The following is a 110,261-nucleotide window of genomic DNA, read 5'->3' as shown; positions in this document are numbered from 1 at the left end:
CGCTGGCGCGCTACGGCCGAGGCACCCTGGCCGCCTACCGGCGCTGCGGCGGCACCGGCATCGCCGTGGCGCTGCTCTTCAGCCTGACCACCTGCGGCTTCGTGCTGGGCAACCAGTACACCAAGGCGGGCAACGTCCTGCTGATCCTGGCGGGGGCGCCGTTAATCGCGGCCCTGCTGTCCCGCGCGATTCTCGCCGAGCGACTGCCGCGACGCACCTGGCTGGCGATCGGGCTCTGCATGCTGGGCATCGGGATGATCGTGATCGACGACACCGGGGCCGGCTCCTGGGTGGGCAATGCCTTCGCCCTCATGGCCGCCACCACCCTGGCGCTCAACTTCACGCTCTGTCGTCGGCGCCCCGGCGTGGACATGAGCCCGATGCTGGTGTTCAACGGCCTGATCGTGGGCGGTGGCGCCGCCCTGGTGCTGCTGCTGGGCGATGGCGGGATCGTCATGCCGCCCATCGATCGCTGGCTGCTGGTGGTCCTGCTGTGCCTGCTCATCGTGCCGACCGGGGTGACCCTGCTGCAGCGTGGGCCTCTCTACCTGCCCGCCGCCGAGGTCGGCCTGCTGCTGCTTCTGGAGGTGGTGGTCGGCACCCTCTGGGCCTGGTGGCTGCTGGGCGAGACTCCGGCACCGATCGCGCTGGTCGGGGGTGGGCTGGTGCTGGGTACCCTGGTGGCCAAGGGGCTCTATGAGCGGCGCCTGGAACTTCGCCTGCGCGCGGCAATGACCTCCCGCTGACACGAGCCGGCTACCCCCGGAAGTGGGTGTCCAGCTGATGGTGGAAGCGGGCAAAGGCCTCGCGGGCGCCCGCCACGGCGGCGTCACTCTCCCCGGGCAGGCAGAGCGCCTCGAGCTCGTCCAGGCGCCGCGACCACTCCCCGGGGACCATGGGCAGGGAGAAGAAGGCGTGCGGTACCCCGGGACCCAGGGTCCGGCGCAGTCGGTCGGCAATCACCCGCCCGCCCAGGCGTGAGCCCTCCAGCACGTAGAGCTCTCCGGCCAGGCTGGCGGGGGAGGCCGGGAGCTGTGCGGTGTCGGAGTCGATCGCCTCCGCGGGCAGGCCGAGGCTGCCGAGGTCGTCGGCGAGGCGCGGCAGCCGCCGCGGCACCCGAAGGTGGAGGCCGAGCCGCGCGATCTCCCGGCAGACGCGGTTCTCCAGCGCCGCATGGGCGGGATACAGGGCCAGCAGCGAGGCGGCATAGGCCTCCCGGGTCAGGGCGGCATCGAGCAGGCACTGCAGGGCCGGGTGGTGGTCCAGGGCGTGGTGGGCGTCGCGGGTGGCATCGCGCAGCCGACGGGCCAGTGGTGGGGGGGAGGTGCTCATCGGGGCTCCGGAACGTGACCTGGGTCGCATGGGCCGCGAATACCCCTTCCCGAAGCGGAGTCGGCCCGTTACGCTGCCTGCCACGATACCATCCCGATCCGGAGGAGTGCCCGTGGCCATTTCCTGTTATGCCGACCTGCTGGACGAGGCGCGTGCCCAGCCAGAGCCGCAGCGCCTGCTGTTCGTCTTCACCCTTGCCGAGCTGCCGGACCATCCCAGCGAGGAGCAGCGGCGCCGCTTCGAGCAGGGTGAGGGCGGCGTGCTGACCCCGGTGGTCTGCGTCGACAAGGCCCCCGAGGAGCTCTCCGACATGGCGGCGCTGGTGGCCCAATCCCGGGAGACCGGGGCCGACTGGGACATCGTCTTCGTGGCGGCCCTGGCCGGCCAGGACGCCCAGGCCCAGGCCGAACAGCACCTCAACCGCATGGTGGAGTCGCTGAAGATGGGCAACATCGCGCAGTTCCTGGCCTTCGACCGCCAGGGCGAGGCGGTGAGCATCGGCTGACGCCCGCCCTCGTGGACCATAGGGTTGAATTATCAGCTCCATGACGCCATTCAATTTACGCTATCAGGAGATACGGGCTAACATGCGTCCCGTATCGCCGTCACCTATTCAACGAAAGTCGAAAGGAGCACTACCGAATGTCGCTGCTGAACACCGAAGTCAAGCCGTTCAAGGCCACTGCCTACCATAATGGCGAGTTCGTCGACGTCACCGAGGAGAGCCTGAAGGGCCAGTGGAACATCTTCTTCTTCTATCCGGCCGACTTCACCTTCGTCTGCCCCACCGAGCTGGGTGACCTGGCAGACAACTACGTAGAGTTCAAGAAGCTGGGCGTCGAGATCTACAGCGTCTCCACCGACACCCACTTCACCCACAAGGCCTGGCACGACAGCTCCGAGACCATCAACAAGCTGCAGTACCCGATGCTGGCCGACCCGACCCATGCCATCTCGCGCAACTTCGAGGTGCTGATCGAGGAAGACGGCATCGCCGAGCGTGGCACCTTCGTGGTCGACCCCGACGGCAAGATCCAGATCATCGAGCTGAATGCCGGCAACATCGGTCGCAACGCCGAGGAGCTGCTGCGCAAGGTCAAGGCCGCCCAGTACGTGCGCGCCAACCCGAACGAAGTCTGCCCGGCCAAGTGGGAAGAAGGCGACGAGACCCTCTCTCCGTCCCTGGACCTGGTCGGCAAGATCTAAGCGATCTGCCCCTGCCGGCGAGGCCCGTCCCGGCCTCGCCTGCCCCCGCCCGGGTATCCCCTGCCCGGGCCCTGATTTCGGAAGCATGAGCGAACTGGGCCTCCCTGCGCGGGAAGTCGCGGCTTCCTCATGCCTCCACCCCGAACCCCGAACATGAAGGAATGCCGCTGTCATGTTGGACGACAATCTGAAAAACCAGCTCAAGGCCTACCTGGCCAAGGTCACCCAGCCCTTCGAGATCGTCGCGTCCCTCGATGACGGCGCCAAGTCGAAGGAACTTCATGGTCTGCTGACCGATATCGTCGGCCTGACCGACAAGATTACCCTGAAGCTCGATGGCCATGACCCGCGCCGCCCCTCCTTCGCGCTCAATCGCCCCGGCGAGGAGACCGGCGTGGTCTTCGCCGGCCTGCCCATGGGCCACGAGTTCACCTCCCTGGTGCTGGCGCTGCTGCAGGTCGGCGGCCATCCGCCCAAGGCGTCTGATGACGTGGTCGAGCAGATCAAGGGGCTCGAGGGCGAGCTCTACTTCGAGACCTACTTCTCGCTCTCCTGCCAGAACTGCCCGGACGTGGTTCAGGCACTGAACCTGATGGCGATCCTCAACCCGAATGTGCATCACGTGGCCATCGACGGCGCGCTGTTCAAGGACGAGGTGGACGAGCGCGAGATCATGTCGGTGCCCAGCATCTACCTCAACGGTGAGCCCTTCGATCAGGGGCGCATGAGCCTGGAGCAGATCCTGGCCAAGGTGGACACCGGCGCCGCCGAGCGTGAGGCCGCCAAGCTCAGCGAGAAGCCGACCTTCGATACCCTGATGGTCGGCGGCGGTCCGGCCGGTGCCGCGGCGGCGGTCTATGCCGCGCGCAAGGGCATCCGCACCGGCGTGGCCGCCGAGCGTTTCGGTGGCCAGGTGCTCGACACCATGGGCATCGAGAACCTCATCTCCGTGCCCCACACCGAGGGCCCCAAGCTGGCCGCGGCGCTGGAGGAGCACGTCAAGGAGTACGAGGTCGACATCATGAACCTGCAGCGGGCGGTCAAGCTGATGCCCGGTCAGCCGGGGGGCGAGCACGAGGTGCAGTTCGAATCCGGTGCCAGCCTGAAGAGCAAGACTCTGGTGCTGGCCACCGGCGCCCGCTGGCGCGAGATGGGCGTGCCCGGCGAGGCCGAGTACCGCAACAGGGGCGTGGCCTACTGCCCCCACTGCGACGGCCCGCTGTTCAAGGGCAAGCGCGTGGCGGTGATCGGTGGCGGCAACTCCGGCGTCGAGGCGGCCATCGACCTGGCCGGCATCGTCGGTCACGTCACCCTGATCGAGTTCATGGAAGAGATGCGCGCCGATGCGGTGCTGCAGAAGAAGCTGCGCAGCCTGCCCAATGTGGAGATCATCCTCGGCGCCCGCACCACCGAGGTGAACGGCGACGACACCCGGGTCAACGGCCTCACCTATGAGGAGCGCGCCAGCGGCGAGATCCGCCAGGTCGAGCTGGAGGGCGTGTTCGTGCAGATCGGCCTGGTGCCCAACACCGAGTGGCTGAAGGATTCGCCCATCGAGCTCTCCGAGCGCGGCGAGATCGTGGTCGACGCCCACGGCATGACCTCGGTGCCCGGGATCTTCGCCGCCGGTGACGTGACCACCGTGCCCTACAAGCAGATCGTCATCGCCATGGGCGAGGGCTCCAAGGCGGCACTCGGCGCCTTCGACTACCTCATTCGCCAGTGATCCGCATTCACCGGTGACCCACTGCCCCGGGCGTCGTCGACGCCCGGGGTGCTGCCAATTCCATGCCCCCGCCGGTAGATCCGGCGGGGGCATGGCCGTTCATGGCCGGCGCCTCATGCCTGGGCGGCACTCCCCGCTGCCTGCTCCACGCGGTTGCGCCCGTTCTCCTTGGCCCGGTACATCGCCTCGTCGGCCCGCGCGACCAGCCGCTTGCGGGTGTCGCCGGGGTGCCAGCTGGCCACGCCGATACTGATGGTTACCCGGCCCAGCTCGGCCAGGTCGATGTCCTCTACGCATCGGCGCAGGCGTTCCGCCAGGTGGACCGCCCCCTGGCCCTCGCAGTGGCTGGCCAGCACCAGGAACTCCTCACCGCCCCAGCGCCCCAGGGTGTCAGTGTCGCGCAGGGTGGCCTGCAGGGCCCGGGTGATCTCGACCAGCACCCGGTCTCCGGCCTCATGGCCATGGGTGTCGTTGAACTGCTTGAAGTGGTCCACGTCGAACAGCAGCACCGCACAGGGGTGGCCGTGGCGCTCGGCGGCACTCAGGGCCGCGTCGATGGCCTGCTCCATGCGATAGCGGTTCCAGCTGCCGGTCAGGCTGTCGCTGTAGGCCAGGCTCTTGAGCTTGCGATTGGCATGATGAAGCTTCTCATTGAGCTGGGCGATCTCATGGCTGGAGGTCAGGACGGCCAAGTTCTTGGTGAGGTCTCCGGCGGCACGGCACTCGATGTCGCGCCAGGCGTGGCTCTGCCCCTTGACCTCATCCTGCCACTGGGCGAAGGAACGGCGTGGGGTCATGACCAGCTGCCCGTCCCGGATCATGGGGGTATCCTCTGGCTTGCCGGCCCAGCGCCGGCTGTGTCGCTGCTCGCGGCGAAAGAGCATCAGCCAGTGGCTCGGCTCGGTGGGTAGAGCCACGGCGAGCAGGCCGCAGAGGTCGCCCTCCTGCCAGGGCGCGAGGGGTGTCATTGCCAGTGACTGGGTGTGCCAGGGGGTGTCGTGACGCTGGTGGCGGCTCAGCCAGTCGGCCATGGCGACCAGATTCTCCTCGTCCGGCAGGGCCCCCATACCACTGATCTCTTTCCCGGTGACGAGGGCGATGCCATTGGCATCCAGCAGCTCGAGCCATTGTGCGCCGTGACGCTGGACCAGGCCATCCGGACCGAGAAGGCGCCCCCTCTCATCTGAGAGAATCTCGTTGCTGTCGTGGATGTCGTGAAGGAGGCGGGTGTCGGTACGCGTGCGCAGCAGCATCATACGCGGCATGGCGATCTGAGCCAGGGCGCACAGAGCATCACGCAGGTCGGCCTCCAGTGGCATGGGGCCCAGGCCATGACAGGCCAGCAGGCCCCACAGCCGTCCCTCGTCATGCATGGCGATGGAGAGGGAGGCGCCCACCCCCATGTTGCGCAGGTACTCCTGATGGATGGGGGAGACGGCGCGCAGCGCGCCCCGGGAGAGGTCCAGCGGGGCGGAATCATGCGGGTCAGTGGCGGGCACCAGGGGGACCGGCTCCGCGGCGGCATCGGGGATGCTGCGCACCCGGTTGATGTCGTAGAGCCGGCGGACCTGGGCAGGAATGTCACTGGCCGGGAAGTGGTGATCGAGGAAGCTCTCCGCCATGGGCTGACGGGTCTCGGCGACCACGCGGCCGTTCCACTGCTCGTCGAAACGGTAGACCATCACGCGCTCGTGGCCGGTGAGTTCTTGGACCCGCCGCGTCAGGGCATCGAAAAGGGTATCGATGTCGTCGATTTGCCTCGCCTCGACCAGCCAATCGTTCACCTTTTCCAGCAGGCGATGTCCATCCGGGCACATCAGGTATTCCAGTTCCACGACGATAGAGTCGCCACTGTGATAGGCCACCACGTGGAAGCGTCGTCGTTCGCCCTGCACATCGCGCCGGGCGGTGAGAACGCAGGTCGGTTGGTCCTGCCTCACCAGTGCAGTGTCCAGGAGATCCATCAATTCGGTGCCCAGCACCCCCTTGGGCTCGCCGGCCAGGGCATCTGCCACGCTGATACCCAGGAAGGCCTCGATATTGGCACTGACCTGCCGGACCTGGCGCAGGGCGCCATCGAGGCTGATCAGGCACCCCGCCGGCTGGATGGCCCCCGGAATGTGCACCGGCTCCCGTGCGCAGGCCTCCAGGGCGGCGGCGATCTGGGCATCGCTGTAGCGTGTCGAGGCGTTCAAGGGCTGGCGTTCCTCGTGGGGTCTGGCGATGACCCTACACGCTTGCCGGCGGCGGGTGAACTGCCCGGTGCCAACGGGCCGGAGATTGCGTCGTCGCCTCGTGCTTGGGATAGTGGCGCCGTCGGCGCCGGCTATCGCCCAGACCGACGCTTGCCTGGCTTCGGCTGCCGGGGAGGAGACCGACAAGCACTGACAAGGAGTCGCCGATGTCGAGCTGTGCGCGAGTCGCGGGGTACTGCGGCCGCTGCGAGGGGGAATTGCCCTTCGACTTCACCATGGCCTTCCAGCCGATCGTCGACGTGGACGCGGCGCGGATCACCACCTACGAGGCGCTGGTGCGGGGGCCGGCCGGTGAGTCGGCCTGGAGTGTCCTCTCCCAGGTCACCGACGACCTGCTCTACCGCTTCGATCAGGCGTGCCGGGTGCGGGCCATCGAGATGGCCAGTGCGCTGGACATGCGCGAGAACCTGTCGATCAACTTCCTGCCCAATGCGGTCTATGAGCCCGAGGCCTGCATCCAGGCGACCCTGGACGTCTCGGCACGGGTCGGCTTTCCCACCGATCGCATCGTCTTCGAGATCACCGAGACCGAACGGGTCCGGGACCGCCAGCACCTGCGCAGCATCATCGAGGCCTACCGCGCCATGGGCTTCGCCACGGCGCTGGACGACTTCGGCAACGGCTACGCCAATCTGGATCTGCTCACCGACCTCACGCCCGATCGCCTCAAGGTCGACCGCGAACTGATCATGGGCTGCGACGGCGACCGTCGCCGCCAGGTCCTGCTGCAGGCCGTGAAGCGACTGGCCGACGAGCTCGACATCCTGCTGATCGCCGAGGGCGTGGAGACCCGGGAGGAGGCACTATGGCTGGCACGCGCCGGCATCACCCGCCAGCAGGGCTACTTCCATGCGCGGCCGGCGGTGGCCGCACTGGCCGAGGATCTGGGGCCCGCGCTGGAGGCACTGCGCGACGAGAGCCGCCGGCCGAGCGCCTGAGGCGGCGTCAGCCGGCCAGCCACAGGAAGGGCAGCAGCGAGAGGGCAAGCACGGCGGCGGCGAGCAGGGCGAGCAACAGCGTGCGGATTGGCTGGCGCGCCAGGCGCCGCCACAGGGTGGGGGTCTCGCCGCGCTCGGCGAGGGCGTCATGCTCGCGTCGCACCCGCTCGCCGAGCGCGTGCTGGTAGGCATCGATCAGCCCACGGGCCCGGGCAAGCTCGCGCTCGTTGCGCAGCCAGATCGCGGCCACCCCGAGCCCCCAGAAGCCCGCCCGGGTCTCGAAGGTGTCCAGGCCGTCGGCGTCGAGCAGCCGGCGCACCTCCTCGGCCTCCTCCTCGGGCACGTTGCGCAGGTGGAACAGCAGCACGGCCACGCCTTCTCCCCCTCTCGATTCCCGTGGACCCGCTGCGGGTCCTCTCAGCGTTCGCTCGCGTCGCACAGGCGGTGCAGGCGGTCGATCGCCTCGCCGGCGCCCGCCAGGCCGAAGACCATGAACCAGGGGTCGTCCTCGCCGCGCATCATGCGCAGGCGCAGCAGCTCGCCCTCGGCCATCTCCTCGAGCAGCAGCGCCAGGTGGGGTACTGCGAAGCGCACGTAGAAGCCATCGTCGCCGCGTTCGGTGACGAAGGCGGCGCTGCCGCTGTGGATGGTTGCCTGGTCGACGCGCAGGTCGGCGGGCACGCGGTTCACCGTGGCGCTCTCGGCCTGGTTCTCGTCCAGCGCCACGCGCAGCTCCAGCCAGGGGACGTCGCAGGCCCCGGAGCTGGCGTTGACGCTGAAGATGGCGTCGCTATAGCTCTGCTGGTCGATGGCGCGAAAGTGGCGCTCCTCGCCCAGCGACAGCACCAGGGAGTGCCAGCCGCCATGGGCCTGGACGTCGCCGGTGTTGTAGTCGGTGGCCGACGCCGCCCCGGCCAGGGCCAGGCAGAGCGGCAGCAGCAGGTACTGGGCGAGACGGGAGATGCAGAGCATGGCGTGACGCTTCCTCGGCCGACGATGCGCCGAGGCTAGCACGCTGGAAGGGGCCGGCCTATCCCCGGTACCCCGCGCCTGGGTTATTCGTGGCCGTGCATATCGCCCATGCCCGCGTCGCTATCGCCGCCCAGCTCGCCGCGGCCCAGGCGGCCCAGCAGGTCGAGGTCGATCTCATCGAAGCTCACCAGCTCGCCGCCGTGGACCTCGAGGAACGCCTCGGCGTCGGCCCGCTCGGCAAACGATGCCAGGGTATGGCCCATGGCGCCGCGCCGGTCGTGGCCCACCACGTAGAGCGCCTCGCTGGCCAGCACGAAGGCCTCGTCGGAAGGCTGGCCCCAGGGCGTCACCCCGATGTCGTGGACATAGGCGTGGGAGAGGCGAGTCTCGTTCTCGGGCTGCCTGAGGAAGGCGAACAGGTCCATGGTGGAGCAGAACTTCAGCGCCTCGCCCTGCGGGTCGAGGAAGGCCTCGCCCTTGGGGCCGGGGTGCTCGCTGATCAGCATGCCGCAGACATGGCAGCTGTCGCCGGCCTCGATGGGCACGGCGGCGGCCAGCGCCTCGGGCTCGGACTCGCTGCAGCCGGAGAGCAGCAGGCTGGCGAGCAGGGCGATCAACAGGGCGAGTCGTTTCATGGCGTGGGTCTCATGCGGCAAATCGGTTCATGTCGCCGGCGACAGGATCAGGCGGGGCGGCGCCGGAAGCGCAGCAGCGCCAGGCCCAGGGGCACCAGCACCCAGGCCACCAGGATGGCGGTGACCGCGGCGGGGCGGAAGACACTGCCCTCGGCGATGGAGGTCAGCCCCGTATAGCTGCGAGCGGCCTCGAAGCCGGCCAGGTTGATCAGCCGGAAGCACTCGGTGGGGTTGAGCAGCAGCAGCCAGGGCAGCAAGTCGCCGCCCTGCTTGACGCTGACCAGCAGCGCCAGCAGCCCCAGGTCGAAGACCAGCACGAACAGGAACCACACCACCAGCGCCAGGCCGGCGGCGCGGGCCTTTTCGGATACCCACACGCTGATCAGGTAGGCGAAGGCGATGAACACCCAGCCCAGCAGGATGCTGCTGGCGATCAGCAGGCCCATGCCGGCGGCCAGCTCGCTGAGTGCCACGCCCTCGGCGCCGAATGCGATCACCGCCCCGGCGACGGAGAAGCCCAGTGCCGTGGCGGCGCCGAGGATCAGGCCGTGGCCGAGGAACTTGCCGAGCAGCAGCTGGGTGCGGCTGATCGGGTAGGTGAGCAGCAGCAGCAGGGTGCCCGCCTCCTGTTCGCCCACCACGGCGTCATAGGCCAGCAGCAGGGCGATCAGCGGGATCAGGAACACCGCGAGCGTCGCCAGGCTGACCAGGGTGGTGGCCAGCGACGTGAAGCCCAGGCCGCCACTGGCAGCGGCGCCGAACCAGGCGATGCCCACGGCGAGGAAGGCCAGCACCAGGGCGATGGCCAGCACCCAGCGGTTGCGCAGCCCGTCGCGGAACTCCTTGCCGGCGATGGTCAGGATGGCGTTCATTCGGCGTCTCCTCGTTGCTCGGGCGTGAGGCCGGCGGAGAAGTGGGTGTAGAGGTGCTCCAGGGTGGGGGGCAGCAGCTCGATGTCCTCGATGCCGGCGGTGTCAATCAGCCGGCGCAGCACGGCGAGCTTGGCGTCCGCTGGCACGCTGAGCGCCACCTCGTGGCCGTTGACGGCGGTGGCCTCGATGCGCGGGTCGTCCCACCGGGCCAGCTCGTCTGCCAGGCGGGTCTCGACGCCGCGGCCGCGGGCGCGCACGGTCAGCGGCAGGGCGGCCTGCCCGCGCAGCTCATCCAGGCTGCCCAGCGCCAGGCGCTTGCCACCGCCGAGGATCAGCGCGCGGTCGATGTAGGGCTCCACCCCGGGCAGCACATGGGAGGAGAGCAGCACCGTGCAGCCGCGCTCGCGCAGGCCGCGCACCGTGTCGTAGAAGTCGCTGGTGGCCGCGGGGTCGAGGCCGGTGGTCGGCTCGTCGAGCAGCAGCAGTCGCGGCTCGCCGAGCAGCGCCTGGGCCAGACCGAGGCGCTGACGCATGCCCTTGGAGTAGGTCTTCACGCGCCGATGGGCGGCGTTGCCCAGGCCCACCTGGTCCAGCAACTCGCCCACCTGGCGGCGGTCGACCCGCTTGAGCCGCGCGAAGTAGTCGAGCACCTCGCGGCCGCTCAACTGTTCGTAGAAGCTGACGTTCTCCGGCAGGTAGCCCAGGCGGCGGCGCAGGGTCTCGGCGTGGGCGCCGTCGGGGGCGCCGCCGAGCACCGAGACCCGCCCGGCACTCGGCGAGAGCAGCCCGAGGATCAGGTGCATGGTGGTGGTCTTGCCGGCGCCGTTGTGGCCCAGCAGGGCCAGTACCTCGCCCTCGCTCACCTCGAGGTCGAGGGCGTCGAGGCGCACCAGGCCACCGTCGCGCCGGGTCACGCCCTGGAAATCGATCACCGCGGTCATGCGTCGGCGTCTCCCCATTCGGGTTTATGGAAGGCGGATTCATTGAAGGCGGGTTCGTTCATCAGCGGGTGGCTGTCCTTGACCCCCTGGGGGCGGAACACCGGGAACTGTCGCTGCACCCAGCGTAGGGCCAGTACCGCGGGGCTGTGCATCAGCAGCCGCGCCACCGGGTAGCGCCAGAGCAGGCGGTCCATGGCGTCGTTGGGCTCGTAGGAGGTGTCGCCGATGCCGTCGCCGGCCAGGTCCCAGCCGAGGTAGTCGCTCCAGTAGTTGCCGCGGCCACCTTCGGACCACTCCTGGGCGCGGGTGGCCACATACATCACCTGCTGGCGATTCTCGACGAAGGCGTTGCCCACCAGTTCGTTGTCCTCGGAGCCGGCGGTCAGATGGATGCCGATATCGCTGGCCGCGAAGCGGTTGTCCTCGAAGCGGTTGTACTGGGCGTTATAGACGAACAGCGCCTTACCCTCGCCACCGCTGACCAGGCCCTGTCCCTGGGCGTCCCGGCGCTGGTTGACACCGGTGACGCGGTTGTCGCGCAGCGTCGAGTGGGTGATGTTGTTCATCAGGATGCCGTAGTGGCGGTCGTCATCCGAGCGGTTGCCGATTACCTCGAGTCGCTTGGACTGCATCAGCGCGTAGCCGGTGCGGGTATTGCGGGTGGTGTTACCCTCAAGGCGATTGTCGTGGGCGTACATGTAGTGCACCCCGTAGCGCAGCGCCTGCATGTGATTGTCGCGCAGCAGGCTGTCGCGGCTGGTGTCGATGTAGATGCCGTCGCGGGTGTGGCGGATGTCGTTGCCCGCCACCGTGACGTCGCGAACGTTGAACAGGTGGATACCGTTGCCACGATCCTGGGAGCGCAGCGAGGCGTCGCCGCGGATCACGTTGTCGCGCACCTGCACCTCGGCCACGGCGTCGAGCCAGATGCCGAAGCCGGGGCCCGTGAGGCGCGAGTCGCGGATCACACTGCCGGTGGCGTTGCGTGCCACGAAGATGCCGGCATCCATGGCGGTGAGGTCGGCACCCCAGTTCTCCACCGCGATGTCCTCCAGCACGATGTTCGGTGCCTCCAGCACCACGGCGTGGCCGTCGCCGCCGCCGTCAATCACCGCGCCCGGCTCGCCCGAGAGGGTGAGGCTGCGGTCGATGACCAGCGGCCCGGGGTAGCGGCCCTCGGGCAGGATTAGGCGGTCGCCGCTCGCGGCCCGCTCGATCAGCGGCTGCAGCGGCTCGCCGGGGCTGGCCGTCCAGTCGGCGGCCAGCAGCTCGCCGGGCAGCCACGCGAGCCACCCGGCGACAAGAATCGGTGTCAGGACGACGCGAAGCAGTCGTCGGGTCATGCGTCTCTCCACAAAAAAAAGCGGGGCCGGGCGGCGGCCCGGCCCCGGTAAGGGCGTATCAGGCCTTCTCGACCAGCATGCGGCCCGTCATTTCCATGTGCATGGCATGGCAGAACCAGGAGCAGTAGTACCAGTACACCCCGGGGCGGTCGGCGGTGAAGGTGACGCTGGCCGTCTGCTGCGGGCCGATCTCCATGGAGGCGCCATGATTGACCATGACGAAGCCGTGGGTCAGGTCCTCCACCTGGTCGAGGTTGGTGACCACCACGGTGACCTCGTCGCCCTGCTTGACCTTGAACTCGGTCAGGCCGAACTGCGGGGCGATGGAGGTCATGTAGACCCGCACCTGGTTGCCGTCGCGGATCACCGTGTTGTCGCTTTCGAGAGTCACCCCGTCCGCCTCGGCCATGGCCACGGTCTCGGCGAAGTAGGGGTCGTCACGCGTCCAGGTCCGCGAGGGGTTGAGCTGGTCGGCGCGCAGCAGGATGCAGTCGTGGGGTTCGGCGAAGGTGGGGCCGTCGTGGACCAGCCTCATCTCCTCGCCTGAGATATCGATCAGCTGGTCGTTCTCCGGGTGCAGCGGACCCACCGGCAGGAAGCGGTCCTTGGAGAACTTGGAGAGCACCACCAGCCACTTGCCGTCGGCATCCCGGGACTCGGTGAGGCTGGCGTGGTTGTGGCCCGGCTGGTAGTGGACATCCAGCTTCTGGCGCAGGTAGTTGACCTCCTCGCCGTTGTAGGCGCGGATGGCGTCCTCGATGTTCCACTTGGCCACCTGGCTGTCGATGAACAGGGTGGTGTAGGCGTTGCCGCGGCCATCGTAGGTGGTGTGCAGTGGCCCCAGGCCCAGCTCCGGTTCGCCGACCACGGTGTCGCGGGGCTCGATGGCGTCATCGAACAGCTCGGGCAGCTTGTCGATGGCGATGATCGAGCAGGTCGGCGAGAGCTTGCCGTTGGCGATGAAGTACTTGCCGTCCGGCGAGGTGTTGATGCCGTGGGGGTTCTTGGGCACCGGGATGTAGCGGGTCAGCTTGGAGCCCTTGCGGCCGTCGAGCACCGGCACCTCGCTGTCGCCCAGGGTCTCGTGGTCACCGGCCTCCACGGCGGCCTCGATGGCCTCGATGTCGAACACCACCACCCAGTCGCGATCGGCGCGCATGGTGTCGGCCAGCGTCATGCCCTTCTCGGAGTTGTAGCAGGTGGAGGCGGCGAAGCGGCCGGTGTAGTCGGCGTCGGTGTTGTCGAGGTTGCCGTCGACGATCACCTGCCAGGCCACCTCCATGCTCTCGGCATCGATGGCGTTGAACATGGTGAAGTAGTTGTCCGGCGTCTCCAGGTCGCGGCCATCGTTGACCTGGGGAATCGGCAGCTCGGCGTTGGCGAACACGTACTTGGTGTGCGGCACCTTCTGCAGGCGCAGGCCATGGATCGCCTGGACGTTGGGAATGGTGGTGATCTTGTCCGTCTTCATGATGTCGAGACGGATACGTGCCACCCGGGTGTTGGCCTTGTCGTTGATGAACAGGTACTTGCCGTCGTAGCGTCCGTCGGTCATGGAAATGTGGGGGTGGTGGCAGTCGCCGTTGAGGAAGCGCGCCGAGTCGCCCAGGATGCGTTTCGACTCGTTGGTGATCCCCCAGCCGGTGGCGCTGTCGATGTTGAACACCGGGATGCGCATCAGCTCGCGCATGGAGGGGATGCCCAGCACCCGCACCTCGCCCTGGTGACCGCCGCTCCAGAAGCCGTAGTACTCGTCGAGTTCGCCGGGTGCGACCTCGATGCCGTTCTCGGCGGCGCGGGCCTCGTGGCTGCTCATCAGCGCCCCGGCGCCGAAGCCGCCGGCCAGGCCGGCACCGGCGACGCCGGTCACGGCGCTGTTGCGCAGGAAGTGGCGGCGGCCGAGGTTCTCGATCGCTTTCTTCTTGTCACTCATGGTCAATCCTCCTGGTAGGTCGGGATTCGCTGCAGCTTGGAGTTTCCGGCACTGCCGGGGTCATGGGTCTCGACGCCGCCCTGTCCCGCGGCCATGCGGGCTGCCTTCTCGTAGCGTTTGCGGCGCTTGATCACCGGCGGACAGCGCTGATCGTCGTGGTAGGTGATCTGGCAGTCGAGACAGTAGTGGCACTCGTTGGCATTGATGCGGCCATCGGGATGGATGGCGGCCACTTCGCATTCGTTGGCGCAGATCTGGCACGGGGTGCCGCAGCTGCCGCGGTGCCGCTTGAGCCAGTCGAACAGGCGCAGGCGGGCGGGAATCGCCAGGCCGGCGCCCAGCGGGCAGACGTAGCGGCAGTAGAACTTGTGGTTGAAGGCCGAGATCGCCACCAGGCCCAGGGCATAGAGCAGGAACCCCCACTCGCGCTGGAAGCGCAGGGTGATGGCGGTCTTGAAGGGCTCCACCTCGGCGTAGCGTTCGGCGGTGCCCAGGGAGTGCAGCGAGAGGGCGAACAGCCCCAGCAGGAGGATGTACTTGATGGCCCAGAGGCGCTCGTGGAGGCCGAAGGGCACCTCGATCTGCTTTACGCCGAGCCTGCGCGCGGCCTTGTTGACCAGGTCCTGGAGGGCGCCGAAGGGGCAAAGCCAGCCGCAGAACACCCCGCGTCCCCATAGCAGCAGGGTGACGGCCACGAAGGACCAGAGGATGAACATCATCGGGTCGATCAGGAACGAGCCCCAGCTGAAGCCACTGATCAGCGAGTTGGTGAAGGTCAGGATATTGACCACCGAGAGCTGGGCCAGGGAGTACCAGCCGATGAACACCAGGGTGTAGACCAGGAAGCCCAGGCGCAGCGGACGCAGGATCCTCGGGTGACGCGCCAGCACGTCCTGGAACAGCATGATCACCGTCAGCACCAGCAGGCCGGCCACCAGCACGCCGATCTGGAAGGCATTGTCGCGCCATACCTGCACCCAGATCGGCTCCTCCACCGGCGGCTCGGGGCGCTCAATGTAGGCCTCGGGGACGCTGTAGTCGGCGCTGAAGCGGCTGAACTCGGTATCCAGCGGGCCCGAGGCACGGCGTACCAGCAGCTCCAGCTGCCAGGGCTGGCCGGGGTCGAAGGCGGCCTCCTCGCGAACGATGAAGATGTCGCGCTCGTCGAACGTCGGCGCTCCCTCGATGCCCAGGCCGCCGAGGCGGATATGGTCGCGGTCGTGGAAACTGACGGTGGTGTTGCCCTGAGAGAGCTCGAGGCGGTCGAAGATGCCGCCGCGCACGTAGCCTGAGCCCTTGAAGGAGTAGTCGCCGCGGCCCATCACGGCGATGGCGTGCTCGCCCTCGTCGAGCTCGGCCATCAGCTGCTCGTAGCCGGTGTCGCCCAGCAGGTTGCGCCCTGCGGTGGGCGGGTTCAGGTAGGTGTAGAAGAGCTCGATGAAGGTGCGCTCCGCCGGCTGGGGCGTGTGCAGGTAGTCCTCGGCGGGGGTGCCCTCGAAGGAGGCGTCCACCTCGCCGTGGGTGAGGTGCAGGCGGCGCAGGGTGCCGTCACCGCTGAGCGTTTCCCAGTCGGCGGGCTCGAAGACATCCTGGCGCACCGTCGCCGCTGGGCCGATCGAGGGATCCTCGATGATCCCCTGCTCGGCGGCTACCTGGCGGGCGGCGCGCATAATGGTGTCGCTGACCACGATGACGGTGACGGTGGCGCCGGAGATGGCGTCCAGGTTGTCACCGACCTTCATGCGGTCGTTGACGTGGGCGGGGACGTGGTCGTCGGCGAAGCCTTCGAGCCTCGCCTCGGGGATGCCCACCAGCATGATGGGCTCCTCGTGGCCGAGGACGTCGGCCTGAACGATCCTTCCTTCCAGGTCGAAGGCCACCAGCATGTTGACCGGCTTGCCCGAGTAGGCCGGGATCGGTGCAACGTCGATGCTCTCGAAGGCATAGCCGAGGAGTTCGTCACCGGCGCGGACCGCGCTTACCGGCCATTGGGACTCGGCCGCCTCGAGGCGGTCGGCGCCGGGGAAGCCCTCGCGGACCTGCTCCAGTTCCAGGGCGTGGAGTGCCGGGGTGATCAGCAGCAGGAACAGGCCGAGCAGCAGGCCGACGATGCCGGCTGGCCGGGAGTGTGGTGCGGGCATGGCGAGGTCCTTGCGGGCGTTAGCCGCGGCGGCGCGGCATCCCGGCCGCCACCCATCAATAAGGCAAGGCCGGCCCTAGGGCCGGCCGGGGATCAGGGTTCTAGGTTGGCGTAGTAGGCGGAGATGTCGGCGATGTCTTCGTCGGAGAGGCCCTGGGCCTGGGGATTCATCAGGGCAGCCATGCCGCCACTGCGCTGGCCGTCGCGATAGGCCTTCATGGCGCTCTCCAGGTAGGTGGCAGACTGGCCGGCCAGGTTCGGATAGATCGGCGCAGTGCCCATGCCGTCGGTGCCGTGGCAGGCAGCGCAGGCGGCGATCTTGCCTTCTCCCGCTTCCGGGTCACCGGCGGCCTGGGCGTCCAGGGCCAGGAAGGCGCCGCCCAGCAGGGTGGCTACGAGCAGTGACTTCATAACATACCTCCGAAATGCATCTTTAAGTGCTTGAAAAAGCCCGGTTCGGGCAACGGCCGCGCCGGGCGATTGAGATCATGATGCCAGTCGTCGCCCCGGCGAGGCTTGACGTGCGTCATGTTCAGCCTAGTCCGGGAGTCGCAAAAGGTAAAAGAGGATGCTAATGCAGAGGTGCCGGGGAGACTCAGGCCTCGGGATAAGTGTCGTCGAGCTGCAACAGCCCGATCAGCCTGGGACGCTGTGGGCCGAGCAGGTCGGCCAGGGTGTAGTGGTCGAGCACGGCCAGGAAGGCGGCAAGTGCCTCGGCCAGGATCGGCTTGAGCCGGCAGGCGGGGGTGATGATGCACTCGTTGTCGTCGCTGAAGCACTCCACCAGGGCCAGGTCACGCTCAGTGTCGCGGACCAGTTCGCCCAGCGGGATCGTCTCGGGGGCGCGCTTGAGCAGCAGGCCGCCGTTCTTGCCACGGATGGAGGTGATATAGCCACGATGATTGAGGTCCTGCACCACCTTCATCAGGTGGTTGCGGGAGATCTCGAAGCGCTCGGCGATCTCGGTGATGGTCGAGCGCTGTTCGCCCTTGACGGCCAGGTAGATCAGCACTCGTAGCGAATAGTCGGTGAATCGGGTCAGATGCATGGGAGTCCCGGCGCGTCGGACGCCTCACAGGGCGTGGTGAGAAAACGGGTGATTCTAACATCATGCCTGTTAGGTTTGATTCGTGGCTGCGGCATTCGGCCGCGTGGTGGCCGCTGGCGCGTGATTGGCATGGCAATCACTAAGATGTAATTTAAATGCATGTTAAGGTTCGTTGCCAGTGACCCAGGTCAAGCCGGTGGCGCCCGTCGGGCCGAACGGCGCCCCGCCTGGTCGCTGTTCTTTCCCCTTGCCGCCCTGCATGCGGCCCTGGCGGTGCCGCTATCGCTGGTGGCGATGCGGGGTGGCTTGCCGTTGCTGGCAACGCCGGCGGCCCATGGCCGCGAGTTGCTGTTCGGCTTTGCCCTGGCGGTGATCGCGGGCTACCTGCTGGGTCCGCTGCCATCCCTGCGGCTGTCCCTCCTGGCGGGGCTGTGGCTGGTCGGGCGTCTCGCTGGGCTGGCGGGCTACCCGGCCTGGCCGGCCCTGCTGGCCGATGCCGCCTTCGCCCTGCTGCTGGCCGCCTGGGTGGTGCCGCGCTTCCTGGCGGCCAAGAAGTGGCGCAATCGCCTGCTCTCGCCGCTGCTCGGCCTGCTCTGCCTGCTGGCGGTGGCCAGTCTGGCGGCGCACGCGGCCTTCCCTGGCCTGCTCGCGCCCCTGCTGCATCAGGGGGTGCTCTGGCTGCTGCTGTTGATGGCCTTCATGGGCGGGCGGGTGATTGCCCCGGCAGTGAATGGTCACCTGATGGCGCGCGACCGGGTGGCTGGAGCCGGTGTCCAGCCACGGATCGAGGCGGCCTTGATCGGCCTGCTGGGGGCTGCCGGGCTCCTGGCGATCTGGCCCAGGCTGTGGCCGGCTGCCGCTGGGCTGCTGGCGCTGGCCGGGGTAGTGGTCCTGGTGCGGCTCTGGCGCTGGTCGCCCTGGAGGCTACGCGATCGGCCTGACCTGCTCGGGCTACTGCTCGGCTATGCCTGGTTGGGCGTGGGAGCCCTGCTGGTGGCGGGGGATCTCCTGACAGGGCACTCGCCGGCGGGCCGGCTGCATGCGATCACCGTGGGAGGGCTCGGCACCCTGGCCAGCGGCATCATGCTGCGCCAGGCGATCCTGAGGGCCAAGGGGCGCCCCGGGGAGGAGGCATGGCTGCCGCGCCTGGCGCTGCTCTTTACCCTGGCGGCGGGGCTGCGGCTCGCGCTGCCCTCGGCCGGGATCCCGGCGCTGTGGGGGGCGGCCGGGGCCTGGAGCCTGGCCTGGCTGCTGGTGGCGTGGCGGCTGGTGCACTGGCGCCGACGGGGAGCCGCAACCGCTGCAGCGCGTGCCGCGGGGTCGCCTACCTCGTCTTGATCTGGGTCAGCTACCCCTTGAAGGGTACCGACGTCCTCGCTCGGGGCTGGCATAATTCGTCCATGCGGTGGTGGCCATGGCCGCCGCCTTACGGTTCCAGAGGCTCGATTCGATCATGCAAGACACCCTGCCGTTCATCCGTCCCCTGGTCGAGAAGTACGACCGTCCGGGGCCACGCTACACCTCCTATCCCACGGCGCCGCAGTTCCAGGCGGCCTTCGCCGAGGACGACTATCGTGCCGCTGCCGAGCGCAGCAACCGGGCCGCGACGCCCAAGCCGCTGTCGGCCTACGTGCACATCCCGTTCTGCGAGAGCCTCTGTTACTACTGTGCCTGCAACAAGATCATCACCCACAACCGTGAGCGCGCCGCGGAGTACCTCGCCTGGCTCAAGCGGGAGATCGCGCTCCAGGGCACGCTGTTCGACGACTCGCGACGCATGACCCAGCTGCACCTGGGCGGAGGCACCCCCACCTACCTGAGCAACGACCAGCTCGGCGAGCTGATGGCCGCGCTGGACGGTGCCTTCCACTTCGCCGAGCCTGAGGCGCGGGAGTTCTCCCTGGAGGTGGACCCCCGCACCGTGACCCCCGAGCAGATCCACGAACTCCATGCCCTGGGGTTCAACCGCCTGAGCTTCGGCGTGCAGGACTTCGACGCTAGGGTCCAGGAGGCGGTCAACCGCATCCAGAGCGAGGCACAAGTCATCGAGCTGGTGGCGGCGGCCCGCGAAGCTGGCTTCCAGTCGGTGAGCGTCGATCTGATCTACGGCCTGCCGCTGCAGACGGTGGCGAGCTTCGACGAGACCCTTACCAAGATCATCGCCCTTCGCCCGGATCGCATCGCGGCCTATAGCTATGCCCACCTGCCGGAGCTGTTCAAGGCCCAGCGGCTGATCCGTCCCGAGGACATGCCGCCACCGGAGCGCAAGATCGAGCTGCTGGAGCTGACCATCCGCCGCCTCACCGAGGCCGGTTATGTCTATATCGGCATGGATCATTTCGCCCTGCCCGAGGACGAGCTCTCGCTGGCGAAGGAGAACGGCACCCTGCAGCGCAACTTCCAGGGCTACTCGACGCATGCCGACTGCGACCTGATCGGCCTGGGCAATACCGCCATCGGCAAGGTGGGTGACAGCTACAGCCAGAACGTCAAGGAGACGGCCCAGTACCAGGCGCGTCTCGAGGCGGGCCGGCTGCCGGTGATGCGCGGCTATCGCCTCAACGCCGACGACCTGCTGCGCCGCGACGTGATCAACGCCCTGATGTGCCACGGGCGTATCGATTTCGCCGCGATCGAGGCGGCCCACGATATCGACTTCCGCGACACCTTCGCCGACGCCCTCGCCGAGCTCGAGGAGATGGCGGACGACGGCTTGCTGACGATCGGTGACGGGGCCATCGAGGTACTGCCGGCCGGGCGGCTGATGATGCGCAACGCCGCCATGGCCTTCGATGCCTACCTGAGCCACGGCCCGGGACGCTACTCGCGCACCGTTTGAGCGAACCCCCGTCACAATGGATAGTGATGCCTATCAGGAAGCGGCGCCCCGGTTCACGAGGGGGCGCCGCTTCTGCTTGTGGCCGCACCGCTCTGCGGCGCCGCGGCTGTCAAATGAAAAGGGGTCATGATGTTCTCACGGTTACACTATATGTGGCGCTTGCCTGCGAGGTTTAGTCTATATATGGTAGGCGGGCCGCAGATGGTCGTGGGCTGACTGCCGACATGATGCATGTCAGTGCAGCCCCGGGAGGACCGGCCTAGGATGAGCGATTTGGCGGCCAAGCCGCGTCGACGTCATCAGGAGTAACGTCATGTCTCTACCCCTACCGTCACTATCGCTTCCGCGCCCGCCCGTCCCGAGCCGTCTGATCCGCACCCTGGATCCCTGCGTGCCGCTGGCCGTCAAGCGTCGCCTGGTGGAACCGCTGCTCAACCGCACCTTCGCCGAGCCGCTGGAAGAGGGCGAGTTCGATGCCCTGGAGGGGCGACGAATCAGCCTGGCCATCGAGGATCTCGGCGTGATGCTGACACTGAGCCTCGAGGCGCAGCGCCTGGTGCTTTGCCACGAGCCGGGCGAGGCCACCATCCGCGGCGGCTGGCGCGAGTTCCTCTGCCTGGCCACCCGCCGCGAGGATCCCGACAGCCTGTTCTTCCAGCGTCGCCTGCTGATCGAGGGCGACACCGAACTGGGCCTGATGGTCAAGAACCTCCTCGACGGACGCGAGGAGGGCCTGGCCCAGGGACCCCTGGGAGCGCTGCTGGTCCGCCTGGAGAGGCTAGCACGACGCACGAGCTGACCTTTTTTTCGTTCAATGATTTTTTCCCGGAGCCTTCCGCATGAGCACTTCCACCAAGGCAGTGAAGTCATCCAACGAGGTGCCCCTGCAGGTACCGTCCCGCGATATCTGGGATGCCAAGTACCGCCTCAAGGACCGTCACGGCCACCCCGTGGACAAGGACGTCACCGCCACCTGGGATCGCGTGGCACGGGCCCTGGCGGCCGTGGAGGGCGACCAGGCCGAGGAGTGGCTGCCGAAGTTCCGCTGGGCGCTGGAGAACGGGGCCATTCCGGCCGGGCGGATCATGTCCAATGCCGGCGCCGAGGCCTACAAGCCGGCGGTGAGCCTGATCAACTGCACCGTCTCGCGCACCATCCGCGACTCCATGCACGACATCCTCGACTCGGTGGTGGATGCCGGCATGACCCTCAAGGCGGGCTGCGGCATCGGCTATGAGTTCTCCACCCTGCGCCACAAGGGGGCCTTCGTGTTCGGCGCCGGTGCCGGCACCAACGGCCCGCTGGCGTTCATGGATATCTACGACAAGATGTGCTTCACGGTGGCCTCGGCGGGCGGGCGCCGCGGCGCGCAGATGGGCACCTTCGACGTCGGCCATCCCGACGTGAAGAGCTTCATCGAGGCCAAGCGCGAGGCGGGCCGCCTGCGCCAGTTCAACCTGAGCCTGCTGATCACCGACGAGTTCATGGAGGCGGTGAAGAACGACACTGACTGGCCGCTGGCCTTCCCGCTCCACGAGGGCGAGCGGGACGACGTCGAGGAGAGCGAGCTGATCTACCGCGACTGGCCGGTAGTCGAGGAGGGCTACACCGTCGATGACGAGGGCCGCGTGGCCTGCCGCATCGTCGAGGTAATCAAGGCCCGCGAGCTGTGGGACACCATCATGGCCTCGACCTACGACTTCGCCGAGCCGGGCTTCATCCTGATCGACCAGGTCAACCGCATGAACAACAACTGGTTCTGCGAGGAGATCCGTGCCACCAACCCCTGCGGCGAACAGCCATTGCCGCCGGAGGGCGCCTGCCTGCTCGGCTCGGTGAACCTGACCCGCTTCGTCATCGACCCCTTCGGCAGGAAGCCGCGCTTCGACTGGGAGCGCTACCGCCAGGTGGTGGCGATCTTCACGCGCATGCTCGACAACGTGGTGGAGATCAGCGGCCTGCCGCTGGAGGGCCAGCGCAAGGAGATCGAGGCCAAGCGCCGCCACGGCATGGGCTTCCTGGGCCTGGGTTCCACCCTGACCATGCTCAAGATCCCCTATGGCTCCCCCGAGTCGCTGGCCTTCACCGAGGAGGTCAGCCGCAACCTGGCGCTGGAGGGCTGGAAGCAGGCGCTCGAGCTCTCCCGCGAGAAGGGCGTGGCGCCGGCCCTGGCCGAGGATTATGAGATCACCCCACGGATGATGCGCGAGCGCCCCGAGCTCAAGCAGGACGGCTACGAGGTGGGCGACAAGGTGCCCGGGCGCATCCTGCACGCCCGCTACAGCCGCTACATGCAGAAGGTCGCCGAGGTGGAGCCGGCGCTGGTGGCGCAACTCGCCGAGCATGGCGCGCGCTTCACCCATCACAGCTCGATCGCGCCCACCGGGACCATCTCGCTGTCGCTGGGCAACAACGCCTCCAACGGCATCGAGCCGTCCTTCTCGCACCGTTACTTCCGCAACGTCATCCAGTCGGGCAAGAAGACCAAGGAGCAGGTCGAGGTGGTCTCCTTCGAGCTGGCCGCCTATCGCCACTTCATCGCCGCCGATGCCGTGGAGAGCGACCTGCCCGACTACTTCATCACCGCCGATGCGGTGAGCCCCAAGCAGCACGTGGCGGTGCAGGCGGCGGCCCAGGTGTGGGTCGACTCGGCCATCTCCAAGACGGTGAACGTGCCCACCGAGTTTCCCTTCGAGGAGTTCAAGGACCTCTACCTCGACGCCTACGCCAGCAAGCTCAAGGGCTGCACCACCTTCCGCTTCAACCCGGAGGCCTTCCAGGGCGTGCTGGTACGCGAGGACGACCTCAAGAACACCACCTACGTCTTCGAGCTGGAGAACGGCGAGACCGTGGAGCTGGCCGGCGACGAGAAGGTCATCTACGACGGCGAGGAGCACAACGCGGCGAACCTCTATGACGCGCTGAAGGAAGGCACCTATGGAAAGTGGTAAGCCAGTATTCTCGCGCTTGCCTTCAGCGAGGGGCGCCGGGGATGAGCCGAAGAGGAGGTCCTACGCCATGGATGGCGTCGGTAGCGCCCAGGGAAGGGTTTACAGCGCCTCCTCGCAGGCTCTTCGCCGGATCAGTCCCGAGCGATGGACGCCCAGTGCCACCCAACAACTTTCCGGAGGAGCCTCCTGATGGCCGTCGAGATCAATTCCAAGATCGTGTCCTACAGCGTCAAGAAGGCGGTGGAGGAGCCGCCGCTCGCCGAGGAGAACCCGCTCACGGTGCGCATTCCCTCGCGCCCCGAGGGCACCCTGGAGGCCGTGTCGGAGAAGATCTCCTACGTCGGGGCCGAGGGGCGCAAGAAGGTCTACCTGCTGGTGTCGTTCATGCCGGTGGAGGGCGTGCTCAACGGCAAGCGCGTGGTGATCGAGCGCCCGGTGGAGTTCTTCTTCCCCTCCGGCCAGCTCTCCAGCGAGCACCAGTGGATCACCGCCACCATGCGCAGCCTGTCGCTGGCCGCCCGCGGCGGCTATGTCACCCAGGCGGTGGCCGACCTGCGCAAGGTGGCCTGGGACAAGGGCCTGGTGCGCTGCGGCATGAACCGCTGGGGCAAGCCGATGTTCCATGACTCCGAGGTCGCGGCCATCGCCTGGTCGATCCAGCAGATCCTCTACCGCCGCGGCTTCCTCGACCAGGACGGCAACCAGGTGCCGGTGGAGGAACTGGTCAGCCGCTATGCCCAGCGCCTGGCCAGCGGCCATCCCTGGCAGCCGCCCACCCCGGAGGAGATCGAGCAGGCCGAGCGCAAGGCGCAGGAGGCCTCACATGCCAAGGGCGACGGTCCCACCGTGGTCGGCCACTGCCCCGAGTGCAACGGCGAGCTGATCATGATGGACGGTTGCCCCACCTGCTACTCCGGCTGCGGCTGGTCCAAGTGCGGGTAAGCTAAAGAAAAGACACAAAAAAGGGCGCTCATTGAGAGCGCCCCTTCTTGGGAGGACTAGAGAGCAGAATCAAGGGCATTGTCTGCCTGCCCTTGGTCTGGGCCCCATAACCTACCTACTTTCTTGGTCGAATGTATTGTAGGTGCTGGTGGTCTAGCTCGTCAACGGCAGAAGCTCATTCCGGAGATTGGCCAATGAGTAAGTTGAAGCGTGCTATCACCATCACAATTTCCATCACCATTAAGGATAATAAATGTTTGTGGCCTTTGGTGATGTTGAACGTAATCCAGTACTTACCCACGCAGTTCGAAGTGATCGAAATGGCGGTTTAGCCGACGCACCAAGGTCTCCAGCGCCTCCCGGGGCGGGGCGCCCGCCACCGGCAGGCAGTAGTCGGGGTCGCGGCAGCGCTCCATCCGCGCCACCTGCAGGGCATAGCGACGCACGCCGCAGTCGGCAAGCGTCATGGCCAGGCGCTCCAGGTCGTCCAGGGCGAAGTCTCGCCAGTGCACCGTGGTGCGGCACTCGAAGGGGATATCGCCCTCCAGCAGCAGCGAGAGGCTACGGGCATGCCGCTGCCAGATGCCAGGCCGACCGCAGACCCGGTCGAACTCCCGCCCGCGTCCCTTGACGTCCAGGGCCACCCAATCCAGCTGCGGCAGCAGGGTGGCCAGGCGCTCCGGGTAGGGGCCGGCGGTATGCAGCCCCACGGCCAGCCCCATCTCGCGCGCCTGCTCGAGGGCGCGTGGCAGGTCGGCGTGCAGGGTGGGCTCGCCGCCGCTGAACACCACGGCGTCGAGCCCATCGGGTCGGGCCTTAAGGAAAGCGCGCATCGCCTCCCACTCACCGGGCTCGCCGCGGCGGGCGCTGGCCATCTCGCCCACCTCACAGTAGCCGCACTGCAGGGGGCAGCCCTGGAGATGGATCACGGCGGCGCGCCGGCCGGGGAAGTCCGCCGTGCTCGACGCGGTCAGGCTCGCCACCGGCAGGCGGATGTCGGAGGCCTCGTCGGGCTCCAGGCGCAGGAGTGGCCCGATCATGGCGTGGCCACCCCGCGGGTGTTGTCCATGCCGGGCCGGCTGTGCCAGTAGCCGTCGCAGATCTCGGCGTCCACCAACGCCAGCGGGTCGGGGGCGGGAAGCGCGCCGCGCCGGGCCGCATCGAAGGCCGCCACCACTTCGGCCATGCCCTCGGGGCGCGGGCTCAGGCGTGCCACGCCCACGCCCATCTCGGCCATGTCGGGTAGCTCATGGCGCAGGTCCTGGCAGGCGCCGGAGAGCGTCTGGATGCCGTTGAGGGTGAAGACCTGGTCCGCCTCCTGGGTACGCAGGGCGAGGCCCTCCGGGTGCTTCTGGCAGACGAACTGGCAGCGATCCTTGGGCTTCTGGTAGCGCCGCGCGGTGAAGCAGCGCGACGACCAGGCCAGCGGCAGGTGACCGTAGGCGAACACCTCGCAAGGGGCGTCGAGCCCCTGCTCGCGGCAGTCGGCCAGCAGCCTCGCCAGGTCGTCCCGGGACATCTCCACTGGCGCCTCCCAACGCTGCATGCCGATGCGGGAGAGCACTGCCAGCGTCGCAGGGTTGTAGAGATTGAGTGCGGCACCGGCCACGAAGGGCTGCCCTGCCGCCGAGAGGCGCTGAAGGGCGCTCTGGTCGTTGGCTTCGACAAGGAATTCACCGTTGTCGCAGAGCTTGCGCAGGTCGCGCAGGTCGGCCTCCGACTCGATCAGGGTCTGGCTGGCCAGCACCACCTGCTTACCGCTCTGGATCAGCTCGCGGCCGATGCCCAACCAGTCGTCGAGCTTCATGTCGCGGCGCCGCGAGCATACCGACTCGCCGAGATGGATGATGTCCACCGGCCAGTCGGCGGCCTCGCGATAGAAATCGGCGTAGCGCTCGCGGGTCCAGTAGAAGAGCACCGGGCCGAGCGACAGCTGGAGCCTGGGGGTGGCAGACATGGGCTCTCTCCTATTTCCAGCGGCGCTCGTAGGCGCCCAGTGTGGTGGTGCTGCCTTCTGAGACCTCGCCGAGGCCGGCCATCCAGGCGGGCTCGACGTTGAAGTGGCCGGGGGCGCGCTCAAGGCGGTCCAGGGCCTGGCGCCAGATGCCGGCGACCTTCGATACGTAGGCCGGGCTGCGCTGGCGGCCCTCGATCTTCACTGCACTGATGCCCAGTTCCTGAAGCTCAGGCAGCAGCTCCAGGGTGTTGAGGCTGGTGGGCTCCTCGATGGCGTGGTAGGTCTCGCCGCCCACCTCGAAGCGCCCCTTGCACAGGGTGGGGTAGCCGGCGTTCTCACCCGCGGTGTAGCGGTCGATCAGCACGCCGTTGAGCCGAGATTCCAGGCCCTCCGGGGTATCTTCCCAGCGCACATGGGCCGCCGGGGAGCAGACGCCGCGAGTGTTGGGGGACTCGCCGGTGAGATATGAAGACAGGTAGCAGCGTCCTTCCGCCATGATGCACAGGCTGCCGAAGGCGAAGACTTCCAACTCCACCGGGCTCTGCTTCGCCAGGTCGCGCACCTGGGTGATGGAGAGCACGCGGGGCAGCACGGCGCGCCGGATGCCGAACTGCTCGTGGTAGAAGCGCAGCGCCTCATGGCTGGTGGCCGAGCCCTGCACCGAGAGATGGCGGGGAAGGGTAGGGTGGCGGCGGGCGGCGTAGTCGAGCAGCCCCATGTCGGCCATGATCAGGGCATCGACGCCGAGGTCGGCGGCCTGGTCCACGGCACGGGTCCACATCGCCCAGCCGTCCGGCTGAGGGTAGGTATTGATAGCGCAGAAGACCCGCTTACCGCGGGCATGGGCATACTCGATGCCTTCCCGAGCGCGCTTGTCGGTGAAATTGAGACCGGCGAACTGGCGGGCGTTGGTGGTGTTCTGGAAGCCGAAATAGACGGCATCGGCGCCCTCGTCCACGGCACGCTTCAGGGCGGGCAGGTTGCCGGCGGGGCAGACGAGCTCCATGGCGAGACTCCTCTCGATGAAAACCCGACCATGCTAGTCGACCATCCCTGCCCGGCCCTTGACTGGCGTCATGGCGAAGGGGCATTCGCATGCGTGATGCAGGTCATGCCGAGGCCATCAAGAGGGCCTCCGGCGAGGCCCTGCCCGGGGGTCTGGCCTAGTCTTGGTAGAGGCATGCTCACCAGGCGGGGCGGTCATGGACATTGAACGCCTGTTCGATGCGAGTTACGTGCGGGTGCTGAGCCGGGAGGTCGAGGGACAGGCGTTCTTCGAGGCCTTCTATGAGCGCTTCATCGCGGCCTCCCCGGAGGTCTCGGCGAAGTTTCGCCACACCGACATGGCACGCCAGAGGGCCATGCTCAAGAAGGCCTTCTATCACCTGCTGGCGTTCTACGCGTCGAGCCATGCCGACTACTACCTGCAGCAGGTGGCGATCAGCCACGGTCGCGCCCACCTCGATATCGCCCCGGCCCTCTATGACCTCTGGCTCGAGACCCTGATCGACACGGTTCGCGCCTTCGATGAGCGGTTCGATGACGAGGTCGAGCTGGCCTGGCGGCTGGTGATGACGCCGGGCATCGTCTTCATGACCTTCCATTACGATCGGGGTGTCGGCGCCGGTTAGACCGGTGCAGCGCGCCCGCCATGGGCGATGCCCATGGAGGCCGATGCCGTGAACCTAGTTGCTTGCCGGGAAAAGACGAGGCGGCCGGCCTGGCGTCGCAGAACGGGCAGAAGTCGGCCTTTCGCCGTGGCCCCCTGGCGCGCCGCCGGCAGGGCGACGCGTCACTGTTGGGCGCGCCTGGGGTTCAGCCGGCGCGTTCGAACAGCAGGTTGTTCTCTAGGTGGATGTGCTGCATCAGGTCGGCACGGAACTCACGCAGCCCGGTATAGAGTGCGCGCCAGGTGGTGCAGGCACCCTTGGGTGGGGTGATGTCGTCGGTCAGCGCCAGCACCTGTTCGAGGTGCTCGCCGTGATCGTCGTGCTCGTGGCGCATCACCGCGATGGGCCCCCGAGCCTGGGCGCCCAGGCCCCGGCGCAGCATCGGAAAGAGGATCTGCTCCTCCTTCTGCATATGGCTCTCCATCTCCTGGTAGATCGTGGTGAGCAGGTCGGCCAGGCCGTTGGGGCAGGTGTCGCGCTCGCCGTGGACCTGCTCGACGCGACGCGCCATGCGGACCAGTTCGGGCAGCTGCTGGCGGTGGACGTCGTGGTAGCGGGTCAGGATATGCTCGATCAGCTCATCGTTGCTGGCCGACTGCCAGTCGCGCTCGTCGCTGGACCCGGCCGGCAGTGCCTCGAGCGCGTCCACCAGCGCCTCGGGGGCCAGGCCGACGCGCTCGGCGGCCTCGCGCAGGCTGATGCGGCCGCCACAGCAGAAGTCGATATTATGGTCGCGGAACACTCGGGTGGCGCCGGGCAGGGTCAGGGCGGCGCGGCCGACGGTCTGTTCGATCAGGCTCATGGCAGGAGCTCCTTGGTCAGATAGGTGATGGCTTACATAGAGCAAGCGGCGTGCCAGTTTCCGACAGCCTGTTTTCAAGGCCCTGAGCCGGGGCGCGCGGCGCGGCGAGATCATCACCCTGGAGCCGGCCTGGCTCGACCTGCCCGTCCCTGGAATGGAAGGCAGTCGCGCACCGCAAGCGTCGGAGCATGCCGATGAGGCCGCGGCATCGAGCCTGCGCTAGCAGGTGAAGCAGGCCCAGCGCCAAGCGATCCTCGAGGCGCTGGCGGCCTGCGACGGCCGCTGGGCGTCGGCGGCTCGGCGCCTGGAACTGGACCCCAGCAACCTGCACAAGCTGGCCCGGCGGCTGGGGCTGAAGTAGGCCTCAGGCCGACGGCGTCTTGGCGGCCCAATCTTGACGGTGGGAGGGCATTGGCTACCTTTTAAAGATGTATAAATTATGCATCTTATGGACCCAGGAGGTTGCCATGTTGCCCATTTTTCAGGCCCCCGCTTCGGGCAAGGCTGGTGGTGTACTGCTGCTGACCATTTCGCTGCTGCTGGGCAGTGCCGCCATGGCGGAGGACCATGAAGCGAAGGAGTCCGGCGATACCTGGCTGCCGAGCCTGATCACCGAGACGCCCCAGGAGGGCTTCGCCCTGGCGGTGACGCTTTCCCAGAAGGGGGTGGGGACGACCCAGCCGGATGCCGAGGTGCGCAAGGCGCAGCGTCCCGAGTATGCCGAGGACCCTGACAGCCTGATCGCGGCCTCCCACGTCATCGCCACGCATTTCCAGACCGTTGCCGCGGCCAACGACTACTGGCGCGAGTGAGGCGGATGACGGGGTCACAGGGCCTGCAGCTGCTGGCCCGCCAGGCGGCATGGCGCGCGGAGGAGGGCGGTGATGATCAAGGTACGGCTCTATCGCTACCATCCCGAGCAGGATGACCGGCCACGCCTCGAGACGCTGGAGGTGGAGGAGCGTTTCCGCAAGACGATGGTCCTCGATCTCCTTGAGCACCTGAAGCAGCAGGATGCCACCCTGGCCTATCGGCGCTCCTGCCGGGAGGGGGTGTGCGGCTCAGACGGCATGAACATCAACGGCAAGAACGGCCTGGCCTGCATCACCCCGGTGGATGAGGTGCTGGCAAGCGGTGATACCCTGACCCTGCGGCCGCTGCCGGGCATGCCGGTGATACGCGATCTGGTGGTGGACCAGACGCTGTTCTTCCGCCAGTTCGAGAAGATTCGCCCCTGGCTGATCAACGACCAACCGCCCACCTCCATCGAGCGTCGGCAGAGCCCGGAAGACCGCGAGAAGCTCGACGGCCTCTACGAGTGCATCCTGTGCGCCTGCTGCAGCTCGGCCTGTCCCTCCTGGTGGTGGAACCCCGACAAGTACATCGGCCCGGCCGGGCTGATCCAGGCCTATCGGTTCCTGATCGACAGCCGCGATACCGCCACCGATGAGCGTCTGGCCGAGCTCGACGACCCCTTCAGCGTGTTCCGCTGCCGGCAGATCGCCAACTGCACCTGGGTGTGCCCCAAGGGACTTAATCCGATGCGTGCCATCGGCCAGATCAAGGCGATGTTGTTGGCACGCGGCAGCTGATACCCATCGCGAGTGCCGCGAGCACGACGACGCCCCGGGCTGGCCGGAGCGTCGTCGCGTCATGGGTGGGGTGGGTCTCAGGCGGCATCGAGGGGACGCGAGGGGCCGAAGTGCTCGTAGTGGCGACGGTCCTTGGGCACGCCGAGATCGGCCAGCGCTCGGTCCACGGCGTTCATGAACCCCTGGGGACCCACGAAGTAGCAGCGGGCATCCTCGGGCAGCAGGCGGGCCAGCAGCTCGCGGTCGATCCGGCCGGTATGCTCGGCCTCAGTGCCGCGCTCGTGCACGCTCACCGCCCGGAGCCGCTGCGGATGCTCGGCGGCCAGGGCCGCGACCTCATCGCGGAAGGCGTGATGCTCGGCGTCCAGGGCGGCGTGCAGATAGACCACCCGGCGCCCCTGGGCCAGGGCATGGCGGGCCATGGGCAGCATCGGGGTCTGGCCGACGCCGCCGCTGGCCAGCAGCAGGGGCTCGTCGCCGTCGGCCAGGGTCATGTCGCCGGCCGGCGGCAGCAGCTCCAGGGTGTCGCCGACGCCCATGGCATCGTGCAGGTGACGGCTGGCGCGCCCCTCCGGCTCGCGCTTCACCGAGATCCGGTAGTGGCGGCCGTTCGGTACATCCGAGAGGCTGTAGTGCCGATAGACCTGCTCGCCGTCGATGGTCAGCCTTACGCCGATGAACTGGCCCGGCTGGTGGTCGGCCACCGGGCCGCCGTCATCGGGCTCCAGCACGAAGGAGCGGATCACCGCGCTCTCCTGGCGGGTGTCGGCGATGCGGAAGCGGCGCGTGCCGCGCCAGCCGCCAGGGCGCCGCTCAAACTCCCGGTAGCGGTGGTCCTCAAGCTCGATAAGCAGGCCGGCGAGCTCCTCGTAGAGGCCGCTCCAGGCCGCGGCGACCTCCGGGGTCACCGCCTCGCCCAGCACCTCGCCGATGGCGGCCATCAGGCACTCGCCGACGATGGGATACTGGTCGGGTTGGATGCCCAGGGAGACGTGCTTGCTGACCACGGTGGCCAGCACGCCGCGTGCCTGCTGGGGGTCCTGGCGCAGCCCCACATAGGCCAGCACGGCGCCGGCCAGGGCCCGCGGTTGGCCGCCATCCTGCTGGTGGGCCTGGTTGAAGAGCGGCTTCACCTGCGGATAGCGCTCGAACATCAGCGGGTAGAAGTGCTGGGTAATGGCATCGAGATGCTCGGCCACCACGGGGGCGGTGGCCGCGATCAACTGCTCCTGCTCTATCGTCAGCATGGCAGGTCTCCGGTCAGGGGGTGTCTTTTAAGGTGTATGTAAAATACATCTTTAATGTCACCACCGTCACCCCGCGGGGCTGACGCAAAATGTCGCAGGGTTGGCGGCGGGGTGACGTCGACCGCCCTGACGCGCTCCTATAGTCCTATACGGTGCGCCCGGTCGGTAAAGAAGATGCCGCTGGGCGATTCGCTCGAAAGCCGAGCGACCTCCTCCAGGGTGCGGGTGTCGTAGACCACCACCCGGTCGCTGTCGCGGGCCGAGATCCACACCTGCTCGCCCCGGGGCGTGAACTCCATGTGCAGCACCGCCTCGCCCGGTTCCAGGGTGGCGACGATCTCGCGGCGCTCGGTGTCGATCACCTGCACCACGTCGTTGTCGGGATGGGCGAAGTTGACCCACACCTGGCGCTGGTCCGGTCGAGACATCACGAAGATCGGCTGGCCATGGACGGCAATGCGCTCCTCCAGCGACCAGTCGTCGGTATCGGCGACCAGCACCTCGTGGCGACCCACTGCCGGTAGCCAGGCCGCGCCGCCGGCCATCGCCCAGCCCTCCAGGTGGGGCATCTTGTAGACCGGCAGGCGCTCCTCGCCGCGTCCGTAGTCGGGCAGGATGCGCTGCACCCCCGCCTCCGGGTGCCAGAGGTCGAGCAGCGCCAGGCCGTCCTCGCCGAACAGCCCGGCGATGTAGTAGCGCCCGTCGGGGCCGATCAGGGCATCGTAGGGCGCCTCGCCGACATCGGTGAAGCGCGTCACCTCGGGGGTGTCGCCGTTCATGTCGACCAGGTGGATCTCGCCGGCCTCGAACAGGCTGTAGACGAAGCGGTTGCCGGGGGCATCCACCAGGCCCACCACCTTGGAGCGCTGCGCCTCGCCCTTCTCGTTCCGGTAGGTGGCGGGGATCTCTGCTACCTCCGCCAGGGTTGCGCTGTCGAAGATCTTCACGCCACCCGGTTCGTAGTTGGCCACCGCCACCCGCGAGCCGTCCTGGGAGATGGCGCCGCCGATGCTGTTGCCCGACTGCATCACCCGGTGGGTGATCTCCCCGGTGAGCAGGTCGACGCGGCTCAGCCCGCCGTCGCGGCCGAAGACGAAGGCGTAGCGGGCGTCGCGCGAGAACTTCACCGAGGCGTGGGACAGGTCACCCAGCCCCTCCACCCGCTCGAGGATCCGGTGGTGGCTGGTATCCACCACCGCCAGGCTGCCGGTGGCACGCTCCACCACCACACCCAGGTCGCCGGTGCCGCGCAATTCGGCAGGTGGGGTGGCCTGGCAGCCGGCCAGCAGGGCGAGCAACGAGACGGCGGCGAGGGGCGTGCGAAGGGCTGGGGGAATCATGGCCATGGGCGATCTACTCATCCAGGGGGTTGTCGTTCTGAAGGTGGTCGGCGAGCCAGCGGGCCTCCTCCTCGGTCAGCAGGCCGGCCCAGCCGGGCATGGCGGTGCCGGCAACGCCGTTGAGGATCAGCGCGGCCAGGCCGTCGCGGCTGTAGGCGTTCATGCGTGACTCGGGCAGCGCCGGGCCGAGGCCGCCGCGCAGCGTCATGCCGTGGCAGGAACCGCAGTCCTGGTAGAGCAGGGTCTCGAGCTCCTGCTCCCGTTCGGCGGAGAGCGAGCCATCGGCCAGGGCGGCCACCGGTAACCAGCAGAGCGCCAGCAGCAAGTGGCGGGGGGCGGGCAGGGGCATGGCATCTCCTCGGGGCAGGCAGGGCCCGGTGTCGTGGCTGGTGGCAGTGTCACCGCTGGCGGCCGGGCGTGCCTTGACGGGTGTCAAAGCATCGCCCTGCAGGGCCCATGAAGCATGATCCCTCGGGGCTCGCAATGTCTCTTTGGAGGTAGGCCGGAGTCCCTTTGACACAGGTCAACCTTGGCGGGGAAAGCGGCGCGGGACCCGTTAAAGATGCATGAATTATACGCGTTTATGGGCCAATCTCTGGCGCAGGAAGGTCATCGGCCGTACAGCTTCGGGTGGCCATCCGGCGAACGACAACAATGACTCGCCCATGACCTGGCGACAGCGCATTCAAGGATCATGACAGAGGTGGAACGATGATGAAAAAAGACTGGTATCTCAAGCCCCTGGCGGTGGCGGTGACCACCGTCGCCCTGGGGATCAGTGCGGCCCAGGCGCAGGATGGCCACAAGGACGTCGACGAGTCCCAGAGCGCCTACCAGGGCGCGGCGTCGGCCGTGGATCCGGCTTCTGCCAAGGCGGTGCGCACCCCCGGGGCGCCGGACCTGGCCGAGGCCGAGTTCGAGAAGGCCAAGGAGATCTACTTCCAGCGCTGCGCCGGTTGCCACGGCGTGCTGCGCAAGGGGGCCACCGGCAAGCCGCTGACCACCGACATCACCCAGGAGCGCGGCCTGGAGTACCTCAAGGCGTTCATTACCTACGGCTCCGCGGCCGGCATGCCCAACTGGGGCACCTCGGGCGACCTCACCGACGACGAAGTCGAGCTGATGGCCAAGTACATCATGCACGAGCCGCCGACGCCGCCCGAGTTCGGCATGCCCGAGATGATGGACACCTGGGAGGTGAAGGTCGCCCCCGAGGATCGCCCCACCGAACAGATGAACGACCTGGAGATCGAGAACCTGTTCTCGGTCACCCTGCGTGACGCCGGCCAGATCGCCCTGATCGACGGCGGCACCAAGGAGATCGTCAAGATCCTCGACACCGGCTATGCGGTGCACATCTCGCGCATGTCCGCCTCGGGCCGCTACCTGTTCGTCATCGGCCGCGACGCCAAGGTGGACATGATCGACCTGTGGATGGAGGAGCCGCAGATCGTCGCCACCATCAAGATCGGCATGGAGGCACGCTCCGTCGAGACCTCCAAGTTCGAGGGCTACGAGGATGACCTGGCGATCGCCGGCGCCTACTGGCCGCCCCAGTACGTGATCATGGACGGCGAGACCCTGGAGCCGAAGAAGATCGTCAGCACCCGCGGCATGACCGTGGACACCCAGGAGTACCACCCGGAGCCCCGCGTGGCGGCCATCGTGGCCTCCCACCAGCACCCGGAGTTCATCGTCAACGTCAAGGAGACCGGCAAGGTCCAGCTGGTCAACTACGAGAACCTGGACGCTCTCTCCACCGTCGAGATCGACACCTCACGCTTCCTGCACGATGGCGGCTGGGACGCCTCGGGCCGCTACTTCCTCACCGCGGCCAACGAGTCCAACCAGATCGTGGTCATCGATGCCCAGGAGCGTGAGCTCGAGGCCATCGTCGACGTGGGCAAGATTCCCCACCCGGGGCGCGGTGCCAACTTCGTCGATCCCGAGCATGGCCCGGTGTGGGCCACCAGCCACCTGGGCGACGCCTCCATCCAGCTGATCGGCACCGATCCGGAAGGCCACCCCGACAACGCCTGGCAGGTGGTGCGCACCCTGGATGGCCAGGGCGGCGGCTCGCTGTTCATCAAGACCCACCCGGAGTCCGACAACCTCTATGTCGACACCGCCCTCAACCCCAGTGAGGGACCCAGCCAGAGCGTGGCGGTCTTCGATGTCAACGACCTGGAGGCGGGCTACGAGGTGCTGCCGATCGCCGAGTGGGCCGACGTGGGCGAGGGCGTCAAGCGCGTCGTGCAGCCGGAGTACAACAAGGCCGGCGACGAGGTGTGGTTCTCCGTCTGGAACACCATGGACGAGACCTCCGCGTTGGTGATCGTGGATGACAAGACACGCGAGCTGAAGCACGTGATCAAGGACGAGCGTCTGGTCACCCCGACCGGCAAGTTCAACGTGATCAACACCCAGAAAGACATCTACTGATCGGGAGCCGGCGGCGGGCGCAAGCCCGCCGCCACCCGCTGCAAGTGAGCTGTGCCGATGCATTGCCAAGCCCCGTACTGCCAAGTTCAAGAGCTCGATACCCTGGATCGTCGCCTGGTCGATAGCTACCAGCGCGGCCTGCCGGTCTGTACCCGCCCCTTCCACACCGTGGCCGAGCGCCTGGGCACCTCCGAGGCCGAGGTGATCGCGCGGCTGGAGCGGCTGCAGGCGCTGGGCGTGCTCAGCCGCGTGGGGCCGGTATTCGACCATGCAAGGGCCGGCGCCAGTCTGCTCGCCGCCGTGGCCGTGCCCGAGGCCGAGCGCGATGCCTTGGCAGAGCTCATCAACGCCGCCCCCGGCGTCAACCACAACTACGCTCGGGAACATGACTATAACCTCTGGTTCGTGATGACCGCGCCGGACGAGCCCGAGCTCGAGGCGCGGCTCGACGCCCTGGAGACGCGCCTGGGCGTGCCGATCCTGCGCCTGCCGATGCTGGAGGGCTTCCATATCGACCTCTCCTTCCCCATTCCCTGGGCCGAACTGGAGCGCACATGAGCACCGCGACCCCGCTGTCCCTCGACACCGCCCGCGTGCCCGGCGAGCCGGATGCCCATCGCCGCCTGCGCGCCCTGCTGGAACAGGGGCTGCCGCTCACCCCGCGCCCCTGGCGCACCCTGGCCGAGCAGGCCGGCCTCGCCGAGGATGAGGTGATGGCCTGCGTACGCCGCTGGCAGGCCGAGGGGCTGATCAAGCGCCTCGGGCTGGTGGTGCGCCATCGCCGCCTGGGGATCCAGGCCAATGCCATGGTGGTGTGGGACGTGCCGGACGAGCGGGTCGCCCTGGTGGGCCGTCGCCTCGCCCGGGAGACCGCGGTGACGCTCTGCTACCGCCGTCCGCGGCAACTCCCCGACTGGCCCTACAACCTCTTCTGCATGATCCACGGCGCCCGTCGCGAGCGGGTGCTGGCAGAGCTTGCCGCCATCGTCGAACGCTTGGGCCTGGGCGAGCTGGAGCACCGGGTGCTGTTCAGCACCCACGCCTATCGCCAGTGTGGCGGCCGCTACGTGAGGGAGGGGGAGGCATGACCCTCGACGACCTGGACGCCGTCGATCGTCGCCTGATCAACCGCCTGCAGGACGGCCTGCCGCTGGTGGCACGCCCCTATGCAGCGGTGGCCGGGGAGTTGGGCATCGCCGAGGGTGACCTGCTCTATCGCCTCGAGCGCCTGCGCGAGGGCGGTGTGCTGAGCCGCTTCGGTCCCATGTACCACGCCGAGCGGCTGGGCGGTGGCCTGACCCTGGCAGCGCTGGCGGTGCCCGAGGCCGACTATGAGCGGGTCACTGATACGGTCAACGCCTTCCCCGAGGTGGCCCACAACTATCGCCGCGAGCACGCCCTCAACATGTGGTTCGTGCTGGCCACCGAGACCCCCGAGGCCATCGCCGAGACCATCGCCGGCATCGAGGCGGCCACCGGCCTGCCGGTCTACAACATGCCCAAGGAGGAGGAGTTCCATGTCCGTCTCCACCTGCCCGTCTAGGCCGGACCCGGATGGCGATGTACCCGAGCGCGATGCCCGGGGCCTCGACGCCGCCGACCGCGCCATCGTGCTGGCCACCCAGGCCGGCCTGCCGCTGGTCCCCGACCCCTGGGGGGCGGTGGGCCGCGAGGTGGGCATGAGCGGCGAGGCGGTGCTCGAGCGCATGCGGGCGATGCAGGAGCGCGGGGTGATCCGCCGGGTCGCCGCGGTGCCCAACCACTACCGGCTCGGCTACGTGGCCAACGGCATGACGGTGTGGGACGTCGACGACGCCCAGATCGACCGCCTGGGCCGCGAGGTGGCCGCCATCGAGGGCGTCAGCCACTGCTACCGCCGCCCGCGTCACCTCCCCCACTGGCCCTACAACCTGTTCGCCATGCTCCACGGCTGCAGCCGGGAGGAGGTCGAGCGCCAGGCGGCGGTGCTGCGCGAGCGCCTGGGCGAGGCGTGTCGTGACCACCGCATCCTCTACAGCTCGCGCATCCTCAAGAAGACCGGTCTGCGCCTGGCGCGCCGCGTCCCGCAAGAGTAACGAAGGCAGGAGAACGCCATGTTCCGCGTCACCCGCTATATCAAGACATTGATGGAGCCGGGTCCCATCCCTCCGGCGCGCAAGCCCCCCGGCCCGGTGGTGATCTGGAACCTGATCCGTCGCTGCAACCTGACCTGCAAGCACTGCTACACCACCTCCGCGGACATCGACTTCGCCGGTGAGCTCTCCACCGCCGAGGCCCATGCGGTGCTCGACGACCTCGCCGCCTTCCGGGTGCCGGCGCTGATCCTCTCCGGAGGCGAGCCGCTGATGCGCCCGGATATCTTCGAGCTGTCGCGGCGCTCCCGTGCGCTGGGGATCTACACCGGGCTCTCCACCAACGGCACCCTGATCACCGAGGAGAACATCGACGAGATCGCCGATGTGGGCTACGACTACGTGGGCATCAGCATCGACGGTCTGGAGGAGACCCACGACGTCATCCGCCAGCGCAAGGGCGCCTTCCGTGAGTCCATGCATGCGGTGAAGCTGTGCAAGGCGCGCGGCATCAAGGTGGGGCTGCGCTTCACCCTGACCCGCGAGAACTACGAGCAGCTCGGCGATATCCTGGCCCTGCTTGACGAGCACGACGTCGACAAGTTCTACCTCTCGCACCTCAACTACGGTGGCCGCGGCCGGCGCCACAGCAAGCAGGACGCCTGGCACCAGATGACCCGCGACGCCATGACCCGGCTATTCGACCACTGCCGAGCGGAGCTCGAGCGCGGCGTGGAGCGCGAGTACGTCACCGGCAACAATGATGCTGACGGCCCCTTCCTGCTGATGTGGGCCCGCGAGCACTTCCCCGACCAGGTCGAGGCCCTGGAGCGGCGGCTGCTCAACTGGGGCGGCAACGCCTCCGGCGAACATATCGCCAACATCGACAACCTGGGCCACGTCCACCCCGACACCTTCTGGTGGGACCACGACCTGGGCAGCGTCCGCGAGCGGCCCTTCTCCTCGATCTGGCGCGACACCCGGGACCCGCTGATGGTCGGCTTCCGCCAGCGCCCGCGGCCGCTCAAGGGGCGCTGCGGCGAGTGCCATTTCCTGCCGATCTGCAACGGCAACACCCGGGTGCGGGCCTGGAAGGTCTCCGGTGACCCCTGGGAAGAGGATCCCGGCTGCTACCTGACCAACCGCGAGATCGGCGTCGCCGACGCGGGCGAGCGCCGTATCTCCGCTCCCTATGAGGCCATCCAGGCCGTCGAAATCCAGTAAGGCTTGCGAGGAATTCCGCCATGCCGTCACGTCGCGTTTCCTATGATCTCGCCGAGTCGCCCTTGGCCCCAGGCGAGGTGGCCATCGTTGGTGCCGGGCCCGGCGACCCGGGGCTCTTGACCCTGCGGGCCCTGTCGCTGCTCGAGCAGGCCGATTGCCTGGTCTTCGACCGCCTGGTCTCCAGGGAGGTGCTGGCCCTGGCGAGCCCCAGGGCCCGGCGCTTCTACGTGGGCAAGGCCTCGCGCTGCCATGCCCTGACCCAGGACGAGACCAATGCCCTGCTGGTGCGCCTGGCCGGGGAGGGCAAGCGGGTCGTACGGCTCAAGGGTGGCGATCCCTACATCTTCGGTCGCGGCGGCGAGGAGGCCGAGGTGCTGGTCGAGCATGGCATCCATTTCCGGGTGGTGCCGGGGATCACCTCCGCCCAGGGCTGTGCCGCCTACGGCGGCTTCCCGTTGACCCATCGCGACCATGCCCAGAGCGTCACTTTCGTCACCGGCCACTGCAAGGGCGACGGCGACCTGGCCCTGGACTGGACCTCCCTGGCGGTGCCCCATCACACGGCGGTCTTCTACATGGGGCTGGCCAATGCCGAACTCATCAGCCGCAAGCTTCAGGACCACGGCCTGCCCGCGGACCATCCGGTGGCCTTGGTGGAGCGGGGCACCACCCCCGAGCAGCGCCAGGTGATCACCTGTCTGGGCGAGCTGGTCGAGACCATCGCGCGCGAGGGGCTCAGGCCGCCCACCCTGATCGTGGTGGGCGAGGTGGTGCGCCTGGCCGACACCCTGGCCCAGCCGGCCCCCAAGGAGGCGATCTTCGCCGAGGGCGAGACCCTGGAACTGGTGCGCGAGCGGATTGCCCTGTGAAACGCGTCCTTCCCCTCCGGATGTTCCTGCAGGCCCTTGCGGCGACGCTGCTGGTCACGGTCATGGTGCCGGCCGGTGCCGACGACATCCGCACCCTCTATCAGTCGCAGTGCGCCTCCTGTCATGGCGAGGAGCGCCTGGGCGGCATCGGCCCGGCGCTGCTGCCGGGCAACCTCTCGCGGCTCAAGCCGCAGGCCGCCGAGGCGGTGATCCGCGACGGTCGACCGGCCAGCCAGATGCCGGCGTTCGGCGAGCAGCTCGACGAGGGCCAGATCGCCTCCCTGGCCGAGTGGCTCTACCGCGCGCCCGAAGTGGAGCCCACCTGGGGGCGCGACGAGATCCTCGACAGCCACCAGGTCATTCATCCCGATGGATCGCTGCCGGATGAGCCGCTTTTCGACGCCGACCCGCTCAACCTGTTCATCGTGGTGGAGACAGGCGACCACCACGCCAGCCTGCTCGACGGCGACACCTTCGAGCCGATCCACCGCTTCGAGACCCGCTATGCCCTGCACGGCGGGCCCAAGTACACCCCCGACGGACGCTACGTCTTCTTCGGCTCCCGGGATGGCTGGATCACCAAGTACGACATCTACAATATGGAGGTGGTGGCCGAGGTCCGCGCCGGCATCAACATGCGCAACATCGCCGTCTCCGCCGATGGCCGCTACGTGATGGCCGCCAACTACCTGCCCCACAGCCTGGTGCTGTTCGATGCCCACAACCTCGACCTGATGAAGGTCTATCCGGTGGTGGGCGAGGAGGGCGAAAGCTCCCGGGTCAGCGCCGTCTATGCCGCGCCGCCGCGGGGCAGCTTCATCGCCGCCCTCAAGGATATCGAGGAGGTGTGGGAGATCCCCTGGCCGCTGCCCACCGAGCCGGTGGTCTCCACCGGCCATATGGCCACCCCGCTCGAGCAGCGCCGCGGGCATGACACGCCCAACTTCCAGGTGCGGCGCATTCCGGTGCCCGACTACCTGGACGACTTCTTCTTCGACCTCGACTATACGCATGTCATCGGCGCCTCCCGAGGCGGCCAGGGCGATGGCCAGGGCGGCATGGTGGTCAACCTGGACAGCGGCGAGAAGGTCGCCGACCTGCCGCTGGAAGGCATGCCCCACCTCGGCTCGGGGATCACCTGGGAGCACGAGGGGCGCCGCGTCATGGCCACGCCCCATCTCACCCGGGCGGCGGTGTCGATCATCGACATGACCACCTGGGAGGTGATCAAGACCCTGGAGACCGATGGTCCCGGCTTCTTCATGCGCAGTCATGCCAACTCCCCCTATGTCTGGGTGGACGTCTTCTTCGGCCCCCACCGTGACCGCGTCCACGTGATCGACAAGGCGAGCCTCGAGATCGTCGAGACGCTGACTCCCGAGCCCGGCAAGACCGCCGCCCACGTGGAGTTCGACCGCCATGGCGAGAAGCTGCTGTTGAGCCTCTGGGAAGAGGACGGCGCGGTGATCGTCTATGACGGCGACACCCTGGAGGAGGAGAAGCGCATTCCCATGAGCAAGCCCTCCGGCAAGTACAACGTCTGGAACAAGACGCGGTACGAAGAGGGCACCAGCCATTAATCTCCATAAGAAGTATTATTGATACCTGTCATGGAAGGCGTGCCGGGAGTGGGGCACAATGGCCATAACCAAGCGTTTCAGTCGGGTATGGTGCCATGCAATCGACCTCCTCCTCTTCCCTCCGCTCCTCCACGCTGTCGCGCCTGCCGGTGGCGCGCCTCGCCTTCCGCCCCTTCTTCCTGCTGGCCGCGCTGTTCAGCGTGCTCTCCATGGGGGTGTGGTTCGCCTTCTGGCACGGCGACGTCCTGCTGCGTCCCTTCGGTGGCCTGGTGTTCTGGCACCAGCACGAGATGCTGTTCGGCTTCGCCGCCTCCGTGGTGGCGGGTTTCCTGCTTACCGCGGTACAGAACTGGACCGGCCTGCCCAGCCTCAAGGGGGGGGCGCTGCTGGTCCTGGTCGGGGTGTGGCTGGCCGGGCGGCTACTGATGGCCGTTCCCCTGGGCCTGCCGGCCTGGCTGCCGGTGCTGGTCGACATGGCGTTCCTGCCGGTTGTGGCGGGAGTGATGGCCCGGCTGGTCATCGCCGCGAAGCGCTGGCGCAACCTGGTCTTCCTGCCGGCCCTGGGGCTGCTGACGCTGGCCAACCTGGCCATGCACCTGGGGGTATTGACCGGCGACGCCGAGCTGATCCGTCAGGCCGCCTACCTGGCGGTGCTGCTGTTCACCCTGCTGATGGTGGTGGTGGGCGGCCGGGTGATCGCCATGTTCACCGCCAACCGCCTGGGGCTGACCCGCAGGCCGCCGATCCCGGCGCTGGAGACCCTGAGCCTCGGCAGCGTGATGGCGGTGGTGGTGGGCCAGCTGCTGGTGATGCTCGGCGTGGCGGTCCCCGACGCCCTGCTGGCGACCCTGATGGGTCTGGCCGCCCTGGCCAACGCCGTGCGGCTGTCGCGCTGGGGAGGGCTCCACAGCTGGCGCGAGCCGCTGCTCTGGGGGCTGCACCTGAGCTACGCCTTCATCCCCGTGGGCCTGGCCATGTGGGCCCTGGCGCTGCTCGCCGGCAACCGCGCCGACGCCGCGCTGCACGCCCTGACCATCGGCGGCATGGGCACCATGATGCTGGCGATGATGTCGCGGGTCTCGCTGGGCCACACGGCGCGTCCCATCCGCACCCTGCCGGGCATCGGGGTGGCCCTGGGGCTGATGGTGGCCGCGGCCCTGCTGCGCTCGCCGGTACTGGCGCTCTTTCCGCAGATCACCCACTGGACCTACAACCTGGGCATCATCTTCTGGTGCCTGGCCTACGTCATCTTCCTGTTCCACTATACGGGGCCGCTGCTGTCGGCCCGGGCCGACGGCAAGGACGGCTAGTCAAGGGCTGGGGAGCGCGACATGATCGAACACTATGTGCTGATCAAGCACCTGCACGTCACCGCCGCCAGCCTGAGCATCCTCTTCTTCATGCTGAGGGCCTGGTGGTCGGTGCGCGAGGCAGCGGTGCTGCAGACGCGCTGGGTGAGGGTGGCGCCACACCTCATCGACACCACCCTGCTGGTGCTGGGCGTGGTGCTGATGGTGATGCTCTCGCTGTGGCCCCACCAGCACCCCTGGCTGGCTGCCAAGCTGATCGCCCTGCTGGCCTATATCGGCCTGGGCACGGTGGCGATCAAGCGCGGCAGGACGCCGCGGACGAGAGCCGTCACCGCCCTGGCCGCGGTGGCCACCTTCGCCTACATGCTGGGCGCGGCGATCCGCCACAGCCCGCTCTCCTGGCTGGCGTGACGCAGGGGGCGGCCGTGCTGGCCTATACTGTCCCGGCCACTCTTTTCAGAAGGATGATCTCATGTCGAAACAGGAACTTCCCGCCGGCGCCGGCCAGGTGGCCGAGCACTACCCCGAGATCTGGGAGGCCTACGCCGAGCTGGGCCGGGCCTGTGCCGAGTCCGGCCCGCTGGACGCGCGCACGCGCCGGCTGGTCAAGCTGGCGCTGGCCGTGGGCGCACGCTCCGAGGGCGCCGTGCACTCCCACGTGCGTCGCGGCCTGGAGGAGGGCGAATCCGCCGAGTCCCTCAAGCAGGTGGCCATGCTGGCCATCCCCACACTGGGCCTGCCCAGCGGTGTCGCGGCCCTGACCTGGATCGAGGACATCACCGAATCCTGACCCCCGGCGGCCCTAGGGCTACTGGGACAAGCGTTTAATCGCCGGCTGGCGACGAGACTCCGGGGTCTGCTAGTTTCGAGGCTGCTGCATCAGCAATACTCGACATAACAGAACCTGGAGTCCTTTCATGCGGTACAACAACAAGACACTGCTCTCTCTTTCTGCTGCTGCCCTCTGTGTCGGCATGGTCTCGTCCGCCTCGGCGGCCACCCTGGACGAGGTGAAGGAGCGCGGCGAGCTGCGCTGTGGCGTCAACGTGGGCCTCTCCGGCTTCTCCTCGCCCGACGAGAACGGCACCTGGCAGGGACTGGACGTGGAGACCTGCCGTGGCATCGCCGCCGCCATCTTCGATGATCCTGAGGCGGTCTCCTTCACGCCGCTGACCGCCAAGGAGCGCTTCACCGCCCTGCAGTCCGGCGAGATCGACGTCCTCTCGCGCAACACCACCTGGACCGCGACCCGCGACAATTCGCTGGGCATGAACTTCACCGCCACCACCTTCTACGATGGCCAGGGCTTCATGGTGGCCAAGGACCTGGGTATCGAGGGGCCCGAGCAGTTCGACGGTGCCTCGATCTGCATCCAGTCCGGCACCACCCACGAGCTCAACCTGGCCGACTACTTCCCGTCGCGCAATATCGAGATCCAGACCGTCACCTTCGACACCCCCGACCAGACCGCCCAGGGCTTCGCCAGTGGCCGCTGTGACATTTTGACCTCCGATACCTCTCAGCTCAGCGCCCTGCGCCTGCAACTGCCGGAACCGGACAGCGTCGAGATCCTCGAGACGCTGATCTCCAAGGAGCCGCTCGGCCCCGTGGTGCGCCAGGGCGACGACCAGTGGTTCGATATCGTCAAGTGGTCGATCTTCGCCATGGTCAATGCCGAGGAGCTCGAGGTGAACAGCGACAACGTCGACGACATGAAGGCCGACCCGCCCAACCCCAAGGTGGCCCGCCTGCTGGGCGTCGAGGGTAACTACGGTGAGGATATGGGCATCGGCAAGGACTGGGCCTACAACATCATCAAGCACGTAGGCAACTACGGCGAGGTGTTCGCCAGCACCGTGGGCGAGGACTCCCCCATGCAGATCAGCCGCGGCGTTAACGCGCTGTGGAACGAGGGCGGCATCCTCTACGCACCGCCGGTCCGCTGACCCACCCTGAACGTCCAATGACCGGGCACCACGCATGGCGACATGCGTGGTGCCGTTTCGGGTACGTCTGCGAGGCTCGATATGCTGCGTTCTTCCTCACGGGAGCGGGGGCCGCTATGGCGTGACCCCAGCTTTCGCGCCCTGCTGGTGCAGGGCATCCTGCTGCTGGCGCTGGGGGCGTTCATTGCCATGGTGGTGTCGAATACCCTGGCCAACCTCGAGGCCCGGGGGATCACCACCGGCTTCGGCTTCCTCCAGGACCGGGCCGGCTTCTCCATCCCCCAGACCCTGATCGAATACTCCGGCGACAGCACCTATGCCCGCACCTTCGTGGTGGGGCTGCTCAATACCCTGCTGGTCTCGGCCATGGGCATCGTGGCGGCGACCCTGATCGGCTTCGCCGTGGGCATCGCCCGGCTGTCGCCCAACTGGCTGCTGGCCCGACTGGCCACCGCCTACGTGGAGATCTTCCGTAACATCCCGCTGCTGGTTCAGATCCTGTTCTGGTACTTCGCCGTGCTGCAGGCCCTGCCCAGTCCGCGCAATAGCCATTCGCTGCTCGAGGTGGCTTTTCTCAACGTGCGCGGCGTGGTGCTGCCCGACCCTCAGCCGCTGGCCGGCTTCGCCGCTACCCCTTGGGCGCTGCTGGTGGCGGTGATCGCCACCGGTCTCCTGGTGCGCTTCGCAAGGCGCCGCCAGGCGCAGACCGGCAAGGCGTTGCCGGTGTTCAAGCTGGGCGCCCTGCTGCTGATCGGCCTGCCGCTTGCTACCTTCCTGGTCACCGGCATGCCGCTGGAGTGGTCCATTCCCGAGCTCAAGGGCTTCAACTTCCAGGGCGGCGTGACGGTGCTTCCCGAGCTGATGGCCCTGTGGCTGGCGCTCTCGATCTACACCGCCTCCTTCATTGCCGAGATCGTGCGCTCGGGCATCCAGTCGGTGCCCCAGGGGCAGGTGGAGGCGGCCAAGGCGCTGAGCCTGCCGGCTGGCATCATTCTGCGCAAGGTGGTGATTCCCCAGGCGATGCGGGTGATCGTGCCGCAGCTGACCAGCCAGCACCTCAACCTGATCAAGAACTCCTCGCTGGCCACGGCGATCGGCTACCCGGACCTGGTGGCGGTGTTCTCCGGCACGGCGCTCAACCAGACCGGGCAGGCCATCGAGATCGTCGCCATGACCATGGCCGTTTACCTGCTGATTAACCTGGTGGTGTCCGCGCTGATGAACCTCTACAACGCGCGCACCCTGCTCAAGGAGCGGTGACATGGAAACGACCACGAACGTGACCGAGATGGTCGCCGAGCGCCGGCCCCCCGACCTGCGCCGTGGCCTGCTCGGCTGGCTGCATGCCAACCTCTTCAATACGCCGCTCAACGGCGCGGTGACCGTGGTGACGCTGACGCTGCTGGCCTGGCTGCTGTGGCCGGCGCTGCAGTGGGCGGTATTCCAGGCCGACTGGCTCGGCGACTCCCGGGAGGCGTGCAGCGGCGAGGGGGCCTGCTGGGTGTTCATCAGCGCCCGCTTCGAGTCGATCGTCTATGGCTTCTATCCCCCGGCCGAGCGCTGGCGGGTGGACCTGGTCTTCGTCCTTCTGGCGGTGCTGATTGCCTGGCTGGCGATCCCGCGCCTGCCCGCCAAGCGCTGGGTGGGGTTTTTCGCCCTGGTGGGCTTTCCGGTGGTGGCCTTCTTCCTGCTGGTGGGCGGCAGCTTCGGCCTCGAACACGTGCCGACCCGCAACTGGGGCGGCGTGATGCTGACCCTGACCATTGCCATCGTGGGGATCGTCGGCTCGCTGCCCATCGGCGTGGTGCTGGCGCTGGGGCGGCGCTCGCAGATGCCGCTGGTGCGTGGCTTCAGCGTGGTATTCATCGAGTTCTGGCGCGGTGTGCCGCTGATCACCGTGCTCTTCATGGCCTCGGTGATGCTGCCGTTGTTCGTGCCGACCCAGGTGGAGTTCGACAAGCTGCTGCGCGCCCTGGTCGGCATCATGCTCTTCTGGAGTGCCTACATGGCCGAGGTGGTGCGCGGCGGGCTGCAGGCGATACCCCGGGGGCAGGAGGAAGCCGCCAAGGCGCTGGGCATGGGCTACTGGCATCGCATGGCGCTGATCGTCTTGCCCCAGGCGCTCAAGCTGGTCATTCCCGGGATCGTCAATACCTTCATCGCACTGTTCAAGGATACCTCGCTGGTGCTGATCATCGGGCTCTTCGACCTGCTGGCGATCATCCGTGCGGGCCTGACCGACAGCAACTGGCTGGGGTTCGCCACCGAGGGCTATGTCTTCGCCGCCCTGGTGTTCTGGGTGTTCTGCTTCAGCATGTCGCGCTACAGCCAGTATATCGAACGGCGCCTGCATACCGGCCACCGGAACTGACAACAACGAACGGGACCCTCTCATGAACCAGGCAACTGCCGCCCGGGCCGACTCGCCCATGATCGAGATCACCGGGCTCAACAAGTGGTATGGCGACTTCCACGTGCTGCGCGACATCGACCTGACGGTCGCCCAGGGCGAGCGCATCGTCATCTGTGGCCCCTCGGGCTCGGGAAAGTCGACGCTGATCCGCTGCATCAACCACCTCGAGGAACATCAGGAGGGGCGGATCGTGGTCAATGGCCTGACCATGACCCGGGATGTGAAGCGCATCGAGCAGATCCGCCGCAACGTCGGCATGGTGTTCCAGCACTTCAACCTCTTTCCCCACCTGAGCGTGCTGGACAACTGCTGCATCTCCCAGACCTGGGTGCAGAAGAAGCCACGCGCCGAGGCCGAGCGCACGGCGATGGAGATCCTCGAGCGGGTGCAGATCGCTGACCAGGCCCTCAAGTACCCGGGTCAGCTCTCCGGCGGCCAGCAGCAGCGGGTGGCCATTGCCCGGGCACTGTGCATGCAGCCGGAGGTGATGCTCTTCGACGAGCCGACCTCGGCGCTGGACCCGGAGATGATCAAGGAGGTGCTCGACGTCATGGTCGAGCTGGCCCGCGAGGGCATGACCATGCTCTGCGTGACCCACGAGATGGGGTTCGCCAAGACCGTGGCCGACCGGGTCATCTTCATGGATCAGGGGCAGATCATCGAGCAGGCGCCCCCCGAGACCTTCTTCAACCACCCCAAGTCCGAGCGCACCCAGCTGTTCCTCAGCCAGATCCTCGGCCACTGAGCCCCTGCCGGGCGACAGCCAGCCGGCCGTCGCCCGCCTTCCTTTCCCGGAAATTGACCGGCGTCAAAGCCTCACCCCATGCTCTGCTGCTACGCTTAACATGTATCTTCGATACATCTTAAAAGGGACGCAGGGCTGCATGCCGTGAGGGGCGGCGGCACTGCCACACGAGCAAGGGGGTATGGTCCATGGCCGACGGTCTCACCAAGTCGGCGGCCCGCAACATCTTCTACGGCGGGTCGCTGTTCTTCTTTCTGCTGTTTGCCGCGCTGACGGCTCACAGCCACTGGTACATGGTCAACACGTCCACCGACAGCGAGGGGCTCACCGAGTCCGTCAAGCACGGCAAGGAAGTGTGGGAAAAGAACATGTGCATCAACTGCCACAGCATCATGGGCGAGGGCGCCTACTTCGCGCCGGAGCTGGGCAATGTCTGGGAGCGCTACGGAGGACACCAGAATCCGGAAGCGGCCCGGGCGGGTCTCGCTGCCTGGATCCGCGCCCAGCCGCTGGGGGGCGAGGGACGCCGCCAGATGCCGGCCTACGACTTCAGCGAGGAGGAAATGCAGGCGCTGATCGACTTCCTGGAGTGGACCGACGGTATCGACGACCAGGACTGGCCGCCGCACCCCGCCGGCTGACCCGCCGGACCGCCGGATCGCCGGATCGCGGATCAATCAAGGAGAACGACACCGATGAAATACGAAACCCAGAAGGTGGCCTTGCCATTCTTCATGGTGGCCATGGCGCTCTTCGCGCTGCAGATCGTCTTCGGGCTGCTGGCCGCCTCTGTCTATGTCTGGCCGAACTTCATGGCCGAGATCATGCCTTTCAACATCATGCGCGTCAGCCACACCAACCTGCTGATCGTGTGGCTGCTGATCGGCTTCATGGGCGCCACCTACTACCTGATGCCGGAAGAGGCCGAACGTGAGACACACAGCCCCACCATCGCCTATATCCAGCTGGCGATCTTCGCCTTCGCCGGCGCCGCGGCGCTGGTCGGCTACCAGTTCGGGATCCACGAGGGGCGTGAGTTCCTGGAGCAGCCGTTCTGGGTCAAGGTGCTGATCACCATCTCCTTCCTGATGTTCCTGTTCAACACCAGCATGACCCTGCTCAAGGGCCGCCGGACCGCCATCAACCTGGTGCTGATGCTGGGCCTCTGGCTGGCCGCGGTGTTCTGGCTGTTCGCCTTCTACAACCCCACCAACCTCGCCGTGGACAAGCTCTACTGGTGGTGGGTGGTGCACCTCTGGGTCGAGGGCGTATGGGAGCTGATCATGGCGGCGCTGCTGGGCTACCTGCTGATCAAGATGACGGGTGTCGACCGTGAGGTGATCGAGAAGTGGCTCTATATCATCGTCGGCCTATCGTTGTTCTCGGGCCTGCTGGGTACCGGCCACCACTACTACTGGATCGGTGCGCCGAGCTACTGGCAGCCCATCGGCAGCATCTTCTCCACCCTGGAGGTGATTCCCTTCTTCGCCATGGTGGTGTTCGCCTTCACCATGTTCTGGAAGGGCAGCCGCAACCACCCCAACAAGGCCGCCATGCTGTGGGCCTTGGGTTGCCCGACCGTGGCCTTCTTCGGCGCCGGCGTGTGGGGCTTCATGCACACCCTGCACTGGGTCAACTACTACAGCCACGGCACCCAGGTCACCGCCGCCCATGGCCACCTGGCCTTCTACGGGGCCTATGTGATGTTGATGCTCGGCATCATCACCTTCGCCATGCCGCATCTGCGTCGCATCCAGCCCTACAACCAGGTGATGAACATGTGGGGCTTCTGGATCGTGACCGGGGCCATGTGCTTCATGACCTTCACGTTGACCTTCGCCGGCGTCGTCCAGACCCACCTGCAGCGCGTGCTGGGCATGAACTACATGGAGGTGCAGGATCAGCTGTTGCTGTTCTACGGCATGCGCCTGGGCGCCGGTATCGCCGTGGCCATCGGTAGCTGCCTGCTGCTCTACGCCTTCTTCGGCCCGGCCCGCGAGCAGGTCCCCGCAGGCGGCACCCAGTTGACCGCAGGCCCCGAGCGCGCCTGACCCCCGAGGGCCCCGCACGGGGCCCTCTTCGATTGACCCTGACGGGAGACTCACCATGTCCCTCTCCACCGCGGCGGCACAGCCCGCTGACCAGGAGATTCCCTACTACGAGAGCGTGGGCAACGAGTGCGCCATGTTCGAACATGCCTTCGAGCAGCGTCTGCCGCTGCTGCTCAAGGGGCCCACCGGCTGTGGCAAGACCCGCTTCGTCAGCCATATGGCGGCCCGGCTCGGCAAGCCACTGTTTACCGTTTCCTGCCACGACGACCTCACCGCCGCCGACCTCACCGGTCGCTACCTGTTGCAGGGCGGCGAGACCCGCTGGGTCGACGGTCCGCTGACCCGTGCCGTGCGCGAGGGCGGCATCTGCTACCTCGACGAGGTGGTCGAGGCGCGCAAGGACGTCACCGTGGTGCTGCACCCGCTCACCGACGACCGCCGCCTGCTGCCGCTGGAGCGCACCGGTGAGCTGCTCGAGGCGCCGGACGACTTCATGCTGGTGGTCTCCTACAACCCCGGCTACCAGCACATCCTCAAGTCCCTGAAGCCGAGCACCCGCCAGCGCTTCGTGGCGATGTCCTTCGATTTCCCGCCGCCGAAGGTAGAGCGCGATATCGTGGCCCGCGAGAGCGGCCTCGAGCCCGAGCGCTGCAGCGCGCTCGTCAACCTGGCGGCCAGCTTGCGTGCCATGAAGGGCCAGGACCTCGAGGAAGGCGTCTCCACCCGATTGCTGGTCTACTGCGCCACCCTGATCCAGGCCGGCATGCCGATTCGCGAGGCGGCGCGCGCCACCTTGGTGGAGCCGCTATCCGACGATGCCGACGTCCAGGAGGGCCTCATGGAAGCCATCCAGGCCACTTTCGGTTGAGGGCTGATCATGCTGGACTTTCTTGAGGTAGAGGAGACCTTCGGCCGCTACTGGCACCGCTGGGCCTCCGGGGCGGCGAGCTATCCCGACCACCCCGAGGCGGCGGTCAGCCTCGAGAGCCTGCGGCCCATGCTCGGCGTCTTCTTCCGCGCCGGCGGTGGCGAGCCGGGCATCGAGGTGGCCGCCATCGCCCGGCGCGCCTCGGCCCACCGGCTGAGCCTGCGCCAGCGCCTGGGCCTCGACGAGGAGGCCCTCGACCAGGCCCGTCGCGACGAGGAGAACCTGCTGCTGCCGCCGCGCCTGGCGCTGTTCCCCGAGGCCTCCCTCAACCGCGACCTCTACCTGTGGCTGACCGCCTACCTGGCCGAGGCGCGGTCGCTGACCCTGCCCGCCGACCCGCTGCAGGCCGACCTGGCGCGGCTGCGCGAGGCGCGGCGCACCGCCCGCGCCGCCCTGGCACGCTTTCCGGGGCTGACCGAGCGCTACGTGCGGCTATGCGGCGAGCTGCTCGTCATTCGCCCGGGGCGCAAGCGACTGCCGCCCATGGAAACGGCCCTGGAGGCGGCGCTATGCGCCGAGCTGGGTGCCCCCGATCCCGAGGAGGCCTGGGCCGCGGCCATGCAGCGCGCCATTCGCGAGTCCGACTTCCCGCTGGAGGAGTTTCGTGCCCCGCGGGGCTATCGCCCACCGCTGCCGGTGCCGCTGTGGGGACAGGCGGTCATCCTGGGCACCCGCGATGGCGCCCGCGAGGAGAGCGTGGACGACGACGAGGAGCTGGTCAGCGCCGGCGCCTCGCCCGATGATGACCATGGCAAGCGCCAGGCCGACCGTCGCGAGCAGGACCAGGCCGACCGCGACGACCCGTTGATGCTCAACAACATGGAGAAGATGCTCTCCTGGGCGGAGATGGTGAACCTCAACCGCCATGTGGACGACGACGAGGAGGAGGATGCGCGTCAGGCGGCCGACCAGATGGACGAGATCGTGCTCAGCTCCAACCGCAAGAAGGCCGCCTCCAGGCTTAAGCTGGACCTCGACCTGGCGCCCGACGAGGCCGGCGGCGGTCGTCTCAAGGGGCGCCATCCCTACCCCGAGTGGAACCACCGCAAGCAGGCCTACCTGCCCGACCACTGCCTGGTGGTGAGCGATGTGCAGAGCGAGGAGGGCGAGGACTGGGCGCCCGACGAGGCGACCCGCCGGCGCGTCCGCCGGGTGCGCCGCGAGTTCGAGGCGCTGCGCCCGCGGCGCGAGATCCTGCGTGGCCAGCTGGATGGCAGCGAGCTCGACATGGATGCGGTGATCCGCTCGCGCTGCGACCTTGCCGCCACCGGCGAGGCCAGCGACCGGCTCTACATGGCCAGCCGCACCCAGGCCCGCGACCTGGCAGTATCGATCCTGGTGGATGTCTCGCTCTCCACCGAGGCGTGGCTGCAGGATCGTCGCGTGCTGGACGTGGCCAAGGAGGCGCTGCTGGTGCTGGGCCATGGCCTGGCCGGCTGCGGCGACGACTATTCGATCCACAGCTTCACCTCCCAGCGCCGCCACAAGGTGTGGGTCAATACCCTCAAGACGTTCGACGAACCCATGGGCGACCGAGTCTCGCGGCGCATCGCGGCGCTCAGGCCGGGCAGCTATACCCGCATGGGCCCGGCCATTCGCCACCTCACCAAGCAGCTGAGCGAGCGTCCCAACCGCCACCGGCTGCTGCTGCTGCTCACCGACGGCAAGCCCAACGACAACGACTACTACGAGGGGCGCTACGGCATCGAGGACACCCGCAAGGCGGTGCTCGAGGCGCGGCGCCAGGAGGTGCGGGTGTTCGGGGTGACCATCGATCGCGAGGCGGGGCAGTATATCCCCCACCTGTTCGGCCGTGGCGGCTACGCCATCGTCCAGCGCCCCGAGCACCTGTCGCTGGCGCTGCCCGGCATCTACCGCCAGATCATCGCCAGTTGAACCTGTTGTCCGTCGAACCACCGCCGAGGAAACGCGCCATGACCCTTCGAAGCCGACTGATCCTCGCCGTCGCGGCCTGGTGCCTGATCGCCGTGGCGCTGGTGCTGCCGCTGGTATGGCTGATCAACAACCGCGACTGGGGCATCGGCCTGATGCTCGTGGTGCCCTTCGTCGTCTACGGCCTGATGCGCCTGGGCCGTGCCCTGGAGAGCTGGGCGCGGGCGACGCCGCCGCCGAGTCATGAGGGCACTCGGGACTGAGCGCCCGCGGCGCTACGGCGAGCCGTCCCTGGCATAGACTCGCTTCCCGGACACGAAGGTCTGTTGCGGCTGGAGGTCGCTGTCGAGCAGGGTCACGTCGGCATCGAAACCTGTGGCCAGGCGGCCCTTGCGCTCATGCAGCCCCAGCACCCGGGCCACATGGCCCGAGATCAGCCCCAGGGCCTGGTCGAGTGGCAGCACCTCCTCGCGCACCAGGCGCTGCCAGTCCGCCATCAGGGTGGTATTGCGCGCCACCCGCATGCCGATGTAGTTACCCTGGGTATCGAACTCGGGCAGACTGCCGTTGCAGTCGGAACTCATGGTGATGCGCTCGACCGGCACGCCGCGCTTCAGCAGGAACGACACCGCACCGAAGCCGCTCAGATCCTCCTCGTCGGCGTCATCGAAGGCGGTCACATCCACGCTGGCATTGAAAGCCAGCGCATAGTCGGCGGCCTCCTCGAGCAGCGCGCGGTGGCGGTTCACGTGGGTGGGGATCACCTGCTCGGCGGGAATCTCGGTCTCCGCGAGCAGCCGGCGTAGCGGCTCCAGGCCGCGCTTGCCGTCGCCGACATGGAAGTGGCAGATGCCGCGCTTGCCGGCCAGCATGGCACCGACGCGCACCTCGCTGACCAGCCGCGCGATCTCATCCTGGCGGGGCTGGCTGGAGCGGTGGTCCGAGATCGCCAGCTCGCCCAGGCCGATGACCTCGGGGATCCAGGCCAGGTCGCGCTGCACGTCGCCGGTGAGGGTCGGTGGTGGCACGCGATACGACCCCGTGTACATGTAGGCCGCGATGCCCTCGGCCCTGAGCCCACGGACCTTGGCCAGCAGGTCCGCGGGCGAGCGGCTGATGCCGTCGGTACCCAGCACCCCCACCACGGTGCCGATGCCCATGGCGGCGATCTCCTGGGCGGTGATCTCCGGGCAGCGGGTGCCGCAGCCACCCTCGCCACCGCCGCCGGTGACATGCACATGCTGGTCGATAAAGGCGGGCACAGCGGTAAGCTCCGGGGCCTCTATGAGCCTGACGGGCCATCCTTCTGGGATCACGAGATCGCGACCGAGCGCCGCGATCCGCCCGTCGGCGATCAGTAGGTCGGTGGCCTCGAGCGGCTCCGGCGCGAAGAGGCGTCCGACGCGCAGCAGGGTCAGCAAGGGGGCGTCACGATCCTCGGGGGGCATCATGGCGACGCATCCGTGGGGGCATTCGCCGCCGGCGGCGAGAAACGGCGGCCTTTCAGTCGCTCGATGGCGCCCTCGACATCGTCGATCAGCAGCACCAGCAGGTCGCCTTCACCTGCCTCATCGAAGGCCCGATCGACTGCCTGAGACTCTTCCAGGATGATCTCCACTCGGCAGGCACCCGGTACCGATTCGGCACCGTCGCGCAACAGGCGAGCGGCGTCACCGGGGGCGCGTCCGCGGGCATCGGTCTCGTAGATGAAGACGACGTCGTGCATCCGGGCGAGCAGAATGCCCAGCGTGAACAGGTCCTCGTCGCGGCGATTGCCCGGGGCGCTGGCCACGCTGATGCGTCGCCGGGCCGGAATGCAGCCGACCAGTTCGCTCAGGGCCTCGAGGGCGGGGACATTGTGCCCGTAGTCGATCAGCACCTTCATGCCGTTGGCGTCGATGAGGTTGGTGCGGCCGGGGTTCTGCCCGGGGGTGGGGTGGAAGGTCTGCAGGCCCCGCTGGATATCGGCGATGGAAAGGCCCAGGGCGTAGGCGGCCGCGCTGGCGGCCAGGGCATTGGCGACATTGAAGCGGGCATGGCCCTCGAAGGTGATCGGCACGTCCACCACCGGGATCACCTCGGCCTCGACATGGCCCTGGCGCATCACGATGCGTTCATTGTGGACGGTAAAGGCGACCCCCTGGTCGCGGACATGCCGACGGACGGGGCGCGAGTCGGGGTCCAGCGTGAAGAAGATGATATCGCCACGGGCCCACTCCTGGCCGGCCAGCACCCTGGGATCATCGGCGTTGAGCACGGCCGTCCCGCCCTGGCGCACGGCATCGATCACCACCGTCTTGCAGCGCGCCAGCTCGTCGAGGGTATGGATGTCGTGCTCGCCAAGGTGGTCGCTGGCGATGTTGAGCAATACGCCCACGTCGCACTCGTCGAACCCCAGGCCGCGGCGCATGATGCCGCCGCGGGCTACCTCGAGCACGGCGCACTCGACCGTGGGCTCGCGCAGCACGATCGCGGCCGCCTGGGGGCCGCTGTAGTCGCCGCGCAGGATCACATGGTTGTCGACCTCGATGGTCCCGGTGCAGGCCATGCCGACATTGCGTCCCGCCTGGCGCAGCAGGTGCGAGAGCAGGCGCACCGTGGTGGTCTTGCCATTGGTGCCGGTGATCGCCGCGATGGGGATGCGCCCCGTGGACTCTCCGTCGGGGAACAGCATGTCGATCACCGGGCGACCGACATCGCGGCCCTCCCCGTGTGTGGGTGAGAGGTGCATGCGAAAGCCTGGCCCGGCATTGACCTCGACCACGGCGGCGGACTGCTCCTCCAGGGGGCGGGTCAGGGTCTCGGCCAGCAGGTCGATGCCGATGATGTCGAGCCCCACCAGCCGCGCGATGCGCTCCGCCACGTAGCGCACTTCCGGATGGACATCGTCGGTCACGTCCGTGGCCGTGCCCCCGGTACTCAGGTTCGCCGTGGGCTTGAGGAAGACCATCTCGCCGGCCGAGATCACGCTCTGCAGGGTCAGGTTCTGCTGGTCGATCAGCCGCAGCGACTGCTCGTCCAACTGGATCTGGGTCAGCAGGTTCTCGTGACCGATGCCGCGGCGCGGGTCGCGGTTCTCCGCGTCGACCAGGGCCTGCAGGGTGGCGACGCCATCGCCGACCACATGCGCCGGGCGACGCCGAGCCGCGGCCACCAGCTTGCCGTCGATGACCAGCAGGCGATGGTCCTCGCCGCGGATGTACTGCTCGACGATCACCGAGGGATTGCGATGGGCGGCGATCTCGAAGGCATCGCACAGCGAGTGGTCGTCCTCGATGTTGGTGCTTACGCCGCGGCCATGGTTGCCGATGACCGGCTTGACCGCGACGGGATAGCCGATGTCGTGGACGGCGTCGAGCGCCTCATCGAAGGAGTCGCACACCCGCCCCCGGGGGACCGGAATACCGGCATCGCCGAGCACCTGCTTGGTCCACTCCTTGTCGTCGGCGATGCCGAAGCCGATCAGGTCCGTGCGGCCGGTCACCGTCGCCTGGATACGCTGCTGCCGATGGCCATGACCGAACTGGATGTAGCTGTTCTCCTCGCTCAAGCGGGTATGGGGAATGCCCCGCTGATTGGCGGCGTTGACGATCGCTGCCGTGGAGGGCCCCAGCATGTGGGCGTCGCGCACCTGCCTGAGGCGGTCGATGATCGCTGGCATGTCGATCGCCTCGCCGGCGAAGAGTCGCTCGACGAGGTTGACGGCCTCGACGCCGGCGGCCAGGCCACAGGCCTCGTCTCGGTAGCGGTAGACCACGTTGTAGATGCCGGGCTCGTAGCTGTCGATGGACTTGCCGTAGCCCACCGAGAAGCCGATCAGGTTCTGCAGCTCGATCGCCACATGTTCGACGACATGGCCGGCCCAGGTGCCACGTTCCAGCCGCTCCAGGAAGCCGCCGGGCCGGCCCACCGAGCATCGGTGCTCCTGCAGGGTCGGCAGCAGGGCGGTAAGCCGCTCGACGATTCCGGGGACGGTATCGCTGGGCTTCTCCTCGAGTTCGCCGATGTCCAGACGCATGAAGATCGCCGGGTAGCGGCTGTAGTAGTTGGGGCCGCGCAGGGCCCGGTGCTCGAGAATGTTCATCGACGCTCCGCGAGAATGGCAGCGAGTTCGTGGGGGACGAGATAGCGCCGCGCCTCTACGTCGAACCCGTGGCCGCTGACCATCGCATGGAGGATCATGTGCTCGACGGCCACCGGAGCGCCCATGGAGAGGTCGGCGATGTTCGAACTCGCCAGGTCCCGGCTGTCGATGAGGATGACATGGCCCGGGCCGATGGCCTCGAGGATGCCGTGGGGGTGGATGATCACGCCGGCATCCTCGCCAAGGCCCACCCCCAGGTGCTCCGGGTTGCTTGCCCCGACCTCCATCAGGCGTGTGAAGCGCCCGCGCTCGAGGAAGTGGCTGTCGATGATGAGGCCATCGACCAGCCCCAGGCCGAAGGTCATGTTGACGGCGCCCTTGCGCAGGGCATCGGCCGCGGCGCCGTTGTAGATCATGGTGCCCGGCATGGCCGCTGCGCCGGCACTGGTCCCGGCCACCACTGCGCCGTTATCGAGGCGTTCACGGATGGCCGCCAGAACCGGGGACCCCCCCAGGATATTGGTCAGGCGCAGCTGATCACCGCCGGTGAAGAAGATGACGCCGCTCTGCTCGATCAGGCGAACGGTGTCATCCTCGGCCGCCTGCTTGCGGTCCCGGATCCCCAGCAGATGGACACGACTGGCGCCCAGGCGAGAGAAGGCCGCTTCGTAGTCGGGCAGCACCTCGTCGGGAATGCCGCTCGCGGTGGCGATGACGGCGACCTCGTCATGGCCCTCGGGGGCCAGGGCAAACACCTGTTTCAGGATATCGAGATCGGATTTCCTGTCCTCGGCACCACCAATGGCCACGAGGTTGCCGGACGCTGAGTAGAGTGGGTACATCATATCTCCTTCGTCGCCCAGCGACGCTGCCGAGCCAACGCAGCAGCCACGTTCGCGTGAGTCACTTGCCGGATGGCAGGATGCTTGCCGCCTGCACTTTCACTTATAACAGGCATCACGGCGCAGGGCACGTTCTCGCTGGTTCGCGAGTCACGGCAAGAGACACCTCGAGACCGTGACTCGCCAGCAGGCGCCAGTGGGCTCACGCTTTCGGTCCATGACAGGAGCCTTGCGGCTGGCGTCGGCATCAGCCGGTCAGCCGTGCCACCAGGTAGCCGGCGCCGATCAGCACCAGGGTGAGGATAACCAGGCCCACGAAGGTGCCCTTCCAGGCGGGGGTGGCGGCGCGCAGGTTGAGGTAGACCATCAGCAGCCGCTGGGCCTTGAAGCCGGTGGCGGCGACCACCAGGCCCGCCGACCAGAGCGGGAGTGCCCGCCAGTCGTCGGCGTCGAGCAGCGCCGAGACCATCGACACCAGCGTCAGGCCCATCAGCATGGCCCAGGTGGTCAGCAGGCGGCGGGTACCGGGTAGCGTGGTCATGGTCACCTCAGGAGGGAGCCTTCAGCGCAAATAGGGAGCCATCAGCTCAGCGCAATAGTAGAGCCTTCAGCGCAGTAAATAGAGCAGCGGGTAGAGCAGGATCCAGATCAGGTCGACCATGTGCCAGAAGGCCGCGGCGGTCTCCACGTTCTCGGTGGAGGTGCGCCAGGTCACCAGCGCCAGCAGCGCCAGGCCGAACAGCACATGGGCGAAGTGGAAGGCGGTGAGCCCGTAGTAGAAGCCGAAGAAGGCGTTGGTCTCCGGGGTGATGCCGGCGGCGAACTTGCCGGCATACTCGGTCCCCTTGATGACACCGAACAGTACCCCGAGCCCCATGGAGGCGCCCAGCCACTGTCGGGTCCGGCGGATACGCCCGGCGCTCACGGCCTCCACGGCCAGGGCCACGCAGAGCCCGCTGGTCAGCAGCACCAGGGTGTTGAGCCCGCCCATCAGCGGGTCGAGCTCGCGCTGGGAGGCGTCGAAGAGTGCCGTCGCCGCCACCCGTTCCGCGGCGTAGAGAGCGAAGAAGGCGCTGAAGACCAGCATCTCGCTCAAGATCAGGACCCACATCAGCGGGTTGCCGGGCAGCGCCGAGAGCGGTCCCCACCCGGGGTTGGGAAGTGTCCGCTCGTTCATCCGTCCGCCAGTGTCACCCTGGCGCCGCCGAAGGCCAGGCTGCGCGGGTTGTCCAGCGGGCGATTGGAGGTCAGTCGGGCGATGCCCACGGCGCAGCGGCCCACCATCCAGATCAGGCAGGCGGTGAAGTAGATATAGCCCAGGGCCCAGGGCGCCATGGGCGGGATGCCGACCCGCCCCAGCAGCTGCCAGGTGGCGATGAAGACCGCGCCACCCAGCACGCCCAGCCAGAATGTGCGGATCTGGAATTGCAGGTGGCTCTGCACCCAGGGCTCGGCACGGTGGCGCTTGACGTGGGCGATCAGCACGCCGATGGGCGCAGTGACCACGGCGAGCACGCTGCCCAGGAAGAGCATATAGACGACGATGGCCGCGCCGCGGCCGGGGGCGGCCTTGTCGGGGGTGATGGAACCTTCATGGGCCAGGGTGTGGGACATGGGGGACACCTCGCGTCCGGCAGTCGGCCGGGAGCCCGCATCGGGGGTCCGGCCTATTGATGTATTTCAGATGCTACTATAGCGCGAGGCGCGGCGGATTTTCCTGGCCTGGATCAAGACACGCTGTCGAAAACGGGAATGCCACCCGCAGGTGGCATTCCGTCCGCGGGTCCGTGATCTCACTGCTCGGTCTGCTGTGACCCTCTGCGCTCGGCAAACTGCTCCGCAGGCCCCTGGATTTCCGGCAGGTAGCGATAGCGCTCCTCGCCGAGTTCGGGAAGGCGCTGGCGCTCCATGCGGCGGATGGCCCCGTGCATCCAGGCCAGGGATACCGCCACCAGCACGAACAGCACCATGTAGGAACTGGTCCAGATGCCGGTGATATCGAGCACGACGCCGAACAGGATCGGCAGGAAGAAGCCGCCCAGGCCGCCGATCATGCCGACCAGGCCGCCCACCGAGCCGACGTTCTCCGGATAGTAGACCGGGATATGCTTGTAGACGGCGGCCTTGCCCAGCGACATGAAGAAGCCCAGCAGCACGGTGAGGATCACCACGGCCCACAGTGGCAGGGTCATGGAGAAGGCGATCTCGCCCTCCTTGCCCTGAATGACGTAACTGGTCTCGGGATAGGCGAGGAAGAACAGACACACCAGCGAGGCGATGAAGGTCAGGTACATGATCGACCGGGCGCCATAGCGGTCTGACATCCACCCGCCGAGGGCGCGAAAGACGCTGGCCGGCAGGGTGTAGAGGGCTGCCAGGGAGCCGGCCACGGCGATGCTGACATCGTAGGCCCCGACGTAGTAGCGCGGGAGGTAGGAGGCCAGGGCGACGAAGGCGCCGAACACGAAGAAGTAGTAGAGGGCGAAGCGCCATACCTGCAGGTGCTTGAGCGGCTCAAGCTGTTCCCGGGCGGAGGTACCCTTGCCGCCCTGGCCGCGCCGGGAGAGGGTCAGCGGATCCTCCTTGGAGAAGACCCAGAAGCCCACGGCGATCACCGTCAGCACGATGGCGTAGATCACCGCGGTCTGCTCCCAGCCCAGCGCCAGCAGCAGGAAGGGAGCGGCGAAGTTGGTCACCGCCGCCCCGGCGTTGCCGGCGCCGAAGATGCCCAGCGCCGTGCCCTGCTTCTCCTTCTCGAACCAGTAGGAGGTGTAGGCGATGCCGACGATGAAGGACCCCCCCGCCAGGCCCACGCCGAGCGCCGCGACCAGGAACATGGCGTAGGACTCGACATAGGAGAGCATGAAGACGCAGGCCGCGGTAATCAGCATCAACAGGCTGAAGACGCGGCGGCCGCCGAACTGCTCGGTCCAGATGCCCAGGAAGATGCGGCTGATGGAGCCGGTCAGGATCGGCGTGGCGACCAGGATGCCGAACTGGGTCTCGCTGAGTCCCAGGTCCTGCTGGATCTGCACACCGATGATGGAAAAGATCGTCCACACCGCGAAGCAGGTGGTAAACGCCAGCGTGCTGAGTGCCAGGGCCCGGTACTGCTGGGGCCGGGTTACCCCCTCGAGATGTTTCATGTCGTGCCTCCCACGGCGTTGCATGAATGGTCGCCTTACAGGCTGTCAGTCTTGGCAAAGTCGAGGTTGATGTGCATCAAGAACTGCCGTTGCTACCTCCGGATATCCCCCTCCCTGACCCTTTGGGAGTAGCCCTCCCGGGTGTCGGTCCCTGCCGCGCGCCAGCGCCGTTTGGTGCGACGCCCTAGGGCGCAGCGATCCGGGCGGCCGTCCTGCCGCCCGGGTCGGGTGTGGGCCTCAGCGAGCGGCCTGTCCTGCCTTGAGCGCCGCCTGCTCCTCGATCATGCGATCCACCGAGGAGGCGTGATACTCCTCGTCGAAGGCGCCCTCGGGCTCCTTCAGCCAGATGAGGCAGATCAGCCAGCTGAGGAAGGCCCCGGTGGCAATGATGTAGAAGAACTGGGTCGGCGTGACGAAGGTGAAGATGGTCAGGTAGACCACCGCCCCCACGTTGCCGTAGGCGCCGGCCATGCCGGAGATCTGGCCGGTGATGCGGCGCTTGATCGACGGGATGATGCCGAAGGTGGCGCCTTCCGCCCCCTGCACGAAGAAGGAGGTGAAGATGGTGATGGCGATGGCCACGATCAGCGGCCAGCTGGCGTTGAGCATGGCCATCAGCACGAAGCCGATGCCGATGCCGAACATGTAGCTGAGCATCACGAAGCGGCGGTTGCCCATGCGGTCCGAGACCAGCCCACCCATGGGGCGCGCCACCAGATTGACGAAGGCGAAGGAGGCCGCGATCAGGCCGGCGGTGGCCGCGTTAAGCCCCCAGGTCTCCTCGAAGAACATCGGCAGCATGGAGACGACCGCCAGCTCGGCACCGAAGTTGGCGAAGTAGGTGCTGTTCAGCGCCGCCACGCTGCTGAAGGGATATTTGTCGTCCTCGGGGACCCCCTGCTTGAGGATCGGCACGTTGACGCGCAGGATCTGCACGATCTGGTAGATGACCACCGCCACGATCGCCAGGTAGGCGATGATGGCACCGGTGGTGGAGAGATAGCCCATGTTCTCGATGCGCCACACCAGGATCCCCAGCACGCCGACCAGCGGGATGGTCCAGAGGATCAGCTTGATCATGTCGGCCCAGCTGCTGACCTCCATGGCGGCGGCCTTGCGCGGCTTGCGGTGGGCCTTGGCGTCCGGGCCATCGGTGATGGCGAACCAGTAGTAGACGCCGTAGGCGGCCATCACGATGGCGCTCTGGGCGATGGCCCAGCGCCAGCCGTCGGCACCCCCGTACATGGTGATGGCGATGGTCGGCAGCGACATGGCGGCGGCAGCCGAGCCGAAGTTCCCCCAGCCGGCATAGAAGCCCTCGGCGAAGCCGATGTCCCTGGGCTTGAACCACAGGGCGGTCATGTGGATACCGACCACGAAGCTGGCGCCGATGGAGCTGAGCACCAGTCGCGAGACCAGCAGCTGGGTCATGGTGTCGCCGAAGGCGAAGGCCAGGGCCGGGACCGACATGGTGACCATCAGTACCGAGAACACCCGCCGCGGACCGAAGCGGTCCAGGGCCATGCCGACGATGATGCGGGCCGGGATGGTCAGGGCCACGTTGCAGATGGCGAACAGCTTGAGGTCGTCCGGGGTCAGCCAGTCGACGCTCTTGAGCATGCTCGAGGCCAGTGGCGCCATGTTGAACCAGACGTAGAAGGTGATGAAGAAGGCGATCCAGGTCAGGTGCAGGGCCCGGATCTCGGGACTCTTCACCTTGAAGACGGAGGAGACTTTCATGGTCGTTTATTCCTGTGCTGCCGAATCGCCGGTGGGAAGAATCAACAGGGGACACTCGGCGCGGCGGGTCAGGAAGGAACTGACGCTGCCGAAGGTCATGTAGTCGAATTCATCGAAGATGGCATTCAGCGACTTGGCGATAAAGCTGGGGTCGGGTTGGTGGCTGTGGCGGGCAATCACCAGCAGGTCGGGCTTCTCCTTGAGCGTGGCCTGGAGCAGCAGCTTGCGGGCATCGCCTTCGGCGATCAGGAGCTCCGCGTCGAAGCCCCCCTTCACCGCGATCTCGACGCCCTCCTGCAGCTGCGCCTTGAGCTCCTGGTACTCCTCTTGAAAAAGATCCTCGTTGGCATCCGTGGCATCCCGCGGATTCTCGGCGACCCCGACCAGCACCAGGGTGGGCGCGTTGTTATGGAACATCTGCATGGTCTGCTCCAGGGCCAGCCTGGCATTCCGCGAACCATCGTAGGCAAGCATGATTTTCATGGCGGATCTCGATATCTCGGGTAGGGCGCCTGGGGCTTTCCCGGGCGCTACCGGTCTGATGGATCAGGGGTTCTTCACGTAGGCGTTCTTGCGCAGGTAGAACCACCAGTTGACGACCAGGCAGAGCGCGTAGAAGACCGCGAAGCCGTACATGGCCATCTCCGGGGTGCCGGCCTTGATCTGCTCACCCATCACCCGCGGGGCGATGAAGGCGCCGTAGGCCGCCACGGCGGAGGTCCAGCCCAGCACCGGGCCCTTCTGCTGCAGGTCGAAGATGAAGCCGATGCTGCGGAAGGTGGAGCCGTTGCCGATGCCGCTGGCGGCGAACAGCACGATGAACAGCAGCAGGAACATCCAGAAATACTGGTTGGGATCGGTGGCGTTGTAGGCCAGCATCATCACGTAGCCCACCGCGGCGGAGGCCAGGACCATCACCACGGAGATTGCCTGGGTGACGATGGCGCCGCCGACCTTGTCGGAGATCCAGCCACCCACCGGGCGGATCAGGGCGCCGACGAAGGGCCCCATCCAGGCCCAGGTCAGGGCGCTGGGGGCGTCGGGGTTGGCGACGCGTGTCAAGGTTCCGTCGGCGCCGACCTCCATCATGTTGCCGAAGATGACGCTGATGGAGAGCGGAAGCGCCGCGGAAAACCCGATGAAGGAGCCGAAGGTGGCGATATAGAGCACCGTCATCGCCCAGGTATGCTTGTTGGAGAAGATCGCGAACTGCTTCTGGATGTTCGGCTTGATGTCACCGGGGATCAGGCGCAGCAGGAACAGGGTCAGCACGATGGTCAACGGCAGGGCGAGCCACATGTTGAGCCAGCCCAGCGCCACCACGCCGATGATCGAGGTCACGATGCCCACCGCATAGAGGCCGAGGATCTTGCCGAAGGCCTGCACGGGAGAGCCGGGGTTGGGCGTGATGGCGCGGATATTGTTCATGCCGAACCAGCCGGCGAAGGCCAGCGGGATCAAAAAGACCAGCCAGATGAAGCCGGCGTTCTGGATCCAGGTATCGGTGCCCGCCTCGATGCGCCCGATCAGGGTGCCGCTGGCCTTCTGCAGTTCCATCGGCTCGCCGCCCAGGGCGCCGAAGATGCCCACGGTCATCACCAGCGGGATCAGGATCTGCATGGTGGTGACGCCGAAGTTGCCGAGGCCCGCATTCATGCCCAGGGCGTAGCCCTGTTGCTTCTTGGGGAAGAAGCTGGAGATGTTGCTCATCGAGTTGGCGAAGTTGCCGCCGCCGATGCCCGAGAGCAGCGCCAGGGCCTGGAACATCCAGAAGGGCGTGCCCGGGTTCATCAGCGCGATGCCGGTGCCCAGGGCGGGAACCATCAGCAGGGCGGTGGTCAGGAAGATGGTGTTGCGCCCGCCGGCGATGCGGATCATGAACGAGGCCGGGATGCGCAGGGTGGCGCCGGCGAGGCCGGCAATGGCCGTCAGGGTGAACAGCTGGTCCACCGTGAACGGGAAGCCGAGGTTGCGCATCTGGGTGGTGATCATGCCCCACATCAGCCAGACGGCGAAGCCCATCAGCAGGCTGGGAATGGAGATCCACAGGTTGCGGCTGGCAACTTTCTTGCCCTCCTTCTCCCAGAACTCCTCGTTCTCGACATCCCAGTGTTCGATGTCGGCATTCTTTCTGGTCATGGCATTTCCCCTCAGAGCGCTTGCGTGGGGCCCCGGCTCGCGGTCACGGTTGACCGACATCAAGGCCTGGGGCTTTGCCGCGAAAGATACGCCTCGTCGGGAAACGGCGAAACGGGGGGAAAATTCCGGAAAACCCGCCGGATACCTCCAGGGAGGTAGGAGGTATCCGGCGTCATATCATTGATATTAAAAGAGTTTGACGTGGCTGGTAGGGTGAGGGGAAAGGCGGCGGACGTCCCGGGAGTCTTTGGAGGTATCCACACAGGATCTACTTGTCCACACCCTCCTGGACGGCCCATACCGCGGCCTCCACCCGCGAGCGCAGGTTGAGCTTCTTGAGCAGGTGCTTGACGTGCACCTTCACCGTGCCCTCGGTGATGTCGAGCTTGCGAGCGATCAGCTTGTTGGAGAGGCCGGCGGCCAGCTCGCGCAGTATCTCGCGTTCGCGCTGGGTCAGGCTGTGGATATCCGGCGCCGCCGGCTGGTTGCGCTGGCTGCGCAGGGCCTCGGCCAGCAAGGCGGTGAGGCTCTCGCTGATCACCATGCGGCCCAGGGCCGCCTGGCGCAGCTGGCGCACCATCTCGTCGGGGTCCATGTCCTTGAGCAGGTAGCCGTCGGCGCCGCTGCGCAGGGCGGCCACCACGTCCTCCTCGTGGTCCGAGACGGTGAACATCACGATGCGCCCGGCATAGCCCTGCTCGCGAAGCGCCTTCAGGGTGGCGATGCCGTCCATGCCGGGCATGTTGAGGTCGAGCAGGATCATGTCGGGGTCGAACTCATTGGCGAGCCGGATCCCGACCTCGGGTTCGCCCGCCTCGCCGGACAGGACCAGGTCCTCTTCCAGCTCGAGCAGCTGCGCCACGCCGCGGCGCAGCAGCGGATGGTCGTCGATGAGCAGGATCGTGGCAGGGGTGTCGTGATCGGTCCGGGTCATCCTGGCTAGTCCCTGTGTCCGTGTTGAAGGGCGGTGGTCTCGGGCCCGCTGGTCGGCTGCTGGGCGATCAGTCGCGCGGTCTGGGGGGAGAAGGCGAGCTCGACCAGGGTGCCCCCGGTCTGGCGGTTGCGCACCGCGAACTCGCCGCCCAGGGTATCGGCACGGTCGCGCATGATCACCAGCCCGTAGTGCATGGGTGGCGAGCCGTCTTCCGGCAGGCCGATGCCGTCGTCCTCGACCATGACATGCAGGCGGGCCTGCTGGAAGCGTACCGTGACCGCCGCCCAGTGGGCGCGGGCATGCTTGTGGATGTTGGCCAGCGCCTCGCGGACCACCTGCAGCACATGGATCTCCTCGTTAGGGTTGAGCAGGTGTGGCGGCACGTCGAAGAACAGCTCCACCGGGAAGGCGAGGCGCTCGGCAAACTCCTCAGTGGTCTGGCGCAGGGCGCTCGAGAGGCCGGGGCCCTCGAGCTTGAGGCGGAAGGTGGTGAGCAGCTCGCGCAGCTGGCGATAGGCGCTGTCGAGCCCGGTGCGCAGCTCGCCGAAGACCGCCGTCTGGGCCTCACGGGGCATGTCCTTCTGCTGCATGCGCTCGAGCCTGGCGACCTGCATCTTGAGGTAGGAGAGCGACTGGGCCAGGGAGTCGTGGAGCTCGCGGGCGATGATGGTGCGCTCGTTCATCAGCGTCACCTGCTGCTGCTCCTCGATGCGCCGCTGCAGGTAGACCGCCGTGGCCAGCTGGTCGGTCAGGGCATTGAGCAGCCGGCGGGTGCTGTCGGTGAGCTCGCGGCCCTCGGGGTACCAGACCTCCAGGGTGCCGAGCAGGGTCGCGCCGACGCTCACCGGCAGCAGCAGGCACTCCGCCTTGCCGGCCTCGGAGAGCGCCAGCGGCTCCGGGTCGAGCAGGCAGGCATGGCAGTCATGGTCGCGACAGTAGGTCGGACGGCTGCGCGAGTGGGTGGCCATGATCGGCACCTCGCGGTCGTCGAAGGGGTCATGCAGCGAGAGCCTGATCGGGCCGATCTCGAGCAGCTCCTCGATGCGGCACAGCATCGGGGCAGCACTGGCGCAGAGGTCGTTGCCGCCGCCATAGAGGGCCCGGCTGCCGTCGTGGAGCACCTGCATGACCCGGTTGCTGCGCTCGAGCTCCTGCTTCTTGCGTGAGACGCGCTCCTCCAGCTCGGCGTAGCTGGCGGCGAGCTCGCCGGACATGGTATCCAGGGTCCGGCCCAGCAGCGCCAGCTCGTCGCTGCCCTTGAGCTTGGTGCGATAGTGGAAGTTGCGGCGGCCGGCCTCCCGGGCCAGCACCACCAGCTGGTGCAGCGGGGCCACCAGGTTGTGGCGAATGTCGTAGAGGGCGATCGCCACCACCACCGCGGTCAGCACCAGGAAGAGGATCTGCAGCACGCTGAGCAGGCGAATCTTGGCCTCGCTGTTCTGCTCCAGCTGGGTGACCAACTGGTCGATGTCACCCACCAGGCCGTCCAGGGTCTGGCGCAGCGTGTCGACCTCGAGCCCGCCGCCGGCAATGGCGCGGGTCACCTGGGGTGCCAGCGCCTCGTCCCAGCGTGCCTGCAGCAGCCGGTACTGCTCCTGTAGGGGATGGTCCTCGGCCTCGGGCAGGGCCGCGGTCAGCCGGGGGTTGGCCAGCCGTTCGCGAAAGCGCTCGGCGAGTGCCTGGACCCGCTCGCGCTGCGCCGCCTCGGGCTGGCGTTCGTAGCGCTGCAGGGCCGCGACGATCTGGTAGGTGTTCATGCGCAGCGAGCCGGCCACGTTGATGGCGGCAGCATCGCCGCGGCTGCCGTTGGCCACCACCATGGTCACCACGATGCTGATCAGCGCCATGGCGCTGATCGCCAGCAGCGAGGCGACGATGCGGGCCACCAGGGAGCGTTGCAGCAGTTTCATCGGCGGGAGGGCCCTCCGCACGCGTCACACGTGTATGGATTCAGGGTGTCACTATACCCTAGTGGGTAGGGGTTGCTCCCTCAAAGGTGTACCTCCCTTGCCCTTTTGACCCGGCCCCCGGGGCTTCCGAGAATTCAGCCATACCTCTCGAGTCCCGGCCCCATGTCCCGCGATCCCGATTCTCTCTCGAACGAGCCCCGCGCCGCGCCGGCCGATGGCGAATCGGCGCCCCCGGGCTACCGCTCGCTGGTGGTGGTCGTGCTCTCGCCGCTGGCCTTCGCCCTGGTCTTCGCCTGCTGGACCCTGTTTGCCGTGCTCGGCGTGGAGCTGCGACGGGACCTGGGCCTGGGGGGCGTCGGCTTCGCGGTGCTGCTGGCCATGCCGATGCTTGCCGGGGCCCTGGCAAGCCTGCCCATGGCACTGCTGGCCCGTCGCCTCGGCGGGCGTCGGGTCATGCTCGGCTGCCTGCTGCTGATCTGCCCCTTCCTGTGGTGGATCAGCCAGGCGCATCACTACCTGGAGTTCCTGATGGCCGGCCTGGGGCTGGGGCTGGGCGCCGGCTCGCTGGCCGCTGGCCTGGTCTATGTGGCGGAACTGGGGCCGCCGCGCCATGCCGGCCTGGCGCTGGGCCTCTACGGGGGCGGCATGGTGGGGGCGGGGCTGAGCTACCTGCTGCTGCCGCTGGTCAGCCAGGCCTACGGCTGGCGCATGGCACCGCTGCTCTACCTGCTGCCGGTGCTGCTGGTGGCCGCCCTGCTGTGGCTGTTCGCCGATGACGGCGACGCGCCCGCGACCCTCGGCGAGACGGAGGATGAGGAGACACCACCTGCTCGAGCGACGCCGAGACGGCGAGTCGTCCGCCTGGTGTCCCGCCTCGCCGACTGGCAGCTGTGGCGGCTGGCGATCACCTACAGCTTCTTCTTCGGTGCCTTCCTGGCCCTGGCGCTGTGGCTGCCCGGTCACCTGACGGCCCGCTATGGCCTCTCGCTGCAGGCTGCGGCGCTCTGGGCATTGCCCTTCACGCTCGCCGTCGGGGCGGGACAGGTGATCGGCGGCGCGCTGGCCGATTGGCGCGACTTCCGCAGCCTGCGCTGGTGGGTCAGCGCCTTCGTGCTGGCCTGCCTCTTCCTGCTCTCCTACCCCCCCTTCTCCATGCGCATCGAGGGCATCGATGGCGAACTGACGCTGCACTATGCGGCCCCGCTATGGGGCTTCATGGGGCTGCTGGTGGCCATGGGCGTCGCCATGGGAATGGGGCAGGGCAGCCTGATGCGGCTGATCCATCGCGACCATGGCTCCGACATGGCGCTGGTGGGCGGGCTGGCGCTGACCCTGGGAGGGCTCTTCGCCGCCCTGCTGCCGCCGGTCTTCGTGCTGGGCGGCGAGTGGCTCGGGGTGCGCACCGCGGGCTTCATGTTCCTCTACGCCGCCCTGGTGGCGTGCATGCTGGTGATGCTCGCCGACCATGCGAGAGGAGCCTGTCGGACTTAACGCTGATCTACTGCGAGATCCGGTCTTTCGGCCAATTTGATTCGATCTGATTCGTTAAATAGCGGGTTATTCGCCTCATCAGATCGATGAACTTGTCTCGAAATCCGAATCTCTCGTCACGATCGGTCAAATCCGACAGGCTCCTGGGCCCGGGGCGTGCCCACTGAATGCACCGTCTAACCCTTCCTTTACCGGCGCCTATCCCCTTGGAGGTAGGGGGCATGTATATGGAGGTAACCGGGCAGTATTCCGTCTGCCGATCCCCCAGAATTCCCCCATGGAAGCTGCCTGAGCCCTGCGAGGGAGCGGCAGTCCGAGTGGTCCGGGGTGGCCACGCATCTTTTCAGGAGCCTGGAGAGCGACCATGAGTCACTTCATCGATCGGCTGAACTTCTTCCGCAAGGCCCGCGAACCCTTCGCCAACGAGCATGGTGAGGTCCGCCAGGAGTCCCGCGAGTGGGAGAACGGCTACCGGCAGCGCTGGCAGCACGACAAGGTGGTGCGGTCCACCCACGGGGTGAACTGCACCGGTTCGTGCAGCTGGAAGATCTACGTCAAGAACGGTCTGGTCACCTGGGAGACCCAGCAGACCGACTACCCGCGCACCCGGCCCGACCTGCCCAACCACGAGCCGCGGGGCTGCCCGCGGGGCGCCAGCTATTCCTGGTATATCTACAGCGCCAACCGCCTCAAGCACCCGCTGATCAGGAAGCCGCTGCTCAAGCTGTGGCGCGAGGCCCTCGAGGCCAAGCGTGACCCGGTCGATGCCTGGGCCTCCATCGTCGAGGACCCGGCCCGGACCAAGCAGTACAAGCGTGCCCGCGGCATGGGCGGCTTCGTGCGCGCCGACTGGGACGAGCTCAACGAGCTGATCGCCGCCTCCAACGTCTACACCGCCAAGCAGTTCGGTCCGGACCGCATCATCGGCTTCTCGCCGATCCCCGCCATGTCCATGGTCAGCTACGCCGCGGGCAGCCGCTACCTGTCGCTGATCGGCGGCGTCTGCATGAGCTTCTACGACTGGTACTGCGACCTGCCGCCGGCCTCGCCGATGACCTGGGGCGAGCAGACCGACGTGCCCGAGTCCGCCGACTGGTACAACTCCGGCTACATCATCGCCTGGGGCTCCAACGTCCCCCAGACCCGTACCCCGGATGCCCACTTCTTCACCGAGGTGCGCTACAAGGGCACCAAGACCGTCTCGGTCACCCCGGACTACGCCGAGGTCTCCAAGCTTACTGACGAGTGGCTCTCCGCCAAGCAGGGCACCGATGCCGCCCTGGCCATGGCCATGGGGCACGTCATCCTCAAGGAGTTCCACCTCGACAGGCCCAGCGCCTACTTCACCGACTATGTGCGGCGCTACAGCGACATGCCCTTCCTGGTCGAACTCGAGGCCCGCGAGGACGGCAGCTTCGCGCCGGGCCGCCAGATGCGCGCCAGCGACTTCGAGGCGAGCCTGGGCCAGGGCAACAACCCCGAGTGGAAGACCGTCGCCTGGGACGAGACCCGCGACCAGCTGGTGGTGCCGCGCGGCTCCATCGGCTTCCGCTGGGGCGAGACCGGCGACGAGGTGGGCAAGTGGAACCTCGAGACGCTGGACGCCGAAGGCACCGAGATCAAGCCGCTGCTGACCCTGGCCGGGAAGCACGACGAGGTCGCCAAGGTCGCCTTCCCCTACTTCGGCGGGATCGCCCACGAGCACTTCGACCACGTCAAGAGCGGTGGCGCCAGCGACGAGCTGCTGTTCCACAGCCTGCCCGCCAAGCGCCTCAAGCGGGCCGACGGCTCCGATGTGCTGGCGGTGACCGTGTTCGACCTGATGTGCGCCAACTACGGCATCGACCGCGGCTTCGGTGAGGACGACGGTGCCACCGCCTACGACCAGGTCAAGCCCTACACCCCGGCCTGGCAGGAGAAGATCACCGGCGTGCCGGCCGAGCAGGCCACCCGCATCGCCCGCGAGTTCGCCGATAACGCCGACAAGACCCAGGGGCGCAGCATGATCATCGTCGGTGCCGGGATGAACCACTGGTACCACATGGACATGAACTACCGCGGCCTGATCAACATGCTGGTCATGTGCGGCTGCATCGGCCAGAGCGGCGGCGGCTGGTCCCACTACGTGGGCCAGGAGAAGCTTCGTCCGCAGACCGGCTGGACCCCGCTGGCCTTCGGCCTCGACTGGCAGCGCCCGCCGCGCCACATGAACTCCACCTCCTTCTTCTACAACCACTCCTCCCAGTGGCGCTACGAGAAGCTGGAGATCAAGGAGATCCTCTCGCCGCTGGCCAAGGCCGAGGACTACCCCGGCAGCCTGATCGACTTCAACGTGCGCTCCGAGCGCATGGGCTGGCTGCCCTCCGCTCCACAACTCAACACCAACCCGCTGCGCCTGGCCGAGGCCGCCAAGGCCGCCGGTCTGTCCACCGCCGACTACGCCGTGGACCAGCTGAAGAGTGGCAAGCTGGCCTTCGCCGCGGAGGATCCGGACAACCCCCAGAACTTCCCGCGCAACATGTTTATCTGGCGCTCCAACCTGCTGGGCAGTTCCGGCAAGGGCCATGAGTACATGCTCAAGTACCTGCTGGGCACCCGCCACGGTATCCAGGGCAAGGACCTGGGCGAGTTCGGCGGCCAGAAGCCCGAGGAGGTCAAGTGGCATGACGAGGCGCCCGAGGGCAAGCTCGACCTGCTGGTGACCCTGGACTTCCGCATGTCCACTACCTGCCTCTACTCGGATGTCGTGCTGCCCACGGCGACCTGGTACGAGAAGGACGACCTCAACACCTCCGACATGCACCCCTTTATCCACCCGCTGACCGCGGCGACGGACCCGGCCTGGGAGTCGCGCAGCGACTGGGACATCTACAAGGGCATCGCCAAGGCCTTCTCCAGGGTCTGCGTGGGGCACCTGGGCGAGGAGACCGACCTGGTCACCCTGCCGCACCAGCACGACTCCCCCGCCGAACTGGCGCAGGTCGAGGTCAAGGACTGGAAGAAGGGCGAGTGCGAGCCGATCCCCGGCAAGACCATGCCGGCGCTGATCGAGGTCAAGCGCAACTACCCCGAGACCTATGAGCGCTTCACCTCCATCGGCCCGCTGCTCGAGAGCATCGGCAACGGCGGCAAGGGCATCAGCTGGAACACCGAGAAGGAAGTGGACCTGCTCGGCAAGCTCAACCACCGCAAGCTGGACGGGCCGCACAAGGGGTGCCCGCAGATCGACAGCGCCGTGGACGCCGCCGAGATGATCCTGACCCTGGCGCCGGAGACCAACGGCCAGGTGGCGGTGAAGGCCTGGGGCGCGCTCTCCAAGATCACCGGGCGGGACCATACCCACCTGGCGCATCCCAAGGAGGAGGAGAAGATCCGCTTCCGCGACATCGTCGCCCAGCCGCGCAAGATCATCTCCAGCCCGACCTGGTCCGGCCTCGAGGACGAGCACGTCTCCTACAACGCCGGCTACACCAACGTCCACGAGCTGATCCCGTGGCGCACCGTCAGCGGTCGCCAGCAGTTCTACCAGGACCACCCCTGGATGCGCGCCTTCGGCGAGAGCCTGCTGGTCTACCGTCCGCCCATCGACACCAAGGCGGCGGTCAGCCTGGCCGAGACCAAGAGCAACGGTAACCCGGAGATCGCCCTGAACTGGATCACCCCGCACCAGAAGTGGGGCATCCACTCCACCTACAGCGACAACCTGCTGATGCAGACCCTGTCGCGGGGCGGCCCCATCGTCTGGATGTCCGAGGATGACGCGAAATCCATCGGCGTCGAGGACAACGACTGGATCGAGCTCTACAACGCCAACGGTGCCATCGCGGCCCGCGCGGTGGTCAGCCAGCGGGTCAAGAACGGCATGGCGATGATGTATCACGCCCAGGAGCGCATCCTGAACATGCCGGGCTCCGAGATCACCGGCACCCGGGGCGGTATCCACAACTCGGTGACCCGCGTGTGCCCCAAGCCGACCCACATGATCGGCGGCTACGCCCAGCTGTCCTACAGCTTCAACTACTACGGCACCGTCGGCTCCAACCGCGACGAGTTCGTCATCGTGCGCAAGATGAAGAAGATCGACTGGCTGGATGGCGAAGGCAATGACTACGAGCAGGAGGCCGTGAAATGAAGATTCGTTCCCAGGTAGGCATGGTCCTCAACCTCGACAAGTGCATCGGCTGCCACACCTGCTCGGTGACCTGCAAGAACGTCTGGACCAGCCGTGAGGGCGTCGAGTACGCCTGGTTCAACAACGTCGAGACCAAGCCCGGCATCGGCTATCCCAAGGAGTGGGAGAACCAGCACAAGTGGAAGGGCGGCTGGCTGCGCCGCAAGGATGGCCGCATCGAGCCGCGCATCGGCGGCAAGTGGCGGGTGCTGGCGAACATCTTCGCCAACCCCGACCTGCCGGAGATCGACGACTACTACGAGCCGTTCACCTTCGACTACCAGCACCTGCACACCGCCAAGCAGGGCGAGCACCAGCCCACCGCTCGGCCGCGTTCGCTGATCTCCGGCGAGCGCCTGAACAAGATCGAGTGGGGCCCGAACTGGGAGGAGATCCTCGGTACCGAATTCGCCAAGCGCCGCAAGGATGCGAACTTCGAGAAGATCCAGGCCGACATCTATGGCCAGTTCGAGAACACCTTCATGATGTACCTGCCGCGGCTGTGCGAGCACTGCCTCAATCCGACCTGCGTGGCGTCGTGCCCGAGCGGCGCGATCTACAAGCGCGAGGAGGACGGCATCGTCCTGATCGACCAGGACAAGTGCCGCGGCTGGCGGATGTGCATCTCCGGCTGCCCCTACAAGAAGATCTACTACAACTGGAAGACCGGGAAGTCCGAGAAGTGCATCTTCTGCTATCCGCGCATCGAGGCCGGCCAGCCTACCGTCTGCTCCGAGACCTGCGTGGGCCGGATCCGCTACCTCGGCGTGCTGCTCTACGATGCCGACCGCATCGAGGAAGTGGCCAGCTCCCCGGACGAGCGAGACCTCTACCATCGCCAGTGCGAGATCTTCCTGGACCCCAATGACCCGGAGGTGATCGCCCAGGCCAAGAAGGACGGCATCACCGACAACGTGATCGCCGCCGCCCAGGCCTCGCCGGTCTACAAGCTGGCCATGGACTGGGGCCTGGCGCTGCCGCTGCACCCGGAGTATCGCACCCTGCCGATGGTCTGGTACGTGCCGCCGCTGTCGCCGATCCAGTCTGCCGCCGAGGCCGGCAACGTCGAGTTCGACGGCGTGATGCCGAAGATCGAGTCGCTGCGCATCCCGGTCAAGTACCTGGCCAACATGCTCACCGCCGGCGAGGAGGAGCCCGTGGTGCTGGCGCTCAAGCGCCTCATGGCCATGCGTCTCTACATGCGCGGCAAGCACGTCGAGGGCAAGGCCGAGACCGAGGTGCTGGAGAACGTGGGGCTCAGCGAGGCCCAGGTGGAAGCCATGTACCGCTACCTCGCCATTGCCAACTACGAGGACCGCTTCGTGATCCCTACCAGCCACCGCGAGATGGCCACCGAGGCCTTCCCGGAGCGCGGCGGCTGCGGCTTCACGTTCGGCGACGGCTGCCATGGCGACAGCAGCGAGAGCCTGTTCGGCGGTCGCAAGACCACCACCACCCTGGTCAAGCCGGTGGAAACCTTTGATCCGCATGCCGAGGAGGTCCGTCATGGCTGAGGCAGCGATGCAACACCCCGCCGCGGAGCCGGACATGCTGAGCCTGCGCGTTCTGGCCCGGCTGCTCGACTACCCCTCCGCGGAGCTCCAGGCCGCCGCGCCGGAGATGATCGAGCTCCTCGGCGCCGAGCGCCGCTGGGAGGCGGCGCTGCGCACCCGCCTGATGGACTGGTGCCAGCGCCTGCTGGAGGCCGACCTGATGGAGCTGCAGGCCGAGTACGTGGCGCTGTTCGATCGTGGCCGCAGCACCTCGCTGCTGCTCTTCGAGCACGTCCACGGCGAGTCCCGCGATCGCGGCCAGGCCATGGTCGACCTGATGGCCGAGTACAGCGCCGCGGGCTTCGAGCTCGATGCCCGTGAGCTGCCCGACTACCTGCCGCTGTTCCTGGAGTACCTCTCGACCCGCCCGGAGGCCGACATCGGCCGCTGGCTGGGCGAGATCCGCCATATCCTGGCGCTGATTGCCGCCCGGCTGGAGGAGCGCGACGCCGACCATGCCCTGGTACCGCTGGCGCTGCTGGCGCTGATCGGCGCCGAGGGGGACGTCGACGCCCACCGCGAGACGGTGAAGGACGAGGCGCCGGATGATACCCCGGAGGCCCTGGACGAGGTCTGGGAGGAGGAGGCAGTGCGTTTCAGTGCCGCCTCCGACGAGGACTGTGCCCTGCAGTCCGCCGAGGGCCGCCGACTCGCCGAGCGCAAGCAGGCCGTGCCCAGCGACCCCGTCAGGATCATGCCCAGCAGCGGGTCGACCGACCGCGCCGTGTCCGATCGCTAAAGGAGAACCGTCATGTTTAGCGAATACCTGCAACACCTGATCTATGGCTACTACCCGTACCTGGCCGGCACGGTGTTCCTGGTCGGCAGCCTGCTGCGCTATGACCATGGCCAGTACACCTGGAAGACCGGCTCCAGCCAGATGCTCTCGTCGAAGAACATGCGCCTGGCCAGCAACGTCTTCCACATTGGCATCCTGGTGATCTTCTTTGGCCACCTGTTCGGCATGCTGACGCCGCACTGGGTCTATGCACCCTTCATCAGCGCCGGCGCCAAGCAAGTGGTGGCGATCGTCATCGGTGGCATCGCCGGGGTGATGGTCCTGGTGGGTGGTGGCATGCTGCTCTACCGTCGCTTTACCAACCCGCGGGTCAAGGCCTCATCGAGCATGATGGATAACGTCATCCTCGGGTTGATCGTCTTCCAGGCCTTCCTGGGCATCATCAGCGTGTTCTTCTCGCTGGGCCACCTGGACGGCGCGATGATGCTGACCCTGGCGGGCTGGGCCCAGTCCATCGTGTTCTTCAGCGGTGGGGCGGCCGACTACATGGCCGAGGTCTCCTGGATCTACAAGATCCATGTCTTCCTGGGGCTGACCATCATCCTGCTGTTCCCCTTTACGCGCCTGGTTCACGTCTGGAGCGTGCCCTTCGGCTACGTGACTCGCCGCTACCAGATCGTTCGCAAGCGGGGCTGAGGAGCTATCACCATGCAGAAGATCGATATCGAGATGATCCCGGGGGGCGCCACTCCCCCACCCATCCGGGTCGGCGAGGCCACCATCGAGGAGGCCGCCATCGCCGAGGAGATGCAGTACCACCCGGCGGACAGCGCCGGCACGGCCCAGCTCAAGGCCGCCCGCGCCCTGGTGGTGCGCGAGCTGCTGCGCCAGCGCGCGGCGGCCCTGGGTGTGGCCGAGGCCGCCGGCGAGGAGGTCGACGAGGCGGATGCCGCCATCGCCGAGCTGCTGGAGCGGGAGCTGGAGGTGCCCGAGCCCGCCGAGGCGGACTGCCGCCGCTTCCACGCCGCCCATCCCGAGCGCTTCAGCGAACCCACCCGCCTGCGGGTACGTCATGTGCTGCTGGCCGCCGCCCCGGACGATGCTCCGGCCCGCGACGCCGGCTATCGCCTGGGCGAGAAGCTGATCCGCCAGCTGCAGGAGGTCCCCGAGCGCTTCACCGAGTTCGCCCAGCGCCACTCGGCCTGCCCCTCGAAGGAGCAGGGCGGGGAGCTTGGCTGGCTGGCGCCCGGCCAGACCGTGGCCGAGCTGGACCGCGCCCTGCAGCACCTGCCCGAGGGGGTCCACGATCGCCCGCTGGCCTCCCGTTACGGCTGGCACATCGTCAGCATCGACGACCGCGTCGAGGGGCGCGAGCTGTCCTTTGATCAGGTCGCCGAGCACGTCCGCCACAGCCTGCGCGAACAGGCCACCCGTCGGGCCCTGCGTCACTACCTGCTGGCGCTGGAGGCCGAGATCGGCGTCGAGGGCATCGCGCTCGACGATGACAGCGCCAGTGCCCTGATGCAGTAGCCGTCGAGACGGGGCCAGCCCGGCTCCCTCGACGTTTCCGACTCTCCTTATCCATGACGCCGCCCGCCTTTCCGGTGGGCGGCGAGGAGGACTCCATGGCCCACGTTCACGCCAATACCCCCTTCGTCCCGCTCGGTCTCGCCGTGCTGACCGTCTCCGACACCCGTGGCTTCGAAGAGGACGGCAGCGGTGACCTGCTCGGCGAACGCCTCACCGAGGCCGGCCATGCACTGGTGGAGCGCCGCATCGTGCCCGATGACGTCTACCGCATCCGCGCGGTGGTCTCGGCCTGGGTGGTACGCGAGGACATCCAGGTGATCCTGGTCAACGGCGGCACCGGCTTCACCGTCCGTGACACCACCCCGGAGGCGCTCGCACCGCTGTTCGACAAGGCGGTCGACGGCTACGGCGAGCTGTTCCGCCAGCTCTCCAGGGAGAGCATCGGCACCTCCACCATCCAGTCCCGCGCCGTGGCCGGGCTGGTCGACCGCACCCTGGTGTTCGCCATGCCCGGCTCGCCCAAGGCCTGCGCCACCGCTTGGGACGGCATCCTGGCCGCCCAGCTCGACGCCCGCACCCGGCCCTGCAATTTCGTCGCCATGGTACTGCCGCAGGCGAGGCACTGCTCCTCCCGTCAGGCGAGCGTCGACGAGGACCTGGCGCAAGGGGCCGGGGCATGAACTGTGGCTGCGCGGAGGTCGTCACGCCCGGCCTGCTCGACCTCTTCGACGCCCGCGCCCTGATGATGGCGGGTGGCGTGGCGGTGGCGGGCAGTGAGCGGGCCGCCCTGGCCGATGCCGCCGGCCGGGTGCTGGCCGAGGATGCCCGCGCCGGACTCGACCTGCCCGGCGTCGACAACAGCGCCATGGACGGCTATGCCCTGCGCCTCGGCGAACTCGCCGCGAGCCCGGCCGGCCTGCCGGTGACGCTGCGCGTGCCGGCCGGTGCCGGCGTGCTCGGGCTGCCCGAAGGGGGCTGCGCGCGCATCTTCACCGGCGCCCCGGTGCCGCTGGGCGCGGATGCCGTGGTGCCCCAGGAGAGGGTGTGCCTGGACGCCGCGGGGCGGGTGCGCGTCGAGGGGGAACTGGCCGAAGGCGCCAATATCCGTCGCCTCGGCGAGGAGAGCCGCGCCGGTGACGTGGTGCTGGTCGCGGGCACGCGGCTGAACCCCGCGGCCATCGCGCTGCTGGCAAGCCAAGGCATCGATGCCGTGACGGTGCGACGGCGGGTCCGCGTGGCGCTGGTCAGCACCGGCGACGAGCTGATCGAGCCCGGCCAGGGCTGGGTGCCCGGCCAGGTCTACAACAGCAATGGGGCCATGCTGCGTGCCCTGCTCGCCCAGCAGGGCTGCGAGATCCTCGAGCTGGGCGTCGTTGCCGACACCGCGGCTGACCTGGGTCAATGTCTTGCCCGGGCGCGCGAAGAGGCCGATCTGGTAGTGTGTACGGGTGGGGTCTCGGTGGGGGAGGAGGACCATGTGCGCCCGGTGCTGGAGCGCCTGGGCGGCATCGCCTTCCACGGCGTGGCGATCAAGCCCGGCAAGCCCTTCGCCCTCGGCTGGCTCGGCCCCTCGCTGCGTGACGGCACCCCGCTGATCGGCCTGCCCGGCAACCCGGTGGCCTCGCTGGTGGGCTGGCAGTGGCTGGCGCTGCCCTTCGTGCAGGGGCGCCAGGGGCGCACCCCGCCGGCGCTGCAGCGCTTTCCGGTCACCGCCGGCTTCTCCCGGCGGGCGCCGAGGGGCCGGCGCGAGCTGCTGAGGGTGGTGCTGGACTGGACCGGCGGTGCCCCCGTCGCACGCCTGGCCGGCGGGCAGGGCTCCCACATGCTCGGGGCCGCCAGCCAGGCCCATGGCTACCTGATCATCGATGCCGATACCCCTGTGGAGGAAGGCCATGTCTACGGATACTGCCCCGGTACCCAGTTCCTCGACTGAGCTGCTGTTCCGGCCCCGACAGCTGCGCGAACTGGTGCGCGGGGTGCCCTGGCTGGGCAACCTCGACGAGGATCAGCTCGAGGCCCTGCTGGAGGACAGCGAGGTACGCACCCTCAAGACCCGCGAGTGGCTGTTCCGCCAGGATGCACCGGCCAAGTGGCTCTACGTGGTGATCAGCGGGGCGGTGCGCCTGGTGCGCAGCGCCGGTGACGGGCGTCTGGCGACCATCCGCTGCGTGGAGCGCGGCGGCACCCTGGGCGAGCTGAGCATGGTGTCCAGCGCCGGCGTCTACCTCTACTCCGCCGAGGCCCTGCGCCGCACCCATGTGCTGACCATTCCCGCGGCGCGCTGCCGCGAGATCATGGATCGCCAGCCCGCCTGCCGGGCGGAGTTCATGAGCCGCCTGGCCCTGGAGCTCACCGAGCGCCTCGAGGACATGGCGCTGCTGACCCAGGCCGACGCCATGGCGCGCCTGGTCAGCTACATCCTGCGCCAGCTGCCGGCAGGCCGCGCCAGGAGCCCCCGGGTGGTACGGCTGACCATCCCCAAGCGCTGGCTGGCCGCCCAGCTGGCCATGACCCCCGAGACCCTGTCGCGCCTGCTGGCCAGGCTGCGCGAGGAGGGGGTCATCAATATCGACCGCCAGCGCCTGGTGGTGCTCGACGAGCAGAAGCTGCGCGACCTCATGCTGAGCGACGACTGACATCCTGTCGCAACCCCTGGGAGGCCTCATGTCCCGAACTGCCAACCCGCCCCGCCCCCTGGTCTACTCCTGCTCGGGCTGCTCCGACGTGGCCCAGCTCGCCAACCAGGTCGCCCTGCGCCTGGACCACGGCGGCGAGGCAGAGATGTCCTGTATCGCCGGGGTGGGTGGCGGCGTGCCCGGCCTGGTGCGCACCGCCCGCTCCGGCCGGCCCATCGTGGCCATCGATGGCTGCCAGATGCACTGCGCCCACCACTGCCTGGCCAATGCCGGCGTGGCGCCCACCGAGCATGTCAGGCTCTACGAGCAGGGCCTGAAGAAGCGCAAGGGGCGCCTATACGACGAGCAGACCGTGGCGAGCGTGACCGCGGGGGTGAGCGCGCTGATCGCGCGGCTGCCGATGGAGCCCGCGGCCCGGGGCGAGCCTGGTTGAGCCTTCCGCCGGCGCAGCTCGATACCATCGAGGAGCGCTGGAAGCGGCAGCCTGGCGACGGCTGAGGGGTGGCCCGGGACTCCCGGGGCCAGCAGGGGCGGGCTCGGGTATAGTGGCCTCTTCTCGTGACCCTGGAGACGTCGATGCTGCTGGAGAGCCTGTCGCCGCTGTCGGGAGGCATCAACCTGGTGCTGGTGCTGCTGTCGGTGCTCACCTCGGCCTTCACCGCCGCGGTGGGGGTCGGGGGCGGAGTGCTGATGATCATGGCGCTGGCCCAGGTGATGCCGGCGGCGGCGCTGATCCCGGTCCACGGCATGGTGCAGCTCGGTTCCAACGTCGGCCGCACGGCGATGACCTGGCGCCATGTCGATCGCGCCATGCTGGCCGCCTTCCTGCCGGGCGTGGTGCTGGGTGCACTGGCCGCCGCCTGGCTGCTGGTGCGCCTGCCGGCTGGGGTGCTGGAGCTGAGCATCGCCGCCTTCGTGCTCTTCACCTGCTGGGGGCCGGGGCTGCCGCAGCGAGCCCTGGGGCGGGGAGGTGTGCTGGTCGCCGGCGCCGTCACCACCCTGCTCTCCAGCCTGGTGGGTGCCAGCGGCCCCATGGTGGCCGCCTTCATCAAGCAGAGCCAGTCCGGTCGGCTGGCCAAGGTGGCCACCTTTTCCGCCTGCATGCTGCTGCAGCACCTGACCAAGGCCTTCGTGTTCGGCGTGGCCGGCTTCGTCTTCCGGGACTGGCTGGCGCTGATGCTGGTGATGGTGGCGGCGGGTTTCCTCGGCACCTGGCTGGGCCTGCACCTGTTGCATCGCCTCTCGGAGCACCGCTTCGATACCCTCTTCAGGTGGGCCTTGACGCTGCTGGCGCTGCGCTTGGTGTGGCTTGGCGGGCAGCGGCTAGTGGCGGGAGGATGATCGGGCGCAGGTCCGCCGGTCAGGCCGCGAGGCGGGCCCTTCGCCGCTGAACGGCCTCCCAGGCCTTCGAAGAAGTAGGCGACGGTGTTGGCGGCGGGTTCGAGCAGCGCGATCATGCCGCCGAGCACCCAACTGCCGGTGATCAGGTAGGTCACACCGAAGGCCACGCCCATCGAGTAACCTGATTTACCGTATGGTTACGATAGGCGCATTCAATCGAACGGGGTGGTCGCCGCCGAAGCAAGGGGAAGTGACGAGGTAATACGGCGAAAAATCGGCAGAAAGTCCGGTCTTTGCCCTGTACAGGGCGTGACAGACGGCCATAATGACCAGGTGAAACGGTAACAAACCACGAGGGAACGCGACATGGTGCCTATCACAATAATCAACCGGCGCCGCGGAGGGGGCATTTTCGTGCTGCTGGCCTGCCTGCTGCTTGCCACCACGGCCGTCCAGGCCAATCCCCGCTATGCCGGTATCGTCATCGATGCCGACAGCCAGGAGATTCTCTACGCCGAGAATGCCGACCGGCTGCGCTATCCGGCCTCGCTCACCAAGATGATGACGCTCTACCTGATGTTCGAGGCCCTGGAAGAGGGCAGGCTGAGCCTGAGCCAGCCGCTGCCGGTCTCTTCCTATGCGGCCTCCAAGCCGGCCTCCAAGCTCTATGTGAAGGCCGGTTCCACCATCCCCGTGGAGAAGGCCATCGAGGCACTGGTGATCAAGTCGGCCAATGATGTGGCCGTGGTGGTGGCCGAGGCGCTGGGCGGCAGCGAAGCACATTTCGGACGCATGATGACCAACAAGGCCCGCGCGCTGGGCATGCCGGACACCATCTTCCGTAACCCCAACGGCCTGCCCGATGCCGGCCAGGTCACTACGGCACGCGACATGGCGGTGCTCGCCCGGCACCTGATGCGCGACTTCCCTCAGTACTACCCCTACTTCTCGCGGATGAGCTTCAGCTGGCAGGGCAAGACCATCACGGGTCACAATCGTCTGCTCAAGAGTTATCCCGGTGCCGATGGCCTCAAGACCGGCTTCATCCGCGCCTCGGGCTTCAACGTCGCCACCTCGGCGGTGCGGGACGGCCGCCGGCTGCTCACGGTGGTGATGGGCGGCTTCACCGCCGCCTCGCGAGATGCGCACACCGCCGAGCTGCTGGATCGCGGTTTCGTGCGTGCCTCGCTGGCCGATGGCCGCGGCTGGCTGGCTAGTGCGGACATCTCCGGAGGCCGGCTGATGCCGGGCGAGCCCCAGGCTCCGGGCCAGCCGGTCGGTGACCGGGTCCGCCTGGCTAGCCTTGGCGCACCGGCCCCGGGTGCTGCCTCGTCGCCCGAGGCGTCGGTTTTCCCGCCGGCCCCGGTGGAGGCGCCGACGGCGGCAGTGGATGCCCCGAGGCAGGAAGTGGCCTCGCGGGCCGCCACCGCCCAGACATCGGCCGCCACCGCAGCGGAGAGCCTGGTGCAGGGCTCGGCCGACGACCCGATCCGCGAGCTTATGGCCAGCACCCGTGCACCGGGGCAGCCCACCTCGGAGGACGTCGCCCGCCAAGGAGGCTGGGGCGTGCAGGTCGGCGCCTTCAGCGATGCCGTCCATGCCCGCTCCCTGGCGTCTCGCGCTGCCGATCAGCTGGCCAGCGAGCTGGCCGATGCCCGGGTCGCCGTGGGCGATGCCGAAAAGGCCGGCGTCTACCGCGCCCGCCTGGTGGACATGGATGAGGGCCAGGCCCATACCGCCTGCCGTCGCCTGGTGGCCCAGGGCATGGAGTGCATGGTGGTCCAGGCCAGCCTGTGAGGGCTTGCCCTCCGGCACGTCACCGACTAGCGTAGTGAGCTCTATTCACCCCGCCGGCCCCAGGCCGGCGGGGTGGCTTTTTGGGGCTCGGTCAGGGGAGGGCATGCGGCATGTCACCGTCATTCAAGGGCATCGGGTTCATGTGCCTGGGCGTGCTCTGCCTGGCCATCGGCGACGCCATCGCCAAGTGGCTGGGCGAGGTGCACTCGCCGTTGCAGATCATCTTCTTCCGTACCCTGGTGTCGCTGCCGCTGATCGCGGCGCTGGCCCATTTCGGCGGCGGACTGCGCAAGCTGCGCACCCGTCGCCCCGGGATCCATCTGCTGCGTGGGCTGATCTACAGCGGCACCATGTTCTGCTTCGTGCTGGGCCTGACCCTGCTGCCACTGGCCGAGGCCACCGCCATCGCCTTCGTGGCACCGCTGTTCGTCACCTTGCTCTCGGTGCCGCTGCTGGGCGAGCGCATCGAGGGGCCGGTGCTGGCGGCCTCGCTGGTGGGCTTCGCGGGGGTGCTGATCGTGGTGCGTCCCGGCGGCGAGGCCTTCGATCCCGGCGCCCTGGCGCTGATCGGCGCGGCGGTCTTCTATGCGCTGATGATGATCACCGCGCGACGCTGGGGTGGCACCGAGCACCTCTGGGCGATGGTCTTCTACATGACCCTGGTGCCCTTCGTGGTCACCGCCCTGGCGTTGCCCTGGGTGTGGCAGACCCCCCACCCCTGGCACTGGCTGGCCTTCGCCGGCTCGGGCCTCTTCGGGGTAGGCGCCACGGCCTTCATCACCATGGCCTTCCGCCATGCCCCGGCGGCCATCGCCGCCCCCTTCGACTACACCGCCATGCTCTGGGCGGTGCTGCTGGGCTGGTGGTTCTGGGGCGAGATGCCCGACCTCTGGGTATTCATCGGTAGCGCTCTGATCATCGGCAGCGGCCTGGCGATCGCTTACCACGAGCGACGCACCACCCTGAAGCGCCGGCCGACCTCATGAGGTTGCTGCAACTAGGCGGGGTCCAGAGTCAGCAGCAGCCGCTGGTGGCCTGCCGGCAAGTCCGGACTGCGGTGAACCAAGGCGTGTTCTTCGTTGCCGATCCACCCGCTACTCTTGAGCAGTGCCAGGTCGCCGGTCCCGAGTCGTCGAACGGCGGACGGGTCGTCGACGATCTCGGGCTTGTCCGGCCGCGGTGCGCCCAGGCCCTGGCGGTTCACCGCCCACTCGGGTAGCCATTCGCAACCGGGGCCATGATAGGTCGTGACCAGGCGCACGGGCAGGTGGTCGCAGTGAAATCGTGGACACATGGCGGATGCTAGGCGGCGCAGACGCAGGCCCACGGAATCGGTGTCGAACAGGTAGGCCATGGCCTCAGCCAGCGTCACGATATCCTCGATGAGGGCACCGCAGGCATCGGGATCTTGCAGTCGGCGCCGAAGCTCGCTACGCAGGGCATCGCCGGGTGGACCAAGCCAGGAGATGGAGAGCGCTCTGTCGGCTTGGAGCTGGGCGTTTACGCCGGCCTGTATCTCCTGAGGAAGCCGCCGGTGCAGGATGGCGATGCTGATGTCATCCTCGAAGATCCGCGGCAGGATGCTGATGTCCTCGCCCTCGGCATGGCGGGGTGTCACGGGGACGTCGGGTGAGTCCCGGCGTTGTACGGTCGTCATCATGGCATGGCCTCCGGGAATACATGGGTTGCGTAAATGTTATGTTATAACGTATCTTCTTTCGCGCTTGAAGCAAAGCCCACTGCGTCCAACCGGGAGATACGATGTCACGCCACCCATTGCGCCTTCTCACACCGCTGGCCGGTGTCCTGTTGCCGGCCCATGGGCAAGACCATCATGCCGGGCATGCCCATTAAGAGACGACACGGTGGTGGTGGTGAGCGCCGCTACCGTTTATCGATTTGTGCGTAAGTCGCTGGAGGAGTAGCGCGATGCTACCTGCCGAAGAGGCGCGCCTGCTGGCGATGCCGGACGATGCCTACATGAACGACGAGCAGCTGGCCTTCTTCCGCCGTCGACTGCTCGATGAGAAGGCCCGTATAGAGGAACACCTGGGCGAAATCCGTGCTGCCATGGCTAGCCACGATCACAGCAGCGATGAGCTCGACCAGGCGGCCTTCGAGGAGGAACTGCGCTTGCAACTGCGCCAGGCCGATCGAGAAACCCGGCTGCTGGCCAATATCGATACCGCCCTGAGGCGACTCGATGAGGGCGAATACGGCTACTGCGAGGAGACCGGCGAACCCATTGGCTTGCAGCGTCTGCTGCTGAGGCCCACCGCACGGCTGTGCCTGGAAGCCAAGGAGCGCCAGGAACGTCGAGAGCATCACTACCGCAAGGCAAGAGGGGAAAGCTGATGGAACGAGGACAGGAAGCACTTCCGGTGACCGTACTGTCTGGCTTTCTCGGGGCCGGCAAGACGACGCTGCTCAACCATATCCTGGCCAATCGCGAGGGGCGGCGTGTCGCGGTGATCGTCAACGACATGAGCGAGGTCAATATCGATGCCTCGCTGGTGCGCGGCACTCCCGGCGAGGTGACGCTCAATCGTGCCGAGGAGCAGCTCGTGGAGATGAGCAACGGCTGCATCTGCTGCACCCTGCGCGAGGACCTGCTGATCGAGGTGCGCCGGCTCGCCGAGGAGGGCCGCTTCGATACCCTGGTGATCGAATCCACCGGCATCTCCGAACCGCTGCCGGTCGCCGAGACCTTCACCTTCGCCGATGAGCAGGGCCGCAGCCTCTCCGAGGTCGCCCGGCTCGACACCCTGGTCACGGTGGTCGACGGCGCCAACTTCCTGACCCAATACCGCGAGGCGCAGTCGCTGGCCGAAGCCGGCGAGAGCCTGGGCGAGGACGACGAGCGCAACGTCGCCGACCTGCTGGTCGACCAGGTCGAATTCTGCGACGTGCTGCTGATCAGTAAGACCGACCGGCTCATGTCCGCTCAGCTCGATGAGCTCACCGCGGTAATGCGCTCGCTTAACCCCGAGGCCGAGCTGATCCCGATCCGCCACGGCCAGGTACCGCTGGACAAGGTACTCGAAACCGGCCGCTTCAGCTTCGAGCGCGCCCAGCAGGCCCCGGGATGGCTCAAGGAGATGCGTGGCGAACACGTACCGGAGACCGAGGAGTACGGCATCACGAGTTTCGCCTACCACGCGCGACGCCCCTTCCATCCGCAGAAATTCTTCGAGTTGCTGCACGGTGACTGGTTTGGTGGGAGGTTACTGCGCTCCAAGGGCTTCTTCTGGCTGGCGAGCCGGCCGCGATTTGCCGGCCAGTGGAGCCAGGCCGGCGGGATCGCCCACTACGGCTTTGTCGGCATGTTCTGGAAGGCCGTTCCCGAGTCGAACTGGCCCGATGACCCGGACTATCGTGCGGCCATCATGGAGAAGTGGCAGGAGCCTTTCGGCGACATGCGTCAGGAACTGGTCTTCATCGGCCAGAACCTCCACGAAGCGCGCATCCGCCAGGCGCTGGACGCCTGCCTGCTCAGCGAGGAAGAGTTGCTGGCCGGCAAGGATGCCTGGCAGGCGCTGCCCGACCCCTTTCCCGCCTGGGAGTGAGTCATGCTGACGGCAGACTTCACGCCGGTGACCCTGCCCCCGAGACGTGCCCCGATGGGGTCTCACGCTTCGTGTTCATCACCAGCGGCGTCCCCCCCGACGCCGTCACGCGGCTATTTGACTACTTCGACGCCTAGCAGAAACGCCCAAGCGAGCCCTACATGGAAAAACATTCTCTGGAAGATATCGCTGCCGCGCCCTCGGCGCGTCTCGGCACGTTGAGCTGGGTCGGCATGGAGGGCATCGCCCTGCCGCTGCAAGTGGCCGGCCAGACCATCGCCGGTCGCGCCGCGGCGGGTGTCAGCCTCGACGACCCCACCGCCCGCGGCATTCACATGTCGCGGCTCTATCTGTCGCTGGCGAAGCTGCAGGGTCGCGAGGTGTCGCTTTCGCGGATGGCGGCGGTGCTGGCGTCTTTCCTGGACACCCATCAGGAACTCTCGAATGCCGCCTACCTCGATCTGAGCGGCGAAGCGCTGCTCGAGCGCCCAGCGCTGATCAGCCCCCTCTCGGGATGGCAGGCTTACCCCTTCGCTCTGCGTTGCCGGCGCGATGCCGAAGGCCTGGAGGCCATCCTCGACCTGACGGTGGGTTACTCCTCGACCTGCCCCTGCTCGGCAGCCCTGGCCCGCCAGCTGATTCAGCAAGCCTTCGACGAAGACTTCATCGACATGCCGGTGACGCGCGAAGGGGTGCGGGCTTGGCTGGGAAGCGAGCAGAGCATCCTGGCGACGCCCCACAGCCAGCGCAGCCAGGCCCACCTGTCGGTGCGCTTGGCGGAAGGCCTCGACGAGCTGCCGTTTGCGGCACTGGTGGAACGCGTCGAGAAGGCGCTCGGGACTCCCCTGCAAACGGCGGTCAAGCGCATCGACGAACAGGCCTTCGCCCTGGCCAACGGCCAGAATCTGATGTTCTGCGAGGACGCCGCCCGACGCCTGCATGCCGCCCTGCGCGACCAGCCCGGCATCGACGGCTTCGCCCTGCGCGTGGTGCATGCCGAAAGCCTGCATGCCCATGACGCCGTGGCGCGCAGCGAATGGAACTGGCAGGAGGCGGGTTGAACATCTGGACGCAGCTGGAAAATGCCGAACGCGGCGAGTGCCGGCCGCTGGTAGCAGTGATCGCAACGATTCCCTGGAACGCCGACGGGCTGATCGCGGCCATCGCCCAGCAGCACGATAGCGGGGAGGTACTGATGCTGGCCTGGATGAACCGCGACGCACTACTCGAGACCCTGACCACCGGGCGGGTCTGCTACTGGTCGCGCTCGCGGCAGACCCTCTGGCGCAAGGGCGAGAGCTCCGGGCATCGCCAGCGGCTGGTCGAGGCGCGGCTGGACTGCGACGGCGACGCGCTACTGCTGCGAGTCGAACAGCAGGGTCCCGCCTGCCATACCGGGCGACCCAACTGCTTCTACAACGCCATTCGCGGCGAGACGGTCGAGGTCATCACCGCGCCCCGTCAATGAGGCCAACGGAAACGAGAAGTAAATCTACGTCACGCGGACGTGCCGCAACGATGGGGCCAGGCCGGCCCAACCTCGACGTAGTGGCGATGCAAGATGTCGTGCTCAAGGATTCCCGTCAGGGGACGACGTGGCACGTACTATCCGACGTTTGAACTGCCCGGCCAGGCTGGACAGGGCAAACAGGATGGCGGCGAAGCTGACGATGGTAGGACCGGTGGGGGTGTCGAGCCAGTAGGCCGCCTGCAGGCCACCGGTGGTTGAGGTGGCTCCGATCACGGCGGCCAGCAGCGCCATGGCTTCAGGGGTACGACAGAAGGGCCGCGCGGCGGCGGCCGGGATGATCAGCAGGGCGGCGATCAGCAGCACCCCCACCACCTTCAGCGCCACGGCCACGACTATCGCCAGGGAAAGCGTCAGCACCAGTTGCTCGCGCTTGGGGTCGACACCGCTAGCCCGGGCGAGATCAGCGTCCAGAGTGGCGGTGAGCAGTGCCGACCAGCGCCAGCCCACCAGGCTCACGACCAGCAGCGCGCCGGTACCGATGAGTGCCAGGTCGCCTTTGCCGACGGCCAGGATGTCGCCGAATAAGTAGGCCATCAGGTCGATGCGCACCCCGGACAGGAACGACACCGCCACCAGCCCGAACGCGAGCGCCGAGTGTGCCATGACGCCGAGCAGGGTATCCATGGCATAGCCACGGCCGCTGAGCAGCGAGACCAGGGTAGCCATCAGCAGCGACACCACCAGCACGCCGGCGAAGATGGAGGTGGAGAGCAGCAGCGACAGCGCCACCCCGAGGATGGCGGCGTGGGCGGTGGCGTCGCCGAAGTAGGCCATACGCCGCCACACGACGAAGCAGCCCAGGGGGGCGGCGGCGAGTGCCACGCCGAGGCCGGCCAGAGCGGCGCGAACCAGGAAGTCATCGAGCATCAGGGTGCGGTCTCCAGGCGAGTGGTGCCGGCCGCCGGCGGAGTGGGCGTACTGGCAGAAGGGTCTGAATCAGGGCGGTCGTGGTCATGGCGATAGAACGCCAACGCATCGCCGGTGTCGGGGCCGAACAGCGCCTGATAGGCCGGCGAGGCAAGCACCCTTTCAGGCGTGCCCTGGCAGCAGATATGGCGGTTCAGGCAGACCACGCGGTCCGAGGCGCGCATCACCACGTGCAGCTCGTGGCTGACCATCAGCACCGCGCAGCCCAGCTCACGGCGCACGCACGCGATCTGGCGGTAGAAATCGGCCGTGCCACGGTGATCGAGGCCCTGGGTGGCCTCGTCGAGCAGCAGCAGGTCGGGCTTCTCCAGCAGGGCCCGGGCGAGCAGGATGCGCTGGAACTGGCCCCCCGAGAGGTCCGTCACCTGCTGCCGCCCCAGGCCGGGAACGCAGGCCTGCTCTAGCGCTTGGCGTATCGCCTGGGGCGGGTGGCGACGCGGCAGGTTCAGGAAGCGCGTGACCGTCATCGGCAGGGTGGCGTCGATCGCCAACCGTTGGGGCACATAACCGATGGTCAGGCCCGGGTGACCCACGAGCCGCCCGTGCGCCGGCGCCACGGCGCCGATGATGGTGCGCAGCAGGGTCGACTTGCCCGAGCCGTTGGGGCCGACCAAGGTGACGATCTCGCCGCGGTCGAGGTGCAGATCGATGCCCTCGAGGACGGTCCGCCCCCCTAGGGCGACGTGCAGATCGTCGATCGACAGCAGCGGCATGGTGTTCCTCCAGTGTAGGCTTGACACTTAATGATATGTTATATCATAACATTTTATGTCACAATCGCATGCCGCTGGCTGCCAGCCCTGGAGAGGTCGATGACGATGAACAAGCTGCTACGCCCGCTTTGCCTGCCTTGGCTGCTGGCACCTGCCGTCGCTGCTGCCGAGGTTCCTGCGGTGGCCGTGGATATTCCGCCGGTCCACTCCCTGGTCGACCGAGTGATGGGAGAGCTGGGGTCTCCCGATCTGGTGATCCAGCCGGGTGCCTCGCCGCACGGCTACTCCATGCGCCCCTCGGAGGCCGAGGCGCTGGCGCATGCCGATGTCGTGTTCTGGGTCAGCGATGACCTGACCCCGTGGCTTGTCAGGGCACGGGAGTCGCTGGTCGATGAGGCGCTGGAAGTGGAGCTGATGGAGACGGCCGGCACGCGGCACCTCGAGTATCGCCAGGGAGCGACGTTCGAGGCCCATGATCATGCGGATGACGAACACGCGCATGACGATCATGACCACGACCACGACCACGACCACGACCACGACCACGACCACGACCACGACCACGACCATGCCCATGAGGGGGTGGATCCACACGGCTGGCTCGATCCGGTGAATGCCCAGGCCTGGCTCGAGGCCATCGCCGGGTCGCTGGCCGAGCTCGACCCCGACAACGCCGACGTCTATCGCCAGAACGCCGCGCAAGGTCAGGCCGAGTTGGACACCCTGATCGACGAACTGGATGAGCGCCTTGCGGATGTCCGCGACGCGCGTTTCATCGTCTTCCACGATGCCTACCAGTACTTCGAGAGCCGCTTCGCTGTGCCGGCGGTGGGGGCGATCTCCCTGGGCGATGCCTCGGATCCGAGCCCGGCGCGCATCCGCGAGATTCAGGGCCGCGTTGCCGAACTCGGCGTTCAGTGCGTGTTCCGCGAGCCGCAGTTCAACCCGGCGCTGGTGGAGAGCGTGTTCGAGGGCCCCGGCGTCGAGACATCGCTGGTCATCGATCCGTTGGGCGTTGATCTGCCATTGGGGCCCGGCCACTATCCGCAGCTGCTGCGCCAGCTGGCCGATGGCGTGGTGCGCTGCGCCTCGGCCGGCTGACTTATCGTGTAATGAAGAAGCGCCGTGCGGCGGCCTCGGGGTCAGGCTGGCCGCAGATCGCCGAGATTACCGCCAGGCCCTCGGCACCGGCCTCGCGCGTCGCGACCACGTGCTCGGCCTTGAGGCCGCCGATGGCCACGCTCGGCAGGGGGCTGGCGGCCACCAGGCTGGCCAGCCCCTCGAAGCCCAGCGGTGCGGCGTGGTCGTGCTTGCTGGGGGTGGCGAACACCGGGCCCAGCCCCAGATAGTCCAGCGCCGCCGGGTCGAGGCGGGCGAGCTGGTCATGGGTCTGGACCGAGAGCCCGAGGATCGCCTCAGGGCCCAGCGCCGCGCGGGCCTTATCCACGTCGCCGTCATCCTGGCCGATGTGTAGGCCGTCGGCACCAGCGGCCAGGGCCACCTCCAGCCGGTCATTGATGACCAGCGGCACGCCGGTGCCGGAAAGCGCGGCCTTGAGGTGGCGCGCCTGGTCGACCAGTTCGTCATCAGAGGCGTGCTTGTCGCGAAGCTGCACCAGCGTCACGCCGCCGCGCACCGCCGCCATCACGGTCTCCACCAGCCCCGGGACCGCGCAGAGCCTACGGTCGGTGACCAGGTAGAGTGAGAGATCAAGGCGCATCGTCAACCTCCAGGCGGGCCCGTTCGGCCAGCGCCTCGCCATCCAGGTGGAAGAGAGCGTCGAGGAAGGCCACCGCGAAGCTGCCGGGGCCGCGTGCGACCTCACCGGCCAGTTCGCCGGCCACGGCGTAGCAGGCCAGCGCCGCCACCGTCGCCTCGAAGCGGTCATCGGCGCCGGCCAGGAAGGCCGCCACCACGCCGGTCAGCGCGCAGCCCAGGGTGGTGACCCGGGGCATCAGCGGGTGGCCGCCCTCGAGGCGGGCGATCCGCCGGCCGTCGGTGACCAGGTCCACCTTGCCGGTCACCGCGATCACGCCATCCGTCTGGCGGGCCAGTCGGATGGCGGCATCGCGGGCCGCCTCGGCCGGGTCGGTGCTGTCCACGCCGCGTCCGCCGCCGGCCTGCCCGGCCAGGGCGATGATTTCCGAGGCGTTGCCACGGATCACGTCCGGCGCGAGCGCCAGCAGTCGCGCGCCGGTCTCGCGGCGATAGCGCGTGGCGCCCACGGCCACCGGATCCAGCACCCAGGGATGCCCCACCTCACTGGCGGCCAGGACGGAGGCCTCCATGGCCTCGACCCAGTGGGGCGAGAGGGTGCCGATATTGACCGTCAGGGCAGCGGCCAGCGCGGTGAACTCGGCGGCTTCCTCGCGGGCATGGACCATGGCCGGCGAGGCGCCGATGGCCAGCAGTACGTTGGCCATGCTGTTCATGGCGACATGGTTGGTGATGTTGTGGACCAGCGGGCTGGTCTCGCGCACCCGGGCCAGGTGCGCGGCGGGATCGATGGCTAGCATGGGGCCTCCCCGGCGCGGGAGGTGCAGCGCGGCGGTGGGGCCGGGGCCGCACGACTCCCTACGCCGGCATTATCCGGGTCAGGTTCCGAGGGTGCGTCTCAGCCGTGGCGGTCTCGCCACGGCGCCCCTGTCGTCAGGCCCCACTATCCCCGCCCGCTCCCTGGCTGTAAAGGCCGGGCTCAGGCCAGCAGATGAAAGCCGGAGAGGGTGATCAGGCTGGCCAGGGTCAGGCTGTGGAGGCCGTCGAGGGTGTCCGAAGAGAGTGCCCGGCTCGGCCACATGAGGTACAGGGCCGCGGCGCCCAGGCCGACCAGCCCCAGTGGCAGCTCCACCGGTGCCCAGCCGGCGAGCAACACGCCGCTAGCCAGCAGCAGCCAGCCGGCCACCACCAGCAAGCCCGCTCGACGAGCGCTCGCCAGCCGTTCCGCCGCGGGGGTATCGCAGGTGACAGTGCCCATGGTGTCGCCTCCTCGTGATTCGGTGGACGGGGGCAGGAGCCCCGTTGACCCGACGTTAGAGGAGCCGTCTTAAGGATCGCTTAAGGCGCGATGACCGTTGGATGTCAGTGGTGTCGTCGTGTTTCAGGCGGTCCGCGCGAGCCAGCGCAGGGCCACCTTCCGGGCATGGCCTAGTTCCCGGCACCAGGTCAGCCGGCCGGCCGTGCGGCGGATCCCCGCGCGGCGCAGCGTGACGAGGATCCGCGCCGGCAGGCCGACCAAGACCAGGGCGACCCCCTGGCGGTGCATCTCGTCGATCAGGGCCTTGAGGGCCACGATGGCGGTGCCATCCATGCTCGGCACGTCGTGCATGTCGAGGATGACGACCCGCACGTTCGGGTCCACCAGGTGCAGCGAGGTGAGCGCCTTCTCGGCGGCGCCGAAGAACAGCGGGCCATCGATGTCGTAGAGGGCGACCTCGCCGGGCAGCGCGTCGAGGCTGGCATGGGGCCCGCTATCTATGCGCTGGGTCTGGGTCAGCAGCGACATGCGCCGGATGAACAGGGCGGCGGCCAGCCCGATGCCCACGGCCACCGCCAGCACCATGTCGAAGAGCACGGTCAGGGTGAAGCAGGTCACCAGGATGGCCACGTCGCCCGGTGGGGCCGAGCGCAGGGTGTGCAGGAAGTGGCGGGCCTCGCCCATGTTCCAGGCGACGATGAACAGCAGCGCCGCCAGTGCGGCCATCGGCACCAGCCCCAGCAGGCCGGCCAGGGCGACCACCGCCAGCAGCACGACGAGCGAATGTACTACTGCTGCGATCGGCGAACGGGCGCCGCTGCGGATGTTGGTGGCGGTCCGCGCGATGGCGGCCGTGGCGGTAATGCCGCCGAACAGCGGGGCGACAATATTGCCCAGCCCCTGGCCGATCAGCTCGGCGTTGGGGTCGTGCCGGGTCCGGGTCAGGCCGTCGGACACTACCGCGCAGAGCAGCGACTCGATTGCCCCCAGCATGGCGATGGCGAAGGCGGGACCCAGCAGGGCCCGCAGCAGCGCGAAATCCAGCACCAGCGGTTCGCCATCCGCGCCGGGGAGCCGCCAGGGGGCCACGAAGCTCGGCGCGATCGGCGGGATGCCACTGCCCGTCTCGCCCTGTGCCTCCCAGGTGAAGCGCGAGGCGATGGTCTCCACCAGGTTACCCGTGCTCGGGTCGCCGATCCCGTGGTTGAGCGCATAGGCCGCCACCGCGCCGACCACCAGCCCGACCAGAGGCGCCGGAATCGGCACATGCAGGCGCGGCCAGAGCAGCATGACCCCCAGGGTGAAGGCGCCCACCCCCAGCTCCAGCGGACTCAGGCTCGGCAGCGAGGCGGCGATGCGCCCCAGGTTCTCGACGAAGTGCTCGCCCAGCTGGCCGACCTGAAGACCCAGGAAGTCGGGCACCTGCAGTACCGCGATCACCACCGCGATCCCCGCCGTGAAGCCCAGCACCACCGGATAGGGCACGTACTGGATGAGGCGCCCCATGCCGGTGAGGCCCAGCGCCACCAGAATCACGCCGGCCATCATCGAGGCGATCAGCAGGCCGCCCAGGCCGTACTGCTGGACGATGGGGAAGAGGATGACGACGAAGGCCGCCGTCGGGCCCGAGACGTTGAAGCGTGAGCCGCCGGTCAGCGCGATGATGGCGCCGGCGACGATCGCTGTGTAGAGCCCGTGCTGTGGGGGCACGCCGGTGGCGATGGCCAGCGCCATGGAGAGCGGCACCGCCACGGTGCCGATGGTCAGCCCGGCCAGCACGTCGCGGCGCAGGTCGTCCAGGCCGTAGCCATCTCGCCAGGCCGCGCGCAGGCCGGTGGCGATGCCGGGAAGTCGCGGTGGCGGTCGCTGGCGTGCCATGCGCGAGGTCTCCTCCTTGCGGGGTCACCCATCCCCTGGATGGGCTGGTGGCCGCACCCGAGGTTGGCGGTGATCCGGTTGCTTATGTGAATGACATTAACATGCCGTTAGTATCCTCGACAAATGTGCCCCGGCATTGCCTCGGGTGGCAGCGGGTATTAACATTTGATGATAATGTTTCCGGAGAATCACGATGGAAAAAAAGACGGCACGCCTGACCCTGCTGATCGACCCGCACAAGAAGCGGGCCTTCGAGCAGCTCTGTGCGGCCCAGGACCTGACCCCGTCCCAGGTGGTGCGACAGCTGATCCGCGACTATCTGCGCGACCATGGTGTGGAATACGAGACACGCCCCGACCTGGCCACCAGGGACGCACCGGAGCGGGAGTGAGGTCTCACCCGACTGAAAGGCCCCGGCGCGAAGCTGTCGCGTCGGGCCCTTTCGTGCGGGCTTCCTGCCGGATGGGGAAATCGCCGGGGCGAGGCCCCGGCGACGGCGTCAGTCGTGCTCCACCTCGATGACGCCGCTTTCTCCTAACCGGGTCGTGATCTCGATTTCACGACCGTCGGCATCGCGGCCCTCGATCTCGATCTTGCCGGCCTCGTCGATATTGATCTCCTCGAACTCGATCATGCCTTCGCTGATGGCCACGTCGAAGGCCTGGCGGACATCGTCCTCGCGCATGCCCCAGGCGCCGGTGATCAGCCGCTTGCGCTCCTCTTTCAGGGACTCTCCGGAATCGAGGGAAAGCCTGGCATCGGCGTACCACTCATCGTCGAGCCAACCTTCGACCTCGACACTGTTGCCGCTCTTGGCCTCGATCTCCTCGAAGTGTGTGAAACCGAAGGCCGTGGCATGCTCGAGCACGCCATCGAGTCGCTCCATGGCCAGGCGATCGTCGGCCTGGGCCGCGCCGGCGGCCAGCATCAGGGCCGCCATGGATCCCATCAGGGTCGTCTTGAATGTCATCGTTGCTACCTCCTGCTGTGTGAGTGCAGGAACGTTGTACCATCCACCACCTTGCCTGAAGGTGACCGTGGCATTCATGCTCTGTTCATGTTCGGCCTGGCACCCTATGGCCATGATGACGCGATGCCTACTTCCCCGCCTGTCCCTGCCGGTGCTGGTCGCCCTCCTCGCCCTGCTGGCCGGCTCCCCCGCGCCGGCGGACGAGGCATGGCACGACCTTCACGAGGCGGTGCGCAGCGGCCGGATCGTACCCTTGCCCGATATTCTCGACTGGCTGGAGGCCCGCTATGTGGGCCAGGTACTGGAAGTGGAATTCGAGCGTGACGACGGTCGGATGAGCTACGAGGTCGAGATGCTCGGCCCCCAGGGCCAGGTGGTGGAGTTCGAGTTCGATGCCGCCAGTGGCGAGCTGATCGGCATGGAGGGTGTCAATATCAATGGGATGCGACGCGAGGATGGCGCGGAATGAAGGTGCTGCTGGTGGAGGATGACCGGGCGCTGGCCGAGGCACTGAGCGAGGCCCTGGGTGACGCCGGTGTGCTCCTGGAGACCGCCACCTCCGGCGGCGAGGCGGACTTTCTGGTGCGCACCGAGGCCTATGACGCGGTGATCCTCGATCTGGGCCTGCCCGACGGCGACGGCAGTCGCTGGCTCGCCCAATGGCGCGATGACGCCATCGACACGCCGGTGCTGGTGCTCACCGCCCGCACCCGCTGGGCCGACAAGGCCGCCGGCTTCTCGGCCGGGGCCGACGACTACGTCACCAAGCCCTTCGAGACCGCCGAGGTGCTGTTCCGGCTGCGCGCCCTGGTGCGTCGCAGCCACGGCCATGCCCACCCGGTGCTGAGGATCGACGAGCTCGCCTTCGACACCCATACCGGCAGCGTCACCCTGGCCGGCCGCCCGGTGAGCCTGACCGCCCAGGAGTCGCGCCTGCTCGCCTACCTGGCCCACGCCGCGCCCCGCGTGGTGAGTCGAAGCGAGCTCGCCGAGCACGTCTACGACCGCGACCACGAGCCGGATTCCAACGTCATCGACGTCCAGATCAGCCGGCTGCGCCGCAAGCTGGGCGCTGCTCGCATCCAGACCCACCGTGGCCAGGGGTATCGCCTGGCCGGAGGCGACGAGGCGACATGAGTCGATTGCGGCAGCTGTCGCTGGCCAGTCGCCTGCTGCTGGCGTCCCTGCTGACCCTGGCGATTGCCCTGCCGCTGGCCGGCGCGGGGCTCTCCCACTATTTCCGCACCACCGCGACGAACGCCTTCGACGAGCGCCTGGACGCCCTGCTCAACGTGGTGGTCGCCGGCCTCGCCTGGGAGCCGTCGCAGCAGAGACTGGTGCATGAACGCTCACTGGGCGACCCGCGCTTCGAGCAGGCCCTCTCCGGCTGGTACTGGCAGATCAGCGACGGCGGCGAGCGGGTGCTCACCTCCCGCTCGCTGTGGGACCAGCGCCTGCCGGTGCGTTCCCACCGCGAGGTGATGATCCGTGACCTGGCAGGCCCACGCGGAACGCCGCTGCGCGTCATCGAGCGCGATATCCGCCTGGCACCGCTGGACGGCCCCCTGCACGTCAGCGTGGCCGTCTCCCGGGAAACGCTGGACGCGGAGCTCGCCCGCTTTACCCGTCTGGTGACACTCTTCCTGGTTGGCCTGGGACTGTTGCTGCTGGCCACCCTGGCCCTGCAGGTGCGCTGGGGCCTGGCCCCGCTGCGCCGGATACAGGCCGACCTGCAGCAGGTGGAGAACGGCGATGCCGAGCGCCTGGATGCCCGCCTGTCGCCGGAGCTCGCGCGCCTGGCCCGGGCCATGAACGGCGTGCTGGACCGCGACCGGCGTCTGATGACCCATGCGCGTCACGCCGCGGGCAACCTGGCACATGCGCTGAAGACCCCGGTGAGCGTGCTGACCACCCTGGCCGACGGGATCGAGGAGCCGCGGCGCACGCGCATCCGTGACGAATTGACGCGCATCGATGCGGCGGTACGCCACCACCTGGCCCGCGCCTCGGCGGCCGGGGACGCTGGCCTGGCCCCCCGGGTCGCCGCCGGCGAGGTGCTCACCCCCATCCTCGCGGGGCTTGGCCGCCTGGCCGAGCGACGCGGCATCACCCTCAGCCATGACCTGCCGGTCGGGATGCGGGTGCGCATGGAGGCCCAGGACCTGCAGGAACTGGTCGGCAACCTGCTGGACAACGCCCTGCGCTGGGCCGAGGGGCGGGTCGAGATGCGCGGTGGCAGCGATGCCGAGGGAAGCTGGCTGGAGGTCGAGGACGACGGGCCGGGCATGGACGAGGCCCAGCGCCAGGCCGCGCTGTCCCGCGGCGCCCGGCTCGACGAGCAGCGCCCGGGCAGCGGCCTGGGCCTGGCCATCGTGGCCGATCTGGTGAAGCTCAACGGCGGCCGGCTGGAACTCGCCCGCGCGCGCCTCGGTGGCCTGGCGGTGCGTGTCTGGCTGCCCGACCGCCCCTTCCGGCCCGCCGAGTGTTGATGCGTGACTCGTCCAGCGACTGGATCAGGTCATAGCTTCACGTCAGCCGATGCTGGCGCGGCAGCACGACCTCCACCCTGAGCCCGCCGCCCGGTGCCTCGTCGAATCGCAGGTTGCCGCCGTGGCGCTGCAGCAGCCGGTCGACGATGGAGAGCCCGAGGCCCGCACCGGCGCCCGGGCCGAGGCGATGGAAGCGTTCAAGAACGCGCTCGCGCTCCGCGGCGGGAATGCCGGGGCCCTGGTCGTCGATCGCCAGGGTCAGTGCGTCATTGCCGGCCGCCAGTTCGACCGTCACGGTGCCGCCCTCGGGGGAGTGCTGCAGGGCATTGCCGGCCAGGTTCTGGATCAGGGTGTCGATGACGCCAGGCTCGACCGACAGTCCCCAGTCGGCGGCTTCGTCGGCCTCCAGCTGGAGCTCGATGCCGCGTTCGGCGGCCAGGGGCGAGAGCTTGGCCAGTGCCTCGCGCACCTCGACCAGCAGGTCGGCGGGCTGGCCGGTCAGCGGCGACGCCTCCTCCGGGTCCAGGCGAGCCAGGGCAAGCAGTTGGGTGACCAGGCGAGTGCTCCGGGCCACGGCGTCGCGCAGTTTTTCCAGCGCCTCGCGGCGATCCGCCGGGTCCTCGGCAGCCAGGGCGTTCTGGGCGTGCAGGTCGAGCACCGCCATGGGGGTGCGCAGTTCGTGGGCGGCGTCGGCGATGAAGCGCTTCTCGCGCACTCGCAGGGCGCGGATGCGCTCCAGCAAGCGGTTCAGAGCGCCGGTGATGGTTTCCAGCTCCCGCGGCAGCGGTTGGAGGATCAGGGGCTGCAGAGTGTGGGGGTCGCGCCGTCGGATCTGCTCGGCCATTCGCGACAGCGGCCGCAGCCCCCAGCCGATCGCCCACCACAGCAGCAGCGCTAGCAGCGGCAGGCCGATCAGGTCCGGCAACAGCGTGCGCAGGGCCACGGCCCGGGTCAGCTCGCCACGCACATCCTCGCGCTCCCCGACCACCACGCGCAGTGGCCGTTCAGGGTTGCTCAAGGCATAGACCCGCCAGCCATGGCCTTCCAGGCGGGTGTCCTCGTAACCCTCGGTGAGGGTGGTCAACGGCGCCGGTGGGGCGCTGGCCGAGCGCAGCACCAGCCGATCCTCCTCCCACAGCTGGAAGGCCAGCTTGCTCTCGTAGCGGTGGCCGGCGATACGCTTGTCCGACTGCTCGGCGCGCATCAAGGCATTTTCCAGGCTGGACAGCAGGGCCGCGCGCTGGTCATCCGGCAGTGGCGCCTGGATCAGCCCCTCCAGCAGCCTGGCGTTCTGAGCCAGGCTGGCGTCGTAGAGCTCCTCGATCTCGTGGGCGGCGTAGCGGTAGCTGACCAGGCCGATCACCAGCATGCTGACCCCGAAGACCAGCAGGACCAGGCCGAGAGTGCGGCGGCGGATCGACATCAGCTCGTCCTGTCCGGCACGGGGCTGTCCAGCACATAGCCGATGCCGCGCAGGGTGCGGATCAGCTCGGGGAAGAACTTGCGGCGCAGGTGGTGTACGTGCACCTCGATGGCATTGCTCTCCACCTCCTCGTCCCAGCCGTAGACCAGCCGGGTCAGGGTGTCGCGGGTGAACACCCTCCCCGGGTGGGCGAGGAACTCCTGGAGCAGGGTGAACTCGCGCCGCGACAGCGAGACCGGCTCGCCACGGAAGCTGACGCTATGAGTGGAAGGGTCGAGGCGGATGCCGCGGGCCTCCAGCACGCTGCTGGCCTGCCCCTGGCTGCGGCGCAGCAGGGCCCGCAGCCGGGCCTTGAGCTCCGCGACCTGGAAGGGCTTGACCAGGTAGTCGTCGGCGCCGGCGTCCAGGCCGGCGATGCGGTCGTCGATGCCGTCCCGGGCGGTCAGCACCAGCACCGGCACTCGGTTGCCGCGGCGGCGTATCGACTCCAGCACCCGCATGCCGTCGAGCCCGGGGAGGCCGAGGTCGAGGATCACCGCATCGAAGGGCTCGTTGCCCTTGAGGGCGGCCAGCGCCTGACGACCATCGGCCAGCAGGTCCACGGTGTAGTGTTCCGGCTTGAGGGCCAGGCGGATGCCCGCCGCCAGGCTGGGGTCGTCCTCTACCAGCAGGATGCGCATGAGCGGCGGGTCACTCCTTCAGTTGGGCCAGCAGGCGGCGCACCTCCTCGCGGCGTCCGGCATCAGCGAGTTCGCGGCCGGGGCGGGGCGGTGCCTGAAGCGCCTTCTCCAGGGCCCGGCGCGCCTCGCCGTCGCGGCCCTGCTCGTGCAGATAGTCGCCCCAGAAGTAGAGGCTGTCGAGCCCGCCGGGGTTGATCGAGAGCGCCCGCTGCAGGTGCCACTCTGCCTTGTCGTCGTCGCCGAAGGCCACCGGCCAGCCGGGGACCTGGTAGTAGAGGGCGCCGAGGCTGGTGTAGGCCGAGCCCTCCAGCGCCAGAGGGTCGAGCGCCAGGGCGGTCTCCAGCTCGGCGCGGGCCTGCTTGACCAGCTTCAGGGCACCCAGGCCCCCGCTGGCGCCGGCCTGGGTGGAGCGCACGATGCCGGCCCATACATGCAGCTCGGCCGCCTCGGGGTGGGCCTCGACCAGGCGGTCGGCCTCGGCGGCCAGGGCGGCATAGGCATCCGCCTGCTGCCTCTCGGGCAGCTCGTAGCGGATCTCGGCCCAGCGCTGCTGAAGCCGGCCGAGCGGCTCGGCGATCTCGGCCTCCATGGCCAGCAACCCGGTCGCCGGCAGCCAGGCCAGGGCGGTGGCCAGCAGGGCCACGGCCAGGCGGCGTCGCCTGGCCGCTCGCTTGCTGTCGTGTGGTGTCATGGCGGGATTCCTCGTGTCGGTGGTGTGCGTCAGGGCGTGTCGTGGGGGGCGGCCTCGCCCGGCGTGGCGACGAAGCGGCGGATGACCGGCAGCTGGCGCGCCAGGGCCCGGTCGACCAGGCTCGGCAGCAGGCTGTTGAGCCGGGTGAAGAGCCGTTCGGGCCCACCCAGCTGGGTCTCCTCGCGGCCATGCTCGATGGCGTGGCGTACCGCCGAGGCCACCCGGGCGGGAGTGTCCATGGCGTTGCCGAGTGCCTGGTTCATCGCCTCCACCTTGGGGGCATTCATGGCAGTGCGGGTGGCTCTGGGGGAGACATGCAGTACCCGCACGCGGGTATCGGCGAGTTCCCGGCGCAGGGCCTGGCTGAAGCCGCGCAGGGCGAACTTGGTGGCACAGTAGCCGACCTGCCCGGGATAGCCGATGGTGCCGAAGGTCGAGCCCAGGTTGACCACCCAGCCATGGCGCGCCGCCAGCAGCGTCGGCATCAGTGCCCGGGTCAGCTGCAGGGTGGCGGTGAGGTTGAGGGTGATCAGGCGCTCGAGCGCCTCGTCGCTGCAGGACTCGAACAGGCCCACCCGGTTCACCCCGGCGGCGTTGACCAGCATGTTGCAGCCTGCCGAGGCGGCGGCCCCGATCAGCGCTGCCCGGTCCTTGGGGCGAGTCAGGTCGGCGGTCATGGCCGTCACCTGGCCCGGATGGCGTTCGACGAGGGCCTCGAGGGTATCGCCGCGGCGTCCCGTGACCAGCAGCCGTGCGCCCGCGGCGGCGAACTCGTCCACCAGCGCCTGGCCGATGCCGCCGCTGGCACCGGTGAGCAGGATCCGCTGGGCGGGCCAGCCCCCCTCGGGCAGGGCGGGACCCCGTGACACCCCCCTAGGCCAGCGCATCGGAAAGCTCCCGGGTGGCGCTGCCACCGGCACAGCGGGCCTCGACGCCGCGGAACATGGCGCCGTAGAGGCGATAGACCAGCCGCGCGGTGTCGATCACCGCCGCCAGGTCGTCGGTGTCCAGGCGGTTCACCAGTCCCTCGAAGAAGGCCAGGTGGCCGATGTCCAGGCTGCCGTGGGAGGTCAGGTAGCGGACGGCGTCATCGGGCAGGCCGAGGCTCGCCTGCAGGCCCTCGGCGGCCTGGGTGGCCAGTGCCGTGCTGGTGCCCTCGAGCACCTGCACCATGCCGAAGAAGGCCACCGGGTTGCCGTGGGTGATCTCGTCGCGTACCGCCGCCACCATCAGCCGGGTGGCGGGGTCCGCCGTCCGGGTGGCGGTCGCCTCGGCATCGCCGCCGGCGGCGCGGATATCATCGAGGATCCACTGCTCGTGGCCATGCTCCTCCTCGATGTACTCCACCAGGGCGGCGCGCAGCCAGCCCAGCCGGTCCGGCAGGCGGGCGCCGCAGGCCATCATCAGCGGGACCGTGAAGCGCACGTGGTGATAGGCCTGGCCGAGGAAGGCCAGGTATTCGTCCCCGCGCACCTCGCCGCTCAGGGCGCGGGTCAGCAGCGGGGTGGCCAGCAGCCAGTCGCGCTCGGCGCGGGTGGCGGCCTGGAGTTGCTGGTACGGGGTCATGGGGTCACTCCTTGCGGGGGATGGGGCCGGCCGGCGAGCAGCCAGTCGCGGTAGCGGCCATGGATGGCGTCGCGGCGCAGGCGGCCGTTGGCCGTCAGCTGGTGGTTGTCCGGCGTGAAGGGGGCACAGCGTCGCCATTCGTGGACCCGGGCGTAGTCGGGCAGGCCGGCGTTGGTCTCGGCCACCGCGGCGGCCAGTGCGGCGTCATCGACCCCGGGCGAGGCGGGCACGATCAGCGCCCGGTTCCCGGCCAGCGCCTCGCCGAAGACCAGCGCCTGGGCGATGGCCGGCCGGGCGCACAGCTCGCCCTCCACCCACTGGGGGGCGACGTTGCGGCCATAGGCGGTGATGAAGACCTCCCGACGGCGACCGTCGAGCGCCAGGGCATCGCCCCGCCAGTGGCCCAGGTCGCCGCTGGGGTGCCAGTCGCCGGCGGCCGGCTCGCCCAGGTAGCCGAGCATGGTGGCGCCCTGGGCCTGCACCTCGCCGTCGGCGGCCAGGCGGACCCGGGCATGGGGCAGCGGCCGGCCCACGCCACGGGCGGCCTCGCCGGGCCGGTTGAGGCAGACCACCGAGGCGCATTCCGAGAGCCCGTAGCCCTCGAAGACCGGCCAGCCGCCGGCCTGCGCCTTGGCAAGCAGTGGCGCCGCCACCCGGGCGCCGCCCACGGCGACGAAGCGCAGGCTCTGCGGGGCCCCGGGGCTGGCCGCCATCAGGGCATCGAGCAGCTGGGGCACCAGGATCAGGCTCTGGGGGCGGAAGGCCGCGATGCTCGCCAGGGCCCGGCGGGGATCGAAGCCGCTGGCGCCCCGCCAGCCCAACTCGGCGACCGCGGGCAGGCAGGCGGTGGCGCCCAGCCACAGCGGGACATAGAGGCCGCCGATATTCTCGAGCAGGGTCGCCAGCGGCAGCATCGCGAGATGCCGCTCGATACCCAGCGGCGCGACCACCGTGGCGAGGCTCTCGGCCACCGTCAGCGGGGCGCTGGCGTCGAGGCAGACGCCTTTCGGTGAGCCGCTGGTGCCTGAGGTGAAGGTGATGCGGGTGGTGCCGGGATGCAGGGCCGGGGGCGAGGCCACCCGCCGGGTGGCGATGGCCGGGTCCCGCGTGGCCCCGAAGCCGAGTGCCTCGGCGCCGGGGCCGATCCAGGCATCCAGGCCGGCGCTCGCCACCAGGTGGCGTCGCTGGGTGTCGCTGAAGAAGGCGGGCACCGGCACCGCGACCCGCGCGTCCCGCAGCAGGGCCAGGTCCCACAGGGCCCACTCCAGGCCGTTGTCCAGTGCCAGTGCCACCCGGCGGGCGCCTGCCCGGGCGAGGCGTCGACGGCGCTCATCCAGGGCGGTGGCCAGCTCGCCGTAGCCAAGCCGGCGGTGGCCGTCGTCCAGCGCCGGGTGTTCGGGGTGCTCGACGGCGTGCCGGGCCAGCCGCGCGAGGAGGGTCTCAGACGAGCCGGGCATCGGTCACCTCCGCAGGGCGCGCCAGCGGCAGCAGGCCGCGACCGGTGAGCTCGCGATGGGCCCGGCGCAGGTCGCCGGCCATCACCCAGGGGTGGCAGTCGTAGTAGCGCCCCCACTCGGCCTGGCCGGCCCCCAGGCGGGCCGGGTCGGCGGGCATCAGCGGGTGGAGGTCGAGGCCCAGCCGGCGGATGCCGTTGTGGACCTCGGGCGTGGCAGTGAACAGCAGCCAGGCGATACCCTCCGCCGCCAGCTGCTCCACCAGGTGGAGGTAAAGCGGACGCTGCAGGCCCGGCCGCCGGCTCGCCAGGTTGCCGATCTCGGCGATCTCGTCGCGGCAGGTCGCCTGGCCGAGGCGGCGGGAGAGGAAGGTCTCGGCGCTGTCGTCCAGGTAGCGCTCCTGGAACAGCGGCCCCGTGGTGGCGGCGCGCATGCCCACGGCCGCCAGGGGGGTGTCGGCCTGCCAGAGCCCGAACAGGCGTGGCAGGAAGTGGCCGATGCGGGCGCCGTGCTCGGCGGCGAAGCGGCGGCGCACGAGCTGCTCCAGGCGGCGTCGCTCGCGCCAGTGATGGGCCTCGCGCCAGGCCAGCGGCGGCGGCTGGCATGGCGCGAGAGAGGTCGCGAGTGAGGGTTGGGTATCGGGGCGTCGCATCGGGGCGTCTCCATGACGTTTCCCCGATACTCTGGCCCCGGCAACTTAACGCCCGCTTAAGGGCGCGGCAGACTCCCCGGCCTCGCCGCTTCAGGCGCGGATATAGGCCCAGCCCTCGGCCTGCCGTTCGGCCAGGGTAACCACCGCTGCCTCGACCTCAGCAAGGCCGGCGGTGTTGTCGAGACCCTGGGCGGCCAGGGAGTTGCGGCACAGCCGCAGCAGGGGGTCGGTCTCGTCGGGGGTCGCCAGGGCCGCGGCCACCGCCCCCGCGTTGGCCAGGATCAGCACCTCGGCATCGGGCCGGGCCTTGCCTAGGTTGCGGGCGTTGCGCCGTGCCCGGGCGAGGGCCTCGGCGGTGGGGGCATGCAGCAGGACGCGCAGCGCGGGCATGGGGCCTCCTGGTCTTTGCGGTGGGGGAAGGGCGTCAGTGGGCGGCGCCGATGTGGCGCTCGACGGCCTGCAGGCAGTCGGCGAAGCCCGGGTGCTCGCGGCGATCGTCCAGCGGCAGCGGGATATCGAGGGTTTCCACCATCCCCGCCGGCTGGCCCTCTGTCTGGCCGCCCAGCACCATCACCCGGTCGGCGAGCAGCACGGCCTCCTCGATGTCGTGGGTGACGAAGACGATGGCCGCCTCGGTGCGGCGGCGCAGGTCGACCAGCTCCTGCTGGAGGCGACGCCGGGTGATGGCATCCAGCGCCGAGAAGGGCTCGTCCATGAACAGCACCCGCGGGCGCACGGCCAGGGCCCGGGCGATGCCCACCCGCTGCTGCTGGCCACCCGAGAGGGTATGCGGCCAGCGCTCGGCCAGTTCCTCCAGCCCCACCAGTGCCAGCGGCTCCAGGGCCCGTTGCCGCCGCTCGGCCCGGGAGAGGGCGAGTCCCTCCAGGCCCAGTTCCACGTTGGCGCGCACGCGACGCCAGGGGAAGAGCCGCGGCGCCTGGAAGACCATCGACCAGGCCCGGGTGTCGCGGGCCCTGCCCTCGGGAATCTCGACCGTGCCCTCCTGGGGGGCGAGCAGGCCGGACAGGGCGCGCAGCAGGGTCGACTTGCCGACCCCCGAGGCGCCCACCACGGCGACGAACTCCCGGGGGTGGAGGTCGAGGTCGACGCCGGCGAGCACCGGCGTGCCGCTGAAGCCCAGCCGGATGCCTCGCGCTCGAAGCACCGGGGGCAGGGTGGTCTGGGAGGCGGTCATGGCTGCCACCTGAGCAGCCGGTGCTGCAGCATCATGAACAGGAGGTCGAAGACCGCGTAGAGCCCGGCGATGGTCAGCATGTAGACCACCACGATATCGGTGGCGAGCAGGCTGGACGCCTCCATCATGCGCTGGCCGATGCCCGGGATGCCGAACAGCTCGGCGGCCACCACCGTCATCCAGCCCTGGCCCAGGCCGGCGCGCAGCCCGCCGAGGATGCCTGGGGCGGCCGCCGGCAGGCTGACCTTGGCCAGTCGCGCCAGGAAGCCGCCCTGGCCGAAGGCCCGGGCGACCTCGTCAAAGCCCGGGTCCACCGAGCGCACCGCGCTGTAGCTGGCGAAGTAGTTGATCCAGAACACGCCGATGCTGATGATGAAGGCCGCCGCCGAGGGGTTGATGCCGAACCAGATGATGGCGAAGGGGATCCAGGCCAGCGGTGGTATCGGGCGCAGCAGTCGGGCCAGCCAGGCGTGCAGGGCGTCGACGGCCGGCAGCAGCGCCGCCGCCACCCCGACCGCGATGCCCAGCAGCGAGCCCAGCAGCAGGCCCACGCTGTAGTGGGCGAGGCTCGCCGTCACCACCTCGAGCCAGATGCCGTCGGTGATCTCGGCGGCCAGCACCCAGGGAATCGCCGAGGGCAGCGGTACCAGGCTGCCGGGCAGCAGGCCGCTGCGCAGGGCCAGCTCCCAGAGCAGCAGGAAGGCGGCCAGGCCCAAGGCGCCGAGCAGGCTGCGGTGATGGCGGGGGAAGCTCGCGGTCATGATCCCGCACGCTCCCCGGCGACGGCATCGTAGAGGCCAGTGTCGAACAGCGCCTCCAGGTCGACGCGCTTCTTGAGCGTGCCCTGGGCGGCCTGGAAGTCGTGCATGGTGCGGGTGGCGTCCAGGATGGCGTGGGGGTCGGCGAGGTAGTTCGAGGAAGGCGAGCGCAGGGCGGCCTCGACGGTATCGAGCCCGATCAGGCGCTTGCCGACGAACTCGCGGACGTGGGGCGCGGCTCGTTCGGGCTCCTCGACCAGGACCTCGGTGGCGCGCAGGTGCAGGGCCATCAGGGCACGCATCGCCTCCGGATGGTCCGCCAGCACGCTCTCGCGGGCCGCCAGCACGGCACCGGGCTGGCCGGGCAGCATCTCGTCGGCCCGTGCCACGACCCGGGCGCTGTCGTCGCGCTCCTGCACGGTGGTGAGGATCGGCTCGAGGATCGAGGCGGCATCCACCGCCCCGGCCAGCAGCGCCTGCTGGACCCGGTCGGCCCCCATGGCGACGATCTCCACGGCCCCCTCGCCCACGCCCAGCCGTTCGACCAGCGAGTAGCGCAGCACGGTGTCGGGCACCGAGCCGCGGGGGAAGGTGGCGATCTTCGGCTTGCGGCCCTGCGCCTCGGTGAAGCGGGCGATGGCCTCGGCGTGGTCCTCGATGCGGGCGAAGGTATCGGCCAGCTCGCCGCGGGCGACCAGGCCGATCTGCTCGCGGATGCTCGCGGCCAGCACCTTGATCGGCACGCCATTGGCGCGGGCGACCATCGCCGGCCCGATGCCGAAGTACATGACGTCGAGCTCGCCGGAGGCCAGTGCCTGGACCATGGCCGGGCCGCTGGAGAAGCGGGTCAGCTCGAGTTCGAGGCCGGCCTCCGTCGACCAGCCCTCACCCTCCATCACGAACAGCTGGGCGACCGGCAGGATCGGCATGTAGCCCACCTCGAGGCGGGTGGGGTCATCGGCCTGGGCCGGGCCGACGGCGATCAGCAGGGCCACCAGGGGGGCCAGCAGGCGGGGAATGCGGGGCATGGGCTCTCTCCAGGCGTGAATCACGGCCCTTCATCCTAGCGCCTCGGCCCGTTATGACTTAAATAATTATATAAAATAATTTTTTATACACATATGTTATTAGCTGCGCCCCGGCCACTGCCATGAGGAGGCAGGCCTGGCGGGGTGGGCTCGGCCTTGGCGTCAGGGCGCGGGCGCGGCGGCGCCCAGGAAGCGTTCCTGCCAGTAGTCCAGGGCCAGGGCGGTGGTAGTGACCCGGCGGCCTCGCCCCGGGGCGTGGATCATCTCGCCCTCGCCCAGGTAGATGCCCACGTGGCTCGGCTTGCCGCCCCCGGCGGTGGCGAAGAACAGCAGGTCGCCGGGGCGCGCCGCATCGACCCGTGGCAGGGCCTCGAACTGTTCCCGGGAGGTGCGTGGCACGCGGATGCCGGCCCGGGAGTAGGCCCGCTGGACCAGCCCCGAGCAATCCATGCCACGTTCGGTGGTGCCGCCCAGGCGGTAGGGGGTGCCCAGCGCCCGCTTGGCCTCGGCGAGGATCAGCGCCCGGTCGATGGAGAGCTCTCCCGGCGTGTCTCGGGTGGCGAGCTCGCGTCCCGCACAGCCGGTCAGCAGGGCGACGAGGAACATCATGGCCAGCAGGTGACAGCCGGCCGTCGTCAGGGCATGGCCGGGAGCGAGGCGGGGCAGGGCGGGTGTCTCGGTCATCTCCGTCGCGGTCACTCTCGGGCGGTTAAGCCGTCAGCTTACCCCGTCGGCATGCATCAGCGAAAGGCAATGCGCGTGCCGCTGGCCAGCATCTCGTCCGGCGAGAGGGCATGGCCCGGCACGCCGATCATCTCGTCTCCGCACTGGTCGCCCCAGGTCAGCACGCCATGGGTCAGGCCGATACCGCCGAGCAGGTCGCGGATCTCGCCGGTGCCCAGGAAGGTGCGGGTCCTCCCCTGGTTGTCGGAGAGCTCCGAGACGTCGTTGGCGTGGTGGAAACGCACCGTGTAGATGCCATCCATCGACTCGACCTCGACGATCGGCGTGAGGCCATGGGCGACGGCATTGGCGATCTGCTTCAGGGTGACATGGTCACCCAGTTGATAGGCCGGGATGGACATGGGGCTGCCTCGTGAGGGGGTCATGAATGTACAACTAGTGTAGAAGGTGGTTCTCCCATATCAAGCGCCTTTCATGCTGGCGGCTAACAGGGGCGTGGCAGGGAGTGCAATGTATGTATATGGCTTATAAACGGAGTGGCGGCCTGCGGTGCCGGGCGGGATCCATCCGGCGGGGTGGAAAAGCGTGCCGCTCGCCCTCACATCGGGGCACATCGAACATTCACCCTTGAGAGAAGGAGTCCCCATGAGCTTCCAGGGAGAACAGCACCCCGGCGTGCAGGCGCCCACCGCCGACAGCGAGGGCTTTCGCCTCAACCACACCATGCTGCGGATCAAGGACCCGGAGAAGGCGCTGGCCTTCTATACCCGGGTCTTCGGCATGCGGGTGCTGCGTCGGCTCGACTTCGAGGAGATGCAGTTCTCGCTCTACTTCCTGGCGCGGCCGGAACCCGGCGAGCGCATCCCGGAGGAGACCGGCGAGCGCACCGTCTGGACCTTCAGCCAGCGCGGCGTGCTCGAACTGACCCACAACTGGGGCACCGAGGAGCAGCAGGATTTCGCCTACCACGACGGCAACGCCGAACCCCAGGGTTTCGGCCATATCTGCTTCAGCGTGCCCGACCTCGAGGCCGCCCAGGCCTGGTTCGATGCCAACAACGTGACCTTCGTCAAGCGCGCTGACCAGGGCAAGATGAAGGACGTGGTCTTCGTCAAGGACGCCGACGGCTACTGGATCGAGGTCGTGCAGGCCGACCGCCTCGGCCAGATGGGCGACTGAGCCCTCTGTGTCGTTCCGGCGGGGCGGTCTTTGCCTTAAACGGCGCTGGGAGATAAGGTCTCGTCCGTGTTTGTTCATGGCATGACCTGCCAAGGAGACCCGATGAAACTGCTTGATCGCCCCGTGACCCTGGCGCTGGCCGGCGCCCTGCTGGCCGCCCCGCTGGCCTGGAGCTCCGCTGCCCTCGCCGAGGAGCCTGCCCAGGTGCGCTTCTCCGTGCCCGCCTGGCCCGGCGTGACCGTCAAGACCGCCCTGGCTGCCCAGCTGCTGGATGCCCTGGGCTACGAGAGCCGCCAGCAGGAGCTCGGCTCCACCATCACCTATGAGGCCCTCACCCAGCGCGAGCTGGATGTCTTCCTCGCCGCCTGGCTGCCCGCCCAGCAGTCGATGTTCGACGCCACCATGGAAAAGGGCCTGATCGTCGATCTCGGCAACAACGTCGAGGGCGCACGACTGGGCTTCGCGGTGCCGAGCTATGTCTATGATGCCGGCGTGACCTCTGCCGAGGACCTGGCCGACGAGGAGATCGCCGAGAAGCTCGGACGCACCGTCTACTCCATCGAGGTCGGCTCCGGCATGAGCGACACCCTCAACGAGGCCGTCGAGAACGACACCTATGGCCTGGGCGACTGGGACCTCTCCGAGACCTCCACGCCGGGCATGCTCAGCGCCGTGGACGCGGCCATCAACCGCGAGGAGTGGATCGTCTTCGCCGGCTGGACGCCCCACTGGATGAACATCGAGTACGACGTCGAGTACCTGACCGATACCCAGGACATGTGGGGGCCCGGCGGCGGGCGCAGCGACGTGCGTACCCTGGTGACCAGCGACTTCGCCGAGGCCGCCCCCAACGCCACCCGGCTGCTCGATCAGCTCAGCTTCACCGCCGAAGATCAGAGCGAGATGATCCGTGGCTTCAGCTACGAGGAGCGCGAGCCCAAAGCGGTGGCGCTGGACTGGATCCGCGCCAATCCCGGCAAGGTGCAGGCCTTCGTGGAAGGTGTGACCACCCGTGACGGCGAGCCGGGCTGGCCGGCCGTGCAGCAAGCGCTGGAGATCCCTGACGCTTGATGGCGGTGTCATGACGGCATGATCGTGAGGCCGCCCCATAAGGGCGGCCTCGTGCTTTCAGTGGGAGCGATCTTCAGATCGCGAAAGGAGGTGTCAAAATGCGATGCTCCTTTCAATAGCCTGTCATCTCGAGATACCCCTGACCGCGCGATGCACCGCTGGCGTGATCGGTCACCCTCACCTCGCCTTCCCAGTAGCTTACCGCGGTGGCCATCCAGCGATTGGCGTGGGGTGCCGCGACCGTCAGGTCGAGGCCCTGGTTCGGGAGCTGCAGTCGCCAGCGGGTGGGCAGCTCCCGGCCGGCCACGGCCGAGGTGGCCAGCGGCTCGAGGACGAGGCTGCCGTCATCGAGGGGCGTCGTCTTGCCCTCGGGGGTGATCCAGCTGCCGGAGAAGTAGTCGCCCCCATGCTCGCCGCCGCCGCGCAGGCGGAAGGCCATCAGCCGATGGCCATCGGCCAGGTGCAGCGAGAACCAGTCCCAGCCCGCCTGGTCGGGGCCGAGCAATTGGCTGCTCCACTCGCGGTCGAGCCAGGCGCGGCCCGTCACCCGGCGGGCCACGCCATCCAGCGTGACCTCGCCATCGACGCGGTAGAAGGGCTGGCTGACGTAGATCGAGCCCTGGCC

At 68.2% G+C, this 110,261-nt stretch carries 111 protein-coding genes, 1 pseudogene and 1 riboswitch (2 of these 113 cut by a window edge); of the genes and pseudogenes, 58 read left to right on the top strand and 54 right to left on the bottom strand.

Going from position 1 to position 110,261, the window contains the following annotated elements:
- Positions 1–746: the 3' portion of a DMT family transporter gene (locus tag M8009_RS16100; RefSeq protein ID WP_250063098.1), read on the top strand. The gene continues 175 nt to the left of window position 1, outside the view; only the last 746 of its 921 coding nucleotides appear in the window; its start codon lies beyond the left edge, outside the window; the stop codon is at positions 744–746.
- Between the two features lie 10 nt (positions 747–756).
- Here the strand turns inward: M8009_RS16100 and M8009_RS16095 are convergent, their stop codons facing one another.
- Positions 757–1,332, bottom strand: coding sequence for a biliverdin-producing heme oxygenase (locus M8009_RS16095; protein WP_250063044.1), 576 nt, complete (start codon positions 1,330–1,332; stop codon positions 757–759).
- Between the two features lie 112 nt (positions 1,333–1,444).
- Here M8009_RS16095 and M8009_RS16090 point away from each other — a divergent pair, with 112 nt between their 5' ends.
- From M8009_RS16090 to ahpF, 3 genes are all read left to right on the top strand, one after another.
- Positions 1,445–1,837 (top strand): ribonucleotide reductase subunit alpha, encoded by a 393-nt coding sequence (locus M8009_RS16090; RefSeq protein ID WP_250063042.1) that lies wholly within the window; start codon positions 1,445–1,447, stop codon positions 1,835–1,837.
- Between the two features lie 137 nt (positions 1,838–1,974).
- Positions 1,975–2,538 carry an alkyl hydroperoxide reductase subunit C gene (ahpC, locus tag M8009_RS16085; protein ID WP_250063040.1) on the top strand — a complete coding sequence of 188 codons (564 nt, stop codon included), beginning with the start codon at positions 1,975–1,977 and terminating at the stop codon, positions 2,536–2,538.
- A gap of 172 nt (positions 2,539–2,710) precedes the next feature.
- A complete protein-coding gene (gene ahpF, locus M8009_RS16080; protein ID WP_250063038.1) occupies positions 2,711–4,264 on the top strand; it encodes an alkyl hydroperoxide reductase subunit F in 1,554 nt (517 codons plus the stop codon).
- Between the two features lie 113 nt (positions 4,265–4,377).
- Here ahpF and M8009_RS16075 read toward each other — a convergent pair whose 3' ends face one another.
- Positions 4,378–6,459, bottom strand: a complete 2,082-nt coding sequence (locus tag M8009_RS16075) for a sensor domain-containing diguanylate cyclase (RefSeq protein ID WP_250063036.1) — start codon at positions 6,457–6,459, stop codon at positions 4,378–4,380.
- A gap of 206 nt (positions 6,460–6,665) precedes the next feature.
- Here M8009_RS16075 and M8009_RS16070 point away from each other — a divergent pair, with 206 nt between their 5' ends.
- Complete coding sequence (locus tag M8009_RS16070; protein WP_250063034.1) at positions 6,666–7,457, top strand: EAL domain-containing protein; 792 nt, start codon at positions 6,666–6,668, stop codon at positions 7,455–7,457.
- Positions 7,458–7,464: 7 nt separating this feature from the next.
- Here M8009_RS16070 and M8009_RS16065 read toward each other — a convergent pair whose 3' ends face one another.
- From M8009_RS16065 to M8009_RS16020, 10 genes are all read right to left on the bottom strand, one after another.
- Positions 7,465–7,830: a DUF6164 family protein gene (locus tag M8009_RS16065; protein ID WP_250063032.1), complete on the bottom strand. Its 366-nt coding sequence runs from the start codon at positions 7,828–7,830 to the stop codon at positions 7,465–7,467.
- Between the two features lie 44 nt (positions 7,831–7,874).
- A complete protein-coding gene (locus M8009_RS16060) occupies positions 7,875–8,429 on the bottom strand; it encodes a hypothetical protein (RefSeq protein WP_250063030.1) in 555 nt (184 codons plus the stop codon).
- Between the two features lie 83 nt (positions 8,430–8,512).
- Positions 8,513–9,064, bottom strand: coding sequence for a nitrous oxide reductase accessory protein NosL (locus tag M8009_RS16055; protein ID WP_250063028.1), 552 nt, complete (start codon positions 9,062–9,064; stop codon positions 8,513–8,515).
- 47 nt (positions 9,065–9,111) lie between these two features.
- Complete coding sequence (locus M8009_RS16050) at positions 9,112–9,936, bottom strand: ABC transporter permease (protein ID WP_250063026.1); 825 nt, start codon at positions 9,934–9,936, stop codon at positions 9,112–9,114.
- Positions 9,933–10,877 (bottom strand): ABC transporter ATP-binding protein, encoded by a 945-nt coding sequence (locus M8009_RS16045; RefSeq protein WP_250063024.1) that lies wholly within the window; start codon positions 10,875–10,877, stop codon positions 9,933–9,935. Before M8009_RS16045 ends, M8009_RS16050 begins: the two co-directional genes overlap by 4 nt.
- Entirely contained in the window at positions 10,874–12,220 is a 1,347-nt protein-coding gene (locus tag M8009_RS16040; RefSeq protein WP_250063022.1) for a nitrous oxide reductase family maturation protein NosD, read from the bottom strand. Before M8009_RS16040 ends, M8009_RS16045 begins: the two co-directional genes overlap by 4 nt.
- Positions 12,221–12,278: 58 nt before the next feature.
- Complete coding sequence (gene nosZ, locus M8009_RS16035; protein ID WP_250063020.1) at positions 12,279–14,153, bottom strand: TAT-dependent nitrous-oxide reductase; 1,875 nt, start codon at positions 14,151–14,153, stop codon at positions 12,279–12,281.
- Between the two features lie 2 nt (positions 14,154–14,155).
- A complete protein-coding gene (nosR, locus tag M8009_RS16030) occupies positions 14,156–16,294 on the bottom strand; it encodes a transcriptional regulator NosR (protein ID WP_250063018.1) in 2,139 nt (712 codons plus the stop codon).
- Between the two features lie 92 nt (positions 16,295–16,386).
- A complete protein-coding gene (locus tag M8009_RS16025) occupies positions 16,387–16,704 on the bottom strand; it encodes a c-type cytochrome (protein WP_250063016.1) in 318 nt (105 codons plus the stop codon).
- Between the two features lie 184 nt (positions 16,705–16,888).
- A complete protein-coding gene (locus tag M8009_RS16020) occupies positions 16,889–17,341 on the bottom strand; it encodes an Rrf2 family transcriptional regulator (protein ID WP_250063014.1) in 453 nt (150 codons plus the stop codon).
- Between the two features lie 159 nt (positions 17,342–17,500).
- On the opposite strand from M8009_RS16020, the gene M8009_RS16015 reads away from it, so the two are divergent.
- The 5 genes from M8009_RS16015 (at position 17,501) to M8009_RS15995 (ending at position 24,073) form a co-directional block, all read left to right on the top strand.
- Entirely contained in the window at positions 17,501–18,679 is a 1,179-nt protein-coding gene (locus M8009_RS16015; RefSeq protein WP_250063013.1) for an NnrS family protein, read from the top strand.
- A gap of 115 nt (positions 18,680–18,794) precedes the next feature.
- Positions 18,795–20,180 carry an oxygen-independent coproporphyrinogen III oxidase gene (hemN, locus tag M8009_RS16010; RefSeq protein ID WP_250063011.1) on the top strand — a complete coding sequence of 462 codons (1,386 nt, stop codon included), beginning with the start codon at positions 18,795–18,797 and terminating at the stop codon, positions 20,178–20,180.
- Between the two features lie 313 nt (positions 20,181–20,493).
- Positions 20,494–20,979 carry a ubiquinone anaerobic biosynthesis accessory factor UbiT gene (gene ubiT / locus M8009_RS16005; protein ID WP_250063009.1) on the top strand — a complete coding sequence of 162 codons (486 nt, stop codon included), beginning with the start codon at positions 20,494–20,496 and terminating at the stop codon, positions 20,977–20,979.
- A gap of 40 nt (positions 20,980–21,019) precedes the next feature.
- Positions 21,020–23,131, top strand: coding sequence for an adenosylcobalamin-dependent ribonucleoside-diphosphate reductase (locus tag M8009_RS16000; protein WP_250063007.1), 2,112 nt, complete (start codon positions 21,020–21,022; stop codon positions 23,129–23,131).
- Between the two features lie 189 nt (positions 23,132–23,320).
- The gene (locus tag M8009_RS15995; RefSeq protein ID WP_250063005.1) at positions 23,321–24,073 is read left to right on the top strand and encodes a ribonucleoside-diphosphate reductase; all 753 of its coding nucleotides are present in this window, start codon (positions 23,321–23,323) and stop codon (positions 24,071–24,073) included.
- Between the two features lie 293 nt (positions 24,074–24,366).
- On the opposite strand, the gene M8009_RS15990 is transcribed toward M8009_RS15995, so the two are convergent.
- Genes M8009_RS15990 through ubiU form a run of 3 tightly spaced genes read right to left on the bottom strand, consistent with a single transcriptional unit; the run spans position 24,367 to position 27,036 of the window.
- On the bottom strand, positions 24,367–25,113 hold the full coding sequence (locus M8009_RS15990; protein ID WP_250063003.1) for an anaerobic ribonucleoside-triphosphate reductase activating protein: 747 nt from the start codon (positions 25,111–25,113) through the stop codon (positions 24,367–24,369).
- Positions 25,110–26,030, bottom strand: a complete 921-nt coding sequence (locus M8009_RS15985) for a U32 family peptidase (protein WP_250063001.1) — start codon at positions 26,028–26,030, stop codon at positions 25,110–25,112. The genes M8009_RS15990 and M8009_RS15985 overlap by 4 nt, the downstream gene beginning before the upstream one ends.
- A 10-nt stretch (positions 26,031–26,040) precedes the next feature.
- Entirely contained in the window at positions 26,041–27,036 is a 996-nt protein-coding gene (gene ubiU, locus M8009_RS15980) for a ubiquinone anaerobic biosynthesis protein UbiU (protein ID WP_250063000.1), read from the bottom strand.
- Positions 27,037–27,232: 196 nt separating this feature from the next.
- On the opposite strand from ubiU, the gene M8009_RS15975 reads away from it, so the two are divergent.
- A complete protein-coding gene (locus tag M8009_RS15975) occupies positions 27,233–27,661 on the top strand; it encodes a globin (RefSeq protein WP_250062998.1) in 429 nt (142 codons plus the stop codon).
- A gap of 184 nt (positions 27,662–27,845) precedes the next feature.
- Here the strand turns inward: M8009_RS15975 and ytfE are convergent, their stop codons facing one another.
- A complete protein-coding gene (gene ytfE, locus M8009_RS15970; protein WP_250062996.1) occupies positions 27,846–28,502 on the bottom strand; it encodes an iron-sulfur cluster repair protein YtfE in 657 nt (218 codons plus the stop codon).
- 226 nt (positions 28,503–28,728) lie between these two features.
- Here ytfE and M8009_RS15965 point away from each other — a divergent pair, with 226 nt between their 5' ends.
- From M8009_RS15965 to M8009_RS15955, 3 genes are all read left to right on the top strand, one after another.
- Positions 28,729–28,863: a helix-turn-helix domain-containing protein gene (locus tag M8009_RS15965; RefSeq protein WP_250062994.1), complete on the top strand. Its 135-nt coding sequence runs from the start codon at positions 28,729–28,731 to the stop codon at positions 28,861–28,863.
- Between the two features lie 106 nt (positions 28,864–28,969).
- Positions 28,970–29,314 (top strand): hexameric tyrosine-coordinated heme protein, encoded by a 345-nt coding sequence (locus tag M8009_RS15960; RefSeq protein ID WP_250062992.1) that lies wholly within the window; start codon positions 28,970–28,972, stop codon positions 29,312–29,314.
- Between the two features lie 75 nt (positions 29,315–29,389).
- On the top strand, positions 29,390–30,094 hold the full coding sequence (locus M8009_RS15955; protein WP_347709848.1) for a succinate dehydrogenase iron-sulfur subunit: 705 nt from the start codon (positions 29,390–29,392) through the stop codon (positions 30,092–30,094).
- Positions 30,095–30,171: 77 nt separating this feature from the next.
- Here M8009_RS15955 and hmpA read toward each other — a convergent pair whose 3' ends face one another.
- From hmpA to M8009_RS15940, 3 genes are all read right to left on the bottom strand, one after another.
- Positions 30,172–31,341: an NO-inducible flavohemoprotein gene (gene hmpA, locus M8009_RS15950; protein ID WP_250062988.1), complete on the bottom strand. Its 1,170-nt coding sequence runs from the start codon at positions 31,339–31,341 to the stop codon at positions 30,172–30,174.
- A 137-nt stretch (positions 31,342–31,478) separates the two neighbouring features.
- On the bottom strand, positions 31,479–32,687 hold the full coding sequence (locus M8009_RS15945) for a cytochrome D1 domain-containing protein (RefSeq protein ID WP_284047865.1): 1,209 nt from the start codon (positions 32,685–32,687) through the stop codon (positions 31,479–31,481).
- Positions 32,688–32,694: 7 nt separating this feature from the next.
- Positions 32,695–33,030, bottom strand: a complete 336-nt coding sequence (locus tag M8009_RS15940; RefSeq protein ID WP_250062986.1) for a c-type cytochrome — start codon at positions 33,028–33,030, stop codon at positions 32,695–32,697.
- A gap of 362 nt (positions 33,031–33,392) precedes the next feature.
- Here M8009_RS15940 and M8009_RS15935 point away from each other — a divergent pair, with 362 nt between their 5' ends.
- The 20 genes from M8009_RS15935 to M8009_RS15840 all read left to right on the top strand — a co-directional run bounded on the left by M8009_RS15935 (position 33,393) and on the right by M8009_RS15840 (position 52,417).
- Entirely contained in the window at positions 33,393–35,123 is a 1,731-nt protein-coding gene (locus M8009_RS15935; protein ID WP_430886919.1) for a cytochrome D1 domain-containing protein, read from the top strand.
- A 57-nt stretch (positions 35,124–35,180) separates the two neighbouring features.
- Positions 35,181–35,681 (top strand): AsnC family transcriptional regulator, encoded by a 501-nt coding sequence (locus tag M8009_RS15930; RefSeq protein WP_250062984.1) that lies wholly within the window; start codon positions 35,181–35,183, stop codon positions 35,679–35,681.
- Positions 35,678–36,211 (top strand): siroheme decarboxylase subunit beta, encoded by a 534-nt coding sequence (gene ahbB / locus M8009_RS15925; RefSeq protein ID WP_250062982.1) that lies wholly within the window; start codon positions 35,678–35,680, stop codon positions 36,209–36,211. Before M8009_RS15930 ends, ahbB (M8009_RS15925) begins: the two co-directional genes overlap by 4 nt.
- A complete protein-coding gene (locus M8009_RS15920; protein ID WP_250062980.1) occupies positions 36,208–36,666 on the top strand; it encodes an Lrp/AsnC family transcriptional regulator in 459 nt (152 codons plus the stop codon). The genes ahbB (M8009_RS15925) and M8009_RS15920 overlap by 4 nt, the downstream gene beginning before the upstream one ends.
- The gene (gene ahbB / locus M8009_RS15915; protein WP_250062978.1) at positions 36,641–37,198 is read left to right on the top strand and encodes a siroheme decarboxylase subunit beta; all 558 of its coding nucleotides are present in this window, start codon (positions 36,641–36,643) and stop codon (positions 37,196–37,198) included. Before M8009_RS15920 ends, ahbB (M8009_RS15915) begins: the two co-directional genes overlap by 26 nt.
- Before the next feature lie 18 nt (positions 37,199–37,216).
- A complete protein-coding gene (nirJ, locus tag M8009_RS15910; protein WP_250062976.1) occupies positions 37,217–38,419 on the top strand; it encodes a heme d1 biosynthesis radical SAM protein NirJ in 1,203 nt (400 codons plus the stop codon).
- A gap of 20 nt (positions 38,420–38,439) precedes the next feature.
- A complete protein-coding gene (gene cobA / locus M8009_RS15905) occupies positions 38,440–39,288 on the top strand; it encodes a uroporphyrinogen-III C-methyltransferase (protein WP_250062975.1) in 849 nt (282 codons plus the stop codon).
- Positions 39,285–40,868, top strand: a complete 1,584-nt coding sequence (locus tag M8009_RS15900) for a cytochrome D1 domain-containing protein (RefSeq protein WP_250062973.1) — start codon at positions 39,285–39,287, stop codon at positions 40,866–40,868. The genes cobA and M8009_RS15900 overlap by 4 nt, the downstream gene beginning before the upstream one ends.
- A 95-nt stretch (positions 40,869–40,963) precedes the next feature.
- Positions 40,964–42,178 carry an NnrS family protein gene (locus M8009_RS15895; protein ID WP_250062971.1) on the top strand — a complete coding sequence of 405 codons (1,215 nt, stop codon included), beginning with the start codon at positions 40,964–40,966 and terminating at the stop codon, positions 42,176–42,178.
- Positions 42,179–42,202: 24 nt separating this feature from the next.
- Complete coding sequence (locus tag M8009_RS15890) at positions 42,203–42,589, top strand: SirB2 family protein (RefSeq protein ID WP_250063092.1); 387 nt, start codon at positions 42,203–42,205, stop codon at positions 42,587–42,589.
- Positions 42,590–42,650: 61 nt separating this feature from the next.
- Positions 42,651–42,968 (top strand): carboxymuconolactone decarboxylase family protein, encoded by a 318-nt coding sequence (locus tag M8009_RS15885; protein WP_250062970.1) that lies wholly within the window; start codon positions 42,651–42,653, stop codon positions 42,966–42,968.
- Between the two features lie 127 nt (positions 42,969–43,095).
- Positions 43,096–44,124 (top strand): amino acid ABC transporter substrate-binding protein, encoded by a 1,029-nt coding sequence (locus M8009_RS15880; protein WP_250062968.1) that lies wholly within the window; start codon positions 43,096–43,098, stop codon positions 44,122–44,124.
- Between the two features lie 81 nt (positions 44,125–44,205).
- A complete protein-coding gene (locus M8009_RS15875; protein ID WP_250062966.1) occupies positions 44,206–45,384 on the top strand; it encodes an amino acid ABC transporter permease in 1,179 nt (392 codons plus the stop codon).
- Positions 45,385–45,412: 28 nt separating this feature from the next.
- Positions 45,413–46,495, top strand: a complete 1,083-nt coding sequence (locus M8009_RS15870) for an amino acid ABC transporter permease (RefSeq protein ID WP_250063090.1) — start codon at positions 45,413–45,415, stop codon at positions 46,493–46,495.
- 58 nt (positions 46,496–46,553) lie between these two features.
- Entirely contained in the window at positions 46,554–47,282 is a 729-nt protein-coding gene (locus M8009_RS15865; RefSeq protein WP_250063088.1) for an amino acid ABC transporter ATP-binding protein, read from the top strand.
- A gap of 188 nt (positions 47,283–47,470) precedes the next feature.
- Complete coding sequence (locus M8009_RS15860) at positions 47,471–47,923, top strand: c-type cytochrome (protein ID WP_250062964.1); 453 nt, start codon at positions 47,471–47,473, stop codon at positions 47,921–47,923.
- A 54-nt stretch (positions 47,924–47,977) separates the two neighbouring features.
- A complete protein-coding gene (locus M8009_RS15855) occupies positions 47,978–49,333 on the top strand; it encodes a cbb3-type cytochrome c oxidase subunit I (RefSeq protein WP_250062963.1) in 1,356 nt (451 codons plus the stop codon).
- A gap of 55 nt (positions 49,334–49,388) precedes the next feature.
- Positions 49,389–50,201, top strand: a complete 813-nt coding sequence (locus M8009_RS15850; protein ID WP_250062961.1) for a CbbQ/NirQ/NorQ/GpvN family protein — start codon at positions 49,389–49,391, stop codon at positions 50,199–50,201.
- Positions 50,202–50,210: 9 nt separating this feature from the next.
- Complete coding sequence (locus tag M8009_RS15845) at positions 50,211–52,157, top strand: nitric oxide reductase activation protein NorD (protein ID WP_250062959.1); 1,947 nt, start codon at positions 50,211–50,213, stop codon at positions 52,155–52,157.
- Between the two features lie 38 nt (positions 52,158–52,195).
- Positions 52,196–52,417, top strand: coding sequence for a hypothetical protein (locus tag M8009_RS15840; protein ID WP_250062957.1), 222 nt, complete (start codon positions 52,196–52,198; stop codon positions 52,415–52,417).
- A 12-nt stretch (positions 52,418–52,429) separates the two neighbouring features.
- Here the strand turns inward: M8009_RS15840 and iadA are convergent, their stop codons facing one another.
- From iadA to M8009_RS15780, 12 genes are all read right to left on the bottom strand, one after another.
- The gene (iadA, locus tag M8009_RS15835) at positions 52,430–53,605 is read right to left on the bottom strand and encodes a beta-aspartyl-peptidase (RefSeq protein ID WP_250062955.1); all 1,176 of its coding nucleotides are present in this window, start codon (positions 53,603–53,605) and stop codon (positions 52,430–52,432) included.
- Positions 53,602–56,238 (bottom strand): cyanophycin synthetase, encoded by a 2,637-nt coding sequence (cphA, locus tag M8009_RS15830; RefSeq protein ID WP_250062953.1) that lies wholly within the window; start codon positions 56,236–56,238, stop codon positions 53,602–53,604. The genes iadA and cphA overlap by 4 nt, the downstream gene beginning before the upstream one ends.
- Positions 56,235–57,080 carry a cyanophycinase gene (locus M8009_RS15825; RefSeq protein WP_250062951.1) on the bottom strand — a complete coding sequence of 282 codons (846 nt, stop codon included), beginning with the start codon at positions 57,078–57,080 and terminating at the stop codon, positions 56,235–56,237. Before M8009_RS15825 ends, cphA begins: the two co-directional genes overlap by 4 nt.
- A gap of 247 nt (positions 57,081–57,327) precedes the next feature.
- Entirely contained in the window at positions 57,328–57,621 is a 294-nt protein-coding gene (locus M8009_RS15820) for a hypothetical protein (RefSeq protein WP_250062949.1), read from the bottom strand.
- A 66-nt stretch (positions 57,622–57,687) separates the two neighbouring features.
- The gene (locus tag M8009_RS15815) at positions 57,688–58,257 is read right to left on the bottom strand and encodes a cytochrome c oxidase subunit 3 family protein (RefSeq protein ID WP_250062948.1); all 570 of its coding nucleotides are present in this window, start codon (positions 58,255–58,257) and stop codon (positions 57,688–57,690) included.
- Positions 58,254–58,694 carry a DUF4870 family protein gene (locus M8009_RS15810; RefSeq protein ID WP_250062946.1) on the bottom strand — a complete coding sequence of 147 codons (441 nt, stop codon included), beginning with the start codon at positions 58,692–58,694 and terminating at the stop codon, positions 58,254–58,256. The genes M8009_RS15815 and M8009_RS15810 overlap by 4 nt, the downstream gene beginning before the upstream one ends.
- Positions 58,695–58,873: 179 nt before the next feature.
- The gene (locus M8009_RS15805; protein WP_250062944.1) at positions 58,874–60,226 is read right to left on the bottom strand and encodes an MFS transporter; all 1,353 of its coding nucleotides are present in this window, start codon (positions 60,224–60,226) and stop codon (positions 58,874–58,876) included.
- Between the two features lie 237 nt (positions 60,227–60,463).
- The gene (locus M8009_RS15800) at positions 60,464–61,966 is read right to left on the bottom strand and encodes an MFS transporter (protein ID WP_250062942.1); all 1,503 of its coding nucleotides are present in this window, start codon (positions 61,964–61,966) and stop codon (positions 60,464–60,466) included.
- A gap of 6 nt (positions 61,967–61,972) precedes the next feature.
- The gene (locus M8009_RS15795) at positions 61,973–62,449 is read right to left on the bottom strand and encodes a universal stress protein (RefSeq protein WP_250062940.1); all 477 of its coding nucleotides are present in this window, start codon (positions 62,447–62,449) and stop codon (positions 61,973–61,975) included.
- Between the two features lie 63 nt (positions 62,450–62,512).
- The gene (locus tag M8009_RS15790; RefSeq protein ID WP_250062938.1) at positions 62,513–64,105 is read right to left on the bottom strand and encodes an MFS transporter; all 1,593 of its coding nucleotides are present in this window, start codon (positions 64,103–64,105) and stop codon (positions 62,513–62,515) included.
- 268 nt (positions 64,106–64,373) lie between these two features.
- Positions 64,374–65,039 carry a two-component system response regulator NarL gene (gene narL, locus M8009_RS15785; protein ID WP_250062936.1) on the bottom strand — a complete coding sequence of 222 codons (666 nt, stop codon included), beginning with the start codon at positions 65,037–65,039 and terminating at the stop codon, positions 64,374–64,376.
- Positions 65,040–65,044: 5 nt separating this feature from the next.
- Positions 65,045–66,949 (bottom strand): type IV pili methyl-accepting chemotaxis transducer N-terminal domain-containing protein, encoded by a 1,905-nt coding sequence (locus M8009_RS15780; protein WP_250062935.1) that lies wholly within the window; start codon positions 66,947–66,949, stop codon positions 65,045–65,047.
- Between the two features lie 162 nt (positions 66,950–67,111).
- Here M8009_RS15780 and M8009_RS15775 point away from each other — a divergent pair, with 162 nt between their 5' ends.
- The 11 genes from M8009_RS15775 to M8009_RS15725 all read left to right on the top strand — a co-directional run bounded on the left by M8009_RS15775 (position 67,112) and on the right by M8009_RS15725 (position 80,410).
- Positions 67,112–68,440, top strand: a complete 1,329-nt coding sequence (locus M8009_RS15775; protein ID WP_250062933.1) for an MFS transporter — start codon at positions 67,112–67,114, stop codon at positions 68,438–68,440.
- 364 nt (positions 68,441–68,804) lie between these two features.
- On the top strand, positions 68,805–72,572 hold the full coding sequence (locus tag M8009_RS15770) for a nitrate reductase subunit alpha (RefSeq protein WP_250062931.1): 3,768 nt from the start codon (positions 68,805–68,807) through the stop codon (positions 72,570–72,572).
- A complete protein-coding gene (gene narH / locus M8009_RS15765; RefSeq protein WP_250062929.1) occupies positions 72,569–74,125 on the top strand; it encodes a nitrate reductase subunit beta in 1,557 nt (518 codons plus the stop codon). The genes M8009_RS15770 and narH overlap by 4 nt, the downstream gene beginning before the upstream one ends.
- On the top strand, positions 74,118–74,903 hold the full coding sequence (gene narJ / locus M8009_RS15760; protein WP_250062921.1) for a nitrate reductase molybdenum cofactor assembly chaperone: 786 nt from the start codon (positions 74,118–74,120) through the stop codon (positions 74,901–74,903). Before narH ends, narJ begins: the two co-directional genes overlap by 8 nt.
- A gap of 12 nt (positions 74,904–74,915) precedes the next feature.
- Positions 74,916–75,599: a respiratory nitrate reductase subunit gamma gene (narI, locus tag M8009_RS15755; RefSeq protein ID WP_250062919.1), complete on the top strand. Its 684-nt coding sequence runs from the start codon at positions 74,916–74,918 to the stop codon at positions 75,597–75,599.
- Between the two features lie 12 nt (positions 75,600–75,611).
- Positions 75,612–76,433 (top strand): peptidylprolyl isomerase, encoded by an 822-nt coding sequence (locus tag M8009_RS15750; protein ID WP_250062909.1) that lies wholly within the window; start codon positions 75,612–75,614, stop codon positions 76,431–76,433.
- A gap of 95 nt (positions 76,434–76,528) precedes the next feature.
- The gene (gene moaB, locus M8009_RS15745; protein ID WP_250062908.1) at positions 76,529–77,113 is read left to right on the top strand and encodes a molybdenum cofactor biosynthesis protein B; all 585 of its coding nucleotides are present in this window, start codon (positions 76,529–76,531) and stop codon (positions 77,111–77,113) included.
- Positions 77,110–78,366: a molybdopterin molybdotransferase MoeA gene (locus tag M8009_RS15740; protein WP_250062906.1), complete on the top strand. Its 1,257-nt coding sequence runs from the start codon at positions 77,110–77,112 to the stop codon at positions 78,364–78,366. Before moaB ends, M8009_RS15740 begins: the two co-directional genes overlap by 4 nt.
- A complete protein-coding gene (locus M8009_RS15735; protein ID WP_250062904.1) occupies positions 78,326–79,069 on the top strand; it encodes a Crp/Fnr family transcriptional regulator in 744 nt (247 codons plus the stop codon). Before M8009_RS15740 ends, M8009_RS15735 begins: the two co-directional genes overlap by 41 nt.
- A 28-nt stretch (positions 79,070–79,097) precedes the next feature.
- Positions 79,098–79,502: a putative zinc-binding protein gene (locus M8009_RS15730; RefSeq protein ID WP_250062902.1), complete on the top strand. Its 405-nt coding sequence runs from the start codon at positions 79,098–79,100 to the stop codon at positions 79,500–79,502.
- Positions 79,503–79,645: 143 nt separating this feature from the next.
- Positions 79,646–80,410: a sulfite exporter TauE/SafE family protein gene (locus M8009_RS15725; protein ID WP_250062900.1), complete on the top strand. Its 765-nt coding sequence runs from the start codon at positions 79,646–79,648 to the stop codon at positions 80,408–80,410.
- Between the two features lie 80 nt (positions 80,411–80,490).
- On the opposite strand, the pseudogene M8009_RS19140 reads toward M8009_RS15725, so the two are convergent.
- Positions 80,491–80,583, bottom strand: a pseudogene (locus M8009_RS19140) (DUF2061 domain-containing protein); the annotation flags it as partial.
- Positions 80,584–80,776: 193 nt separating this feature from the next.
- On the opposite strand from M8009_RS19140, the gene M8009_RS15715 reads away from it, so the two are divergent.
- Together M8009_RS15715 and M8009_RS15710 are read left to right on the top strand one after the other, a co-directional pair.
- A complete protein-coding gene (locus M8009_RS15715) occupies positions 80,777–82,207 on the top strand; it encodes a D-alanyl-D-alanine carboxypeptidase (protein ID WP_250062898.1) in 1,431 nt (476 codons plus the stop codon).
- Between the two features lie 110 nt (positions 82,208–82,317).
- A complete protein-coding gene (locus M8009_RS15710) occupies positions 82,318–83,193 on the top strand; it encodes a DMT family transporter (RefSeq protein WP_250062896.1) in 876 nt (291 codons plus the stop codon).
- An 11-nt stretch (positions 83,194–83,204) separates the two neighbouring features.
- Here M8009_RS15710 and M8009_RS15705 read toward each other — a convergent pair whose 3' ends face one another.
- Complete coding sequence (locus M8009_RS15705; RefSeq protein ID WP_250062894.1) at positions 83,205–83,867, bottom strand: DUF1826 domain-containing protein; 663 nt, start codon at positions 83,865–83,867, stop codon at positions 83,205–83,207.
- Between the two features lie 269 nt (positions 83,868–84,136).
- Between M8009_RS15705 and dksA the strand changes: the two genes are divergently transcribed.
- From dksA to hisI, 4 genes are all read left to right on the top strand, one after another.
- Positions 84,137–84,562, top strand: coding sequence for an RNA polymerase-binding protein DksA (gene dksA, locus M8009_RS15700; protein WP_250062892.1), 426 nt, complete (start codon positions 84,137–84,139; stop codon positions 84,560–84,562).
- Complete coding sequence (gene zigA, locus M8009_RS15695) at positions 84,562–85,773, top strand: zinc metallochaperone GTPase ZigA (RefSeq protein ID WP_250062890.1); 1,212 nt, start codon at positions 84,562–84,564, stop codon at positions 85,771–85,773. The genes dksA and zigA overlap by 1 nt, the downstream gene beginning before the upstream one ends.
- A 161-nt stretch (positions 85,774–85,934) precedes the next feature.
- The gene (gene folE2 / locus M8009_RS15690) at positions 85,935–86,834 is read left to right on the top strand and encodes a GTP cyclohydrolase FolE2 (protein WP_250062888.1); all 900 of its coding nucleotides are present in this window, start codon (positions 85,935–85,937) and stop codon (positions 86,832–86,834) included.
- Positions 86,831–87,241, top strand: a complete 411-nt coding sequence (gene hisI / locus M8009_RS15685; RefSeq protein ID WP_250062886.1) for a phosphoribosyl-AMP cyclohydrolase — start codon at positions 86,831–86,833, stop codon at positions 87,239–87,241. Before folE2 ends, hisI begins: the two co-directional genes overlap by 4 nt.
- A gap of 102 nt (positions 87,242–87,343) precedes the next feature.
- Here hisI and M8009_RS15680 read toward each other — a convergent pair whose 3' ends face one another.
- Both M8009_RS15680 and M8009_RS15675 read right to left on the bottom strand, forming a co-directional pair.
- A complete protein-coding gene (locus M8009_RS15680; protein WP_250062884.1) occupies positions 87,344–88,171 on the bottom strand; it encodes a metal ABC transporter permease in 828 nt (275 codons plus the stop codon).
- The gene (locus M8009_RS15675; RefSeq protein WP_250062882.1) at positions 88,171–88,944 is read right to left on the bottom strand and encodes a metal ABC transporter ATP-binding protein; all 774 of its coding nucleotides are present in this window, start codon (positions 88,942–88,944) and stop codon (positions 88,171–88,173) included. Before M8009_RS15675 ends, M8009_RS15680 begins: the two co-directional genes overlap by 1 nt.
- A gap of 99 nt (positions 88,945–89,043) precedes the next feature.
- Between M8009_RS15675 and M8009_RS15670 the strand changes: the two genes are divergently transcribed.
- On the top strand, positions 89,044–90,045 hold the full coding sequence (locus M8009_RS15670) for a zinc ABC transporter substrate-binding protein (RefSeq protein ID WP_347709847.1): 1,002 nt from the start codon (positions 89,044–89,046) through the stop codon (positions 90,043–90,045).
- A 1-nt stretch (position 90,046) separates the two neighbouring features.
- On the opposite strand, the gene thiE is transcribed toward M8009_RS15670, so the two are convergent.
- The 4 genes from thiE to dauA form a co-directional block, all read right to left on the bottom strand.
- A complete protein-coding gene (gene thiE, locus M8009_RS15665) occupies positions 90,047–90,664 on the bottom strand; it encodes a thiamine phosphate synthase (protein ID WP_250062881.1) in 618 nt (205 codons plus the stop codon).
- Positions 90,654–91,460, bottom strand: coding sequence for a hydroxyethylthiazole kinase (gene thiM, locus M8009_RS15660; RefSeq protein WP_250062879.1), 807 nt, complete (start codon positions 91,458–91,460; stop codon positions 90,654–90,656). Before thiM ends, thiE begins: the two co-directional genes overlap by 11 nt.
- A 38-nt stretch (positions 91,461–91,498) precedes the next feature.
- A riboswitch (TPP riboswitch) is annotated at positions 91,499–91,599 on the bottom strand.
- Between the two features lie 40 nt (positions 91,600–91,639).
- On the bottom strand, positions 91,640–91,918 hold the full coding sequence (locus M8009_RS15655; RefSeq protein ID WP_250062877.1) for a hypothetical protein: 279 nt from the start codon (positions 91,916–91,918) through the stop codon (positions 91,640–91,642).
- Positions 91,919–92,041: 123 nt separating this feature from the next.
- Entirely contained in the window at positions 92,042–93,796 is a 1,755-nt protein-coding gene (gene dauA / locus M8009_RS15650) for a C4-dicarboxylic acid transporter DauA (protein WP_250062875.1), read from the bottom strand.
- A gap of 193 nt (positions 93,797–93,989) precedes the next feature.
- Here dauA and M8009_RS15645 point away from each other — a divergent pair, with 193 nt between their 5' ends.
- Entirely contained in the window at positions 93,990–94,187 is a 198-nt protein-coding gene (locus M8009_RS15645; RefSeq protein ID WP_250062874.1) for a CopG family transcriptional regulator, read from the top strand.
- A 108-nt stretch (positions 94,188–94,295) separates the two neighbouring features.
- Here the strand turns inward: M8009_RS15645 and M8009_RS15640 are convergent, their stop codons facing one another.
- Positions 94,296–94,766, bottom strand: coding sequence for a PepSY domain-containing protein (locus tag M8009_RS15640; protein ID WP_250062872.1), 471 nt, complete (start codon positions 94,764–94,766; stop codon positions 94,296–94,298).
- 112 nt (positions 94,767–94,878) lie between these two features.
- Here M8009_RS15640 and M8009_RS15635 point away from each other — a divergent pair, with 112 nt between their 5' ends.
- Genes M8009_RS15635 through M8009_RS15625 form a run of 3 tightly spaced genes read left to right on the top strand, consistent with a single transcriptional unit; the run spans position 94,879 to position 97,255 of the window.
- Positions 94,879–95,235, top strand: coding sequence for a PepSY domain-containing protein (locus M8009_RS15635; RefSeq protein WP_250062870.1), 357 nt, complete (start codon positions 94,879–94,881; stop codon positions 95,233–95,235).
- Positions 95,232–95,903, top strand: a complete 672-nt coding sequence (locus tag M8009_RS15630) for a response regulator transcription factor (protein WP_250062868.1) — start codon at positions 95,232–95,234, stop codon at positions 95,901–95,903. The genes M8009_RS15635 and M8009_RS15630 overlap by 4 nt, the downstream gene beginning before the upstream one ends.
- Entirely contained in the window at positions 95,900–97,255 is a 1,356-nt protein-coding gene (locus M8009_RS15625; RefSeq protein WP_250062867.1) for a sensor histidine kinase, read from the top strand. The genes M8009_RS15630 and M8009_RS15625 overlap by 4 nt, the downstream gene beginning before the upstream one ends.
- Positions 97,256–97,292: 37 nt before the next feature.
- On the opposite strand, the gene M8009_RS15620 is transcribed toward M8009_RS15625, so the two are convergent.
- The 13 genes from M8009_RS15620 to M8009_RS15560 form a co-directional block, all read right to left on the bottom strand.
- Positions 97,293–98,681 (bottom strand): ATP-binding protein, encoded by a 1,389-nt coding sequence (locus tag M8009_RS15620; RefSeq protein ID WP_250063084.1) that lies wholly within the window; start codon positions 98,679–98,681, stop codon positions 97,293–97,295.
- Complete coding sequence (locus M8009_RS15615) at positions 98,678–99,358, bottom strand: response regulator (RefSeq protein ID WP_250062865.1); 681 nt, start codon at positions 99,356–99,358, stop codon at positions 98,678–98,680. The genes M8009_RS15620 and M8009_RS15615 overlap by 4 nt, the downstream gene beginning before the upstream one ends.
- 10 nt (positions 99,359–99,368) lie before the next feature.
- Entirely contained in the window at positions 99,369–100,049 is a 681-nt protein-coding gene (locus M8009_RS15610) for a tetratricopeptide repeat protein (RefSeq protein WP_250062863.1), read from the bottom strand.
- 29 nt (positions 100,050–100,078) lie between these two features.
- Complete coding sequence (locus tag M8009_RS15605; RefSeq protein WP_250062861.1) at positions 100,079–100,936, bottom strand: SDR family oxidoreductase; 858 nt, start codon at positions 100,934–100,936, stop codon at positions 100,079–100,081.
- Positions 100,923–101,615, bottom strand: coding sequence for an iron-containing redox enzyme family protein (locus M8009_RS15600; protein WP_250062859.1), 693 nt, complete (start codon positions 101,613–101,615; stop codon positions 100,923–100,925). Before M8009_RS15600 ends, M8009_RS15605 begins: the two co-directional genes overlap by 14 nt.
- Complete coding sequence (locus M8009_RS15595) at positions 101,612–103,072, bottom strand: AMP-binding protein (RefSeq protein ID WP_250062857.1); 1,461 nt, start codon at positions 103,070–103,072, stop codon at positions 101,612–101,614. Before M8009_RS15595 ends, M8009_RS15600 begins: the two co-directional genes overlap by 4 nt.
- A complete protein-coding gene (locus M8009_RS15590) occupies positions 103,056–103,721 on the bottom strand; it encodes a thermostable hemolysin (protein ID WP_250062855.1) in 666 nt (221 codons plus the stop codon). Before M8009_RS15590 ends, M8009_RS15595 begins: the two co-directional genes overlap by 17 nt.
- 90 nt (positions 103,722–103,811) lie before the next feature.
- Entirely contained in the window at positions 103,812–104,111 is a 300-nt protein-coding gene (locus M8009_RS15585; protein WP_250062853.1) for a hypothetical protein, read from the bottom strand.
- A 34-nt stretch (positions 104,112–104,145) separates the two neighbouring features.
- Entirely contained in the window at positions 104,146–104,916 is a 771-nt protein-coding gene (locus M8009_RS15580) for an ABC transporter ATP-binding protein (RefSeq protein ID WP_250062852.1), read from the bottom strand.
- A complete protein-coding gene (locus tag M8009_RS15575; RefSeq protein WP_250062850.1) occupies positions 104,913–105,677 on the bottom strand; it encodes an ABC transporter permease in 765 nt (254 codons plus the stop codon). Before M8009_RS15575 ends, M8009_RS15580 begins: the two co-directional genes overlap by 4 nt.
- Complete coding sequence (locus M8009_RS15570; protein WP_250062848.1) at positions 105,674–106,702, bottom strand: ABC transporter substrate-binding protein; 1,029 nt, start codon at positions 106,700–106,702, stop codon at positions 105,674–105,676. Before M8009_RS15570 ends, M8009_RS15575 begins: the two co-directional genes overlap by 4 nt.
- A 162-nt stretch (positions 106,703–106,864) precedes the next feature.
- Positions 106,865–107,386: a C40 family peptidase gene (locus tag M8009_RS15565; RefSeq protein WP_250062840.1), complete on the bottom strand. Its 522-nt coding sequence runs from the start codon at positions 107,384–107,386 to the stop codon at positions 106,865–106,867.
- A gap of 56 nt (positions 107,387–107,442) precedes the next feature.
- Positions 107,443–107,787 (bottom strand): hypothetical protein, encoded by a 345-nt coding sequence (locus tag M8009_RS15560; RefSeq protein WP_250062838.1) that lies wholly within the window; start codon positions 107,785–107,787, stop codon positions 107,443–107,445.
- A gap of 244 nt (positions 107,788–108,031) precedes the next feature.
- Here M8009_RS15560 and gloA point away from each other — a divergent pair, with 244 nt between their 5' ends.
- Together gloA and M8009_RS15550 are read left to right on the top strand one after the other, a co-directional pair.
- The gene (gene gloA, locus M8009_RS15555; protein WP_250062837.1) at positions 108,032–108,565 is read left to right on the top strand and encodes a lactoylglutathione lyase; all 534 of its coding nucleotides are present in this window, start codon (positions 108,032–108,034) and stop codon (positions 108,563–108,565) included.
- Positions 108,566–108,667: 102 nt separating this feature from the next.
- Positions 108,668–109,636, top strand: coding sequence for an ABC transporter substrate-binding protein (locus tag M8009_RS15550; RefSeq protein WP_250062834.1), 969 nt, complete (start codon positions 108,668–108,670; stop codon positions 109,634–109,636).
- Between the two features lie 112 nt (positions 109,637–109,748).
- Here M8009_RS15550 and M8009_RS15545 read toward each other — a convergent pair whose 3' ends face one another.
- A protein-coding gene (locus tag M8009_RS15545) for a lipocalin-like domain-containing protein (RefSeq protein ID WP_250062832.1) crosses the window boundary here: on the bottom strand, positions 109,749–110,261 show its end. 645 nt of this gene lie beyond the right edge of the window; only the last 513 of its 1,158 coding nucleotides appear in the window; its start codon lies beyond the right edge, outside the window; it ends in the stop codon at positions 109,749–109,751.

Origin of the sequence: Halomonas gemina (assembly GCF_023554995.1) — a bacterium.
Lineage (GTDB): Bacteria > Pseudomonadota > Gammaproteobacteria > Pseudomonadales > Halomonadaceae > Halomonas > Halomonas gemina.
Note: the sequence above shows the minus strand (reverse complement) of the source record. Positions and strands in the feature narration are given on the sequence as shown.

What these genes read in the sequence shown, in the direction of transcription:
- M8009_RS15710 (WP_250062896.1), top strand. Translation starts at nt 82,318, where the DNA reads ATGTCACCGTCATTCAAGGGCATCGGGTTCATGTGCCTGGGCGTGCTC.
- M8009_RS15675 (WP_250062882.1), bottom strand. Translation starts at nt 88,944, where the DNA reads ATGCCGCTGCTGTCGATCGACGATCTGCACGTCGCCCTAGGGGGGCGG.
- M8009_RS15885 (WP_250062970.1), top strand. Translation starts at nt 42,651, where the DNA reads ATGTCGAAACAGGAACTTCCCGCCGGCGCCGGCCAGGTGGCCGAGCAC.
- M8009_RS15995 (WP_250063005.1), top strand. Translation starts at nt 23,321, where the DNA reads ATGGCCGTCGAGATCAATTCCAAGATCGTGTCCTACAGCGTCAAGAAG.
- M8009_RS15705 (WP_250062894.1), bottom strand. Translation starts at nt 83,867, where the DNA reads ATGATGACGACCGTACAACGCCGGGACTCACCCGACGTCCCCGTGACA.
- M8009_RS15775 (WP_250062933.1), top strand. Translation starts at nt 67,112, where the DNA reads ATGTCCCGCGATCCCGATTCTCTCTCGAACGAGCCCCGCGCCGCGCCG.
- folE2 (WP_250062888.1), top strand. Translation starts at nt 85,935, where the DNA reads ATGGAAAAACATTCTCTGGAAGATATCGCTGCCGCGCCCTCGGCGCGT.
- ahbB (WP_250062982.1), top strand. Translation starts at nt 35,678, where the DNA reads ATGAGCACCGCGACCCCGCTGTCCCTCGACACCGCCCGCGTGCCCGGC.
- M8009_RS15880 (WP_250062968.1), top strand. Translation starts at nt 43,096, where the DNA reads ATGCGGTACAACAACAAGACACTGCTCTCTCTTTCTGCTGCTGCCCTC.
- dauA (WP_250062875.1), bottom strand. Translation starts at nt 93,796, where the DNA reads ATGGCACGCCAGCGACCGCCACCGCGACTTCCCGGCATCGCCACCGGC.
- M8009_RS15750 (WP_250062909.1), top strand. Translation starts at nt 75,612, where the DNA reads ATGCAGAAGATCGATATCGAGATGATCCCGGGGGGCGCCACTCCCCCA.
- M8009_RS15580 (WP_250062852.1), bottom strand. Translation starts at nt 104,916, where the DNA reads ATGACCGCCTCCCAGACCACCCTGCCCCCGGTGCTTCGAGCGCGAGGC.
- M8009_RS15590 (WP_250062855.1), bottom strand. Translation starts at nt 103,721, where the DNA reads ATGCGACGCCCCGATACCCAACCCTCACTCGCGACCTCTCTCGCGCCA.
- M8009_RS16055 (WP_250063028.1), bottom strand. Translation starts at nt 9,064, where the DNA reads ATGAAACGACTCGCCCTGTTGATCGCCCTGCTCGCCAGCCTGCTGCTC.
- M8009_RS15645 (WP_250062874.1), top strand. Translation starts at nt 93,990, where the DNA reads ATGGAAAAAAAGACGGCACGCCTGACCCTGCTGATCGACCCGCACAAG.
- M8009_RS15570 (WP_250062848.1), bottom strand. Translation starts at nt 106,702, where the DNA reads ATGCCCCGCATTCCCCGCCTGCTGGCCCCCCTGGTGGCCCTGCTGATC.
- M8009_RS15990 (WP_250063003.1), bottom strand. Translation starts at nt 25,113, where the DNA reads ATGATCGGGCCACTCCTGCGCCTGGAGCCCGACGAGGCCTCCGACATC.
- M8009_RS15670 (WP_347709847.1), top strand. Translation starts at nt 89,044, where the DNA reads ATGACGATGAACAAGCTGCTACGCCCGCTTTGCCTGCCTTGGCTGCTG.
- M8009_RS16070 (WP_250063034.1), top strand. Translation starts at nt 6,666, where the DNA reads ATGTCGAGCTGTGCGCGAGTCGCGGGGTACTGCGGCCGCTGCGAGGGG.
- iadA (WP_250062955.1), bottom strand. Translation starts at nt 53,605, where the DNA reads ATGATGCCCCCCGAGGATCGTGACGCCCCCTTGCTGACCCTGCTGCGC.
- narH (WP_250062929.1), top strand. Translation starts at nt 72,569, where the DNA reads ATGAAGATTCGTTCCCAGGTAGGCATGGTCCTCAACCTCGACAAGTGC.
- M8009_RS15600 (WP_250062859.1), bottom strand. Translation starts at nt 101,615, where the DNA reads ATGACCCCGTACCAGCAACTCCAGGCCGCCACCCGCGCCGAGCGCGAC.
- nirJ (WP_250062976.1), top strand. Translation starts at nt 37,217, where the DNA reads ATGTTCCGCGTCACCCGCTATATCAAGACATTGATGGAGCCGGGTCCC.
- thiM (WP_250062879.1), bottom strand. Translation starts at nt 91,460, where the DNA reads ATGCTAGCCATCGATCCCGCCGCGCACCTGGCCCGGGTGCGCGAGACC.
- M8009_RS15875 (WP_250062966.1), top strand. Translation starts at nt 44,206, where the DNA reads ATGCTGCGTTCTTCCTCACGGGAGCGGGGGCCGCTATGGCGTGACCCC.
- M8009_RS15560 (WP_250062838.1), bottom strand. Translation starts at nt 107,787, where the DNA reads ATGTCCATCCCGGCCTATCAACTGGGTGACCATGTCACCCTGAAGCAG.
- M8009_RS15845 (WP_250062959.1), top strand. Translation starts at nt 50,211, where the DNA reads ATGCTGGACTTTCTTGAGGTAGAGGAGACCTTCGGCCGCTACTGGCAC.
- M8009_RS15635 (WP_250062870.1), top strand. Translation starts at nt 94,879, where the DNA reads ATGATGACGCGATGCCTACTTCCCCGCCTGTCCCTGCCGGTGCTGGTC.
- hemN (WP_250063011.1), top strand. Translation starts at nt 18,795, where the DNA reads ATGCAAGACACCCTGCCGTTCATCCGTCCCCTGGTCGAGAAGTACGAC.
- M8009_RS15630 (WP_250062868.1), top strand. Translation starts at nt 95,232, where the DNA reads ATGAAGGTGCTGCTGGTGGAGGATGACCGGGCGCTGGCCGAGGCACTG.
- M8009_RS15960 (WP_250062992.1), top strand. Translation starts at nt 28,970, where the DNA reads ATGTTGCCCATTTTTCAGGCCCCCGCTTCGGGCAAGGCTGGTGGTGTA.
- M8009_RS15940 (WP_250062986.1), bottom strand. Translation starts at nt 33,030, where the DNA reads ATGCCCCTGCCCGCCCCCCGCCACTTGCTGCTGGCGCTCTGCTGGTTA.
- M8009_RS15770 (WP_250062931.1), top strand. Translation starts at nt 68,805, where the DNA reads ATGAGTCACTTCATCGATCGGCTGAACTTCTTCCGCAAGGCCCGCGAA.
- M8009_RS15865 (WP_250063088.1), top strand. Translation starts at nt 46,554, where the DNA reads ATGATCGAGATCACCGGGCTCAACAAGTGGTATGGCGACTTCCACGTG.
- moaB (WP_250062908.1), top strand. Translation starts at nt 76,529, where the DNA reads ATGGCCCACGTTCACGCCAATACCCCCTTCGTCCCGCTCGGTCTCGCC.
- M8009_RS15895 (WP_250062971.1), top strand. Translation starts at nt 40,964, where the DNA reads ATGCAATCGACCTCCTCCTCTTCCCTCCGCTCCTCCACGCTGTCGCGC.
- M8009_RS15625 (WP_250062867.1), top strand. Translation starts at nt 95,900, where the DNA reads ATGAGTCGATTGCGGCAGCTGTCGCTGGCCAGTCGCCTGCTGCTGGCG.
- ytfE (WP_250062996.1), bottom strand. Translation starts at nt 28,502, where the DNA reads ATGAGCCTGATCGAACAGACCGTCGGCCGCGCCGCCCTGACCCTGCCC.
- M8009_RS15565 (WP_250062840.1), bottom strand. Translation starts at nt 107,386, where the DNA reads ATGACCGAGACACCCGCCCTGCCCCGCCTCGCTCCCGGCCATGCCCTG.
- M8009_RS15870 (WP_250063090.1), top strand. Translation starts at nt 45,413, where the DNA reads ATGGTCGCCGAGCGCCGGCCCCCCGACCTGCGCCGTGGCCTGCTCGGC.
- M8009_RS15945 (WP_284047865.1), bottom strand. Translation starts at nt 32,687, where the DNA reads ATGGCCATGATTCCCCCAGCCCTTCGCACGCCCCTCGCCGCCGTCTCG.
- M8009_RS15585 (WP_250062853.1), bottom strand. Translation starts at nt 104,111, where the DNA reads ATGCCCGCGCTGCGCGTCCTGCTGCATGCCCCCACCGCCGAGGCCCTC.
- M8009_RS15550 (WP_250062834.1), top strand. Translation starts at nt 108,668, where the DNA reads ATGAAACTGCTTGATCGCCCCGTGACCCTGGCGCTGGCCGGCGCCCTG.
- M8009_RS15820 (WP_250062949.1), bottom strand. Translation starts at nt 57,621, where the DNA reads ATGACCACGCTACCCGGTACCCGCCGCCTGCTGACCACCTGGGCCATG.
- M8009_RS15605 (WP_250062861.1), bottom strand. Translation starts at nt 100,936, where the DNA reads ATGCGCTGGCCTAGGGGGGTGTCACGGGGTCCCGCCCTGCCCGAGGGG.
- M8009_RS16000 (WP_250063007.1), top strand. Translation starts at nt 21,020, where the DNA reads ATGAGCACTTCCACCAAGGCAGTGAAGTCATCCAACGAGGTGCCCCTG.
- ahpF (WP_250063038.1), top strand. Translation starts at nt 2,711, where the DNA reads ATGTTGGACGACAATCTGAAAAACCAGCTCAAGGCCTACCTGGCCAAG.
- M8009_RS15840 (WP_250062957.1), top strand. Translation starts at nt 52,196, where the DNA reads ATGACCCTTCGAAGCCGACTGATCCTCGCCGTCGCGGCCTGGTGCCTG.
- M8009_RS15800 (WP_250062942.1), bottom strand. Translation starts at nt 61,966, where the DNA reads ATGAAAGTCTCCTCCGTCTTCAAGGTGAAGAGTCCCGAGATCCGGGCC.
- M8009_RS15825 (WP_250062951.1), bottom strand. Translation starts at nt 57,080, where the DNA reads ATGTACCCACTCTACTCAGCGTCCGGCAACCTCGTGGCCATTGGTGGT.
- hmpA (WP_250062988.1), bottom strand. Translation starts at nt 31,341, where the DNA reads ATGCTGACGATAGAGCAGGAGCAGTTGATCGCGGCCACCGCCCCCGTG.
- M8009_RS16015 (WP_250063013.1), top strand. Translation starts at nt 17,501, where the DNA reads ATGTTAAGGTTCGTTGCCAGTGACCCAGGTCAAGCCGGTGGCGCCCGT.
- M8009_RS16045 (WP_250063024.1), bottom strand. Translation starts at nt 10,877, where the DNA reads ATGACCGCGGTGATCGATTTCCAGGGCGTGACCCGGCGCGACGGTGGC.
- nosZ (WP_250063020.1), bottom strand. Translation starts at nt 14,153, where the DNA reads ATGAGTGACAAGAAGAAAGCGATCGAGAACCTCGGCCGCCGCCACTTC.
- M8009_RS15780 (WP_250062935.1), bottom strand. Translation starts at nt 66,949, where the DNA reads ATGAAACTGCTGCAACGCTCCCTGGTGGCCCGCATCGTCGCCTCGCTG.
- M8009_RS15680 (WP_250062884.1), bottom strand. Translation starts at nt 88,171, where the DNA reads ATGCTCGATGACTTCCTGGTTCGCGCCGCTCTGGCCGGCCTCGGCGTG.
- M8009_RS15640 (WP_250062872.1), bottom strand. Translation starts at nt 94,766, where the DNA reads ATGACATTCAAGACGACCCTGATGGGATCCATGGCGGCCCTGATGCTG.
- M8009_RS16060 (WP_250063030.1), bottom strand. Translation starts at nt 8,429, where the DNA reads ATGCTCTGCATCTCCCGTCTCGCCCAGTACCTGCTGCTGCCGCTCTGC.
- M8009_RS16025 (WP_250063016.1), bottom strand. Translation starts at nt 16,704, where the DNA reads ATGAAGTCACTGCTCGTAGCCACCCTGCTGGGCGGCGCCTTCCTGGCC.
- ahbB (WP_250062978.1), top strand. Translation starts at nt 36,641, where the DNA reads ATGTCCGTCTCCACCTGCCCGTCTAGGCCGGACCCGGATGGCGATGTA.
- M8009_RS15740 (WP_250062906.1), top strand. Translation starts at nt 77,110, where the DNA reads ATGAACTGTGGCTGCGCGGAGGTCGTCACGCCCGGCCTGCTCGACCTC.
- narI (WP_250062919.1), top strand. Translation starts at nt 74,916, where the DNA reads ATGTTTAGCGAATACCTGCAACACCTGATCTATGGCTACTACCCGTAC.
- gloA (WP_250062837.1), top strand. Translation starts at nt 108,032, where the DNA reads ATGAGCTTCCAGGGAGAACAGCACCCCGGCGTGCAGGCGCCCACCGCC.
- M8009_RS15810 (WP_250062946.1), bottom strand. Translation starts at nt 58,694, where the DNA reads ATGTCCCACACCCTGGCCCATGAAGGTTCCATCACCCCCGACAAGGCC.
- dksA (WP_250062892.1), top strand. Translation starts at nt 84,137, where the DNA reads ATGCTACCTGCCGAAGAGGCGCGCCTGCTGGCGATGCCGGACGATGCC.
- M8009_RS15975 (WP_250062998.1), top strand. Translation starts at nt 27,233, where the DNA reads ATGGACATTGAACGCCTGTTCGATGCGAGTTACGTGCGGGTGCTGAGC.
- M8009_RS16040 (WP_250063022.1), bottom strand. Translation starts at nt 12,220, where the DNA reads ATGACCCGACGACTGCTTCGCGTCGTCCTGACACCGATTCTTGTCGCC.
- M8009_RS15615 (WP_250062865.1), bottom strand. Translation starts at nt 99,358, where the DNA reads ATGCGCATCCTGCTGGTAGAGGACGACCCCAGCCTGGCGGCGGGCATC.
- zigA (WP_250062890.1), top strand. Translation starts at nt 84,562, where the DNA reads ATGGAACGAGGACAGGAAGCACTTCCGGTGACCGTACTGTCTGGCTTT.
- M8009_RS16050 (WP_250063026.1), bottom strand. Translation starts at nt 9,936, where the DNA reads ATGAACGCCATCCTGACCATCGCCGGCAAGGAGTTCCGCGACGGGCTG.
- M8009_RS15815 (WP_250062948.1), bottom strand. Translation starts at nt 58,257, where the DNA reads ATGAACGAGCGGACACTTCCCAACCCCGGGTGGGGACCGCTCTCGGCG.
- cphA (WP_250062953.1), bottom strand. Translation starts at nt 56,238, where the DNA reads ATGAACATTCTCGAGCACCGGGCCCTGCGCGGCCCCAACTACTACAGC.
- M8009_RS15860 (WP_250062964.1), top strand. Translation starts at nt 47,471, where the DNA reads ATGGCCGACGGTCTCACCAAGTCGGCGGCCCGCAACATCTTCTACGGC.
- M8009_RS15725 (WP_250062900.1), top strand. Translation starts at nt 79,646, where the DNA reads ATGCTGCTGGAGAGCCTGTCGCCGCTGTCGGGAGGCATCAACCTGGTG.
- M8009_RS15855 (WP_250062963.1), top strand. Translation starts at nt 47,978, where the DNA reads ATGAAATACGAAACCCAGAAGGTGGCCTTGCCATTCTTCATGGTGGCC.
- thiE (WP_250062881.1), bottom strand. Translation starts at nt 90,664, where the DNA reads ATGCGCCTTGATCTCTCACTCTACCTGGTCACCGACCGTAGGCTCTGC.
- ubiU (WP_250063000.1), bottom strand. Translation starts at nt 27,036, where the DNA reads ATGGAGCTCGTCTGCCCCGCCGGCAACCTGCCCGCCCTGAAGCGTGCC.
- M8009_RS15735 (WP_250062904.1), top strand. Translation starts at nt 78,326, where the DNA reads ATGTCTACGGATACTGCCCCGGTACCCAGTTCCTCGACTGAGCTGCTG.
- M8009_RS16095 (WP_250063044.1), bottom strand. Translation starts at nt 1,332, where the DNA reads ATGAGCACCTCCCCCCCACCACTGGCCCGTCGGCTGCGCGATGCCACC.
- M8009_RS15655 (WP_250062877.1), bottom strand. Translation starts at nt 91,918, where the DNA reads ATGGGCACTGTCACCTGCGATACCCCCGCGGCGGAACGGCTGGCGAGC.
- M8009_RS15715 (WP_250062898.1), top strand. Translation starts at nt 80,777, where the DNA reads ATGGTGCCTATCACAATAATCAACCGGCGCCGCGGAGGGGGCATTTTC.
- narJ (WP_250062921.1), top strand. Translation starts at nt 74,118, where the DNA reads ATGGCTGAGGCAGCGATGCAACACCCCGCCGCGGAGCCGGACATGCTG.
- M8009_RS15930 (WP_250062984.1), top strand. Translation starts at nt 35,181, where the DNA reads ATGCATTGCCAAGCCCCGTACTGCCAAGTTCAAGAGCTCGATACCCTG.
- M8009_RS15595 (WP_250062857.1), bottom strand. Translation starts at nt 103,072, where the DNA reads ATGCCCGGCTCGTCTGAGACCCTCCTCGCGCGGCTGGCCCGGCACGCC.
- M8009_RS16020 (WP_250063014.1), bottom strand. Translation starts at nt 17,341, where the DNA reads ATGCATCTGACCCGATTCACCGACTATTCGCTACGAGTGCTGATCTAC.
- M8009_RS15575 (WP_250062850.1), bottom strand. Translation starts at nt 105,677, where the DNA reads ATGACCGCGAGCTTCCCCCGCCATCACCGCAGCCTGCTCGGCGCCTTG.
- cobA (WP_250062975.1), top strand. Translation starts at nt 38,440, where the DNA reads ATGCCGTCACGTCGCGTTTCCTATGATCTCGCCGAGTCGCCCTTGGCC.
- M8009_RS15985 (WP_250063001.1), bottom strand. Translation starts at nt 26,030, where the DNA reads ATGTCTGCCACCCCCAGGCTCCAGCTGTCGCTCGGCCCGGTGCTCTTC.
- M8009_RS15805 (WP_250062944.1), bottom strand. Translation starts at nt 60,226, where the DNA reads ATGAAACATCTCGAGGGGGTAACCCGGCCCCAGCAGTACCGGGCCCTG.
- M8009_RS15920 (WP_250062980.1), top strand. Translation starts at nt 36,208, where the DNA reads ATGACCCTCGACGACCTGGACGCCGTCGATCGTCGCCTGATCAACCGC.
- M8009_RS15850 (WP_250062961.1), top strand. Translation starts at nt 49,389, where the DNA reads ATGTCCCTCTCCACCGCGGCGGCACAGCCCGCTGACCAGGAGATTCCC.
- ahpC (WP_250063040.1), top strand. Translation starts at nt 1,975, where the DNA reads ATGTCGCTGCTGAACACCGAAGTCAAGCCGTTCAAGGCCACTGCCTAC.
- M8009_RS15795 (WP_250062940.1), bottom strand. Translation starts at nt 62,449, where the DNA reads ATGAAAATCATGCTTGCCTACGATGGTTCGCGGAATGCCAGGCTGGCC.
- nosR (WP_250063018.1), bottom strand. Translation starts at nt 16,294, where the DNA reads ATGCCCGCACCACACTCCCGGCCAGCCGGCATCGTCGGCCTGCTGCTC.
- ubiT (WP_250063009.1), top strand. Translation starts at nt 20,494, where the DNA reads ATGTCTCTACCCCTACCGTCACTATCGCTTCCGCGCCCGCCCGTCCCG.
- M8009_RS15935 (WP_430886919.1), top strand. Translation starts at nt 33,393, where the DNA reads ATGATGAAAAAAGACTGGTATCTCAAGCCCCTGGCGGTGGCGGTGACC.
- M8009_RS15790 (WP_250062938.1), bottom strand. Translation starts at nt 64,105, where the DNA reads ATGACCAGAAAGAATGCCGACATCGAACACTGGGATGTCGAGAACGAG.
- narL (WP_250062936.1), bottom strand. Translation starts at nt 65,039, where the DNA reads ATGACCCGGACCGATCACGACACCCCTGCCACGATCCTGCTCATCGAC.
- M8009_RS15610 (WP_250062863.1), bottom strand. Translation starts at nt 100,049, where the DNA reads ATGACACCACACGACAGCAAGCGAGCGGCCAGGCGACGCCGCCTGGCC.
- M8009_RS15730 (WP_250062902.1), top strand. Translation starts at nt 79,098, where the DNA reads ATGTCCCGAACTGCCAACCCGCCCCGCCCCCTGGTCTACTCCTGCTCG.